The 115,343-nt window shown below is 60.1% G+C and carries 85 protein-coding genes and 1 pseudogene (2 of these 86 cut by a window edge); 57 read left to right on the top strand and 29 right to left on the bottom strand.

Going from position 1 to position 115,343, the window contains the following annotated elements:
- The 5 genes from aqpZ to CD58_RS07515 form a co-directional block, all read right to left on the bottom strand.
- Nucleotides 1-580, bottom strand: the 5' portion of a protein-coding gene (aqpZ, locus tag CD58_RS07495) for an aquaporin Z (protein WP_025212418.1). 110 nt of this gene lie to the left of the window's left edge; the window shows 580 of its 690 coding nt (coding positions 1-580); it begins with the start codon at nucleotides 578-580; the stop codon falls past the left edge of the window.
- A gap of 421 nt (nucleotides 581-1,001) precedes the next feature.
- Nucleotides 1,002-2,834 (bottom strand): ABC transporter ATP-binding protein, encoded by a 1,833-nt coding sequence (locus tag CD58_RS07500; RefSeq protein WP_025212419.1) that lies wholly within the window; start codon nucleotides 2,832-2,834, stop codon nucleotides 1,002-1,004.
- Between the two features lie 84 nt (nucleotides 2,835-2,918).
- The gene (locus CD58_RS07505; protein ID WP_025212420.1) at nucleotides 2,919-3,482 is read right to left on the bottom strand and encodes a peptidylprolyl isomerase; all 564 of its coding nucleotides are present in this window, start codon (nucleotides 3,480-3,482) and stop codon (nucleotides 2,919-2,921) included.
- 4 nt (nucleotides 3,483-3,486) lie between these two features.
- The gene (locus tag CD58_RS07510; protein WP_025212421.1) at nucleotides 3,487-4,290 is read right to left on the bottom strand and encodes an alpha/beta fold hydrolase; all 804 of its coding nucleotides are present in this window, start codon (nucleotides 4,288-4,290) and stop codon (nucleotides 3,487-3,489) included.
- 14 nt (nucleotides 4,291-4,304) lie between these two features.
- The gene (locus tag CD58_RS07515) at nucleotides 4,305-5,228 is read right to left on the bottom strand and encodes a LysR family transcriptional regulator (protein ID WP_025212422.1); all 924 of its coding nucleotides are present in this window, start codon (nucleotides 5,226-5,228) and stop codon (nucleotides 4,305-4,307) included.
- 50 nt (nucleotides 5,229-5,278) lie between these two features.
- Here CD58_RS07515 and CD58_RS07520 point away from each other — a divergent pair, with 50 nt between their 5' ends.
- From CD58_RS07520 to CD58_RS07535, 4 genes are all read left to right on the top strand, one after another.
- Complete coding sequence (locus CD58_RS07520) at nucleotides 5,279-5,593, top strand: hypothetical protein (RefSeq protein WP_025212423.1); 315 nt, start codon at nucleotides 5,279-5,281, stop codon at nucleotides 5,591-5,593.
- 151 nt (nucleotides 5,594-5,744) lie between these two features.
- The gene (locus CD58_RS07525; RefSeq protein ID WP_025212424.1) at nucleotides 5,745-6,344 is read left to right on the top strand and encodes an FMN-dependent NADH-azoreductase; all 600 of its coding nucleotides are present in this window, start codon (nucleotides 5,745-5,747) and stop codon (nucleotides 6,342-6,344) included.
- Nucleotides 6,345-6,739: 395 nt separating this feature from the next.
- Entirely contained in the window at nucleotides 6,740-8,602 is a 1,863-nt protein-coding gene (locus CD58_RS07530; protein WP_025212425.1) for an ATP-binding protein, read from the top strand.
- Nucleotides 8,603-8,685: 83 nt separating this feature from the next.
- Complete coding sequence (locus tag CD58_RS07535; protein WP_025212426.1) at nucleotides 8,686-9,549, top strand: carboxylate/amino acid/amine transporter; 864 nt, start codon at nucleotides 8,686-8,688, stop codon at nucleotides 9,547-9,549.
- A 110-nt stretch (nucleotides 9,550-9,659) separates the two neighbouring features.
- Here CD58_RS07535 and CD58_RS07540 read toward each other — a convergent pair whose 3' ends face one another.
- Nucleotides 9,660-10,958 carry a mechanosensitive ion channel family protein gene (locus CD58_RS07540; protein ID WP_025212427.1) on the bottom strand — a complete coding sequence of 433 codons (1,299 nt, stop codon included), beginning with the start codon at nucleotides 10,956-10,958 and terminating at the stop codon, nucleotides 9,660-9,662.
- 195 nt (nucleotides 10,959-11,153) lie between these two features.
- On the opposite strand from CD58_RS07540, the gene CD58_RS07545 reads away from it, so the two are divergent.
- A complete protein-coding gene (locus tag CD58_RS07545; RefSeq protein ID WP_025212428.1) occupies nucleotides 11,154-12,500 on the top strand; it encodes a DEAD/DEAH box helicase in 1,347 nt (448 codons plus the stop codon).
- A 238-nt stretch (nucleotides 12,501-12,738) separates the two neighbouring features.
- Here the strand turns inward: CD58_RS07545 and CD58_RS07550 are convergent, their stop codons facing one another.
- Nucleotides 12,739-13,011, bottom strand: a complete 273-nt coding sequence (locus CD58_RS07550) for a hypothetical protein (protein ID WP_025212429.1) — start codon at nucleotides 13,009-13,011, stop codon at nucleotides 12,739-12,741.
- 414 nt (nucleotides 13,012-13,425) lie between these two features.
- Here CD58_RS07550 and CD58_RS07555 point away from each other — a divergent pair, with 414 nt between their 5' ends.
- The 5 genes from CD58_RS07555 to CD58_RS07570 all read left to right on the top strand — a co-directional run bounded on the left by CD58_RS07555 (nucleotide 13,426) and on the right by CD58_RS07570 (nucleotide 29,600).
- Nucleotides 13,426-15,933, top strand: coding sequence for a sialidase family protein (locus CD58_RS07555; protein WP_025212430.1), 2,508 nt, complete (start codon nucleotides 13,426-13,428; stop codon nucleotides 15,931-15,933).
- A 270-nt stretch (nucleotides 15,934-16,203) separates the two neighbouring features.
- Nucleotides 16,204-17,910: a ShlB/FhaC/HecB family hemolysin secretion/activation protein gene (locus tag CD58_RS07560; protein WP_025212431.1), complete on the top strand. Its 1,707-nt coding sequence runs from the start codon at nucleotides 16,204-16,206 to the stop codon at nucleotides 17,908-17,910.
- Nucleotides 17,911-17,933: 23 nt separating this feature from the next.
- Nucleotides 17,934-23,309 (top strand): filamentous hemagglutinin N-terminal domain-containing protein, encoded by a 5,376-nt coding sequence (locus CD58_RS31795; RefSeq protein ID WP_049866945.1) that lies wholly within the window; start codon nucleotides 17,934-17,936, stop codon nucleotides 23,307-23,309.
- Nucleotides 23,288-29,392: a DUF637 domain-containing protein gene (locus CD58_RS31800; RefSeq protein WP_049866946.1), complete on the top strand. Its 6,105-nt coding sequence runs from the start codon at nucleotides 23,288-23,290 to the stop codon at nucleotides 29,390-29,392. Before CD58_RS31795 ends, CD58_RS31800 begins: the two co-directional genes overlap by 22 nt.
- Before the next feature lie 10 nt (nucleotides 29,393-29,402).
- Nucleotides 29,403-29,600 (top strand): DUF4926 domain-containing protein, encoded by a 198-nt coding sequence (locus CD58_RS07570; protein WP_025212432.1) that lies wholly within the window; start codon nucleotides 29,403-29,405, stop codon nucleotides 29,598-29,600.
- 526 nt (nucleotides 29,601-30,126) lie between these two features.
- Here CD58_RS07570 and CD58_RS07575 read toward each other — a convergent pair.
- Nucleotides 30,127-30,858, bottom strand: coding sequence for a DUF899 domain-containing protein (locus CD58_RS07575; protein WP_025212433.1), 732 nt, complete (start codon nucleotides 30,856-30,858; stop codon nucleotides 30,127-30,129).
- A gap of 187 nt (nucleotides 30,859-31,045) precedes the next feature.
- Here CD58_RS07575 and CD58_RS07580 point away from each other — a divergent pair, with 187 nt between their 5' ends.
- Complete coding sequence (locus CD58_RS07580; protein WP_025212434.1) at nucleotides 31,046-31,438, top strand: hypothetical protein; 393 nt, start codon at nucleotides 31,046-31,048, stop codon at nucleotides 31,436-31,438.
- A gap of 140 nt (nucleotides 31,439-31,578) precedes the next feature.
- Here the strand turns inward: CD58_RS07580 and CD58_RS07585 are convergent, their stop codons facing one another.
- The 3 genes from CD58_RS07585 to CD58_RS07595 all read right to left on the bottom strand — a co-directional run bounded on the left by CD58_RS07585 (nucleotide 31,579) and on the right by CD58_RS07595 (nucleotide 33,667).
- On the bottom strand, nucleotides 31,579-32,445 hold the full coding sequence (locus CD58_RS07585; RefSeq protein ID WP_025212435.1) for a DUF6279 family lipoprotein: 867 nt from the start codon (nucleotides 32,443-32,445) through the stop codon (nucleotides 31,579-31,581).
- Between the two features lie 121 nt (nucleotides 32,446-32,566).
- The gene (locus CD58_RS07590) at nucleotides 32,567-33,283 is read right to left on the bottom strand and encodes a TorF family putative porin (protein ID WP_025212436.1); all 717 of its coding nucleotides are present in this window, start codon (nucleotides 33,281-33,283) and stop codon (nucleotides 32,567-32,569) included.
- Nucleotides 33,284-33,478: 195 nt separating this feature from the next.
- Nucleotides 33,479-33,667: a hypothetical protein gene (locus CD58_RS07595; protein WP_025212437.1), complete on the bottom strand. Its 189-nt coding sequence runs from the start codon at nucleotides 33,665-33,667 to the stop codon at nucleotides 33,479-33,481.
- A 339-nt stretch (nucleotides 33,668-34,006) separates the two neighbouring features.
- Between CD58_RS07595 and CD58_RS07600 the strand changes: the two genes are divergently transcribed.
- Together CD58_RS07600 and CD58_RS07605 are read left to right on the top strand one after the other, a co-directional pair.
- On the top strand, nucleotides 34,007-34,843 hold the full coding sequence (locus tag CD58_RS07600) for a S1 RNA-binding domain-containing protein (protein ID WP_025212438.1): 837 nt from the start codon (nucleotides 34,007-34,009) through the stop codon (nucleotides 34,841-34,843).
- Between the two features lie 390 nt (nucleotides 34,844-35,233).
- Nucleotides 35,234-36,673 carry an NCS1 family nucleobase:cation symporter-1 gene (locus tag CD58_RS07605; protein ID WP_025212439.1) on the top strand — a complete coding sequence of 480 codons (1,440 nt, stop codon included), beginning with the start codon at nucleotides 35,234-35,236 and terminating at the stop codon, nucleotides 36,671-36,673.
- Here the strand turns inward: CD58_RS07605 and CD58_RS07610 are convergent, their stop codons facing one another.
- Nucleotides 36,674-37,846: an MFS transporter gene (locus CD58_RS07610; RefSeq protein ID WP_025212440.1), complete on the bottom strand. Its 1,173-nt coding sequence runs from the start codon at nucleotides 37,844-37,846 to the stop codon at nucleotides 36,674-36,676.
- A gap of 103 nt (nucleotides 37,847-37,949) precedes the next feature.
- Between CD58_RS07610 and ptrR the strand changes: the two genes are divergently transcribed.
- Nucleotides 37,950-38,843: a putrescine utilization regulator PtrR gene (ptrR, locus tag CD58_RS07615; RefSeq protein WP_025212441.1), complete on the top strand. Its 894-nt coding sequence runs from the start codon at nucleotides 37,950-37,952 to the stop codon at nucleotides 38,841-38,843.
- Nucleotides 38,844-38,982: 139 nt separating this feature from the next.
- Nucleotides 38,983-39,111 carry a PA1414 family protein gene (locus CD58_RS31595; protein ID WP_256222727.1) on the top strand — a complete coding sequence of 43 codons (129 nt, stop codon included), beginning with the start codon at nucleotides 38,983-38,985 and terminating at the stop codon, nucleotides 39,109-39,111.
- A 134-nt stretch (nucleotides 39,112-39,245) separates the two neighbouring features.
- Here the strand turns inward: CD58_RS31595 and CD58_RS07620 are convergent, their stop codons facing one another.
- From CD58_RS07620 to speB, 3 genes are read right to left on the bottom strand one after another with little or no spacing between them, the layout of a single operon-like run.
- The gene (locus CD58_RS07620; protein WP_025212442.1) at nucleotides 39,246-40,757 is read right to left on the bottom strand and encodes a purine-cytosine permease family protein; all 1,512 of its coding nucleotides are present in this window, start codon (nucleotides 40,755-40,757) and stop codon (nucleotides 39,246-39,248) included.
- A gap of 54 nt (nucleotides 40,758-40,811) precedes the next feature.
- Entirely contained in the window at nucleotides 40,812-41,237 is a 426-nt protein-coding gene (locus tag CD58_RS07625; protein WP_025212443.1) for a YybH family protein, read from the bottom strand.
- 9 nt (nucleotides 41,238-41,246) lie between these two features.
- Complete coding sequence (speB, locus tag CD58_RS07630) at nucleotides 41,247-42,197, bottom strand: agmatinase (RefSeq protein WP_025212444.1); 951 nt, start codon at nucleotides 42,195-42,197, stop codon at nucleotides 41,247-41,249.
- A gap of 348 nt (nucleotides 42,198-42,545) precedes the next feature.
- On the opposite strand from speB, the gene CD58_RS07635 reads away from it, so the two are divergent.
- Together CD58_RS07635 and CD58_RS07640 are read left to right on the top strand one after the other, a co-directional pair.
- Nucleotides 42,546-43,439, top strand: coding sequence for a LysR family transcriptional regulator (locus CD58_RS07635; RefSeq protein WP_025212445.1), 894 nt, complete (start codon nucleotides 42,546-42,548; stop codon nucleotides 43,437-43,439).
- A 9-nt stretch (nucleotides 43,440-43,448) separates the two neighbouring features.
- The gene (locus tag CD58_RS07640; RefSeq protein WP_025212446.1) at nucleotides 43,449-44,045 is read left to right on the top strand and encodes a tRNA-uridine aminocarboxypropyltransferase; all 597 of its coding nucleotides are present in this window, start codon (nucleotides 43,449-43,451) and stop codon (nucleotides 44,043-44,045) included.
- A gap of 158 nt (nucleotides 44,046-44,203) precedes the next feature.
- Here the strand turns inward: CD58_RS07640 and CD58_RS07645 are convergent, their stop codons facing one another.
- From CD58_RS07645 to CD58_RS07655, 3 genes are all read right to left on the bottom strand, one after another.
- A complete protein-coding gene (locus CD58_RS07645) occupies nucleotides 44,204-45,568 on the bottom strand; it encodes an HlyD family type I secretion periplasmic adaptor subunit (RefSeq protein WP_025212447.1) in 1,365 nt (454 codons plus the stop codon).
- A 222-nt stretch (nucleotides 45,569-45,790) separates the two neighbouring features.
- Nucleotides 45,791-47,950 (bottom strand): type I secretion system permease/ATPase, encoded by a 2,160-nt coding sequence (locus CD58_RS07650; RefSeq protein ID WP_025212448.1) that lies wholly within the window; start codon nucleotides 47,948-47,950, stop codon nucleotides 45,791-45,793.
- A gap of 30 nt (nucleotides 47,951-47,980) precedes the next feature.
- Nucleotides 47,981-49,339, bottom strand: coding sequence for a TolC family outer membrane protein (locus CD58_RS07655; protein ID WP_025212449.1), 1,359 nt, complete (start codon nucleotides 49,337-49,339; stop codon nucleotides 47,981-47,983).
- Nucleotides 49,340-49,793: 454 nt separating this feature from the next.
- On the opposite strand from CD58_RS07655, the gene CD58_RS07660 reads away from it, so the two are divergent.
- Complete coding sequence (locus CD58_RS07660; RefSeq protein WP_025212450.1) at nucleotides 49,794-57,620, top strand: retention module-containing protein; 7,827 nt, start codon at nucleotides 49,794-49,796, stop codon at nucleotides 57,618-57,620.
- A gap of 264 nt (nucleotides 57,621-57,884) precedes the next feature.
- On the opposite strand, the gene CD58_RS07665 is transcribed toward CD58_RS07660, so the two are convergent.
- Complete coding sequence (locus tag CD58_RS07665) at nucleotides 57,885-58,280, bottom strand: YbaN family protein (RefSeq protein WP_025212451.1); 396 nt, start codon at nucleotides 58,278-58,280, stop codon at nucleotides 57,885-57,887.
- 8 nt (nucleotides 58,281-58,288) lie between these two features.
- Nucleotides 58,289-58,876, bottom strand: coding sequence for a YecA family protein (locus tag CD58_RS07670; RefSeq protein WP_025212452.1), 588 nt, complete (start codon nucleotides 58,874-58,876; stop codon nucleotides 58,289-58,291).
- A gap of 433 nt (nucleotides 58,877-59,309) precedes the next feature.
- On the opposite strand from CD58_RS07670, the gene recQ reads away from it, so the two are divergent.
- From recQ to CD58_RS07685, 3 genes are all read left to right on the top strand, one after another.
- Complete coding sequence (recQ, locus tag CD58_RS07675) at nucleotides 59,310-61,436, top strand: DNA helicase RecQ (protein WP_025212453.1); 2,127 nt, start codon at nucleotides 59,310-59,312, stop codon at nucleotides 61,434-61,436.
- A 118-nt stretch (nucleotides 61,437-61,554) separates the two neighbouring features.
- On the top strand, nucleotides 61,555-61,989 hold the full coding sequence (locus tag CD58_RS07680) for a MarR family transcriptional regulator (RefSeq protein WP_003184113.1): 435 nt from the start codon (nucleotides 61,555-61,557) through the stop codon (nucleotides 61,987-61,989).
- A gap of 112 nt (nucleotides 61,990-62,101) precedes the next feature.
- Nucleotides 62,102-64,105 (top strand): FimV/HubP family polar landmark protein, encoded by a 2,004-nt coding sequence (locus CD58_RS07685; RefSeq protein ID WP_025212454.1) that lies wholly within the window; start codon nucleotides 62,102-62,104, stop codon nucleotides 64,103-64,105.
- A gap of 154 nt (nucleotides 64,106-64,259) precedes the next feature.
- Here the strand turns inward: CD58_RS07685 and CD58_RS07690 are convergent, their stop codons facing one another.
- Nucleotides 64,260-66,449, bottom strand: a complete 2,190-nt coding sequence (locus CD58_RS07690) for a patatin-like phospholipase family protein (protein ID WP_025212455.1) — start codon at nucleotides 66,447-66,449, stop codon at nucleotides 64,260-64,262.
- Nucleotides 66,450-66,519: 70 nt separating this feature from the next.
- On the opposite strand from CD58_RS07690, the gene CD58_RS07695 reads away from it, so the two are divergent.
- The gene (locus tag CD58_RS07695; RefSeq protein ID WP_025212456.1) at nucleotides 66,520-66,807 is read left to right on the top strand and encodes a SelT/SelW/SelH family protein; all 288 of its coding nucleotides are present in this window, start codon (nucleotides 66,520-66,522) and stop codon (nucleotides 66,805-66,807) included.
- Here CD58_RS07695 and CD58_RS07700 read toward each other — a convergent pair.
- The gene (locus CD58_RS07700) at nucleotides 66,801-67,694 is read right to left on the bottom strand and encodes a DMT family transporter (RefSeq protein WP_025212457.1); all 894 of its coding nucleotides are present in this window, start codon (nucleotides 67,692-67,694) and stop codon (nucleotides 66,801-66,803) included. The two genes, CD58_RS07695 and CD58_RS07700, sit on opposite strands and share 7 nt — an antisense overlap.
- A 93-nt stretch (nucleotides 67,695-67,787) precedes the next feature.
- A complete protein-coding gene (locus CD58_RS07705) occupies nucleotides 67,788-68,537 on the bottom strand; it encodes a helix-turn-helix transcriptional regulator (RefSeq protein ID WP_025212458.1) in 750 nt (249 codons plus the stop codon).
- Nucleotides 68,538-68,671: 134 nt separating this feature from the next.
- Here CD58_RS07705 and CD58_RS07710 point away from each other — a divergent pair, with 134 nt between their 5' ends.
- Nucleotides 68,672-69,487: a UDP-2,3-diacylglucosamine diphosphatase gene (locus CD58_RS07710; RefSeq protein ID WP_025212459.1), complete on the top strand. Its 816-nt coding sequence runs from the start codon at nucleotides 68,672-68,674 to the stop codon at nucleotides 69,485-69,487.
- 154 nt (nucleotides 69,488-69,641) lie between these two features.
- On the opposite strand, the gene CD58_RS07715 is transcribed toward CD58_RS07710, so the two are convergent.
- Together CD58_RS07715 and CD58_RS07720 are read right to left on the bottom strand one after the other, a co-directional pair.
- Nucleotides 69,642-70,229, bottom strand: coding sequence for an HD domain-containing protein (locus CD58_RS07715; protein ID WP_025212460.1), 588 nt, complete (start codon nucleotides 70,227-70,229; stop codon nucleotides 69,642-69,644).
- A gap of 25 nt (nucleotides 70,230-70,254) precedes the next feature.
- Nucleotides 70,255-70,566 (bottom strand): DUF962 domain-containing protein, encoded by a 312-nt coding sequence (locus CD58_RS07720; protein ID WP_025212461.1) that lies wholly within the window; start codon nucleotides 70,564-70,566, stop codon nucleotides 70,255-70,257.
- A 321-nt stretch (nucleotides 70,567-70,887) separates the two neighbouring features.
- Between CD58_RS07720 and CD58_RS07725 the strand changes: the two are divergent.
- Nucleotides 70,888-71,947 (top strand): annotated as a pseudogene (locus tag CD58_RS07725) (AraC family transcriptional regulator).
- Here CD58_RS07725 and CD58_RS07730 read toward each other — a convergent pair.
- Nucleotides 71,904-73,358, bottom strand: a complete 1,455-nt coding sequence (locus CD58_RS07730) for a TrkH family potassium uptake protein (RefSeq protein ID WP_025212462.1) — start codon at nucleotides 73,356-73,358, stop codon at nucleotides 71,904-71,906. The pseudogene CD58_RS07725 and the gene CD58_RS07730 overlap by 44 nt on opposite strands.
- Before the next feature lie 170 nt (nucleotides 73,359-73,528).
- On the opposite strand from CD58_RS07730, the gene CD58_RS07735 reads away from it, so the two are divergent.
- Nucleotides 73,529-74,092, top strand: a complete 564-nt coding sequence (locus CD58_RS07735; protein WP_025212463.1) for an NAD(P)H nitroreductase — start codon at nucleotides 73,529-73,531, stop codon at nucleotides 74,090-74,092.
- 92 nt (nucleotides 74,093-74,184) lie between these two features.
- On the opposite strand, the gene CD58_RS07740 is transcribed toward CD58_RS07735, so the two are convergent.
- The 3 genes from CD58_RS07740 to phhA all read right to left on the bottom strand — a co-directional run bounded on the left by CD58_RS07740 (nucleotide 74,185) and on the right by phhA (nucleotide 76,620).
- On the bottom strand, nucleotides 74,185-75,378 hold the full coding sequence (locus CD58_RS07740; protein ID WP_025212464.1) for an amino acid aminotransferase: 1,194 nt from the start codon (nucleotides 75,376-75,378) through the stop codon (nucleotides 74,185-74,187).
- Nucleotides 75,378-75,734: a 4a-hydroxytetrahydrobiopterin dehydratase gene (locus tag CD58_RS07745; RefSeq protein WP_025212465.1), complete on the bottom strand. Its 357-nt coding sequence runs from the start codon at nucleotides 75,732-75,734 to the stop codon at nucleotides 75,378-75,380. Before CD58_RS07745 ends, CD58_RS07740 begins: the two co-directional genes overlap by 1 nt.
- Before the next feature lie 100 nt (nucleotides 75,735-75,834).
- Complete coding sequence (phhA, locus tag CD58_RS07750) at nucleotides 75,835-76,620, bottom strand: phenylalanine 4-monooxygenase (protein ID WP_025212466.1); 786 nt, start codon at nucleotides 76,618-76,620, stop codon at nucleotides 75,835-75,837.
- Between the two features lie 414 nt (nucleotides 76,621-77,034).
- On the opposite strand from phhA, the gene CD58_RS07755 reads away from it, so the two are divergent.
- The 32 genes from CD58_RS07755 to fleR all read left to right on the top strand — a co-directional run.
- Nucleotides 77,035-78,594 carry a sigma-54-dependent phenylalanine hydroxylase transcriptional regulator PhhR gene (locus CD58_RS07755; RefSeq protein WP_025212467.1) on the top strand — a complete coding sequence of 520 codons (1,560 nt, stop codon included), beginning with the start codon at nucleotides 77,035-77,037 and terminating at the stop codon, nucleotides 78,592-78,594.
- 333 nt (nucleotides 78,595-78,927) lie between these two features.
- Nucleotides 78,928-79,665, top strand: a complete 738-nt coding sequence (locus CD58_RS07760) for a flagellar basal body rod protein FlgF (RefSeq protein WP_025212468.1) — start codon at nucleotides 78,928-78,930, stop codon at nucleotides 79,663-79,665.
- 49 nt (nucleotides 79,666-79,714) lie between these two features.
- Entirely contained in the window at nucleotides 79,715-80,500 is a 786-nt protein-coding gene (gene flgG / locus CD58_RS07765) for a flagellar basal-body rod protein FlgG (RefSeq protein ID WP_003199045.1), read from the top strand.
- Between the two features lie 52 nt (nucleotides 80,501-80,552).
- On the top strand, nucleotides 80,553-81,248 hold the full coding sequence (gene flgH, locus CD58_RS07770; RefSeq protein WP_025212469.1) for a flagellar basal body L-ring protein FlgH: 696 nt from the start codon (nucleotides 80,553-80,555) through the stop codon (nucleotides 81,246-81,248).
- A 30-nt stretch (nucleotides 81,249-81,278) separates the two neighbouring features.
- Nucleotides 81,279-82,364 carry a flagellar basal body P-ring protein FlgI gene (locus CD58_RS07775; protein ID WP_162178161.1) on the top strand — a complete coding sequence of 362 codons (1,086 nt, stop codon included), beginning with the start codon at nucleotides 81,279-81,281 and terminating at the stop codon, nucleotides 82,362-82,364.
- 10 nt (nucleotides 82,365-82,374) lie between these two features.
- The gene (gene flgJ, locus CD58_RS07780; protein ID WP_025212471.1) at nucleotides 82,375-83,679 is read left to right on the top strand and encodes a flagellar assembly peptidoglycan hydrolase FlgJ; all 1,305 of its coding nucleotides are present in this window, start codon (nucleotides 82,375-82,377) and stop codon (nucleotides 83,677-83,679) included.
- A 10-nt stretch (nucleotides 83,680-83,689) separates the two neighbouring features.
- On the top strand, nucleotides 83,690-85,756 hold the full coding sequence (gene flgK / locus CD58_RS07785) for a flagellar hook-associated protein FlgK (protein ID WP_025212472.1): 2,067 nt from the start codon (nucleotides 83,690-83,692) through the stop codon (nucleotides 85,754-85,756).
- Between the two features lie 13 nt (nucleotides 85,757-85,769).
- Nucleotides 85,770-87,335, top strand: a complete 1,566-nt coding sequence (locus tag CD58_RS07790; RefSeq protein ID WP_025212473.1) for a flagellar hook-associated protein 3 — start codon at nucleotides 85,770-85,772, stop codon at nucleotides 87,333-87,335.
- 93 nt (nucleotides 87,336-87,428) lie between these two features.
- Nucleotides 87,429-91,001 (top strand): glycosyltransferase, encoded by a 3,573-nt coding sequence (locus CD58_RS07795; RefSeq protein ID WP_025212474.1) that lies wholly within the window; start codon nucleotides 87,429-87,431, stop codon nucleotides 90,999-91,001.
- A gap of 242 nt (nucleotides 91,002-91,243) precedes the next feature.
- Nucleotides 91,244-92,017, top strand: coding sequence for a glucose-1-phosphate cytidylyltransferase (gene rfbF, locus CD58_RS07800; RefSeq protein WP_025212475.1), 774 nt, complete (start codon nucleotides 91,244-91,246; stop codon nucleotides 92,015-92,017).
- A complete protein-coding gene (gene rfbG, locus CD58_RS07805) occupies nucleotides 91,999-93,081 on the top strand; it encodes a CDP-glucose 4,6-dehydratase (RefSeq protein ID WP_025212476.1) in 1,083 nt (360 codons plus the stop codon). Before rfbF ends, rfbG begins: the two co-directional genes overlap by 19 nt.
- Nucleotides 93,078-93,638 (top strand): dTDP-4-dehydrorhamnose 3,5-epimerase, encoded by a 561-nt coding sequence (gene rfbC / locus CD58_RS07810; RefSeq protein WP_025212477.1) that lies wholly within the window; start codon nucleotides 93,078-93,080, stop codon nucleotides 93,636-93,638. Before rfbG ends, rfbC begins: the two co-directional genes overlap by 4 nt.
- The gene (locus tag CD58_RS07815; protein WP_025212478.1) at nucleotides 93,635-94,861 is read left to right on the top strand and encodes a class I SAM-dependent methyltransferase; all 1,227 of its coding nucleotides are present in this window, start codon (nucleotides 93,635-93,637) and stop codon (nucleotides 94,859-94,861) included. Before rfbC ends, CD58_RS07815 begins: the two co-directional genes overlap by 4 nt.
- Complete coding sequence (locus CD58_RS07820; RefSeq protein ID WP_025212479.1) at nucleotides 94,858-95,715, top strand: NAD-dependent epimerase/dehydratase family protein; 858 nt, start codon at nucleotides 94,858-94,860, stop codon at nucleotides 95,713-95,715. Before CD58_RS07815 ends, CD58_RS07820 begins: the two co-directional genes overlap by 4 nt.
- Nucleotides 95,705-96,775 (top strand): class I SAM-dependent methyltransferase, encoded by a 1,071-nt coding sequence (locus CD58_RS07825; protein ID WP_025212480.1) that lies wholly within the window; start codon nucleotides 95,705-95,707, stop codon nucleotides 96,773-96,775. The genes CD58_RS07820 and CD58_RS07825 overlap by 11 nt, the downstream gene beginning before the upstream one ends.
- A 15-nt stretch (nucleotides 96,776-96,790) precedes the next feature.
- Nucleotides 96,791-97,528, top strand: a complete 738-nt coding sequence (locus tag CD58_RS07830; RefSeq protein ID WP_025212481.1) for a cephalosporin hydroxylase family protein — start codon at nucleotides 96,791-96,793, stop codon at nucleotides 97,526-97,528.
- Between the two features lie 51 nt (nucleotides 97,529-97,579).
- Nucleotides 97,580-100,513, top strand: coding sequence for a TIGR00180 family glycosyltransferase (locus CD58_RS07835; protein WP_025212482.1), 2,934 nt, complete (start codon nucleotides 97,580-97,582; stop codon nucleotides 100,511-100,513).
- A gap of 102 nt (nucleotides 100,514-100,615) precedes the next feature.
- Nucleotides 100,616-101,785, top strand: coding sequence for a UDP-4-amino-4,6-dideoxy-N-acetyl-beta-L-altrosamine transaminase (gene pseC / locus CD58_RS07840; protein ID WP_038436520.1), 1,170 nt, complete (start codon nucleotides 100,616-100,618; stop codon nucleotides 101,783-101,785).
- Between the two features lie 88 nt (nucleotides 101,786-101,873).
- Nucleotides 101,874-102,575: a pseudaminic acid cytidylyltransferase gene (pseF, locus tag CD58_RS07845; RefSeq protein ID WP_025212484.1), complete on the top strand. Its 702-nt coding sequence runs from the start codon at nucleotides 101,874-101,876 to the stop codon at nucleotides 102,573-102,575.
- Complete coding sequence (gene pseG, locus CD58_RS07850) at nucleotides 102,572-104,077, top strand: UDP-2,4-diacetamido-2,4,6-trideoxy-beta-L-altropyranose hydrolase (RefSeq protein ID WP_025212485.1); 1,506 nt, start codon at nucleotides 102,572-102,574, stop codon at nucleotides 104,075-104,077. Before pseF ends, pseG begins: the two co-directional genes overlap by 4 nt.
- Nucleotides 104,070-105,122, top strand: coding sequence for a pseudaminic acid synthase (pseI, locus tag CD58_RS07855; RefSeq protein WP_025212486.1), 1,053 nt, complete (start codon nucleotides 104,070-104,072; stop codon nucleotides 105,120-105,122). Before pseG ends, pseI begins: the two co-directional genes overlap by 8 nt.
- A 199-nt stretch (nucleotides 105,123-105,321) precedes the next feature.
- A complete protein-coding gene (locus CD58_RS07860; protein ID WP_025212487.1) occupies nucleotides 105,322-106,248 on the top strand; it encodes a ketoacyl-ACP synthase III in 927 nt (308 codons plus the stop codon).
- An 84-nt stretch (nucleotides 106,249-106,332) separates the two neighbouring features.
- A complete protein-coding gene (locus tag CD58_RS07865; protein ID WP_025212488.1) occupies nucleotides 106,333-107,625 on the top strand; it encodes a motility associated factor glycosyltransferase family protein in 1,293 nt (430 codons plus the stop codon).
- The gene (locus tag CD58_RS07870; protein ID WP_025212489.1) at nucleotides 107,622-107,891 is read left to right on the top strand and encodes a hypothetical protein; all 270 of its coding nucleotides are present in this window, start codon (nucleotides 107,622-107,624) and stop codon (nucleotides 107,889-107,891) included. Before CD58_RS07865 ends, CD58_RS07870 begins: the two co-directional genes overlap by 4 nt.
- A 252-nt stretch (nucleotides 107,892-108,143) precedes the next feature.
- A complete protein-coding gene (locus tag CD58_RS07875; protein ID WP_025212490.1) occupies nucleotides 108,144-108,995 on the top strand; it encodes a flagellin domain-containing protein in 852 nt (283 codons plus the stop codon).
- A 72-nt stretch (nucleotides 108,996-109,067) separates the two neighbouring features.
- Entirely contained in the window at nucleotides 109,068-109,433 is a 366-nt protein-coding gene (locus CD58_RS07880; RefSeq protein ID WP_025212491.1) for a flagellar protein FlaG, read from the top strand.
- 82 nt (nucleotides 109,434-109,515) lie between these two features.
- Nucleotides 109,516-110,952 (top strand): flagellar filament capping protein FliD, encoded by a 1,437-nt coding sequence (fliD, locus tag CD58_RS07885; RefSeq protein WP_025212492.1) that lies wholly within the window; start codon nucleotides 109,516-109,518, stop codon nucleotides 110,950-110,952.
- A gap of 133 nt (nucleotides 110,953-111,085) precedes the next feature.
- Nucleotides 111,086-111,481 carry a flagellar export chaperone FliS gene (fliS, locus tag CD58_RS07890; RefSeq protein ID WP_025212493.1) on the top strand — a complete coding sequence of 132 codons (396 nt, stop codon included), beginning with the start codon at nucleotides 111,086-111,088 and terminating at the stop codon, nucleotides 111,479-111,481.
- A 10-nt stretch (nucleotides 111,482-111,491) separates the two neighbouring features.
- A complete protein-coding gene (locus CD58_RS07895) occupies nucleotides 111,492-111,788 on the top strand; it encodes a hypothetical protein (RefSeq protein ID WP_025212494.1) in 297 nt (98 codons plus the stop codon).
- A 169-nt stretch (nucleotides 111,789-111,957) separates the two neighbouring features.
- Entirely contained in the window at nucleotides 111,958-113,433 is a 1,476-nt protein-coding gene (locus CD58_RS07900) for a sigma-54 dependent transcriptional regulator (protein ID WP_025212495.1), read from the top strand.
- A gap of 110 nt (nucleotides 113,434-113,543) precedes the next feature.
- Nucleotides 113,544-114,752, top strand: coding sequence for a sensor histidine kinase (locus CD58_RS07905; RefSeq protein WP_025212496.1), 1,209 nt, complete (start codon nucleotides 113,544-113,546; stop codon nucleotides 114,750-114,752).
- A gap of 5 nt (nucleotides 114,753-114,757) precedes the next feature.
- On the top strand, nucleotides 114,758-115,343 hold the beginning of the coding sequence (fleR, locus tag CD58_RS07910; RefSeq protein WP_025212497.1) for a sigma-54-dependent response regulator transcription factor FleR. The gene runs 809 nt beyond the window's last position; only the first 586 of its 1,395 coding nucleotides appear in the window; it begins with the start codon at nucleotides 114,758-114,760; its stop codon lies beyond the right edge, outside the window.

Below are 115,343 nucleotides of genomic sequence, written 5' to 3' on the forward strand. Positions count from 1 at the left end.
TCAACGCCGGACCGGTACTGCGGGCCGGGTTGACGGACGTGTTGGTGACTGGAATCGAGATCAGGTGAATGAGCGTCAGGGCCAGGCCGATGGCAATCGGTGCCAGCCCGACCGGGGCACGTTTATCGGTGGCGCCGAGGATGATCAGGATGAACATCGCCGTCATGACCAGCTCGGTCACAAAACCTGCCGCCAACGAATACCCGCCGGGTGAATGTTCGCCGTAACCGTTCGATGCCAGGCCGGACGCGGCCAGGTCAAACCCTTCCTTGCCGCTGGCGATGAAGTAGATCAGCGCGGCGGCCAGCAAGCCACCGATGACCTGGGCGATGATGTAGGCAGGCAATTCCCTGGCCGGAAACCGCCCGCCCACGTACAAGCCCACCGACACCGCCGGATTCAGGTGGCAACCGGAGACATGACCGATGGCGAATGCCATGGTCAACACCGTCAAGCCAAACGCCAGGGCAACCCCCAGCACGCCAATCCCGGAGGCCGCCAATACCGCGCTGCCGCAGCCGCCCAACACCAGCCAGAACGTACCCAACAACTCAGTCGTTGAACGTTTGAGTAAAGACATAAGCATCCTTGATAAAACAGTCGTGATAATCGGTTATGCATCCAGCAGAATTACGACAGGTTCATCTCCAGAACCTGGGCTGAGTACAGCAGAGTGCGGTGACAAATCCAGCGGCATAAAAAAACCGCCAGCGTCATGGACGGTGGCGGTTTTGGCCGTGGTCGGCGGGGAGTATGTCGCGGCTGTTCGGGCTGGATGGATCCTGGACAGAATTTTTCAGAAAGGCCGTGGTGCTACTGACCCTACTGTTTAAGCACAGATCCCTGTGGCGAGGGAGCTTGCTCCCGCTGGGCTGCGTAGCAGCCCCAACAAGGCTGAGTTCCACCCGGCTCTATGGGGTGAAGCTCAGATTTTCAGGGGCGCTTCGCACCCCAGCGGGAGCAAGCTCCCTCGCCACGGGGTCAGCTGTGTCAGGTAGGAATCAGTCGATTCCCACAAACCCACCCGTCTGATGCTGCCACAACCGCGCATACAACCCACCGTGGGCCAGCAACTCGGCATGGCTGCCGGTTTCGGCGATGCGGCCATTTTCCAGCACCACCAGCCGGTCCATCCGGGCGATGGTGGAGAGGCGGTGGGCGATGGCGATCACGGTCTTGCCTTGCATCAGCGTCTCCAGGCTTTCCTGGATCGCCGCCTCGACTTCCGAGTCCAGCGCGGAGGTCGCTTCGTCCATGATCAGGATCGGCGCGTCCTTGAGCAGTACCCGGGCAATGGCGATGCGCTGGCGCTGGCCGCCGGACAGTTTCACGCCACGTTCACCCACATGGGCATCGAAGCCGGTGCGGCCTTCGGCGTCCGACAGTAACGGGATGAATTCATCGGCGCGGGCCTTGTGCACGGCTTCCCAGAGTTGTGCGTCGGTGGCGTCGGGCTTGCCGTAAAGCAGGTTGTCGCGAATCGAGCGATGCAGCAGCGAGGTGTCCTGGGTAATCATGCCGATGCGCTCGCGCAGGCTTTCCTGGCCGACTTCGGCGATGTCCTGGCCGTCGATGAGGATGCGCCCGCCCTGCACGTCATAGAGGCGCAGCAGCAGGTTGACCAGCGTGGACTTGCCCGCGCCGGACGGGCCGATCAAGCCGATTTTTTCGCCGGGCTTGATGGTCAGGTTGAGGTCGCCGATCACCCCGCTTTTCTTGCCATAGTGGAAGTCCACGTGCTCGAAACGCACCTCGCCGCGAGCCACCGCCAAGGGCTTGGCCTGGTCGCGGTCGGTGACGCTGACCGGTTGGGCGATGGTCTGCAGACCGTCCTGGACCATGCCGATGTTTTCGAAGATGCCGTTGACCACCCACATGATCCAGCCGGACATGTTGACGATGCGGATCACCAGCCCAGTGGCCAGGGCAATGGCGCCCACGCTGATCAGCGACTGGGTCCACAGCCACAACGCCAGCGCGGTGGTGCCGACGATCAGCAACCCGTTCATGCTGGTGATGACCACGTCCATGCTGGTCACCACGCGGCCGGCCAGTTGGGCTTTCTCGGTCTGTTCCTGGATGGCTTCGCGGGCGTATTGCTGTTCGAAGTTGGTGTGGGCAAACAGCTTCAGGGTGGTGATGTTGGTGTAGCCGTCGACGATCCGGCCCATGAGCTTGGAGCGGGCATCGGACGACACCACCGAGCGCTCCTTGACCCTTGGCACGAAGTAACAGAGGGCGCCGATGTAGGCGGCGATCCACATCAGCAGCGGAATCATCAGGCGCCAGTCGGCTTCGGCGAACAGCACCAGGGAACTGACGGCGTAGATCAGCACGTGCCACAAGGCATCAACGGCCTGTACTGCCGAGTCGCGCAGGGAGTTGCCGGTCTGCATGATGCGCTGGGCGATGCGCCCGGCGAAGTCGTTCTGGAAGAAATTCAGGCTCTGCTTGAGCACGTAGCTGTGGTTCTGCCAGCGGATCAGGCTGGTCATGCCGGGGCTCAGGGTCTGGTGCACCAGCAGGTCATGCAGGGCCACGAAGATCGGCCGAAAGACCAGCGCCACCACTGCCATCCAGGCGAGTTCCAGTCCGTGGATCTTGAAGAAGTCCACATTCGGCGTGCCCTGGGTCAGGTCGATGATGCGACTCAGGTAACTGAACAGCGCCACTTCGATCAGCGCGCCGATCAGGCCCACCACCAGCAGCACGGCGAAGCTGGGCCAGACTTGTTTCAGATAATAGGTGTAGAAGGGCAGGACCCGGTTCGGCGGGGCCGAAGTCGGGGCGTCACGGAAGATATCAATCAGTTTTTCGAAGCGGCGATAAACCATCGGTAAATGCCCTGGCAGGGGCTCTCCTTTTTGCTATGAGCGGCGCGGGATTGCCGCCGCCGCTCAGGCTTGCCATGTGCCTCTTCAGTCGATGCGCTTGGCCGACTTGATGAGCACAGGGTCGATCGGCACGTTTTGCATGCCTTGCTTGGTGGTGGTCTGGGAGTTGACGATGATGTCCACCACGTCCATGCCCTTGACCACCTTGGCGAACACCGCGTAACCGGCGTCACGGCCCGGGTCGAGGAACGCGTTGTCGGCCACGTTGATGAAGAACTGGCTGGTGGCCGAGTCCGGGTTGGACGTGCGGGCCATCGACAAGGTGCCGCGAACGTTGTGCAGGCCATTGCTGGCTTCGTTCTTGATCGGTGCCTTGGTGTCTTTCTGCTGCATCTGTGTGGTAAAGCCGCCGCCCTGGGCCATGAAGCCCGGGATCACGCGGTGAAAAATCGTGTTGTTGTAGAAACCACTGTCCACGTACTCAAGGAAGTTCTCGGTACTGATGGGGGCCTTGACCGGGTCCAGTTCGATTTCGATCTGGCCGTTGGTGGTTTCCAGCAATACGTGGGGCGCCTTGGTCGGCTGCGCGGCCATCAGGTTGGCGGCAAACAGTACGGTGCCAGCGGCGAGGGCGATTTTTTTCAGCATGGGGTCAATGATCCTGAGTGGTGGAATCGGTTGCGGTCAAAAAGTCGAGCAGGGTTTGGTTGAAGCGTTCGGGTTGATCCAGCGGGGTAGCGTGCCGTGAATCGGTGATGACCACCAGTCGTGCGTCGGGCAGCCGCTTTACGTAGGCCTCTTTCAGCGCCACCGGCGTGTAGTCGTGGTCGGCGCAAATGACCAGGGTTGGACAGGCGATTTGCGACAGTCGTTCCTGCACGCCCCAGCCCACGATGGCATCGAAGCTGGCGAGATAAGCACGTTTGTCGTTTTTTGCCCAGCGCCGAGCCATTTCCAGGCGTAATTCGGTTTGCTCGGGCTTGGGAAACAGCTTGGCGCCCAGGGCCTTGCCGATGGTTTCCAGACTGAGGATACGCATCAGGCTCCAGCGCTTGAACCATTGCCAGCAATCGTCGGGCGTGCGCACTTTGACTTCCGGCGCGCTGTTGACGATGCACAGGCTCTTGACGAGACCGGGTTGGTCCACCGCCAGTTGAAAGCAGATCATGCCACCCATGGACCAGCCCACCAGATGCACCGGACCCAGGCCCAGGTGTTCGATCAGGGCGATCAGGTCGGCGCTGAAACCTTCGATGCTGTAGCGCTCGCGCGGCTTGTCGGAGCGCCCGTGGCCGCGCACGTCCACCACGATCAGGTGGTAGCGGGCGGACAGCACCGGGATCTGCTTTTCCCAGTCGCGGGTGCTCGAGCCCAAGCCGTGGACCAGCAGCAAGGGCGCACCGTGGCCGTATTCCTCGTAGTGCAGGTTGCAACCTTCGTGTTCGAAATAGGCCATTGGCGAAGTCCTTGTCAGGCTTGTTCAGGGGCGGCGAAAGGCGCATCCAGCGGCGCGGTGTCGAAGGTGCGCAACAGTTCAATGAGGATCTGCGTGGCCGGGCCCAAGGGTTTTTCCTTGTTTGAATACAGGTAGAAGCTCGGGTTGCGGCTGCCGCCCTGATCCAAGGGTAGACGTTTAAGCGTGCCGTCCCTCAGTTCCCGTTCGATCATGTGCCGGGGCAGCCAGGCGAAACCCAGGCCGCTGCCGACGAAGGTCGCGGCGGTGGCCAGGCTGCCGACGGTCCAGCGCTGCTCGGCACCGAGCCAGCCGACGTCCTTGGGTTGGTGGCGGCCGGAGTCGCGGATGACCACTTGCAGCTGGCTTTCCAGGTCCTGGAAGGTCAGTTCGCGATTGAGCCGATGCAAGGCATGTTCGGGGTGGGCCACTGCGACGAACTCTACGTCGCTCAATTCCGCGCCCAGGTAACCGGGAATACTGAAGCTGCTGATGGCCAGGTCGGCCACGCCTTCGAGCAACACTTCTTCCACCCCCGACAACACTTCTTCACGTAGCCGTACACGGCAGCCGCGGCTTTGCGGCATAAACGCAGTCAAGGCGCGCACGAGACGGGCGGTGGGGTAGGCCGCATCGACCACCAGGCGCACTTCCGCTTCCCAGCCCTGTTCCATGTGATGGGCCAGGTCTTCCAGTTGGCTGGCTTGTTTGACCAATTGACGGGAACGACGCAGCAATACGCCGCCGGCTTCGGTCAGTACGGCCTTGCGCCCATCAATGCGCAGCAACGGTACGCCGAGCTGGTCCTGCATGCGGGCCACGGTGTAACTCACCGACGACTGGGAGCGATGCAGCACTTCGGCGGCCTGGGCGAAGCCACCGTGGTCCACCACGGCCTGCAATGTTCGCCATTGATCAAGGGTCACGCGGGGCGCTTTCATATTGAGCTCCTCTTGTCCTAAGCTGGCGGTCCCTTGGTGGAGACTGCCGAATGAAGAAAATCTGTTGTGCGGTGCTGGCCCTGTTGCCGCTGACTGCGTTTGCGTACCCGATCGATGTGGAAAAACACCTCAACGGCCTGAGCATCGACTACACCGCCTATGACACCGACGCCGACATCGGTTCCATCCAGGTCAACAACTACGGCAGCACGGACGCGGCCTGCACCGTGGTCTTTCGCAACGGCCCGGAAGCACCTCGCACCCGCAAGATCGAAGTCGCCGCCGGAAAATTCAAGAACACCACCGCCAAGTTCAACCGCAACATCATCAAGCTGCGCATTGAGTTGACCTGTAAGCCGAAATAGCCTGACGGCGGAGCAGCGATGTAACGCATGCTCCGCTTATAAACGAAATTATCGATGCTTTACAGCAATTATTTGCGCTTTTTCATCGATTCAGCCACGTTTAACCTTCACTCCATCGACTGACAACATTCTCAGATGGAGCCTACATCCCATGTCCCGCGTTCTGATCATCGAAAGCAGTGCCCGCCAGCAAGACTCGGTTTCCCGTCAACTGACCCAGACCTTCATCAGCCAGTGGAAAGCCGCGCACCCGGCCGACGAAATCAGCGTTCGCGACTTGGCCATCAGCCCGGTGCCGCACCTGGATGCCAATCTGCTGGGCGGCTGGATGAAGCCTGCCGAGCAGCGCAACGACATCGAAAACGCCTCGCTGGAGCGTTCCAACCAATTGACCGATGAGTTGCTGGCCGCCGACGTGCTGGTGATGGCCGCGCCGATGTACAACTTCGCCATCCCTAGCACCTTGAAAGCCTGGCTCGACCACGTGCTGCGTGCTGGCGTGACCTTCAAATACACCCCAACTGGTCCCCAGGGCCTGCTGACCGGCAAGCGCGCTTTCGTGCTGACCGCTCGCGGTGGCATTCACGCCGGTGGCAGCACTGACCATCAGGAACCCTATCTGCGTCAGGTCATGGGCTTCATCGGCATCCACGACGTGACCTTCATCCATGCCGAAGGCATGAACCTGGGCGGCGACTTCCAGGAGAAGGGTTTGAATCAGGCCAACGCCAAATTGTCCCAGGTCGCCTGATCCGTTAATCCTCGGGTAATCGCCAGGTGGTCTAGTGGCCTGGCGCTTCCCTTCAAACCGTTTTGCGCATCGAACCTCCCTTTGCACTTGTTGCTCCTGAGTGCAGTAGCCCGATTGAACGCTTTAGCGAAATCGGGCTTTTTTTTGGGGTTGGAAAAACCGCCCGCATAAATGGACCTGAGCCTCAATCTTCGGGTCGGGAAAATGTGTTGATCGGACACTCAGTCATATTTGGCCCCGTCTCCCGAGTCCCGCTGTGGTAGGCTGTTTCCCAAATTGCAACCACCCTGGTAAACACGAAAAAACTGGCGCTTCGGTCAAGTAAGTCTTTGCCGTCAATACTTGCAGGAAGTGAAAATGAGCTCTGCTTGAAATTACAGTATGGAGGCTGTGATATGTTCAAAGTCAGACGGAAAGCATGGGCTTTATTCTTGGCTTATTTCATTGGGGCCAGCGGCTATATCTATTACTTGTATGTCGAGACTCAGGGCGTTCTCACTGACAACATTAATAGCAAGTTGCTGCATGCCGCGTTGGGCGCTTCGGCCATTCTCGGTGACCGTTACCATGACCATCTGATCGACAAGCAATCCAAATCGCCAGCGCAAGACTGGGATGCCATTCAGCGGCTCTCCAACTTTAATGAGTCAATGGGCACGGCTTTTGTCTACAGCGTGGTCAAACGCGATGGAAAGGCTTATCTGATCAGTTCCAGCGCCTCAAAAGAAGAAATTGAAGCGAAGAATTACGTGCGTTTTTTTGATCCTTATCCAGATGCCAGTCAGGCTTTACTTGATAGTTTTGAACGCACCGAGCCAACCTGGATAGACTACTCGGATCATTGGGGCGACTTTCGCGCCGTCTTCGTTCCGTTAAAATCCCAAGACGGTACGGTATATGTCGTCGGCGCGGAAATTACGTTGGCGGACTACTACCACCAACTTAATCAGGATTCCCTGTATCACATTATTCTGGCCATCCTGGTGTTTCTCGCCTTCATTGTTTTTCGTATGCGCGCTCATCTTCAGCAATTGCAAGTAAACGAAAAAATATTGAATCAGGCAAAAAATGCCGCCGAGGATGCGGATCGCTCGAAAACCCGATTCCTGGCGACCATGAGTCATGAAATCCGCACGCCCATGTACGGTGTCATTGGTGCCACCGAGTTGCTGGCCCGGTCTGCCTTGGACCCCGAGCAACGCGGTCTTCTAAATACAATTCATAGCAGCGGTCGGACGCTGCTCTCACTGATTGATAACATTCTTGATCTTGCCAAAATCGAAGCAGGCAAACTTGAATTGAAACCGTGTGTTTTCGAAGTGAGGGCACTGGTTTCATCCTGTATTGAAGTGATCCGGCAAAGTATTCAGGACAAACCCATCGTACTTGAGGCCCAGTTCTCCCCGGACGTACCGCCCTTGATCAAAAGCGATATCGATTGCCTTCGCCAGATATTGATCAACTTGTTGGGTAATGCCGTCAAATTTACCGAAGCCGGGAAAGTATCACTCATGGTCACCACCAGCGGTTACGGCCCTCAAGCCCGGCTCGACTTCTCCATACGCGATACCGGCATAGGCATCCCGGTAGAACGGCAAGACAGCCTGTTCAAGCCCTTTGCTCAGTTTAAAGAGCCGGCCAGCCAGCGCTTTACCGGAAGTGGGCTGGGTCTTTCAATCTGTAAGACGCTGGTCGAGGCGCAACACGGGACTTTAACCTTCACCAGCCAGCCTGGTGTCGGATCGACGTTTTCTTTCTCACTTCCCATGGCGCTTTTTTCAACCAAGGAAATACCCACAGGAGACGATCCAGCAGCGGTGGGTTTCGACTCGTCTTTTGCTGCGGATTACCCGCTCGATATCCTGCTGGTGGAGAACCATTCCCTGAGCCAGAAAGTGGCCATGGCGATGCTGCAAGAGTTGGGTTATGAACCCTACCTTGCGTCAGATGGACTGGAGGCGGTCAACCGGTGCATGACTGCGACTCCGGAGGTCATTTTCATGGACATCAACATGCCTGTCATGGATGGGCTGGTGGCCGTGGGTAAAATCCGCGAACTCCCACGGGGCGATACGTGCTACATCGTCGCTTTCACCGCGAGTGCTTTCTCGAGCGAGCTGGAGCGTTTCAGGGCTGCTGGGGCCGATGACATTTTAACCAAGCCGGCGAACCTCCAGGCGTTGACCCGAGTGCTTCAGCGTGCCGCCAGCTACCGGCAGCAGCGCCAGGCCAGCACTTCGGTCGTGGATGCCATTTGAAGACTGACGCAGCACCGTCGCGAGCACGCTCGCTCCCATCGTTCAAAACGGCTATCTTCGCCGCCACTTGAAACGAGGGGCGTATGGGCTATCTACTTTTTGTGACGCTGATCCAGGCGTTTTCCTTCAGCCTGATCGGCGAGTACCTGGCCGGGCATGTGGACAGTTACTTCGCGGTGCTGGTGCGGGTCTTGCTGGCGGGGCTGGTGTTCATTCCCCTGACGCGCTGGCGCCAGGTGGAGCCGTCGTTCATGCGCGGCATGCTGTTGATCGGCGCGTTGCAGTTCGGCGTGACCTACGTGTGCCTGTACCTGAGCTTTCGAGTACTGACGGTGCCCGAGGTGTTGCTCTTCACCATCCTGACGCCACTGCACGTGACCTTGATCGAGGATGCGTTGAACCGTCGCTTCAATCCCTGGGCCCTGATCGCGGCGCTGGTGGCCGTGGCGGGCGCGGCGGTGATTCGCTACGACCGGATCAATCCGGATTTCTTCATGGGTTTCTTGCTGCTGCAACTGGCCAACTTCACCTATGCGGCCGGGCAGGTGCTGTACAAGCATTTGGTCGCCCGCCATCCGAGCGATCTGCCGCACTACCGGCGTTTCGGTTATTTCTATCTCGGTGCGCTGATGGTGGCGCTGCCGGCCTTCCTGCTGTTCGGCAAGACAAACTTCTGGCCCGAAGCGCCACTGCAATGGGGCGTGTTGGTGTTCCTTGGCCTGGTTTCCACGGCGTTGGGATTGTATTGGTGGAACAAAGGCGCATGCCTGGTCAATGGCGGGACGCTGGCGGTGATGAACAACCTGCACGTGCCGGTGGGGCTGCTGGTGAACCTGCTGATCTGGAACCAGCATGAGGCGCTGGGGCGGCTGCTGCTGGGCGGGTCAGTGATACTGGCGGCGGTGTGGATCAGTCGGTTGGGGATACGCCAGCTTCCTTCACACTAAACCCTTGTGGGAGCGAGCTTGCTCGCGATGACGGAGTGTCAGTCAGCATCTATGTTTCTGATGCGCCGTCATCGCGAGCAAGCTCGCTCCCACAGGGATCTGTGCTGGGTTCAGATCACCTGCTTCTGCGGCTCTGAAATGGAACCCGCCCCCAGCACCGCCGGCAGCAACCCTGAACGCAAGTCCGTGCCGCTGGGCTGCTGATACAGGTTCAATCCGAACTCCGGCATCACCGCCAGCAGGTAATCGAAAATATCCCCCTGGATGCGCTCGTAGTCGGTCCACGCGGTGGTGCGGGTGAAGCAGTAGATTTCCAGCGGGATGCCCTGGGCCGTGGTCTGCAACTGGCGGACCATGCAGGTCATGTTCGGCTGGATCTCCGGGTGACTTTTCAGATACGCCAGGGCATAAGCGCGGAAGGTCCCCAGGTTGGTCATGCGTCGACGGTTGGCCGACATCGCCGCGACGTTGCCCTGGGCTTCGTTCCAGGCCTTGAGTTCGGTCTGCTTGCGACCGATGTAGTCGGTCAGCAGATGCACCTGGGTCATGCGCTGTTCTTCCTCGTCATGCAGAAAACGCACGCCGCTGGCGTCGATGAACAGGCTGCGCTTGATCCGCCGCCCGCCAGACTGCTGCATGCCGCGCCAGTTCTTGAACGATTCGGACATCAGGCGCCAGGTCGGGATCGAGACGATGGTCTTGTCGAAATTCTGCACCTTGACCGTGTGCAGCGTGATGTCCACCACATCACCGTCAGCGCCGACCTGGGGCATCTCGATCCAGTCGCCGACCCGCAACATGTCGTTGCTGGTCAGTTGCACGCTGGCGACGAACGACAGCAGGGTGTCCTTGTAGACCAACAGGATCACCGCCGACATCGCCCCCAGGCCCGACAGCAGTAACAGCGGCGACCGGTCGATCAGGGTGGCGACGATGATGATCGCGCCGAATACATACAACACCATCTTCGTCAGCTGCACGTAGCCTTTGATCGAGCGGGTTCGCGCATGCTCGGTGCGCGCGTAGACATCCAACAGGGCGCTGAGCAGGGCACTGAGGCTCAGCACCATGAACAGGATGGTGAAGGCCAGGGCGACATTGCCGAGGAAAATCAGGCTGGTCTTGCTCAATTCCGGCACCAGGTGCAGGCCGAACTGGATGATCAGCGACGGCGTCATCTGGGCCAGGCGATGGAAGACCTTGTTCTGGCGCAGGTCGTTGATCCAATGCAGGGACGGTTGGCGGCCCAGCAATTTGGCTGCATGCAGAATCAGGTAGCGCGCCACGCGCCCGAGCACCAGGGCAATGACCAGCAGCAACATCAGGGCCAGGCTGGAATGCAGGAGCGGGTGCTGGTCAAGGGCACCCCAGAGGTCTTGGAGGTTGACCCAGAGTTGTTTGATGTCCATGGACGAAACGGTTCTTCTATTTAAAGACGCGAGGGTGCGATTAGAGCATTTAAGCCCGGTCGAGTGACCGTTGATGACAAATCGGCTTATAAAAATCCACTGATTTACTGCCGTTTGTATAAAGAAACTCGGCCTTCGCGCTCGAAACCGTTACCCTATGCAGCTGTTTTTTTGCATTTCTTCGAGGTAGCACCCGTGTTTTCCCAATTCGCCCTGCACGAACGCCTGCTCAAAGCCGTGGCCGAGCTTAAATTTGTCGAGCCAACGCCGGTGCAGGCAGCGGCTATTCCGCTCGCGCTCCAGGGGCGTGACCTGCGGGTGACGGCACAGACCGGCAGCGGCAAGACCGCCGCGTTCGTGCTGCCGATCCTCAACCGCCTGATCGGCCCGGCCAAGGTTCGCGTCAGCATCAAGACCCTGATCCTGCTGCCGACCCGTGAACTGGCCCAGCAGACCTTGAAGGAAGTGGAGCGCTTCTCGCAGTTCACCTTCATCAAGTCCGGCCTGATCACCGGCGGCGAAGACTTCAAGGTCCAGGCCGCCATGCTGCGCAAGGTGCCGGACATCCTGATCGGCACGCCGGGGCGGATGATCGAGCAACTGAACGCCGGCAACCTTGACCTGAAAGAAGTTGAAGTACTGGTGCTGGACGAAGCCGACCGCATGCTGGACATGGGCTTTGCCGAAGACGTGCAGCGCCTGGTGGACGAATGCGTCAACCGCCAGCAGACCATGCTGTTCTCCGCCACCACTGGCGGTTCAGGCCTGCGGGAGATGATCGCCAAGGTGCTGAACAACCCTGAGCACTTGCAGCTCAACGCGGTCAGCCAGCTGAACTCCACCACCCGTCAGCAGATCATCACCGCCGACCACAACCAGCACAAAGAACAGATCGTGAACTGGCTGCTGGCCAACGAGACCTACCAGAAAGCCATCGTCTTCACCAACACCCGGGCCATGGCCGACCGCATCTACGGCCGCCTCGTCGCCCAGGAATACAAGGCGTTCGTGCTGCACGGCGATAAAGACCAGAAAGACCGCAAACTGGCCATCGACCGCCTCAAGCAAGGTGGTGTGAAAATCCTCGTCGCCACCGACGTCGCTGCCCGTGGCCTGGATGTGGACGGCCTGGACATGGTCATCAACTTCGACATGCCCCGCAGCGGCGACGAATACGTGCACCGCATCGGTCGTACCGGTCGTGCCGGCAATGACGGCCTGGCGATCTCGCTGATCTGCCACGGTGACTGGAACCTGATGTCGAGCATCGAGCGCTACCTCAAGCAAAGCTTCGAGCGTCGTACCATCAAGGAAGTCAAAGGCACCTACGGCGGACCGAAAAAGGTCAAGGCTTCGGGCAAGGCCGTTGGCGTGAAGAAGAAAAAAGTCGACGCCAAGGGCGATAAAAAGAAAACCGGTGCCAAGGCACCCACCAAGCGCAAAATCGCCAACCGCCCGAAGACCGACGCCCTGTCGCTGGTCAGCAAGGATGGCATGGCCCCGCTCAAGCGCCGCAAGCCAGAAGCGCCAGCGGCTGAGTGAAGCGGCGGTAAGGCTTAATGAAAAAACCGGACCTTGGGTCCGGTTTTTTTATGGGCAGTCACTTTCGCCACCAACCCCTGTGGCGAGGGAGCTTGCTCCCGCTGGGCTGCGCAGCAGCCCCAATGGTGTGTGTTCAGCATTGTTCCGCGGTGAGACTTGGTTTTTTGGGGGCGCTTCGCACCCCAGCGGGAGCAAGCTCCCTCGCCACGGAAGCGGAGCGGTGCTCAGCCTAGGGTAATCACCCAGCCTTCTTCCCCGCGTCCTTCAACTCTTCCAGACGCTTATCGATCAACTGGCACTTATCCGGCATGTCCTTGCTGGCAGTCTCCAGGTCCATGGCTTGCAACTCATCGTTAATTTCCTTGGCCTTCTTCGGATTCTGCTCGGTGAGCTTGGTCACTTCCTGCGCCAGTTGCTCTCGCTTGGCGGTGGCTTCCTCGGGGGTGCAGGCCCAGGCGGGCAGGGCGCAGGTGAGGGCAGCGGCGAGGGTGAGCTTGAGGAGGTTTTTCATGGCAGGGCCTCGTATTCCTTGTTGGGCAGGTAATGGGTTGAGGCGAGTGCTGGGTGGAAAGTTCATTGTCCTCCGTCTTGGTGGCATCTTTTTCAACGTTTCCCTAGCTGATATTAAACAGTCGTCTACCATGGAGAATGCGACGGGTGCTTCTGTGCCTGCAAAGGCTGAGTCGCTCCCCAATATGGGACGTAAATGCTTCATTAGCTAGGAGGCTAACAATATGCCAGTCGCAATGCCGTTAATGACGTCCACTCACGCGCTATCCCCTGAGTGACGGCGGAAAACACACACAAAACCTGTTGAGCCTTGACTCCTCGGCTGCCAGTGCGGATCGCACTTGAGCAATGGAACAGCTATGCCTGTCAGGCGCCCCTAGCGTGCAGCAGCAAGTAATTCAAAGGAATGAAATATATGAACCTTAAAGCGATACTCAGTCGACTGATGTTGTGTTCGTGTAGTTTGTTTGCGATCTCATCGGCTTATGCGGAGAGTCTGATCATCGCCACACCGCAACAAGGCGTGGGGATCCAAGTTGATGTCTTTGACAGTCCAGGTGCCTCAAGCGGCAAGCCCTCTTCGACGAGCGTGGTGCGGTCCGGTCCATCATACTTTGTACCCGTGATTCAGTCCTTCAAGGGCCAGCTCTACATGTTTTGGGCCGGGCGCGATGATCAAAAGAAAATCTACTACACCTCTTCTACGGATGGGAAAGATTGGGTCTCGCCAAAATATATCCCGGTGGGCAGTATTGCGGGTGATGTCTCAGTAAGCGTATTCAAGCAACAACTGGTGTTGACCTTCGCTGATGATCAAGGTCGTCTAAACACCACCAGTTCCGTAGATGGAAAAAGCTGGCCTCCTAATGTTCGCGTTATCTCGACCGCCCATAAGGCTCTTAGTTACAAACCTGTCGTGTACAACGGTAAATTGTTTGTCTTGTATAACGAAAACAGCGGCAAGGCGGTTTACTATGTTACTTCCGATGGGGCCAGCTGGCTTCCGGAAAAAACAGCGTTTCAAGAGACCGCCGACACGATCCTGAATCTGGTACCCGTCGTCTTTAACGGTGATTTAAGGGTCAATTATTCTTTGTATCATGGCGGCCTGTTCGAACGCACTTACGGCCGATCCGGCAGCTGGGACAACGAGAGGCAAACGTTGGAGGGTATAACCGGCAAGACGTTCTTGAACAGTGCAACGATGATCGGTCAGCGCTTGTTTATCAGCAGTGGCGCCAATACTTTTTATTCCAGCGATGGGCTCAACTGGACCCCTTACTACCCGTTCCCTGGGCGTTCTGCCTACCCGTCAGGATTGGGTGTTTCCTATGCCATTACCACAAGCGATTTAACCGCGGACAATCCGCAACTGCCTGCGGATCTGGCGACGGGGCTCAGCCATACCGATTATGCGACGTTCGCCTGGCGGAGCTTTTTCGCATTGAACAATACGGCCAAGACGCCGTTACCAGCTAACCGAGGCATTGGTAATCCCGGGGGCAGCTTTGCCGACTCGGGCAAGACCTCACAATCTTCCAGCCCGTTGTTGTGGCAAACATTCGCTCACCGCACCGAGTTGTTTCCGGCAGTGGGGAAAAACGCGGTTGGTGGCCCTACGCGGCCTTTTGCTTCAGATCCGCAATACAGCTATATCGAATTCCCCAACGGCGCGCCTTTAGCGCCAGGGGCCAGTTATGCCCATTACAACAATCTGGACGAGGCGACCCAAATAGGACAAAACGCGATATTTTTTCCAGTTACCCCTCCGCAAGCGGCAAAAACAAAAGAAGGCGACTATGCGCCGTCTAGCGACAGCCAGATCCTGTTCGAAGCCAAGGCGAATCCTGTCGTTTACGACTACGCCAAAAGCCTGAGCACCTACCCCGATCATATCGTTCTGCCTGACGGTGCGGTGGAGGTCAAGGCGGCGTGGCGCAAGCTGGCGGACATTCCGGTAATGGAGCAAGGGCGCTACCATACGGCGACTGTGGTGACCTATCATGGCAGCGATAGTATCCCGCAGGCGCAAAATGAAAAATACGCTTTGGTAGCCTTGCACATCATACATAAGACGCCCAATTACCCGACCTTCATATTCGCCACGTTCGAGCACGAAGATGCCCTGACCTTGTCAGACGGCAAGTCGCCGAGTGGGCTCTACTACATTGCCAACTACAACAGGATCAACTATCCCAACGCCAGCAACCCTTTAGAACCGTCCGCCAGCTTTTCTGATGGTAATACAATCCATAAAGTGACTCTGCCCAGGAGCGATTTCGTACAATCGAGCGTTAACCCGCAGGTCTTCTCCGGCACTCGTGGGATCCCTGAAGGGCAGGCTGGTCCGATCAAAGTCGTACAGCCGAAAACTGTCTATTCCGAGGTCACTGCAGTTAACAACCAAGTCAAGGCATTGATGGACGCCAGCAGTGAGTTCAAAGATTCGGTCTGGAGTCATTACCGGCTAAAAGGGGTGCAGGCCATCCCTTCGAGCGAACAAACAGACCCGGATTACTACCTGGCCAATATCATGGTTGAAAGCAGCCAACCGGGGATCCAATTGTTTCGCGGAAGCAACTCATTCCCCATTCCAGAGGACAGCGTCCTGACCAATACTCGCGACTTCCTGAACATCAGGGTGCCTGATTATGACCACAGCACGAAAAGCAGCCTGACCATGGGTGGTTGCATGGGGTGTCACGGCATCGCCCAGAGCCAATTGAAACAAGGCTTCAGTTTCCTGTTTGATGCGATCAAACCACCCAAGGTCAAACCTCATACGCCCAACTTCGTTGAGCCTACCGGCTTCAGGAACCCCGAGACCATAGGTTTACCCGACGCTCGCACCATGAATGCACGAGCCCTGAAATACTCCTTCGACCCTCAGGATGTGGGCGCAGCTGGAAAAGCAGGTCAGTAGCAGCCAAAGCTACGGATCATAAGTTCAAAAAGGGGAGTGGCCCTGCTTTCTGAAGCAGAAGCAATGCTCTTTCGATAAAAAAACCGGACCTTGGGTCCGGTTTTTTTATGGGCGAGTACCCAGTTGCAGTTGGAGCGGGACGACGTCTGATTTTCAGACGAACGGATCCAGCAAGAGCCCCAAAGCTCAGGCGATTAAGTTGACGTCAAAATGATGGCTCATTAATATCGCGCCACTATTTTGATGTCACTTTAGATCGAGGGATCGAACATGACCGCACCCGCCTTTTGGGCGAGGTTGTGCCTGGCTTTGCTGTGCCTTTCTCCGTTGACCCTGGCTCACGCCGCCCCCACGCCGGGTGACACCGACCTGATCCGCGAGCGCCAGAACCGTTTGCTCGAAGAGCAGCGCCGTCGCCTCGAAGAACTCAAGGACCTGCCGGGCCAGGAGGCGAAGCCGACCCAGCCGACGGCGCCTGTCGATACCCGTTGCTTCCCCATCAAGACCATCGAACTCAAGGGCGCCGACAGTCTCTCCGCCAGTGAGCGCGAACGGCTGCTCAAACCCTACATCGGCCAGTGCCTCGGCGTACCGCAGCTCAACGAACTGCTCAAGGTCGTCACCGATCACTACATCGAAAAAGGCCTGGTCACCAGTCGCGCCTATCTGCCGCAACAGGATTTGTCCGGCGGGCATTTGAGTGTGCTGGTGGTGGAAGGGCGGCTCGAAGGCTTGAAGGGCGCCGAGAACAGCAAGCTGTCGGATCGCGAATTGGCGATGGCGTTTCCCGGCAAGACTGGCGAGTTGATCAACCTGCGGGAGATTGAGCAGATGGTGGACCAGCTCAATCGCCTGCCATCGAATCAGGCGAAGATGGAGCTGACCCCCGGCCAGAACGTCGGTGGCAGTGAAGTGCGCGTCACCAACGAACCGCAAAAACCCTGGCGCGCCGGACTGTCGCGCAGCAACGACGGCCAGCGCAGCACGGGCGAGCAGCAGTGGGGCACCCGTTTCGAGTGGGACAGCCCGCTGGGCTTGGCCGACCAGTTGATGTTGCGCGGCGGTCATGACGCGATGACCGACCACCAGCACACCTCCCGCAACGCCATGCTCTATTACAATCTGCCGTTTGGCTGGTGGAACCTCAGCTACACCTACAGCCAGAGCGAGTACCGCTCGCAAATCCCGGCCAACGGTTTCAACTTCAAGCAGACCGGCGACAGCCAGAACCATCAGTTGCGAGTCGAGCGAGTGATCCACCGTGACGCTCTGAGCAAGACCTCCCTCAACACCGGCCTGGCCTACCTGCGCACCAACAACTTCATCGAAGACAGCAAACTTGCCGTCAGCAGCAATCGTCTGAGCGAAGCCCAGTTCGGCATCAACCATGGTCGCCGGGTCGGCAGTGCTTTCGTCAACCTGGACCTGGGCATGCAGCAAGGGATCGGCGCCTTCGATGCCCAGGGCGACAACGATCCTGGCCCCGGCCAGGCCGATGCCCGCTATCGCAAATACACCGCCACCGCCAGCTACCTGCAACCCTTCAAGCTGTGGGACGAATCGTTCAGCTTCAGCAGCCTGATGACCGGCCAGCGCAGCGAAGACGTGCTGTTCAGCCCGCAGCGCATGAGCCTGGGCGGACAATCTTCCATCCGTGGCTACAAGGACCAATCCCTGTCCGGCGACAGCGGCGGTTACTGGCGTAACGACCTGCGCTGGAGCCGCCCGGTGACCCTGGAATGGCTGCGCCCGGTGTTCGCCGAATACGGCACCAGCCTCGGTTATGACCAGGGCGTGATTCGTGGCGACCGCTACAACGGCGACCAGCACGGGCGCATGTCGAGCAACTCAGTGGAGCTGTTCGCCCGCGGTGAGCACCTGAGCGCCAGCGTCACCTTTGCCCATTCCCTGGAACGCCCGGATGCCCTGACCGAGCGCGAAGCGCCGATCTACTTCCGCGTGGATGTACTTCTTTAATTCTGCTGCAGCGAGACTTGATCATGGACGACCGCCAACACGCCTTCCTGGCCCGCCAGCCTTCAGCCGTACTGAAAAACCGCGATCAGTTCTGGGGCATGCCCAAGCGCGGCCTGGCGTTCCTGTTGGCCAACGTCATGTTCTGGCAACCGATGTGGGCCCAGGCCGAAGGTATTGTGGTCAGCGCACCGGGTACCGGCCTGGACCGGGCAGGCAACGGCGTGCCCATCGTCAACATCGCCCGGCCCAACGGCAGCGGTCTGTCCCACAACCAGTTCACGGACTACAACGTCGGCAGCAACGGCGTCATCCTCAACAACGCCACGTCCCGCACCCAGGCCACGCAACTGGGCGGGATCATATTGGGTAACCCGAACCTCAACGGCACAGCCGCCACGACCATCCTCAACGAAGTCAATGGCGGCAACCCCAGCCAGTTGCGTGGCTATACCGAAGTGGCCGGGCAATCGGCCCACGTCATCGTCGCCAACCCATATGGCATTACCTGCAACGGTTGCGGTTTTATCAACAGCCCGAAGGTCACGTTGAGTACCGGTAAAGCGGTTATCGAGAACGGACAGTTGAACCGCTACCAAGTGGATCAGGGCAGTGTCGCGATTGAAGGCGCGGGCCTCAACGCCAACAACGTCGACCACTTCGAAATCATCACCCGCAGCGCCAAGATCAACGCCGAGATTCAGGCCAAGAACCTGACGATTGTCGCCGGGCGCAATGACGTCAACGCCGACACTTTGAGCACCACCTCCCGCGGCGATGACGGCAGCGCCAAACCCGAGCTGGCTATCGACTCTTCGGCGCTGGGTGGGATGTATGCAGGCGCCATCAAGTTGGTGGGCACCGAGGCCGGTGTTGGAGTGAAGCTGGATGGGAAGTTGATTGCCAGTGGCGGTGATATTCAGCTCGATGCCAATGGGCATTTGAGCATGGTCGATACCTCGGCCAGTGGCGCTGTGAACGTCAAGGCGGCCAGCCTCGACGCCCGTGGGCCGGTCTACGCCGGCACGACGTTGAACGCCCGAACCCAGGGCAATCTGACTAACCAACAAACCCTCGCGGCGCGGGACGGCATCGTCCTGAACGCGGGTGGGCAGTTGAGTAACAACGGGATTATCGAGGCTGGGATTAATGCTGATAACACCCGTAATGCCACGGGGGATGTAAGTGTCACGGCGCAGAGCCTGAACAACAACGGCAAGAGTGTCATTGCCAGTCGTAACCTGACGGCGAATGTGGCGCAGACGTTGAGCAACCAGGGCGGGACCTTGAGTGCCGGGCAGGCCGGTACGGTCAATGCCGGGATCCTGGATAACCAGAACAAAGGCCGTGTGTTGAGCAACGACGCGCTGAACGTCACCGCCGACAAACTCCTCAACGCCCAGGGCATCGTCAACAGCAACGGCAACCTGACGGCCAAGGTTGGGCAGTTGAATAACCACGACGGCGAAGTCTCCAGCGCCGCCATCACGACAGTTATCGGCACCACGCTGGATAACAGCGATGGCCTGCTCGCTGGTGACGTGGCCCTGAACATCGGCTTGATCGGGGCCCTGAACAACCAGAACGGTGTGTTGGGTTCCGGCAAGAGCCTGACGGTCACCGCCGCCAGCCTGGATAACACCTTTGAAGGCAGCCTGGTCAGCGATGGCAGCCTGACCGCGCGCATCAGCGGCCTGTTCGACAACCGGCAAGGCAGCCTCGGCGCCAAGGGCATAACCGATGTTCAGGCAGGCAGCCTGGACAACCGCGCCGGCAAGGTTCAGTCGGTGAAGGATCTGCAACTGACCGTCGCCCAGCTCGACAATCGTCAACAAGGTTTGCTCAGCAGCCAGGCAGCGTTGCGTGTCGATGGCTCGCAATTGGATAACCGCGGTGGCCTGCTCAGTGCCGTTGGCCCGGTTCATCTGCAAACCAATGGCGTTGATAACAGCGGTGGGCGCATCTCCAGCAAGACCGACCTCACCGCCAACGTCGCACAGTTGAACAATCAGGGCGGCGAGCTGGTTGCTCAAGGCCTGCTGACTGTCAGCGGCCAGAGCCTGGATAACCGCAACGGCGGCCTGGTAGGTGCGACAAAAGCGCTGAAACTCAACGTAGATGCCCTGGACAACCGTGGCGGTGAAATCTCCAGTACGGTCGACATCGCCATCGACGGCCAGCGCCTGAACAACAGCGACAACGGCAAGATTCTGGCCGGCACCGACCTGGGCCTGAAAGTCGCGGCCATCATCAACCAGAACAAAGGCCTGCTGTTCAGCACGGGCGCCACCGCGGTCAAGGGACAGAGCCTGGACAACAGCGGCGGCAGCCTGGTCGCTCGCCAGGGCTTGGATATTCGACTGGACAACGCTCTGACCAACGTCGCGGGCCTGATCAGCAGCGACGGCACGCTAAGCGCCACCGTCGGCACGCTCGACAACACCGACGGCAGCCTCACCAGCGTCGGCGCGCTGGCACTCACGGCCTCGGGCGCGCTGGTTAACCGTGGTGGCGCCATCACCACCGACGCCGGCCTGACCGTCACCAGCCAAAGCCTGGACAACCAGCAGAACGGCTTGCTCAGCGCCAAGGGCGCGACCCGCGTCACCACCGGCATCTTCGACAATACCCAGGGCGGGTATCTGGTCAGTGGCGATACCCTGGACCTGACCGCCACCCAGGTCAGCAACGGCGCCGCCAGCCGCATCGCCAGCGACAAGGCGCTGACGGCCAGCGTCAGCGGTTTCGATCAGCGAGGGGGCGAGCTGTTCAGTAAAACCGCCTTGAGCCTGGACCTGAATCATGGCCAGTTGAACAACCTCAAGGGCGTGATCAACGCGCCGCTCCTGGTGCTGAAAAACCTTAAGGACGTTGACAACAGGGGCGGCGAAATCTCCAGTGCCCAGGCGTTCACGCTCGCGGCGCAAAACCTGGATAACGGCAACGGCAAGTTGATCAGCAACCAGGCGCTGACCCTGCGCATCGATCAGGTACTCAACAGCGTCAAGGGGCTGGTCTCCGCTCAATCCCTCGACAGTCACAGCGCACGTCTGGACAACACCGACGGCCTGATCAGCAGCCGTGGCGCGCTGACCCTGACCGTGGACGATCAACTGCTCAACCGGAACGCTGCGGTGATCGCCGACGGCGACCTGCGCATCGACGCGGCGAGCCTGGACAACACCGCCGGCCAGTTCGCCGGCAAAACCAAGGTCACGGCCGATGTCGCGACCGTGAACAACCAGGGCGGCCAGATGATTGCCCTCGGCGGGCTGACGCTTACCGGCACTTCGCTGGACAACCGCAATGCCGGCCTGGTCGGTGCGACCGACGCGCTGACGCTCAATGTCACTGCGGTGGATAACCGTGGCGGTGAACTTTCGAGCCAGGCCGACATTTCCGTCACGGGTGATGCCCTGGACAACAGCGACGGCGGGCAAGTGCTCGCCAACGGCGCACTGGCCTTGAGGGTGAAGGACGTACTCAACCGTACCAAGGGCCTGTTGTCAGGCAAGAGCGACCTGACCTTGATCGGCAAGACCCTCGATAACACGGGCGGCTCGCTGCTGAGCCAGAAGAACCTCACTGCCGTCCTCTCCGGTGCGTTGAATAACAGCCAGGGTGTCGTGAGCGCCGAAGGCGCACTGACGATGACAGCGGCGAGCCTGACCAACACCCTGGGCAGCGTTTCCGGCGCCGAGGCGCTGGGCCTCACCCTCGACGTCGCCTTGCTCAACCAGGGCGGCGAAATCGTGACCGACGCCGGCCTCACCGTCAAAAGTGCCAGCCTGGACAATCGCAACAAAGGCAGTATCAGTGGCAAGGGTGCAGTGGTCGTCGAAACCGGTGCGTTCGACAACAGCCAGTCCGGACGCCTGAGCAGCGCTGCCAGCCTCGACCTGACCACGAAGAAACTGACCAACCAGGACGGCGGCCGTATCGCCAGCAATGGCGCGTTGACCGCCAGCGTCACCGACCTCGACCAGCAGGGCGGCCAGCTCTTCAGCAACACGGCGCTGACGCTGGATCTGAACCAGGGCCAACTGAACAACCAGGGCGGCTTGATCAACGCACCGCTGCTGATGCTCAAGAACCTCAAGGGCGTCAACAACGACGGCGGTGAAATCTCCAGCGCCCAGGCATTCACCCTGGCCGCGCAAAGCCTGGACAACGACAACGGCAAACTGCTCAGCAACCAGGCCCTGACCCTGCGGGTCGACCAGGCCCTGAGCAACCTCAAGGGCCTGATCGCTGCTGCTGCGCTGGACGTCGAAGCCGCAAGTTTCAACAACAACGGCGGCACGCTGACCAGCCGCGCTAACCTGGACCTGAAGCTCAGCGGTGCACTGGAAAACCAGAACCAAGGGCTGATCAACGCCACCAACGGCCTGACCATCAGCACCAGCGGCCTGAATAACCAGCAAGGTTCGCTATTGGGCAGTGCCATCGCCATCGATTTTGGCGCCGCCACCGGTGACCTGAACAACAGCGCCGGCCTGATCACCACCGCCGGCCTGCTCAGCCTCAAGCATCTGCGGGACCTGAACAACCAGAATGGCGAAATCTCCAGCAGCCAGAGCCTGGTCCTGAGCGCTCGCGACCTCGACAACAGCGCCGGCAAACTCATCAGCAACGGCCGGCTGACCGTAGGCGCCCGTGATGTCCTCAACCAAGGTGGTTTGATCTCCGGCTTCAAGGGCCTGGACCTGACCGCCACGAGCCTGGACAACCGCAACAGCGGCACCCTGTCGAGCCGCGACGAAGACGTCGGCGTCACCCTCAGCGGAGCGCTGCTCAACAGCAATGCCGGCGCGCTGGTCGGTAAAAAACAACTGACCGTCAGCGCCACCAGCCTGGACAACCGAGGCGGGATTCTTTCCAGCGGCGGCGACCAGACTCTGACCGTTACCGGCGGTTTGCTGAACAACGCCCAGAACGGCTTGATCGACAGCGGCGCTGTCCTGGTCATGAACGCCATGACCCTGGGCAATGCCGGCGGTACCGTCAACGCACAAAAAGCCCTCAGCTTCACCGGCTCTACGCTGGATAACAGCAGCGGCAACGTGATCGGCAATGCCGCCGTGACCCTGGACCTGCTCGGCGCCCTGACCAACACCAACGGCAAGATCGCCAGCGTCGGCCCAATGCGGGTCGAGCGCGCTACGCAAATCAACAACCAGGGCGGCCAGATCGCCAGCCAAGGCCTGCTGACCCTGCTCACCGGCGGCCTGGACAACCGCAATCGCGGCACCGTTGCGGCCAATGATGAGCTGGTCCTGAATACTGCCGGAACCGTGCAGAACGACGCCGATGGCTTGATCTACAGCCAGAACGGCGGCGTGCGAATCGATGCAGCCAGCGTTACCAACGGCAAGGGGTGGTGCAAAGCCAGGGTGATCTGAAGCTCACCGTGGCTGGCGATGTCGACAACCAGAGCGGTCGCCTCCAAGCCAAGGCCGGCGACGTGACTGTAACGGGCCGCCATTTCGATAACCGTGGCGGCGTACTTGCCAGCCTGCAAGGCTTGCTCACCACGCAACTGACCGGCGTGCTGAAAAACGGCTACGACCTGAACAACAACCGCCAGGGCGGCATCACCCAGGCCCAGCGCCTGAGCCTGACCGCCCTGGGCGGGATCGACAACTATGGCGGACGCATTTCGGCGCAGACCGGTGATGCCACCGTCATCACCGGCAACTTCGACAACCGCAACGGCGGCCTGTACGCCAAGGGCAAGGTCAGCGTCACCGGTAGTAATTTCGATAACAGCGGCGACAACGATGGTCAGATCGCAGGCAACCAGATTGATCTGAACCTGACCGGCGCGTTGAACAATCGCCAGGGCATCATCGAAAGTGACAGCACCCTGGCGATCAAAGCGGCGAGCCTGGATAACCAGACCGGGCAGATGCGGGCTCTGGGTACCAGCGGCAAGACCCAATTCCAGATCGGCGGCCTGTTCGATAACCGCAATGGCACGCTGGAAACCGCCAACAACGGTCTGGTCCTCAACGCCGCCAACTTCCAGAATCTGGGCGGCAGCCTGTTGCACCTGGGCAGCGGCGACTTTGACATTTCCACTGCCAATCTCATCAACGCCGGTGGCAGCCTCGTCACCCGCGGTGGCTTGACGCTGACCGCCGACAACTGGACCAACAGCAGCGTGATCCAGGCCGGGCGCCTGACCGTCAACGTGACCAACCTGACTCAGACCGGGACTGGGCAGTTGCTGGCTTCTACCAGCCTGGTGGGGAACGGGGGTAATTGGAGTAACGATGGACTGATTGCCAGTGATGGTTCGATCAGTCTTGCGTTGGGGGGAAGTTATGGAGGTAGCGGGCGGATATCGAGCCTCGGTGGTATCGACCTGACCGCCGCGCAACTGAATTTGGGCGCGGCTTCCAGCGTCGCTGGCGGTGGCGACACCACGGTAAACATCGGTGGACAACTGACCAATGCCGGGCGTCTGACCTCCAGTGCCAATCTGACCGTCCAGGCCGGGAACCTCATCAATTCCGGAACCCTGGGTTCGGCCCGGGACCTCGTGTTGAAAACCCCTTCGCTGCTCAATGACCGCGGGTTGGTATTCAGCGGTGCGGACATGACGCTGGGCGTGAGCAACTTCACCAACCAGAGTGGTGATCTTTACGGATTGGGTAATGTTTTGATTGGTGGTTATGGCGCCGCCGCACGAGCCACCGGCGTTAACAACGTCTCCGGTTCGATGGAGAGCGGCGGCACATTCACGATCAACGCCGATGGGTTCCAGAACCGTACCGAGGGCGCGGTGGCGTCTGGTGGGCGCAAGCTGATTTCGGGGTTTATCGCCAACATATGTAATGACTGCAAAGGGGACTATTACACCTTCACGCTGGCGGCCCGTGAGGTCTTTGAAAGTGTTGACAATGACACCAGTGCCTCGTCGCTATTGACGGCCGGCAAGGATTTCGTATTCCAAGGCAGCAGCTTTCTCAACAGTAAAAGTACGGTGAGCGCTGGCGGCAATATCAACATCGTGGCCGACAACGTACAGAACATCGGGGCGCAGAACGGAACCATCGAGCGCACGCGCATGTATCAAGTTGCAGGTATGAGCGACGGCGGTACCGGGCGGTTTTTCGCCAATGTCCTGACACCCTACAACCAGCGCAATAACCCTGACTTCCCGTACGTCTATTACCTTGATCTGGATGGGAATATTCACAAGGCCATCCCCAAATCGACTCGCTACAGGGAAGGGGGGCGAGACGGTGAAACGTTCTCCGTGGTTTCTCTTACAGATGCCGATACCGGGGCAGTTGTCGTTACTCGTGGCGTTTACAACATCGTCTTGCCCGGCTTGAGCTACGGCTTCGAAAACACCACGCAATCCCAGTACGACCCGAACAACCTGCTTCAGTTGCCGAACCTCGACCAGTACAAGCTACTCAGTGACATCGAAATCGCCAAAGACAGTTCCGGCGCCGCAAGTACAGTCGGCAGCCGTAACGCCGTCATCCAGGCCGGCGGTAACGTCTCGATTACCGCAACCAAAGACCTGCAGAACAGTGTCATCCATGAGGACTACACCGCCAGTGGTGGTACCAACAAAGTGGCGGACACCAAGGCCAGCGGAACCGGCACCACGGTCGTAAGGCTTAACAGTCAGCTGTCACCGGATCTCGCTCAGCAGCAGGTGAACCCGCTGAGTCTTCCTGGCTTCACCTTGCCAACCGGGCAAAACGGTCTGTTCCGCTTGAGCGGGCAGGGTGGCAGCACGCCAACCGCCAGTGGGCCGCAGAACTGGACCCTTGGCAACGCAAGTCTCACCCCTGCCCAGCGTCAGCAGGTGCTGCCCACCGGCCAGGTTCGGGATCTGGCGCTGGGTAATATCAGCCAACCTACCGCCAGCAGCATTAACCTGAGCATTGCTGGCAGCCAACCCACCAGCATCGACAACCAGGCGAGCACGCTGGATACCAGTACTTCGGGCTCCGGCGTGGCCGGAACCTTGCCTGGCCGCACCACCGAGTTCACGCTCAACCGCGTTCAGGGCCTGCCCAGCAGCACCGTGGCCGCCAACCCCCATAAGTACCTGATCGAAACCAACCCGGTGCTCACCGAACTCAAGTCGTTCATGAGCTCGGATTACCTGTTGGACAAACTCGGCTACGACCCCGATCAAAGTGCCAAACGTCTTGGCGATGGTCTCTACGAACAGCGTTTGATCCAGCAAGCCGTCACCGCTCGCACCGGCCAGGCCTTCCTCGACGGCCAGACCTCCAACGAGGCCATGTTCAAGTACCTGATGAACAACGCCGTCGCCAGCAAGGACGCCCTCAACCTATCGGTGGGAGTAAGCCTTACTTCACAGCAAGTCGCGGCGCTGACCCACGACATTGTCTGGCTCGAAGAGCACGAAGTGAACGGCGAAAAAGTCCTGGTGCCAGTGGTTTATCTGGCCCAAGCCGAAGGTCGCCTGGGGCCTACCGGTGCGTTGATCGCCGGTAATGACGTGACGCTGATCGCTGGTCAAAACCTCGATAACGTCGGCACCCTGCGTGCCTCCAACAACCTGTCGGCGACCGCAGGCAACGACCTGGTCAACAGTGGCTTGATCCAGGCCGGTAATCGTCTGGACGTGTTGGCGGTCAACAACATCGTCAACCAGTCCGGTGGGATCCTCGCCGGGCGTGACGTCAGCATCAAGGCCGTGATGGGAGACGTCGTCAACGAGCGTACCGTTACCACCGCAAACTACAGCCGGCGACAGGACTTCATGGACAACGCCGCCCGTATCGAGGCTGCCAATGATCTGAGCATGGGCGCCGGACGCGATCTCAAGAGCATCGGCAGCGTCATGGTCAGTGGTCGTGACACCACGATCGATGCCGGCCGGGACGCGATCATCGTCTCAGCCCAACAGGAAAGTGCCAGCAACAATGGTGTCCGCAAAAGCGCGGTGACGCAGTTCGGTTCCAGCGCCCAAGCAGGTCGTGACCTGGTCGTGAACGCTGGCCGGGATCTCAACGCCATTGCCAGCCAACTCGGGGCCGAGCGCAACGTCGCATTGACCGCCCGGGAGAATATGACCATCTCCTCCGCGGCCGATGAAACCCACTCTTATTCCAAAACGAAAAAAGTCACCACTCAGCAAGACCACGTCAAACAGATCGGCAGTGCCATCACCGCCGGCGGTGACGTGACGATGGGGGCCGGAAAAGACATGGCCATCATCTCCAGCCGCATCAGCGCCGGGGACGAGGCGTACCTGGTGGCGGGCGAAAACCTCGACGTGTTGGCGGCGCAGGACAGTGACTATTCGCTGTACGACAAGAAGAAAAAAGGCAGTTGGGGGAAAAAGCAGACCAAGCATGACGAGGTGACCAAGGTCACGAACGTGGGAAGCGAAATCACCACAGGGGGCGATTTGACGTTGGTCAGTGGGGATGATCAGCGGTATCAGGCTGCAAAGTTGAACAGTGGGAATGACCTGACAGTACAAAGTGGTGGTTCGATTACTTTCGAAGGTGTGAAGGACCTGAGCCAGGAAAGTCATACGAAGAGCAGTTCCAGCATGGCCTGGAACTCCATGAAGGGCAAAGGCCACACGGACGAAACCTTGCGCCAGAGTCAGTTGGTGGCTAAGGGCGAATTAGTCATCAAAGCGGTCGATGGCTTGAATATTGATATCAAGCGCATTGATCAGAAAACCGTCAGCCAGACCATTGATGCAATGGTAAAGGCCGACCCTGAACTGGCCTGGTTGAAGGAGGCTGAAAAGCGGGGCGATGTTGATTGGCGTCGTGTGGAAGAAATTCACCAAAGCTTCAAGTATTCAAACTCGGGGCTTGGCGTCGCTGCTCAAATGGTCCTGGCCATCGCATTGGCAGTGGTTACTGGCGGAGCAGGTGCAGGATTGGTGGGCGCTACGGCCGGTACCTTCTCGGCAGGCTTCGCGAACGCCGTTTTGATTGCGGTGGAAACCCAGGCCGCCACCAGTGCCATCAATAACAAGGGAGATTTGGGCGCAGTTCTGAAAGACACCACCAGTAGCGAAAGCCTCAAGGGCTATGTGGTGTCTGGATTGCTTGGGGGGATCGGCAACAGTCTTGGTTATGACCCGACCAAGTTAGGATTCAACTGGGATAGCGCAGGACAAGTTGTCCTGAAGACAGGGGCAGACACCTTGGTCCAAACCGCCATCCAAGGTGGCAGTCTGGGCGATAACTTCGTTAACAACCTGTTGGGTGCCGTTATTGATATTGGCGGGGCGGTTGCCGCCAATAAAATTGGCAATCTGAATTTGGCTGAAGGCAGCCCGACCAAAGTCGCCGCCCACGCCTTGGTCGGTGGTTTGAAGTCGATGGCCATGGGCGGCGACTTTAAAACGGGAGCTCTGGCCGGGGGCGCGAACGAAGCGCTTGTAAGCTATCTGGCAGAACTGGTAATGCCCGAAGGGTATGACCCGAACCGACCGGGGGCCGATCAGGCTAAAACCAACTTGTTGGCAATGTCACAGCTGCTGGGTGTACTCACCGCAGTGGTCTCGGGCAGTGACCCTAGCATTGCTGCGAACATCGCTGCCAATGCCACCCAGTACAACTACCTGACTCATTCTGATCTTGAGCGGGCGGCTAACAAGCTGCAGGGTTGTGGGAAGGAGACCTCATGTATAGACGAGGCTTACACCACATATCATGAGTTGAGCGAACGGCAGACGCTGGAGGCGTTAGTCAGCTGCGGTCAGAACGTAGATAACTGCGCAACCATCTCGTCGCTTGATGCCGAGGTGCAAGCCAGGAAGGAGCAGCTCCGTGATTTGATGGACTCTGCGTCACCTGAAGCCCGTGCAACCTATGAGCTTTTGATCGCGGAAAACAACGAGTTTCAGAACCTGTTGGCAGGGGTGACCACGGAGCATTCGGCTAAGGCGGTGACGGATGTCCTGATTTCGAAGTGGGGTATAAGCCCGGAATATGCTGCGGCTATTATTGCTGGCACCGTGACGCTGGCGGTTGGGTTGGCTGCTGGTCGAGCTGCAGGTGGGGGTAAAAAAGACGTAGCAGGAGATGCAGAGACTACCACTCCGCGTACTCCATTATCTGGTCCAACGGATAACTGGAAAAAATACACTCACGCGGAGGCTGTAATTCAGACCCAGGCATCGGGTCGGTTAGCTAATGCAGAAAAGGCAGTTATTGACCCGACTAAAGTAACATCTTATGCGTTAAATTCGGAGCATCCAGTTGGAGGCAACAAAGCAAAAGTCTTTGAGTCAGCTTTGGGCTACAATCAAACGAATGCTGGAGAATTGATAGCAAAAGTGCAGGAAGGTGCGCGGTTATATCCTGCGAAGTTAGGTGCTGCTGATAAATTTGGTCAGAGAATAACAATTGATATGCCTATAACTGGGCCAAATGGTAATACGGCAACTGTTCGTACTGGTTGGATATATGATCCAAGTTCGTCCACGCCTAGAATGACGACTCTATATGTCAAGTAAGGAATGCTATATGATTTACTCGCTTTTTGATGTTGTTGTATTGACTGAGGATATCCCAGGCGAAGGGCTGCGAGCTGGTATGCAGGGAGCGATAGTTGAGGTTTATACTCTGCCAATTGAAGGCTATGAGGTGGAGTTTTGTGATGCTGAAGGGCATACTGTTGCGCAACTAGCGCTATCCCCTGATCAATTTCAGATCAAGAGATAATAAAGGGAAATAGGATGGGTAAATCCTGTTGTGGGATAAGCGGGAAAGGAGGCCCCCATTAGCCGGTCTCAAGTCAAGGCTAAAAGCCAACCTGCCCTACAGCTTTTAACTGCTGGGTTTCCCCTTATCTCAACCTGCCTGGTTGAACCCGTCGTGGGAAAAGGGGACTTATGGAAAAGTGGAAAAAGGGACAGATTTATTTTTCAAGGCGTGCGTCGAAAATAAATCTGTCCCCTTTTTTGTCCAACGCTATCGTCATCATTTTGCAAAAGACGGAAAGCATCACTGTATCGAAGCTGATATCCGAACGGAATGCGATGTTTCCAGCAGTTGGGTCACGGTGCTAATGCGATAGTCAGCAGTTTCGAGCCACAAGACGCCGCTTTCCGAGCTTTGTGTAGGACCTTTGGCCCAGCATCAGTAGGCTTTGGGGTTGCCGCGAGTCAGGCAAGGTAGGCGCCTGCTGCGCAGTCGAGCGGGAGCAAGCTCCCTCGCCACGGGGGCTGTGCTCGACTTGTGGATGGGGTCAGCCATGGCAGCAACTGTGGGGCTTGGCCTCCTCGTATTTATCGTGATGCCGCACCCAGTCCATTATTTCGTCTTCGTTGCGGCCCTTGGGCGTCAGGTCGAGGTAGTTGTAGGTGCCGACCAGGATGTCCAGGCCGCGGGCGTAGGTGGAGTAGGTGTGGAAGATGTCGCCGGCTTCGTTGCGATAGAAGACGCTCAGTCCTGGGAGTTCGCCTTCGGTGCTGTCGGTTTTTTCGTAGTTGTAGGTGGCTTTTCCGGCGGCGACGTCTTCGGCATTGAGGGTGACGCCGAAGTCAGGGTTGAAGTCGCAGCCGTTGGATGAGACCCAGTCGAAGGTCCAGCCCATGCGCCGTTTGAATGGCTGGAACTCGGCGAACGGGGCGCGGGAGACGGCGACGACGGCCACGTCGTGGTGGGCCAGGTGTTGGTTGGCGCCGTCGATGTGGTCGGAGAGGAATGAGCAGCCCTGGCAGCCTTGTGTCCAGCCGGGGCCGAACATGAAGTGGTAGATGATCAGTTGGCTGCGGCCACCGAACAGGTCGGCCAGGCTCAGTTCGCCGTGGGGGCCTTGGAAGCGGTAGGGTTTGTCGATTTTTACCCAGGGCAGGGCGCGGCGCTCGGCGCTGAGTTGGTCTCGTTCGCGGGTGAAGGCTTTTTCGTGGGCCAGATGCTGGCGACGGGCTGCGAGCCATTCTTCCCGCGAGACGACCGGATGATTCTCTACGTTCATGGTGATTTCTCCTGCATGGCAGAGCTGCTGAGTGGGCGCTTCAGCAACTGGTCGTTTGGCCTTCGATGAATTCGACAGGCCGTTGGTCGGTTCAAGGCATAGACCACCCGGAAACCCGGCTGAACGGCGGCGTGGCGCCTCGGTCACAACTTAGGTAGGCATCTCACTCTTTAGAGGATGGACCAGGATGACGACTTATAACTGGGACTTGATCGAACGGTTGCTGCACGAAGTGCAGAACGGCGCCGGCCACAGCTTTACTCCTCGGCCTTATGCGGAGGAGTACGCGGCGGCGAAGGCGGCTGCAGGCGAAGAGATCGAGAACCTCGATCATCTGAAAGCGGTCGCCGGGGAGTACGAAAAATTACTGCTGGAGCGCGGCTATATCGAGCCTCGGCCGGAGGAAGAGGGTGGTAACGGTGAAAACTTTGTGCTGACGCCGCGTGGCTCGCGGTTGTTGAGCCTGATCGACAGCAGCATCCCGGGCAATGATCATCCGCGCCAAGTGCTGGATGAGCAGGACGATGCGCTGGATGAGTTTACCTTTGATGATCTGGCGTCCAAGGCGCAGATTGCCTGACAGGCCTGCACTGAGCCCTGTGGGAGCGAGCTTGCTCGCGATAGCGATTGAACAGGCAGCACATCTGTTGAATGTCAGACCGCTATCGCGAGCAAGCTCGCTCCCACATTGGATCTCCCACATTTGGATCTTCAGTGGTTTTAAGATCGTGCCGCTTTCAGGCACTTCAAATCACTGAAATCCTTCTTCACCCCATCGATTTTCTTCAGCAGCTGTTCACGCTGTGCCGGGGTGCTTTCGGCCATCAGGTCCACCAGCAGGCTGCGGGCCTGGGCTTCGGTTTTGCTGAAGGCTTCGCGGTAGGCCGGGGTCCAGAGGCTTTCGCGGTTGACTAGCAGTTGCTCGATGCGTTTCGGGAAATCCGGACTGTGGCGCTGGGCCACGGCTTCGCTGAACTGGTTCTGCCAGTGGGCGCGGTTGGCGATCCATTGCTGGTTCTGGTCGCCCAGGGCGGTGGACCAGGCCACCACGCGTTGGCGTTGGGCGATGTTGAGCGGGCCGAGCCAGTCGTTCAGGCGTTTTTCCATGCGTGCGCTGCGTTCCTGGATCTGCTCCTGCAACGTCGGCTTGAGGTATTGCTGCTGGCGTTTGCGCTGGTCTTTGACGAAAGAGGCGTCCATGTCGTCGACTTGTTCGTCACTCAGGCCTTGCAGCAATTCGATGGCCGAGGGGGTGATGGCCCGGGCGGTTTCGGCGATGGCGGCCTTGGCTTCCTGGGTGCGTTGTTGCAGGGCTTCGTCGGTCACTTGATTGGTTTGCACCATGGTTTTCAAGCGATCCAGCCAGTCGAGGTAGCCGGGCAGTTGCGTCGTGCAGTGCCAGGTCAGGTGTTCCTTGAGGCGTTCGTTGAACCAGTCTTTTTGCTCGCCTTTGATCTCCAGGTAGTCGTTGAGGGTCCAGGGGATGATCAGGTCGAGGTTGCGGTAGGCCAGGCCTACACGGCTGCAGGCGGTCAGCGTCAGCAGCAGGGCGATGAACATGGCGGTGCGTGTTAACCAGCGCGACATGAGCGAGTCCTTGCGAGGGCATGGTTGTGAAGGTGTAGCTGCTTTGTTTGAGCATCGCAGGCGCGCGGCAGTTCAGCCGATTGAATACGTAACACTTAGTAAAAAGGATTAGTAAAAAGGATTAGTAAAAAGGGTGCGCCATCTTGAGGGTCAACAGGCCGTCACATTCGCTGTTGTGGCCCGAGTACGCCGAACAGCGGCTACCGCTGAGGCTTGAGTCGCTGTAGATCAAGTCCAGGTCGATGCCCTTCCAGGGACGGGAAATTTTCAACGACCAGTCGCTGAAACTGCCCACATAGCCGTTTTCTACCGAGACCGGCGAGTTGAGCTGGTGGGTGGTGTATTTGGCGCTGATACCGATGCCGAACGGCACGTTGCCGCCCAGGTCGGCAAACAGCGTGCTGTTCTGTTTGTCTGGATCGTTGCTCAGGGCTGCGCCGAAGCGGCTGCCGAGGACGGTCAGGCCGCCGAAGAACTCCTGGCTGTCGAGGGTATCGACGGTGGGGTAGCTGTAGTGGATCAGGCCGACTTCGTAGCCCAGGGTCTGGTCGAAGGGTTGTTTAAAGCCCATGTAGGAATCGATTTCAAGGTTGGCGGACGAGGTCAGGCCGGCGCTGGGTGACCACTGGCCGACGTACCAGCCGCTGTCGTGGCTCAGGTCCAGGCCGCCATGAAACGAGCCGCTGCTGGACGGGGTGACCAAACCCTGGGCCATGCTGCGGCTGGGGGTGGTGCCCAGTTTGAGGTCGAAGTCGCCGAGTTCGCGCTGGAACACTTGCCCCTGGGCGAAGGAGCATGTCAGCAGGCTGATCGCCAGCGGAACAACAGGAATGCGCATGCTTCACTCCATGAAATAGCGAGGAGCAGGAACGGTAACTAAGCTGAAACGCTTGAGCTAGAGAGGTGCAAGGATACCGGCGAATGCTCGGCAGCGAAGGCCGTTCGTCGATTTATAGGAAATGGGTAGGGCGGGGAGGGTTCCAGTCCAAGCGCTTCGAAGCTCAAAGCGCTTTGGGACCAGGTGACGCGCAGGTTACTTCTTGCCCAGGCTGATCTGCTTGGATGGGCCGAATGTCTGGCCGCTGACGCCTTTGGCAATTTGCTGGATCTCACCGCCGGACTTGAGGAACGCAGCGATTTGGTCGTTGATCGACTCGCTGGTTTCAACGGCTGGAGCTGGCTTTGATTTGCTGTTGGATGCTTTTACGCGCATGACGGCCATTAACCTAAAGATAATTAATTGGGCCAGGTATCGTACAGGAAATACTTGACAATAGCTTGGCAAATATCCTTCGGAATGACGCTCGTGGGGGCGAGAATAATGGCCGTTTTATCCTGCAATTAGCGCCCTAAGCCACTGTTTTAAATAACAACCATGGCGCGAATATAACGCCGAGTCCGCGGGGTACGCGCCGTTCATCGCCTGACGAATGGCCAGACCTTGAGCGAAAACCCAGGAAAATCAAGGGCTGCGCCGGGCTTCTTGGCAAACCTCGCCTGTGCTCACGAATCGCGCCGCAAAACCGGGTAGAATGCCGCCCACGCAATGAGGGTACAGGAAATGGCTTTAGTCGGGCGCTACAACAGTTTGCAAGTGGTTAAACACACTAACTTCGGTTTATATCTGGACGGTGGGGCGGACGGCGAAATTTTGCTGCCCAACCGTTATATCCCCAAGGATATCCCCAGCGAAGATGAAGACTGGCTCAATGTTTTTATTTATCTGGACAGCGACGACAAACTGATCGCTACCACGGAAAAACCAAAAGTACAGGTGGGTGAGTTCGCCAGCCTGAAAGTGGTTGAGGTCAACAGCATTGGCGTGTTCCTGGACTGGGGCCTGCCCAAGGATCTGCTGCTGCCCTATTCCGAAGAAAAGCGCCAGATGACCGCTGGCGAGTACTGCGTGGTGCACGTCTACCTCGACAAGCACACCCGCCGCATCACCGCCACGGCGCGCCTGGATCGTTATCTGGACAAGACGCCGGCCAACTACACGCCGGGGCAGGAAGTTGATTTGCTGGTCGCCGAAGCCACCGACATGGGGTTCAAGGCAATCATCAATAACAAGCACTGGGGCCTGATTCACAAGAACGAAATCTTCAAGTTCATGCGTGCCGGCAAAGAGGAAAAAGGTTTCATCAAGGAAATCCGCCCGGACGGCAAGATCAGCCTGAGCTTGCAGCCAGTGGGCCAGGAAGCCGCCACCAGTCTGAACGCGAAGATCCTCGCCAAGTTGCGTGAGAACAATGGCACGCTCCCGGTCAGCGACAAGAGCGACCCGGTGTTGATCAGCAGCCTGTTTGGCGTGAGCAAGGGCAACTTCAAGAAAGCCATTGGCGCGCTCTACAAGAATGGGCAGATTGTGATTCATGCTGATCGCATTGAATTGAGCTGACTGCACACAACCCCTGTGGCGAGGGAGCTTGCTCCCGCTGGGCTGCGAAGCAGCCCCAAACCAAGTGCACTCAATCAAAGCTGACACACCGAGGTGGCATTTTCGAAGGGGCCGCTTCGCGACCCAGCGGGAGCAGGCTCCCTCGCCACGGGTTGATCTTCGCTGTATACAAAACCCTGCACCTTTAGCATGCACCCGCGCCCTGTTCGTGGGCGTATGCCTGTTCCTGCGCGGCGTTCCTCTGCGCCACACACCACGGTTTGTCTCACATTCCTCGCCTATGGCACGCATTCTGCGTAGCAACGCGTATACAAACCATGCCGGCTCCCGTGCGCAGTATGGTGAGCAGGTCGACCCGGGGGCACGGCGGTACTCAAAAGGAGCCCCGCAATGTCCGAGCAAATGCCCAACGGCTACAGCCCCCGCCTCTATAACGAAGACCTGGGCCCGCTGCCGCAGAAATGGAATTGGTACAACATCTTCGCGTTCTGGATGAGTGATGTGCACAGTGTCGGCGGCTACGTATTTGCCGCCAGTCTGTTCGCATTGGGACTGGCGAGTTGGCAGGTGTTGATTGCCTTGCTCGGTGGGATTTGCATTGTGCAGTTGATCGCCAACCTGGTCGCCAGGCCGAGCCAGCAAGCGGCGGTGCCGTATCCGGTGATCTGTCGGCTGGCGTTTGGGGTGTTTGGGGCGAATATTCCTGCGGTCATCCGCGGTTTGATTGCCGTGGCCTGGTACGGCATTCAGACATACCTGGCGTCCAGTGCGCTGATCATTGTGGTTTTGCGGTTTTTTCCTGCAATGGAAGTCTACGCCACGCCGCAATTTGCCGGTTTGTCCTACCTGGGTTGGTTCGGTTTCCTCAGCCTGTGGTTCGTCCAGGCGTTGGTGTTCTGGACGGGAATGGAGTCGATCCGCCGTTTCATCGACTGGGCCGGGCCGGTGGTCTACGCGGTGATGTTTCTGTTGGCCGGCTGGATCGTGTGGAAGGCCGGTTGGAGCAACATCAGTTTCACCCTGGCGGAAAAGTCCTTGTCCGGCTGGCAAGCCTTCGGCCAGGTGATCGTGGCGACGGCACTGGTGGTGTCGTACTTTTCCGGCCCGACCCTGAATTTCGGCGATTTCAGTCGTTATTGCCGGAGCATGTCTGACGTTCGCCGTGGCAATTTCTGGGGGCTGCCGGTGAATTTCCTGGCGTTCTCCCTGGTTACGGTAGTGATTGTTTCCGGGACCTTGCCGGTGTTCGGCGAGATGCTCCACGACCCGATCGCCACCGTGGCGCGCATCGACAACGACGTGGCCGTACTGTTGGGGGCCTTTGCTTTCGTGACCGCCACCGTCGGCATCAACATTGTCGCCAACTTTGTCTCTCCAGCCTTCGACTTCGCCAACGTCGCACCCAGCAAAATCAGCTGGCGTGCCGGGGGCATGATCGCGGCGCTGGCGTCGATTTTCATCACGCCGTGGAACCTGTTCAACAACCCCGAAGTGATCCACTACACCCTGGACGTGCTGGCGGCGTTCATTGGCCCGCTGTTCGGGATCCTGTTGGTGGATTACTACCTGATCAAAAAGCAGCAGATCGACGTCGATGCGCTGTTCAATGACGGGCCGAGCGGGCGTTATTACTACAGCGGCGGCATCAACTGGACGGCGGTCAAGGCGTTGATTCCGGCGACGCTGATGGGGGTGGCGATCACCTTCACGCCGATGCTGCAATCGATGGCCAACTTTGCCTGGTTCACCGGTTGTTTCCTCGGCGGGGTGTTGTATTTCGCCTTGGCGCGGCGTGAGCTGGCGCCGCACCCGTCGTTCAGCCCGGCCTGATCAGCGCAGGGCGGTCTCGATGCAAGGGCTCACGGCGTTTCGGCTGACGGGCCGCAGCAACAGCCCGCCGGCCAGCACCAGGCCGCTGCCGGCAATGATCAGCGCCGGTTGCAACCCGCCGCTGAAATGGCTGCTCAAGGCCGCCAGCAGCGGGCCGCTGAGTTGGCCGACGGCAAAGCAGGCGGTCAGCAGCCCGGCGTTGCGCTGGGTGGCCTGTGGCGCCAGTTCCCGAGAGCGCAGCATCACCAATTGCATGCAGGCCAGAAATGGCGCGCCACATAGGATGACGCCCAATGCCAACCCCGGCCCGCTGCCCAGCAGGCAGGCGAAGACCCCGGCCGCTTGCAGCCATAACGTACCGATCAACCAGCGACTGGTGGTGTTCGGGTCTGGTCGGCGCAGGCTCACCAGCAGCACGCCGATCGCGGCGGCCAGGCCGAAGCAGGGCCAGAACAGGTCCGCCTGCCATTGTCCGTGGAACTGCGCCGAGGCCATCTGCGAGAGGAAAGTGGCCGGAATGATGTAGCCCAGGCCGTATAAGACGTACACCGCGCCGAGCCGAGCGATGCCACGGCTCGACGTAGTGCCGGCCGACAGGGCAACGTTCGCGTTTGCGGCGGGTTGCGGCAGCATCGGCAGAATCACCAGCAACATCGCCAACGCCACGCCGGCATACACCAGCCACAGGGTCGCGGAGGTCTGACCCAGCAGGTTCGAGCCCAGGGCCAGCATGCCTGTCAGAAAAATCCCCAGCCCCGGTCCGGCAAACACCAGTGCGCCGAGCCGCGGCCGTCCTGCCGTTGCGGCCAAGGGTTGGCTCAACGCGGTGATCATCACCATCACCCAGGCACTTGCCACGCCAGTGCCGAAGCGCAGCGCCAGGTGCGGCCAGAAACCCCAGGCCCAAAACGATGCCAGGGTCAGCAACACGCACAACCACAGGCCGCCGAGCAAACGCCGCTGCACCTGTTCCGGGCGGCGGGCGAACATGGCGTCGAGCGCGCCGAGGAAGTAACCCAGGTAGTTGGCGGCGGCAATCAGACCGGCGGCGGTCAAGTCGAGCTGGCCTTCGCCGATCAAGTGAGGTAACTGAGGCGTAAGAGCAAAGCGGCCGATGCCCATGGCCATCATCAAGGCGATGAAGCTGCCGAGCAGACGAATAAGAGGTGACATGGTCGTTCTCCAGGGTTGAGGCGAATGACCGTCAGGCTAGGACTGATTGACTTTCATTAAAAATGAATAATAGTGAGTAACTTGTTCTTTTTTGGAGAAGGTCGTGGAGTTCAGCCAATTACGGATTTTCCAGGCCGTGGCCGAGGAAGGTTCCATCACCCGGGCCGCCGAGCGCCTGCACCGGGTGCCGTCGAACCTCTCGACCCGGCTCAAACAGCTTGAAGAGCAACTGGGCGTGGATCTTTTCCTGCGGGAACGTCAGCGCTTGCAGTTGTCACCGGCGGGAAAAGTCCTGCTGGACTATGCGGCCAAGCTCTTTGCCTTGCACGATGAAGCCCATGCGGCCGTGCAGGGCGGGCAGCCGGCCGGGGATTTTGTACTGGGCACGATGTACAGCACGGCGGCGATTCACTTGCCGGACCTGCTGGCCGGTTATCACCGCACCTATCCGGCGGTAAACCTGCAAGTGCAATCCGGGCCCAGCGGTGAATTGTTCGAAGGCTTGCTCACCGGGCGTCTCGACGCGGCGCTGGTGGACGGTCCGCTGGAACTGGCGGGACTGGATGGCGTGCCGTTGTGCGACGAACGGCTGGTGCTGATTACCGAGGCCGACCATCCTCCGGTACGCAGTGCGCTGGATGTCCAAGGGCGTTCAGTGTTCACCTTTCGCCAAGGCTGTTCGTATCGCATGCGGTTGGAGGCCTGGTTCGCCCATGATCACGCGACCATGGGCCGGGCGATGGAAATTGAGTCTTACCAAGGGATGCTGGCGTGTGTGATCGCTGGGTCTGGGGTGGCGCTGATGTCCGAGTCGATGCTCGCCAGCCTGCCGGGCCGCGAACGTGTGACGGTGCATCCGCTGGCCGAGCCGTTTGCCAGTGCCACAACTTGGCTGATGTGGCGCAAAGGGATGGTAGGGGCGAACCTCAACGCCTGGATCGAGCTACAGCAACAGGCGTGGCCACGAACACCCATGATGACGGCGCAATCGGCTTGAACTCCGGGAGGTGGATTTGGATCAATTCAGTAACAGATCATTGCAATCTGTAACGAGCATTGCGTAGGACTTCGGACTATTATCAGTGCGAAGGGGCCACAGAATTCTGCCGCTCGCACCACCCTGAGGGGGCACCACGATGAAAGAGAAAATCCAGAACTGGCTTCACGACCTGGGTGTCGCGCTGGGGCTGATCGAGCCGCCAATGCAACCGATACCGATCCGCACCGATGACGAGCAACGTCGCCGCCAACCGCGCCGCCGGTAAATACACCGCCGAATATTGGAGAGATCGCAGTCTTCGACCGTTTCAAACGAAACGGCCGAAGACTGCGATCTTTTATTTTGTAAACATGACGGTGACGAGGGGGTCCCTCGCCACCGGTATTGCGTTGACTCAGATCAGACGGTCTGTCTGATCGAGAGGGTATCGATTGGCACCGAAGCCCCCTTGCTACGCGGATCATCCGGCCCATACACCGCCGCCGGCTCTGGAAACACCCCAAGCAACACCAGGTACACCACCGAGGCCAGGCCCAGGGTCACCGGCAGGCTGATATCGATCCCGCCGGCCAGCTCGCCCAGCGGCCCGACGAACTGCCCCGGCAGGTTGACGAAACACAACCCCACCAATGCGCTTGGAATCCACGCTCCCAGGCCGCGCCAGTTCCATCCATGGGTGAACCAGTAGCGTCCGCCGGTTTCGCCCCGGGTGAATACTTGCAGGTCATCTGGGCAGTAGAAACCGCGCCGCACCAGCAGGCCGATGATCATGATCACCATCCACGGGGTGGTGCAGGTGATGATCAGCACGGCGAAGGTGGACACGCTCTGCACCAGGTTCGCGGCGAAGCGCCCGATGAAGATGAAGGCAATCGACAGCACACCGATCAACAGTGTCGCCTTGACCCGTGACAGCACCCGTGGGAACACGCTGGACATGTCCAGCCCGGTGCCATACAGCGACGTGGTGCCGGTGGACATGCCGCCGATCACCGCAATCAGGCACACCGGCAGGAAGAACCAGCTCGGCGAAACCGCCAGCAGCCCGCCCACGTAGTTGTTGGCGGCGATGTAGTCCGGCGCCTTGATCGCGACGATGGTGGCGGTGGCGAGGCCGAACAGGAACGGGATCAGCGTCGCCAATTGCGCGGCGATCACCGCCAGCATGATGCGGCGCTTCGGCGTGTGGCGTGGGATGTAGCGCGACCAGTCACCCAGGAACGCACCGAAGGAAATCGGGTTGCTCATGGCCACCAGCGCTGCGCCGATGAACGCCGCCCAGAAGCCCGGCTGACCGAGGGCGACGGTGCCGGCGAACTGGCTGTCGAAGGTCGGCGCGAAAGCCAGGATGCCCAGCAGGAACAACAGGCTGGCGGCCCATACGGCGATGCGGTTGACCCACAGCATGAAACGAAAGCCGTAGATGCACACCGTCAATACCAGCAGGGCGAACAGGCCATAGGCCAGGCCCAGGCTCAGGTCGGTTTCCGGCAAGCCGATCAGCCGCTTGGCCCCGCCGATCAAAGCATCCCCCGAGCTCCACACCGACAATGAGAAGAACGCAATGGCGGTCAGCAATGACAGGAACGAGCCGACGATCCGCCCGTGCACGCCGAAGTGCGCACCGGAAGACACGGCGTTGTTGGTGCCGTTGAGCGGGCCGAACAGGCCCATGGGGGCGAGGATGATCGAGCCCACCAATACCCCCAATACAATCGCCCAGACACCGGCCTGGAACGACAGGCCGAACAGCACTGGGAAACTGCCGAGCACGGCGGTGGCGAAGGTATTGGCGCCGCCGAAGATCAGGCGAAACAGATCGCCCGGGCCGGCGGTTCGTTCGTGGTCCGGGATCTGTTCGACCCCGAAGGTTTCGATTTGCGTAAGGCTGTTGTCGTTATTGTTATTCATGACCTGCTCCAATCATAAAGGCGCGCTCATCGTGTGTAAGCGTCGCCTGTTTGGCTAAGGGGGTGGCAGCCCTTCCGGCATGGCGGACAAATGTTCATGGCAGGCCAGCCATAGGCCTTGTTGTTCTTGTGCGCGGCCTTCCTGTTTGCGGAACAGGATGGTTTCGCGCTCCTGGCTAAAGTGTTGCTCCCCTTGCATGCGCAGCTCGGTGGCCACGTCATGGATGAACACCGCCACGTCCCCTTGCAGGCTGACGAAGGCGTTGCTCGAGGTGCATGACAGCACCTCGAAGCCATCCTCGGACCGCCAGCGGTCCCACAACGCCTGGTAAGCATCGCGTGACAGCAGGGGCTGTTCGAGGGTGTAGAACACGAAACTCGCGTCGGTCGTGAATGCGCCAAAGTAGGCGTCGCGGTCATTGCGGGCGAAGGCCGACACCAGTTCTGCGGCGGCCTTGAGAACCTGCTGCTGTTCGTTCATGGGCGCACCTCAGCGATGAACCACGCCGGGCAGTACGCAAAGCATCTCGTACAGCAGGTTGGCGCCCAGCAGCGAAGTATTGCCGCTGGTGTCGTAGGGCGGCGAAACTTCTACCAGATCGCAACCAACCAGGTCGAGACCCTGGCAGCCGCGCACGATTTCAATCGCCTGGATGGTGGTCAGCCCACCGATTTCCGGGGTGCCGGTGCCAGGCGCCCAGGCCGGGTCGATGCCGTCGATGTCGAAGCTCAGGTAGACCGGGCCGCCACCGACTTTCTCACGGACTTCAGCCATCAACGGTGCCAGGGATTTATGCCAGCACTCTTCGGCCTGGACCACGCGGAATCCCTGGTTGCGGCTCCAGTTGAAATCATCGGCCGTGTAGCCCTGGGCCCGCAGGCCGATTTGCACCACGCGGTCGCAATCGAGCAGGCCTTCTTCCACGGCGCGTCGGAAGGTGGTGCCGTGGGCGATTTTCTCGCCGAACATGTGGTCGTTTACATCGGCGTGGGCGTCGATGTGCACCAGGCCGACCTTGCCGTGTTTCTTGTGGATGGCCCGCAGGATTGGCAGGGTGATGGTGTGATCGCCGCCCAGGGTCAGGGGGATGACGTTGTGTTCGAGGATCTTGTGATACGACGCTTCGATGATCCGCACCGCGTCCAGCAGATTGAAGGTGTTGATCGGCACATCACCGATGTCGGCCACCGCCAGCGAGTCGAACGGCGCCGCACCAGTGGCCATGTTGTAGGGGCGGATCATCACCGATTCGGCGCGGATCTCGCGGGGCCCGAAACGGGTGCCGGCGCGCAGGGAGGTGCCGATGTCCAGCGGCACGCCGACGAAGGCCGCGTCCAGGCCGGCAGCGGTTTGCAAATGGGGGAGTCGCATCATGGTGGCGATGCCGCCGAAGCGCGGCATTTCGTTGCCGCCCAGTGGTTGGTGAAGAATCTTGTCCACGGGTAGGGCCTCATCGTTGTTTTATTTATCAGGGGCCGATTCTGCGAAAAGCGTGGAACGGGAAGAATCGCTGGGGGCAAATACTTAGTTCAGATTTTTCTAAACTAATGGAGGGCGGGGCGATAGACTTCGCGGCAGTCCCCCTGTTTGGATGAGGGGACATAGTGCCCCCTGTGGCGAGGGAGCTTGCTCCCGCTGGGCGGCGAAGCCACCCCAAAACCATTCACCTCGGTGCATCAGGCAGATTGCAGCGACAGGTTCTGCGACGGCTGCGCCGCCGAGCGGGAGCAAGCTCCCTCGCCACATAGATATCTGCAATTCCATACATCCAGCGTTCAGGAGCATCTGATGGCCAACGCTCTACCCGACCTGAAACTGCTGCGTATTTTCGTCAGCGTGGTCCGGCACCAGGGGTTCGCCAACGCCCAGCACGAACTCAACCTGTCCACCTCGGCCATCAGCACCTACATGAGCCAGCTTGAATCGGCCCTGGGCCTGGTGTTGTGTCATCGCGGCCGAGGCGGTTTCAGCCTGACCAGCAAGGGTGAGTTGTTCCATCAGGAAACCCTGCGCCTGCTGGGCGAGCTTGAAGGGTTCGAACAATACGCGGCGGCGCTCAAGGGCGAATTGCGTGGCACGTTGAACCTGGGGGTGATCGATTCCACCGTCAGCGACAAGGCCCTGCCGTTCGCCGAAGCCATCGGCGCCTACAGCCAGGAGCATCCGGCGGTGCACTTGCACCTGTCGGTCATGAGCCCTTATGAATTGCAGCTGGGCGTGCAGGACAATCGCCTGGACCTGGCCATCGGTGCGTTTTCCTCGCGCATGAGCGGGCTGGTCTACATGCCGCTGTACCGTGAGCAGCACTGGTTGTATTGCAGCAACCGACACCCGCTGTTCAACGAGCGGCGCATCCCCGAGCAAGTCATCACCCAGCAGCGCATGGTCGGGCGCGGTTATTGGAGCCAGGCCGAACTGGCCCGCCACGGCTTCAAGCACAGCGCAGCGACGGTGGAGAGCATGGAGGCTCAGTTGATCCTGGTGTTATCCGGTGCCTACATCGGTTACCTGCCCGAGCACTACGCCCAGGCTTGGGTCGACAAGGGCGACTTGCGCGTACTGTTGCCGGCGACCTTTGGCTACCAGGCGCCGTTTTCGATGATCGTGCGCCGTGGCCGCAGTCGCGAGCCGCTGATCCAGACGTTCCGCGACCTGCTCAAGGCGCAGCTCAACCAGGCCTGAGGTGCCGCCATGTCCCGAATCCATTGCCCGCGTTGCCACAGGCCGCAAAGCCATTGTCTGTGCCCATTGATCCCCAGCCTCGACAGCCGCACCCGGGTGTTGTTGTTGCAGCATCCCAGCGAAGTGAATCACGCCTTGAACACCGCCCGGCTGGCGGCGCTGGGGCTGAACAATGCCGAGTTGATCGTGGGCGAGGTGTTCGAGGATTTGCCCAGGTTGCTCAACCCACCGGGTTATCAGGCGCGCTTGCTGTTTCCCGGCGACGAGGCGCAGCCGTTGCAAGCCTATGCCCCGTCCGAGGATCCGATCCTGCTGGTCGTCCCCGATGGCACTTGGCGCAAGGCGCGCAAGTTGCTGCACCTCAATCCCTTGTTGGCGGCGCTGCCGAGGGTAGCGCTGGCCGAAGGTGGGGTGTCTCGCTACCGGTTGCGCAAGGCGCCGGGGCCCGAGGCGCTGTCGACGGTGGAGGCGATTGTCCAGGCATTGCAGACGCTGGAGGCGCCGGCGAGTTTCGAGCCGTTGTTGAGGCCGTTTGAGGCGTTGATCGAGGGGCAGATTGCGGCGATGGGGGAGGAGACCTACCAGAAGAACCATGGAGGGGTTTAGAGGCCCTTGTGGCGAGGGAGCTTGCTCCCGCTCGGCGGCGCAGCCGTCGTAAAACCTACTGGCGCGGTCTGTCTGATACAGCGAGGTGAATGGTCTTGGGGCTGCTTCGCAGCCCAGCGGGAGCAAGCTCCCTCGCCACAGGGCGAGTCAAATCCAGATCAGCGCTCGCGCATCGCCTCGGTCCGCGCCTTCAACACCGGCTTGAGCAAGTAATCCAGCACACTTTTCTCCCCGGTAATGATATCCACTGTCGCCACCATCCCTGGAATGATCAGCAACGGTTTCACATCCCCGCCCAGATGGTTTTTGTCGGTGCGCACCTGGATCAGGTAGAAGCTGTTGCCCTTGTCATCGGTGATGGTGTCGGCGCCGATCAGTTCGAGCTTGGCGCTGAGCCCGCCGTAGATGGTGTAGTCGTAGGCGCTGAACTTGACCATGGCTTTCTGGCCCGGATGCAGGAACGCCACGTCCTGGGGGCGGACCTTGGCTTCGATCAGCAGGTTGTCTTCCAACGGGACGATTTCCACCATGTCGCTGCCCGGCTGGACCACGCCGCCGATGGTGTTGACCTTCAGTTGCTTGATCACCCCGTGTACTGGCGAAACTACAGTGGTGCGGGTCACGCGGTCGTCGATGGCGATGCTCGACGCGGCGATTTTCGACAGTTCCGTGCGTTTCTCGTTGAGGTCCTTGGCCGCGTCCGAGCGGAAGGACTGTTCGGACTCATCGATCTTGCTTTTGATCTCATTGATCGCCGATTCGGCCCGAGGGATCGCCAAGGTGGTGGCGTTGAGCGAGCCGCGGATTTCCACCGCGCTGCGTTTGAGACGCAGGATCTCCACCGGCGACACGGCCCCGGTGCGCACCAGGGGCGCGGACATGTTCATTTCTTCTTGCAGCAAGCCCAGGGCGGAGCTGAATTGGCCTTGCTTGGAGCGAAACTCCGCCAGCTCCTGGGTCTTCTGTCGCAGTTGTTCGGTCAGGGTCCGTTGTTCGCTGGCCAGGCGCCGCTGCCGTTGTTCGTACAGCGAGCGCTCGTCCTCGGCCACTTGCGGGGCCTTGGCGATTACCTCTGCGGAAAGTTTAAAGGGACGGCCCTCAGCCTCGGCCGACAGGCGCTCGACCTGGGCGGTCAAGGCATAGCGGTCGGCTTCGCTCTCGCCCTTGTTCGACAGAAACCGCGTATCGTCCAGGCGCAACAGGGTGTCGCCCTTGTTCACCATCTGGCCTTCACGGACGAAAATCTCGGTGACGATACCGCCCTCCAGGTTCTGGATCACCTGGATCTTGCTCGACGGAATCGCCTTGCCTTCGCCAGTGGTGACTTCCTGCAAGACCGCCAGTTTCGCCCAGACCAGCCCGGTGATGATCAGCCCGGCGGCCAGCCACACGGTGACACGGGAGCGCCGGGGCGAATCCTGCAACGTGGCGCCGGCAGTTTCCGGCATGAATTCGCTTTCGGCGCTTTTGCTGAAACTGCCGAAGTAGCTTCGAGCGGCGGAATCCGGTGTTTGAGCAGACATGGGGCGATACCCGTCGGTTAAGTGAAATAGAGCTAGGTGCGGCTTTTTAGAAAAAAGCGGGGTGCTGCTTTTTGTGGCGAGGGAGCTTGCTCCCGCTCGGCGGCGAAGCCGTCGTAAAACCTGTCGACGCGGTCTGTCTGATGCCGCGAGGTGAATGGCCTTGGGGGGTGCTTCGCCGCCCAGCGGGAGCAAGCTCCCTCGCCACAGGTGTTGTGTGGGCTGTTAAACCGCCGCAGAGCCTACCCGTCCCTTGCGCAACGCATCGATGACCGCGTCCTTCGGCCCATCGGCCACAATCCGTCCGTTGTCCAGCACCACCAACCGGTCCACCAGGCTGAGCATCGAGGTTCGGTGGGTCACCAGCAGCACCGTCTTGCCCTGGACATGGGTGTGGAGTTTTTGTCTGAGGACGTCTTCACTGCTGTTGTCCATGGCGCTGGTGGGCTCGTCCAGCAGCAGGATCGGTGGGTCGAGCAGCAAGGCCCTGGCCAGCAGCACAGCCTGGCGCTGACCACCGGAAAGCAACTGCCCGCGCTCGCCCACCGGGCGGTCGAAACCTTGGGGATGCTGGCGCGCCAGTTCGGTGACCCCGGTCAACTCGGCGACTTCCAGCATGCGCGCGTCACTGATATAGCGGGCGCCGAGGGTGAGGTTGTCCCGCAGGCTACCGGCCAGCAACGGCAGGTCATGGGCGACGTAGCCGATCTGTTGGCGCAGGTCGGCTACGTCCAGCTGCCGCAGGTCCAGGCCATCGAGCAGCAACTGGCCTTCCTCCGGGGCATAGAAACCCATCACCAACCGTGCCAGGGTGCTCTTGCCCGAACCACTGCGACCGATGATGCCCACCCGCTCGCCGGGCTTGAGGCTGAAGCTGATATTGGCCAGCGCCGGAGCGTTCTGGCCGTTGTAGTGGAACGTCACGCCGTTGACCTCCAGCCCGCCCTGCAGTTGGGTACGGTCCAGCGGCCGCTGCTTGGCATCGCGCTCCTGGGGCAACGCCATCAAGGCATCGGTGCTGCGCATGGTGAGCTGGGCTTGCTGGTAGCGGGTGATCAGTCCGGCGATCTGCCCCAGCGGAGCGAGTACCCGGCTGCCGAGCATGTAGGTCGCCACCAGCGCGCCGACGCTGAGGTTGCCGGCGATGATGCTGTAGACCCCGGCGACGATGGTCGCCATGCCGGCCAGTTGTTGCAGGAACAACGTGCCGTTGGTCGCCAGTGCCGAGAGGTTGCGTGCGTGGCTGTCCAGGCGGGTGAGGGCGCCGTGGGTGCTTTCCCATTGATGCTGGCGTTCGCTTTCGGCGCTGCAAGCCTTGAGGGTTTCCAGGCCGCCGAGGGTTTCAATCAATAAGGCCTGGCGCTGGGCGCCGAGGGCCAGGCTTTTTTGCACGGTGTCGCGAAGGCGCACCTGGATGATCATCGCGAAGACAATGGTGAGCGGAAACGCCACCACTGGAATCACCACCAGCCAGCCACCCAGCAAGCCGATCACCAGCAGCATCAGCACGGCGAAGGGCAGGTCGATCAGGCTCGTGAGGGTCACGGCGGTGAGAAATTCCCGCAGGCCCTGGAAGTCGTGGATGCTTTGGGCAAACCCGCCGATGGTCACCGGTTTGGCCTTCATGGCCATGCCCGTGATGCGCTCGAACAGCGTGGCGGAAAGAATCACATCGGTTTTCTTGCCAGCGGTGTCCAGCAGATGGGCCCGTACCACCCGCAGGACCAGTTCGAAGCCGGTGCCGATCAACAGCCCCACGGCCAACACCCACAACGTAGAGGTGGCTTGGTTCGGCACCACGCGGTCGTAGGTCTGCATGACGAACAGCGGCACCATCAGCCCCAGCAGGTTGATCAGGAAACTTGCCAGGATCGCGTCGCTGTACAGCCAGCGCGACAGTTTCAAGGTGTCGCGAAACCACGCCTCGACCCGCGGCACCAGGGGCGAGCGCAGGTCTTCGAGTTCATGTCGCGGCCGGGCGAACAACGCCTGGCCGCTGTAGTTGGCGATCAGTTCCTCGCGGCTGACCCATTGCTCGCCACCATCGGCTTCGCTGGGCAGGATCAGTGCCTTGCCGTCCTCGCCCCAGCGCCGCAACACCGCGCAGCGGCCACCGGCCAGAATCAGCATCACCGGCAGGTTGAGCGGCGAGATGTCGCCCAGGTCCCGGCGCAGCAATCGCGCCTGCAAGCTGGCCCGGGCCGCTGCACGAGGCAGCAGGTCCAGGCTCAGGCGTTGGTGCGCCATAGGAAGCCCGGCGCTGAGGCTGGCGCGGCTGACTGTCGCGCCATGGAGTTTGCAGAGGATCAATAGACCGTCCAGCAAAGGATCGTCGAAATTCAGGCGCGGATCGGCGCCAAGGGTTGCGGGTTCCATGCTGGTCACATTGATCGTTCCCATTCTTTTTTTGGAGGGCTACTTCAGTTCGGGCAGCCGTGCTTCGTTTTTGACCTCGGTCTGGGCGACCGCATCGGCCGGCAGCACCACCCGTTGTTTGCTCAAGAGCTGGCCCATGTTCGCCAGCACCCGGTACATCGAGTATTCCTCGGTGTAACGCACCTCGGTGTAGCGACGGTTGGCGTTGTACAGCTCGTTTTCGCTGTCGAGCACATCGAGCAAGGTCCGCTGGCCGAGCCCGAATTGATCCTGATACGCGGCGCGCACGCGGGAAGTGGTTTCGGCGTATTCGCGGGCGGTGGGGGTCTGTTTGCGGGCGTTGTTCATCGCGTTCCAGGCCAGGCGTGTGTCTTCGTTGAGCTGGCGTAGAGCGTTGTTGCGAATGTCCATGGCCTGGTTGATCTGGTGGGCATTGGACGCCAGTCGCGCCTTGTCACTGCCGCCGCGGAACAGGTTGTAGTTCATCACCACACCGACCCGCCAGTTGTTGTCGTGACCTTCTTCGCCACCGATGTTGTTATTGGCGCCCACTGCCGCCTCAGCGTCGAAGCGCGGGTAAAACGGCGACTTGGCCACTTCGTACTGGCTTTCGGCGGACTGTATGTCGGCTTGTGCCGATTTCAGGTACGGGTTGTTATCCATCATGCTTTGCTGGGCTTGGCGCAGGTCGCCGGGCATTTCGCCTTTGGTCGAGGGCGGTGCTTCCAGCTCGTCGGGCATACGCCCGACCACGCTGTAGAAATTCGCCTCGGCATCGGCCAGGTCGACCTGGGCGGTATCGTAGTTGTTTTCCGCCAGGGCCCGACGGGCATTGGACTGGTCGGAGTCGGCCGTGCTACCCACCCCACGCTCGGTGCGCAGGCCGATCTGGTCGTTGACCCGCAGGTGCGCTTGCAGGTTGTTCTTGGCCAGGGTCACCAGCTCGCGCCGCTTGAGCACTTCCAGGTAGACCTCGATGGTGCGCAGGGCCAGGTCCTGGGCGGTGCCCTGGGCGTAATAGGCCCGGGAGTTGACCACGCCTTTGGTGCGTTCCACTTCGTTGGCGGTGTTGAACCCGTCGAAGATCATCTGCCGCAGGCGCAGCTCCGATTGGGTGTAGGTCAGGATATTGGTGTGGTGATTGCCCAAGGCCCGGGTGTTGGTGTTGTCGCTGTAGCCACGACCGTACCCGGCATTCAAATCCACTGACGGAAAAAAGCCCCCTCTGGCAACTTTGACGTCTTCATTGGCCGACAGACGGCTGTCTACCCGTTGGGCCAGCTCCGGGTGAGTCGCAATGGTGCTCTGGATCGCTTCGGTCAAAGACATGGCCTGCGCCTGAGAAGAACAGGCCATGGCCAGCAAGACCGCGCTGCAGAGGGGGGTTAGAACGCGCATGGGGTGCATCTCCTGAGGTCTGTAGTATTTCGGTGTCGCCATAATATTGACGTATTTAAGATCAAAACCGTTTCAAGCTTGTAACAACACAGCTAAGAACATTCTGCGGAAAACCTAAGAAGGATTTTTCATAAGGGTTATTCCGAAAAAAACTTATGTGCTTGGAAAAAACCGGCACATTGTTCAAAGGGAAAGCCTTTGAATATGCGGTTCCTGACGGCTTTTAGGCGTCAATAAAAGTTCCATCAAAATTTTGAAACGAATGTGAAGAAGTGCCGAAAAGGCGAAATGAGTGGTGATTTGGTGTGACGGTTTTTTGTCATCGCGGCGAATGGCTAGCACCTCTCACTGACTCGAAAGCTGGCAGATTTTCCAGATTTTTCGGGTTGCCGACCTGACACGAATTCTTCACCCAGACAGGTGCCGACTGCGGTTGGCAACGGAGGAAATGCACATGGCAGCGCTCATCGGTACCGTCAGCAAGGTGGTGGGGCAGGTTTTCGCAGAAGTGGCCGGTGGCCTGCGGCGGCCTCTGGTTGAAGGCGATCGGCTCTATGCCGGCGAGCACTTGATCACCGGGGGCGAAGGGGCGGTGGCAGTGCATTTGCAGAACGGTCAGGAGTTGACCCTGGGCCGCGGAAGTAACCTGACCCTGACTCCCCAGCTGCTCGCCAACCATGCGCCTCATGTCGACACACCTGAAGCAGTGACACCGAGTGACGCGCAGTTGACCGATGTGCAAAAACTGCAACAAGCCATCGCCGCCGGTGCCGACCCGACCCAGACCGGCGAAGCCACGGCCGCGGGCCCTGAGGGTGGCAACCCCGGTGGGGTGGGTGGCGGACACAACTTCGTGTTGCTGGAAGAAGTCGGCGGGGAAGTCGATCCGCAGATTGGTTTCCCCACGGCTGGGTTCAACGGGATTCCCGAGTTTCCGCTTCTGGAGCTGGCGGGTGATCCGGATAACAACGGTGACGATGGCGCGGTGCCGCCCGAAACACCGGATAACCCCGTGACGCTGGATGGGGTCAATGTGGAGGGGGGCGAACTGACCACCCACGAGGCCAACCTGGCCGACGGCACGACCAGCAATCCGGCGGCGCTGGTGCAAAGTGGCACCTTCACGGTTTCTGCCCCCGATGGGCTGAGCAGCCTGAGCATCGGCGGCATCAGCGTGATCGCTGGCGGCGTGCCCGCAGGCTTTCCCCAAACCATCACCTCGGCGCTGGGTAACACGTTGACCATCACCGGCTACAACCCGGCCACCGGTGTGGTCAGCTACAGCTACACCCTGACGGACAATGAAACGCATCCTGCCGGCGATGGGGCCAACAACATCACCGAACAGTTCCCGGTCGTGGCCGTTGACACTGATGGCGATACCGCCACCGGCACCCTGGACGTCAACATCACCGACGACGTGCCCCAGGCGATCGACGACAGTCACGCCAACTCGGCATCGGAAACCCTCGTCACGCTCACCGGCAACGTATTGCCCAACGATCATCAAGGCGCCGACCGTATCCCTACCGGACCCGACAGCGGGCCGATCATTGGCGGGACGTTTACCGGCACCTATGGCACCCTGGTGCTCAACCCCAACGGCACGTATACCTACACCCTGAACACCAGCGACCCGCAGTTCGTCGCGCTGCACGGCGGAGGAAGCGGCACCGAAACCTTCACCTACACCCTGACCGATGCCGACGGCGACACCAGCACCGCAAACCTGGTGCTGCAAGTGCACAACAATGACGATCCGGTGATCATCAGCGGCCTCGACACCGAGGGCGGTGAGCTGTCATTGCAGGAGAAAAACCTCAGCGACGGCAGCAGCCCGGATGCATCGGCCCTGACTCAAAGCGGCACCTTTACCGTCACTGCGCTGGACGGAGTGCAGACCCTGAGTGTTGGCGGCATCAACGTCGTCACCGGTGGCGTGGCGGCCGGTTTCCCTCAGTCCATCACGACTGCACTGGGCAACACCCTGACCATCACCGGCTTCAACGCCGCGACCGGCGTGGTGACCTACAGCTACACCTTGCTGGACAACGAAGCCCATCCAAACGCCAACGGCGCCAACAGCCTCGGCGAGCAATTTGCTGTAGTCGTGACCGACGACAACGGCACCACGGCCAATGGCAACTTGGACGTAAATATCGTCGACGACTTGCCAAAGGCCGTGGACGACAGCAACGCCAACACGGCGTCGGAAACCAACCTGACCCTGACCGGCAGCGTGCTGATCAACGACACCCAAGGTGCGGACCAAGTCGCTTCCGGCCCCATCACTCCCGGCACGTTCACCGGCACCTACGGCACCCTGGTCCTCAACGCCGACGGCTCCTACACCTACACCCTCAACGCAGCCGATGCCGACTTCAAAGGCCTGCACGGCGGTGGCAACGGCAGCGAGACGTTCACCTACACCCTGACCGATGCCGACGGCGACACCAGCACCGCGAACCTGGTGCTGCAAGTGCACAACAACGACGACCCCGTGATCATCAGCGGCCTCGACACCGAGGGCGGTGAGCTGACGGTCCAGGAGAAAAACCTCAGCGACGGCAGCAGCCCGGATGCTCCGGCCCTGACTCAAAACGGCACCTTTACCGTCACCGCGCTGGACGGTGTGCAGACCCTGAGTGTTGGCGGCATCAACGTCGTCACCGGTGGCGTGGCGGCCGGCTTTCCTCAGTCGATCACCACTGCACTGGGCAACACCCTGACCATCACCGGCTTCAACGCCGCGACCGGCGTGGTGACCTACAGCTACACCTTGCTGGACAACGAAGCCCATCCAAACGCCAACGGCGCCAACAGCCTCGGCGAGCAATTTGCTGTAGTCGTGACCGATGACAACGGCACCACGGCCAATGGCAACCTGGACGTAAATATCGTCGACGACTTGCCAAAGGCCGTGGACGACAGCAACGCCAACACGGCGTCGGAAACCAACCTGACCCTGACCGGCAGCGTGCTGACCAACGACACCCAAGGTGCGGACCAAGTCGCTTCCGGCCCCATCACTCCCGGCACGTTCACCGGCACCTACGGCACCCTTGTCCTCAACGCCGACGGCTCCTACACCTACACCCTCAACGCAGCCGATGCCGACTTCAAAGGCCTGCACGGCGGTGGCAACGGCAGCGAGACGTTCACCTACACCCTGACCGATGCCGACGGCGACACCAGCACCGCGGACCTGGTGCTGCAAGTGCACAACAACGACGACCCCGTGATCATCAGCGGCCTCGACACCGAGGGCGGTGAGCTGACGGTCCAGGAGAAAAACCTCAGCGACGGCAGCAGCCCGGATGCTCCGGCCCTGACTCAAAACGGCACCTTTACCGTTACCGCGCTGGACGGAGTGCAGACCCTGAGTGTTGGCGGCATCAACGTCGTCACCGGTGGCGTGGCGGCCGGCTTTCCTCAGTCGATCACCACTGCACTGGGCAACACCCTGACCATCACCGGCTTCAACGCCGCGACCGGCGTGGTGACCTACAGCTACACCTTGCTGGACAACGAAGCCCATCCAAACGCCAACGGTGCGAACAGCCTCAGCGAGCAATTTGCTGTAGTCGTGACCGACGACAACGGCACCACGGCCAATGGCAACCTGGACGTAAATATCGTCGACGACTTGCCAACCGCTCACGCTGATTCTGCCTCGGTGGATGAGGGCGGGACGGTCAGTGGCAACGTCCTGAACAACGACGAAGGCGGTGCCGACGGGCCGGCCGCGAGTGGTGCCGTGATCGGCGTGCGCGCGGGTGACGACACCTCGACTCCGGCGATTGGCGGCCTGAATACCCAGATCAATGGCACCTACGGCTACCTGACCCTGGACGCCAACGGCAATGCCGTCTATCACAGCAATCCGAACACCGTCAGTGCCCCAGGCGCGACCGATGTATTCACCTACACCGTGCGCGATGCCGATGGTGATGAAAGCACCACCACCATCACCATCGATGTCCACGATATCTGCCTCGTCGCCACACCCGACCACGAAATCAGCGTCTATGAAAAATCCCTCGACCTGAACCAGGATGGCCAGGACCTGGCACCCGGGACCGTCACCGGTAGTGCCCCGAATGCCACCAGCGAAACCGCCAGCGGCAGCCTTGTCGGCTCGATCAGTGGAGCCGTTGGCGCAGTCACGTTCGCGCTGGTGGGCAACGCCACCGGTGCCTACGGTCAACTGTCGCTTCAGCCCGACGGTTCGTATACCTACACCCTGACGGCGCCAGCCACGACCACGCCCCACGCCAACGACGGCCCGAACGTGCTGAGCGAAAGCTTCACCTACCAAGCCACGGACTCGTTGGGCAACACGGTCACCAGCACTATCGTCATCGACATCGTCGACGACGTGCCCAACGCCCATGCCGATTTCGCTTCGGTGATGGAGGGCGGGACGGTCGACGGCAATGTGCTGGACAACGACGTGCTCGGCGCGGACGGTGGCATGGTGATCGGCGTACGCGCCGGTAACGACACCTCGAACCCCGCCATCGGCGGCCTCAACAGCCAGATCAATGGCAGCTACGGCTACCTGACCCTGGACGCCAACGGCAATGCGGTTTACCACAGCAATCCGAACACCGTCAGCGCCCCCGGCGCTACCGACGTGTTCACCTACACCGTGCGCGATGCCGATGGCGATGAAAGCACCACGACCATTACGATCGACGTGCACAACAGCTGCCTGGTCGCCGAAACCGACCATGACATTACCGTTTATGAGAAAGCCCTGGACCTGAACCAGGACGGCCAGGACTTGGCCCCCGGCACAGTCACCGGCAGCACGCCAGGTTCCACCAGCGAAACCGCCACCGGTAGTCTCGTGGGGTCGGTCAGCGGTGCTGTCGGTGCCGTGACCTTCGCCCTGGTGGGCAACGCCACGGGGGCCTATGGTCAGCTAATGCTCCACCCCGATGGCTCGTACACCTACACCCTGACTTCGCCCGCCACGACAGCGCCCCATGCCAACGACGGCCCGAACGTGTTGAACGAAAGCTTCACTTACCAAGCGACGGATTCCCTGGGCAACAGCGTCACCAATACCATCGTCATCAATATCGTCGACGACGTGCCCAAGGCGCACTGTGATACCGCGTCGGTGGTGGAGGGCGGGACGGTCAACGGCAACGTGCTGGATAACGACGTGCTCGGCGCCGACGGCGGTGCAGTCATCGGTGTGCGCGCCGGCAGTGACACCTCGAACCCTGCTACTGGCGGCCTCAACACCCAGATCAACGGCACCTACGGCTACCTGACCCTGGACGCCAACGGCAATGCCGTTTACCACAGCAACCCGGACGCTGTCGGCGCGCCGGGCGCCACGGATGTGTTCACCTACACAGTGCGCGATGCCGATGGTGATGAGAGCACCACGACCATCACCATCGACGTGCACAACAGCTGCCTGGTCGCCAATCCCGACCAGGACATTGCCGTCTACGAAAAAGCCCTGGACCTGAACCAGGACGGCCAGGACCTGGCGCCTGGCACCGTCACCGGCAGCGATCCGAGCGCCACCAGCGAAACCGCCACCGGCAGTCTTGTCGGTTCGGTGACCGGTGCTACCGGCGCAGTGACCTTCACCCTGGTGGGCAACGCCACGGGCGCTTACGGCCAGCTATCGCTGCACCCCGATGGCTCGTACACCTACACCCTGACTTCGCCTGCCACGACAACGCCCCATGCCAACGACGGCCCGAACGTCCTGGGCGAAAGCTTCACCTATCAAGCGACGGATGCCCTGGGCAACAGCGTCACCGGCAACCTGGTGGTGAGCATCGTCGACGATGTGCCCAAGGCCATCGCCTCCGAACGTTCCGTGACGGCGGTGGAGATCGATTCGAACCTGCTGATCGTACTCGACGTGTCCGGCAGCATGGCCGATGCTTCCGGTGTGCCGGGGCTGTCGCGGCTGGACCTGGCGAAGCAGGCCATCAGTGCCTTGCTGGATAAATACGACGACCTGGGGGACGTGAAAGTCCAGCTCGTGACGTTCAGCAGCAGCGCCACTGACCAAACGTCGGTGTGGGTGGATGTGGCAACCGCCAAGTCGCTTCTCACCAGCCTGACGGCCGATGGCGGGACCAACTACGATGCGGCGGTGGCGGCCGCCAAGACCGCGTTCGTCACGTCCGGGCAACTGACCGGGGCGCAGAACATCGGCTACTTCTTCTCCGACGGCAAACCCACCTCGGGCCAGGAAACCGGCACGGCCGATGAAACCGCGTGGAAAGCCTTCCTCGACGCCAACGGCATCAAGAACTACGCCATTGGCCTGGGCAGCGGCGTCAGCAACGCCAACCTCGATCCGCTGGCCTACGACGGCAGCACCCACACCAACACCAACGCGGTGGTGGTCACCGATTTGAATCAGCTCAACTCGGTGCTCTCCGGCACCGTGCAAGGCGTACCGGTCACCGGCAATCTGTTGGGCGAAGGCGGCTCGTTCGGTGCCGACGGTGGGTTTGTCAAAAGCCTGGTGGTCGACGGCACGACGTACAGCTACAGTCCGACCGCCAACGATGGCCATGGCGCGCTGACTGCCAGTGGCGGGATCAACCACGGCAGCTTCAATACCGCGACCAACACCCTGAGCATCGCCACCAGCCACGACGGTACCCTGGTGGTCAACCTCGACACTGGTGCGTTCAGCTATACCTCCCAGACCGCCACCAGCACGTTGATCACCGAGAACATCGGCTACACCGTCAGTGACAACGATGGCGACCTGGCCAGTTCCAGCCTGGTGATCAAAGTCGTGCCTAACAGCCCGCCCGTGGCGGTCGACGACAACGTCATCACCAACGTGCTGTCGGGCAACATCGTGGTGCCGGGAGAGTTGCTGCTAGGTAACGACAGCGACGCCAACGGCGATCCGCTTACCGCTTCACCCACCAGTTTCAATACCGGCTGGGTCGCCAAGGGCGCGGACTTCACCGGCAGCACCGGCACCGTCAGTTTCACCGGTAACAACGTGCAGTCGATCAACCTCAATCGCAGCGCCTTCGTCGCCAACACCGCGACCATGACCGCCGTGTTGGTCGTCAGCGGCGCGTTGGGGGCGGTTTCCAACAACAACGCCAATGATGAAGACCGGCTCAACATCACCCTCAAGCAGGGCGAAACCCTCACCCTGGACCACAATTTGGCGGGCGGTCATATCACCTTGGAATACGCCCTCAATGGCGGGCCGTTCATTGCGATCACCGACGGCGCCTCGTTCACGGCGGCGGCGGATGGCAACTACCAGATCCACGTCACCAACATTGCCAACGGCAGCGGCGGCAACCCCAACGGTGCGGAGAACTATCAACTGACCATGACCGTCAACTACGCCGGCGCCCAGGACAGCACACCGGATTATCACGGCAGCTATACCGCCAGCGACAACCACGGCGGTAGCGACAGCGCGGCGGTGGGCATCAGCTACCAGGCGGGCCATACCCTGACGGGCACCACGGGGGACGATGTGCTGGTGGCCGGCAACGGTGACAACACCCTCAATGCGGGCGACGGCAACGACATACTCAGCGCTGGCTCGGGCAACAACACCCTGCATGGCGGGGCAGGCAATGACTTGCTTTACAGCGGTACGGGCAACGACCTGCTCGACGGCGGTACGGGCAACGACACCGCGAGCTATGCCCATGCGACTGCCGGGGTCTCCGTGAACCTGGGGCTGTTGGCGGCGCAAAACACCTTGGGCGCCGGCACCGACACACTGGCGGGCATCGAAAACCTGATCGGCTCGAATTTCAACGACACCCTCACCGGTGACGGCGCGAGCAACCGCATCAACGGCGGACTGGGCCATGACGTGCTTAATGGCGGTGGCGGAGACGACTTGCTCATCGGCGGCCTGGGCAACAACACCCTCACCGGTGGCAGCGGCGCCGATACCTTCCAATGGCAGGCGGGCAACAGCGGCCATGACGTGATCACGGATTTCACGCCCGGCCTCGATAAACTCGACCTGTCCCAGCTGTTGCAAGGAGAGAATGGCAGCGCGGCGTCACTGGATGATTACCTGCATTTCAGCGTGAGCGGCAGCGGGGCGTCGGTCATCACCAGCATCGACGTCAGCAGCATCGCCGGCGCCACGCCGAACCAGACCATCGACCTGGCCGGCGTCAACCTCGCCAGCCATTACGGCGTCACGCCGGGCGTGGATGGGATGATCGCAGGTGCAGATACGGCGACCATCATCAACGGAATGCTCAACGATCATTCATTGAAGGTGGACACGGTGTGAGGTGAACTGAAATAACAGAACCCGCGATTTCCGGTCTGGAAATGGCGGGTTTTGTTTTTCTGAAACTTGTGGGTGGATCCACAGATTTGCTGGACGCATGCATGCCTTTGTGGCGAGGGAGCTTGCTCCCGCTCGGCTGCGCAGCAGTCGCAAAAAAGGCTTGGTGCGATGTGTCAGGAAAATTGAGTTACTTCATTTGGGGCGGCTTCGCCACCCAGCGGGAGCAAGCTCCCTCGCCACAGGAGATCCAGGCTCGTGCCACATTCAAGGCTTGCGCAGCGTCTTCTGCCTGAGGATATAAACCGTCACCAGCACCGCACTGGTCAGCATGAACCCCCGAGCCCACGGCAGGGGCACCAGGTAGCAGGAAAAGAGGATGCTCGCCCACATCAGGCCGATGGCGTAGACCTTGCCTTTGAGCGGGATGCCGTTGCCGCTGAGATAGTCGCTGATCCACGGGCCGAGGCGGGGATGTTCCACCAGCCAGCGATAGAAACGCGGTGAGCTGCGGGCGAAGCAGGCGGCGGCCAACAGCAGGAAAGGGGTGGTGGGCAGTACGGGAACGAAGATGCCGATGACCCCCAGCACCACGCTCAGCCAGCCAATGGCCAGCAGAGCGTAACGCAGGATCAACGGGCGGTTGCCGATGGGCGCGGGCACCCGGTCGCTCAGTGGTGACGCGGCTTGAGGATCGCCGGTTTCTCGTCCGGTGCGTTGCACAGCAGGTACAGGGCGGTAAGGGCTTCCGGGATCTGCACGATCATGTCGTCCATCAGGTTCGCGTCGGCGGCGATGTCGGAAAACTCCGGTTGTTCGTCGAACAGGCCGGAACCCACCATGATCGGCAGGAGCATTTCGCTGACTTCTTCTTCGGCGGTTTCGAACCAGGCGGCTTCGCGCAGGAACACGCCTTCCATGAAGCCGATGCACCAGCCACGCAGTTCCGAATCGTCCGGGTCATCGCCCAGGTCCAGTTCGCACGGCAGTTCGAATTCTTCGTCGGAAGCCAATTGGCGGGCGATGTGGGCCTTGAGGCCGACCAGCGTGGCTTCGATTTCGGCGCGCTGGGCTTCGTCGCTGTAATGCGGCTCTTCGGCGAACAAGGCGTCGATCCACTCACGATCCGGCACCGTTTCGGAGCAGATCGACAGGGCGGTCAGATAGCCGTGAGCGGCCACGTAATCCAGCGCCTCTTCGTGCAGCTCATCGGCGTCGAGGAAGACTTGCAGGCGGGTCAGTTGCTCAGCGAAGGACATTACGGGCTACCTTGGGGAATAAACAATGCGGGAATTCTAGGCCTTCTTGAGCGCACAGGCCAGCCGCGTGGCGCATTTGCCTTGTCGGTAAGGGCTGGGTTGCCCGCATGCCCTGGCACATATCCCCCGTGGCGAGGGAGCTTGCTCCCGCTGGGGCGCGCAGCGGCCCTGTTTTTTGGGGCGGCTGCGCCACCCAGCGGGAGCAAGCTCCCTCGCCACAGGTTCGGTGCATGACTGGCAACAGTGCAAGGGCTTCATCGAACACCTCTTGTCAGCGACGCCCTTCGCGACGAAGGCCTCGGGTATACTGCCGCGTTTTGTGATGCCCTGCGGCGTCCCGCCGGTTCGAAACGCGCACTTACGATTTGCCGGTGCAGCTTTTTTGATTCTGAACCAGCCTTGCAGGGATGTTTCGGTGATTTTTGGAGTTTCTATGCTCGAACAGGCTCAACGCGTCCTCAAGGACATCTTCGGCTACGACAGTTTCCGTGGCCGCCAGGGTGCCATTATTGAGCGCGTGGCCAGTGGCGGCGATGCCCTGGTGCTGATGCCCACCGGCGGCGGCAAGTCCTTGTGCTTCCAGGTGCCGGCGCTGCTGCGCGACGGCCTGGCGGTGGTGGTATCGCCGTTGATCGCCTTGATGGACGACCAGGTCGCGACCCTTGAAGAGCTGGGTGTGGCGGCCGCCGCGCTGAACTCCACCCTGAGCGCCGAGCAGCAGCGAGACCTGGCGACGCGTATCAAGCGCGGCGAAGTGAAAATGCTCTACCTGGCTCCCGAACGCCTGGTGCAGCCGCGCATGCTGGCGTTCTTGCAGAGCCTGGAAATCGCCCTGTTCGCCATCGACGAAGCCCACTGCGTGTCCCAATGGGGTCATGATTTCCGCCGCGAATACCTGCAATTGGGGCAACTGGCGGAGCTGTTCCCCGACGTACCGCGCATCGCCCTGACCGCCACCGCCGACAAACGCACCCGTGAAGAAATCGTCGAGCGCCTGCACTTGCAGGACGCCGAGCGGTTTCTTTCCAGCTTCGACCGACCCAACATTTTCTATCGCATCGTGCCCAAGGAGCAGCCGCGCAAGCAGTTGCTGGCGTTCATCGCCGAGCGGCGCAGCGATGCCGGCATTGTCTATTGCCTGTCGCGCAAGAAGGTTGATGAAGTGGCGGCGTTCCTGTGCGAGCAGGGCTTTCCGGCGTTGCCGTATCACGCCGGGCTGCCCAACGACCTGCGGGCTTACCATCAGAAACGTTTCCTCAACGAGGAAGGCCTGATCATGGTGGCCACCGTGGCGTTCGGCATGGGGATCGACAAGCCCAACGTCCGTTTCGTCGCTCACCTGGACTTGCCCAAGTCCCTCGAGGCCTACTACCAGGAAACCGGGCGGGCCGGCCGTGATGGCTTGCCGGCCGATGCCTGGATGGCCTACGGCCTGCAAGACGTGGTGATGCTCAAGCAGATGCTGCAGAACTCCGAAGGCGACGAACGCCACAAGCGCCTGGAGCAGCACAAGCTCGACGCCATGCTCTCGCTCTGCGAAGAAACCCGCTGCCGTCGCCAGACCCTGCTGGCCTATTTCGATGAAGACATGCCCCAGCCTTGTGGGCATTGCGACAATTGCGTCGACGGCGTGGAAACCTGGGACGCCACCGAACCGGCCCGCCAGGCGCTGTCGGCCATCTATCGCACCGGCCAGCGCTACGGCGTGGGGCATCTGGTGGACGTGTTGCTGGGCAAGGACAACGAGAAAGTCCGTAACTTCGGCCACCAACACCTCTCGGTCTTCGGGGTGGGCAAGGCCCGCACCGAGAGCGAATGGCGGTCACTGTTCCGACAGCTGGTGGCCCGCGGCCTGGCCGACATTGACCTGGAAGGCTACGGCGGCCTGCGCCTGAGCGCGAGCTGCCGGCCCTTGCTCAAGGGCGAGGTCACCCTTGAACTGCGCCGTGACCTCAAGCCGGCGACGGCGGTCAAGAGCAGCAAGAGCCAGGCCAGCCAACTGGTGCGCGGTGAAGAGCGCGATCAATGGGAAGCCTTGCGCGCCTTGCGCCGCAAGCTGGCCGAAGAACACGGTGTGCCGCCGTACGTCATTTTCCCCGACTCGACGCTGCTGGAAATGCTCCGCAGCCAGCCTACGTCCCTGGCCGAAATGGCCCGCGTCAGCGGCGTGGGCGCGCGCAAGCTGGAGCGTTATGGCGAGGCCTTCCTCCAGGTGCTCGGTGGCGAGGTCGAGGCGCCGAAAGTGGTGGCCGATGTACGCCACGAACTGATCACCCTGGCCCGCGCCGGCATGACGCCGCTGCAGATCGCCGGGCAACTGCAATGCTCTGAGAAAAACGTCTACACAATGTTGGCCGAGGCCATCGGTAAACAACAATTGTCCCTGGAGCAGGCACTGGACTTACCCGAGGAACTGCTGGGCGAGGTGCAGGATGCGTTTCTGGATGGCGAAGGCGAGTTACCGCCGGTGTCGGAAATCGCCGCGCTGTTTGTCGGCCGGGTGCCTGAAGGTGTCCTTTATTGCGTCAGGGCTGCGTTGCAGTCGGAATTCGAAGTTTGATCAATGAGTTACGCACCTTTAACGATTCAGTACAGGGCAAACCTTGCTTGAATCCGAAGCTCATGCTTAGCTGACTAATAATTAGTTTTTCTCTATTTCAGATCTGATGAGTTTTTATATGCCTTTAACCGATCAACACCGTTTTGGCATGCAGCTGGCGCAAATGTCCCGAGGCTGGCGCGCCGAGCTGGATCGTCGCCTGGCCGGGCTGGGCCTGTCCCAGGCGCGCTGGCTGGTGCTGTTGCACCTGGCCCGTTTCGAACAGGCGCCGACCCAGCGCGAGCTGGCCCAGAGCGTCGCCGTCGAAGGCCCGACCCTGGCCCGGTTGCTCGACAGCCTGGAAACCCAGGGGCTGGTGCAGCGCCAGGCAGTGGCGGAGGATCGTCGGGCCAAAAAAATCGTGCTCTGCGCACCGGCCCGACCTTTGATCGAACAAATCGAAACCATCGCCACTCAGTTGCGCCGGGAGTTGTTCGAGGGCGTCGACGAGGCGGACATGCGGGTGTGCATGCGGGTCCACGGCACGATCCTGGCCAACCTGGAAAAATCCTGAGGCACTTCCCCGGCGCCAGACTTTTGAGATTCGGCGATTAGCGAACTATAACCAGTACTAAGCGTTCGTATTGGATGCGTTTCGCTCAGTCCGGTAATCGAAAGGGATGCCCATGCTTGGAAGTTTGCAGTCCACGTTGCGCAGTTGGGTCAACGTGTCGGTCGTCGTGGGTGCCCTTGGGTATTCGGCTTTGGCTTCCGCGCTGGGGCTGGGGGAGATCACGCTTCATTCCGCCTTGAACCAGCCGTTGCGCGCCGATATCGCCCTGGTCGATGTGGCAGGGGTGAGTGAGGGCGATTTGTCGGCCAGCCTGGCCAACCCTGACGATTTCAGCCGTGCGGGTGTGGAGCGGGTGTTCTTTCTCAACAGCCTGCGCTTCACGCCCGTGCTGCGCGGTGAGCGCAGTTTCATTCGGGTGACCTCCAGTAAACCCGTCGAGGAACCGTTCCTCAATTTCCTGGTGCAACTCAATCAACCCAACGGACGTCTGCTGCGCGAATACACCGTGCTGCTCGACCCGCCAGGTACACCGGGTATCGTGCCGGCCCGCGATGACCCTTCTGGTGCCCCCGAGTCTTCGCTCGCGACCCGGGCAACGCCTGCCATCAAGCCGCCCCCGGCGGTACAGGGCAAGCGCTACACGGTTGTGCAGGGGGACAACCCCTGGGTCATCGCCAAACGCTTGCATGACGCCGGCAGCAACGCGTCGGTCAATGAGCTGATGCAGGGGATCCAGGCCCTGAACCTTGGCAGTGACCGGCTCTCCATCGGGCAGCGCTTGTTATTGCCCGACTCGGCGGTACTGCCAACGCCTGCTCAAACGGCTGCCCCGGCCTCCGTTGCGTCCGATGAGCAATTGGCTGGCAGCGTGCTGCAAAACCAACAGCAACAGCAAACCATCGACGAACTGCAGGCCCGACTTCAGGCCCAGGATCAGGAAATTGCCGGTCAGCGCAAGCAGATCAGCGAGTTGCAGACGCGACTGGCCGAGGTGGCGCCCGCTGCGGTTGCGCCGACGCCGCCACAGTCGGAGCCACCTGCACCTGTTGCTGCGCCGGAGACGGACGCAGCGCCAGTGACAGAGCCAACCCCGGAACCTGAGGGCATCAATTGGCTGTGGATAGCGGGACTGGTGGGCCTGCTGGGTTTGCTGGCGTTGTTGCTGTTGCTCCGTCGTCGGCAGCAGCAGGAGCAGGTCGACGCGCAGCCAATGCCTGGACGTCCCGAACCGATGCTGGAGGACGACGACACCGACACTTATGCCTCGACAACCCACACGGAGCAGCCCGAGGCCGCCGCGTCGTTCAATAACGGTGACGCGCCCTTGGGGGATGTGCTGGATGGCGTCGGGATTTACCTGACCTATGGTCGTTTCACCGAAGCTGCAGGATTGCTGCGTGCCGCGTTACTGGCGGAGCCGGAGCGCACCGATCTCGGGCTCAAGTTGCTGGAGGTGCTGGGCAAGCAGGGCGATGTCATTGGTTTCCAGGCCCAGGAGCATCATCTATTGGCCCAGGGTGTCGATGCCAGAACGCTGGAGGAGATTCGCGGGCGCTACCCCAAGGTCGCGGCGATCACCGCCCCTGTGGTGGCGCCGATAGAACCGCTGGCACCGGCCTCTGCACCTGAACCTGAACCTGCAGGCGTGCCCGGCGACGAATTCGAGCTGGATCTGGAGGCGCTGTCCATGGAGACCAGCTGGGACCTGACCGAAGCCTCGGACAACGCCCCTGGAAAAACTGCTGCGCCATCGCCTGCTGTCGATGCGCCCGAGGGGTTATCGCTCTCGGGTTTCGACGAGTCGGACCTGCAATGGGGCGCCCCACTGGAAACCGAGTCGCTGGACGACGCCTTTCTCGACGGGTTTGCCGATGAAGAGCAGTCCCTGGAGCTGGAGCCGCTGCCGCTCGAATCCATGACCCTCGAAACCATGCCCTTCGAAACCATGCCCTTCGAACCTCAGGCACCGGAACATTCAATCAAACTGGAGCAGGCGCAAAACTGCATCGACGACGGTGATGTGGAGACCGCCATCACCCTGCTTGAAGAATTGCTCGAAGAGGGTGACGAACCCCTCAAGCAGACTGCCCGGGTGTTGCTGGCTGGGATTCGCTGAAGCTCTATCGATCGGTGTTGCATGTGCCGCCGCTATCGCGAGCAAGCTCGCTCCCACAGTTGGAGGGTGTACACCGCAAATCCCTGTGGGAGCGAGCTTGCTCGCGATAGCGGCCTGCCAGGTGGTCATCTTTCCCAGGCAAACCCCCAGCCCTTCAAAACGTCTGCCCCAGGTTCAGGTACACCGCCTGTTCATCATCATCGTTAAAGCCATAACTGAAATTCAATGGCCCCAGCGGTGTGTCAAAGCCTAGGAAAATGCTGGCGGCATTGATGTAGCCGCTGTCGAATTCATTGTCGTTGTTCCACGCCCGGCCGCGTTCCAGAGAGCCGCCGATGTACAGTGGAAAGTCCAGCGGCAGGTAGGCCCGTGGCGTGAGCCGGCGGTAGTACACGGCGCGCATCAGGCTGATGTTCTGCCCGGATATGCCGTCTTCACGAAAGCCTGACAGCTGCCGAGCACCACCGAGTACAAAGCTTGAAGTCACCACTTCGGCCGTGTCGAGGGTTCGGCCGTAGCGCCCGCCGAGGATGAAGGTGTCCGGGCCGCTGCTCAGGGCCTTGTCCAGTTTGAATTCCCACTGGCGATAACGCTCATCGGATCCCAACCCCGGTTCGTACTGGCGCCAGGTCAGGCCGATGTCTTCGCCTTCATGGGGGAAGTACACATTGTCGAAGGAATCGAATGAGTATTTCAGTTCGTAGAAGCCTTCGTTGAAGTTCTCGCTGGGCTGGTCGTGGTCGCCGATGCGCACGTCCGCCTTGCCCCAGGCTTGGCCGACACCGAAACGAATCTCGCCACTGTTGCCGATCTGGCGGCCTACGTTCAGGCCGAAGCCATAGCGCTCGACGCGATATTGGGCCACTGGATCGTTGTCCAGGATGGACTCCACGTTGCGCGATTCGAATTGCCCATAAGGGGCGATGAAGTAGCGCGAGCCAACATCCAGCGGTTGGTAAAACTCGCTGTACAACTCTTGCTTGCCGCCGATTTGCGCCCGGGTCAGCCATTCGGCGCCCAGGCGATTGATGCCGTTGACCCGATAACTGGCACCGAGGTTGAAGGCGCTGTCGCCGCGCATGTCGTCCGACAGGCTCAGCCCCAGTCGCAGGTAGTCGGTGCCGGTGCGTTTGCCCCGGGCGCTGATCACCAGCGTATGGTCGGGCCCCTTGCGCACCACGCGATACTGCACTTGTTCGAAATAATCCAGGCCGTACAGCGTCCCCATGTCGCTCTGCAAGCGACCCAGGTCCAGTGGTTCGCCGATTTGCTGGCGCACGTAATAGCGAATCACGTCGTCGCCGACTTTCGAATCGTTCTCTACCCGAATCGCGGTGATGACCGGCGTGCGTTCGCTCGGGGTGCGCGCCGCCGTGAGAGCAGGATCGACCGGCTCGGCGGGACGCAGACGGGCCAGGCGAACCTCGAGTATCCGGGTGGCGCGGTAGCCGGCGTCGATCATTTCCTGGGCGCGACCGAAGTCAGTCGAGCCAAAGCTCGCCAGGGCCGGCTGGATCAGCACGTCGTCTTTTTTCAGCGTTGCCAACTGCTCTTCAGAGTTGCGCCGGGTCATCAGGGTCGTCGACTGGTTCAGCACGTCGACCACCGTGACCAATTGCTTGCGGTTGCGCAGTGGTGTGCCGATGTCGACCACGATGGCCACGTCCACGCCCATTTGCCGGGCCACGTCCAGCGGGATGTTGTCGCTCATGCCGCCGTCCACCAACAGCCGGCCGTCCAGTTCCACCGGGGCGAACACCGCCGGGATCGACATGCTGGCGCGAATCACTTTGGGCAGGTGGCCTTTGCTGAACACCACTTTTTCGCCGCTGGCGATGTCGGTCGCGACCGCGCGGAAAGGGATCGGCAGTTTGTCGAAGTTCCGGGTGTCGCTGGCGTGGGCCAACAGGCTTTCGAGCAGCAAGGCCAGGTTTTGGCCCTGAATGACCCCCAGTGGCAAACCGAGGCTGCCGTCATCGCGAAAGCTCAGTTTCTGTTTCACCAGGAAGTCCCGGTCATCCTGCTTGCGCCGGAACGGCACGTCCTTGCGTGGCGGAGCGTCGGAGAGTGCCTGTTGCCAGTCGATGCCCAGGGCGAGTTTCTCCAGTTCGTCGATCTTGTAGCCTGAGGCGTACAACCCGCCGATGACTGCGCCCATGCTGGTGCCGGCAATCGCGTCAATCTTGATGCCTTGCTCTTCCAGGGCCTTGAGCACGCCGATGTGGGCCAGGCCGCGCGCCGCGCCGCCGGACAACACCAGGCCGATTTTCGGGCGCGGTGCTTCGACGGCATGAGTGAACAAGGGCATTAGCAACAGAAGCAGGCAGGGCAGCAGGCGGCGCATCGTCAATCTCGGGCGGGCGATCAAAGGCGAGTATTATAGCGACGCCTTCGAACCCAGGAGTCCACCCGCAATGACCGAACACAAACCGGAAGTCGTCATCACCTATTGCACCCAGTGCCAATGGCTGTTGCGCGCCGCCTGGCTGGCGCAGGAACTGCTCAGCACTTTCAGCGATGACTTGGGCAAAGTGTCTTTGGTGCCGGGCACCGGCGGGATATTCCACATCAGTTGCGACGGCACGCAGCTCTGGGAACGCAAGGCCGATGGTGGTTTCCCCGAAGCCAAGGTCCTCAAACAACGGGTTCGCGACCAGATCGATCCGGCCCGGGACCTGGGCCACAACGACCGGGTTCAGTGAGACGCCGCTTCGGTGCCAACCCCCGGTTTCCTTGAGCTGCCGCCCAGTTGGCTCGACACCACGATGGCGGCGATGATCACCACGCCCCCCAGCAGCATGCGCAGTGTCGGATTTTCATCGAACAGCAGCCAGGCCATGGTGATGCCGTAGACCGGCTCCATGGCGAACACCACCGCTGCGGTGCGAGCCTTGATCACCGCCAGGCTGGCGACGAACAGGCTGTGGGCCAGGCCAGTGCAGAACACACCGAGCAACGCGATCCACAGCCAGTCGAGCGGGCGCACGTCGCTCAGTTGTGGCGCGGCCATCGGCAACAGACACAACCCGACCACCAGGTTCTGGCACAACGCGGCCTGGACCGGTGGTACCCGGGCGGAACCGGCGCGGTTGGTCAGTGACAGCAGGGAAAACAGCAATCCAGAGGCCACGGCCCACAGCAGTCCGGTGGTGGCGCCACTGGCCAGGTCGAAGTTCGGCGTGACCAGCACCAGGCCGACGCTCACCAATACCACCAGCAGGATTTCATTGAGGCGAATCCGCTCGCGGAAAATCAGCCCCTCGAGCAGCACCGTAAAAGCTGGGAAACTGGCGAATCCCAACGTGGCGATGGCCACGCCGGCGATTTTCACCGAGATGAAAAAGCTCACCCAGTGCCCGGTCAACAACAGCCCACCGAGCAGCAAGCGGCGGCCGTCCTGGGCCCGGAGTTTCTGCCAGCGGGTGCTGCTGGCGAAGCGGGCAAAAACCGCCAGGGCCAACACCGCGAATACGGCGCGACCGAAGACGATGACCGTCGGCGAGGCGGCGGCGAGTTTGCCGAATACACCGGTCAGGCCAAACATGAGTGCGCCGATGTGCAGGGCGCCGAGGGCGGTACGGGGTGTCATTGCGGTCCTTGTTCAAACGGTTGCGGATCAGGGTATTGAACCCTTGGCTGGCCGTTTTTGTCTGTCGCGATCCTAGCGATTTTTAGCGCGAAGCTAGCGTCGGCGTCGCAGCTTGCCCGGCGAGGCGCCGAATTCGCGCAGCACTGCCGCGGCGAAGGCGCTTTGGGAGCTGTAGCCGACCCGATGGGCGATTTCACCGATAGGCAGGTCCGAACCGCGCAGTAATTCGACGGCCTTGTGCAAGCGGCGGCTGCGGATGTAATCCATCGGGGTTTGCCCACATTCGGCGACGAATCGCGCATGCAGGCGGGCACTGGAGAGCCCTGCGACCTGCGCCAGGTCCGCCACTTGCAGCGGATAGGCGGCGTATTGGTCGATATGGGCATTGAGTGCGGCGTAGGGCAGGCGCCGACCGCCGACCGTTTCGGGGCGAGCGCCATTGAGGCTGGCCAGGAGCAGCACTGCGCCTTGCTGGGCGATCACCGGGTCCTGCACCGGACTCCCGGCAAGCCAACTGACCAATTGGCTTTGCCCCGCATCCAGGGGCAGGCGAGCGCTGTCGTCGAGCAAACGGCGGCTGGCGTCGGCATGATCCCCCAGGGATTGCCCGAGCCATTCATCGCTCGGCACATCCAGCACCAGGCAACGACTGCCATGGGGGCTGCCGCACGCGTGATGGGCGCCGGCCGGTACCACCACGAAACTCTGTTGCACCACTTGGCTGCCGCACCCTTCGACCTCGAAATCCAGCGCGCCGGACAGCCCGAACACCAGTTGGGCATGGTCGTGGCTGTGGACAATCAAGTCGTGGCTGTATTGGCGTAGCGTGAGGATCGGTCTCATCGCGGTCTCCCGTGGCAGGCGGTCAGTCTACACCGAGGGCGCGGCGCCTCGCGCTGTCATGTAATCGACTTGTGTTTGTCATGGGCCATTAACCGCTGGCGTGCACAGTGGCACAAACGATCAGAGGGTTGCCCATGACCAGCGCCGAGCTCGCCAGACCCAGCCGCAAACAGCGTGTTCGCACCCTATGGATTTCCGATGTGCACCTGGGCACTCGGGATTGCCAGGCCGAGCACTTGTCGCAGTTCCTCAAGGGCTATCACGCCGACAAGATCTACCTGGTCGGAGACATCATCGACGGCTGGAAGCTGCGCGGTGGCATGTACTGGCCCCAGGCTCATACCAACGTCATTCGCCGCTTGCTGACCATGAGCAAGCGCGGCACCGAGGTCATTTACGTCACCGGTAACCATGATGAATTCCTGCGGCGTTATTCGAAGTTGATCCTGGGCAATATCCAGTTGGTGGACGAAGCCGTGCACGTCACCGCCGACGGTCGGCACCTGCTGGTGATCCATGGCGATCAATTCGACGTCATCACCCGTTACCACCGTTGGCTGGCGTTCCTTGGCGATTCGGCCTACGAGTTCACCCTCACGCTGAACCGTTGGCTCAACCATTGGCGAGCCCGTTATGGCTACGGTTACTGGTCGTTATCGGCGTACCTCAAGCACAAGGTCAAGACGGCCGTCAGCTTCATCAGCGATTTCGAAGAAGCCATCGCCCATGAGTGTGTGAAGCGCGAACTGCATGGCGTGGTGTGTGGGCATATTCACCATGCCGAGATTCGGATGGTGGGCGAGGTGGAGTACCTCAATTGTGGCGATTGGGTCGAGTCGTGCACGGCGCTGATCGAACATTGGGATGGGTCGATCGAGCTGTATCGGCTGGCGGAGGCTCAGGCGCGGGAGGCGCTGCTCAAGGCCGAAAAGGTCGCCGAACCTGCGTGAGTCTTACACCCTTGTGGCGAGGGGATTTATCCCCGTTGGGCTGCGTAGCAGCCCCCTCGGTTTATCAGGTAGATCGCAAACTCAGGTAGTCATTTTGGGGCTGCTGCGCAGCCCAGCGGGGATAAATCCCCTCGCCACAGGGGCGCTGTGTCTGTCAGGCCGGTATGTCAGCCATCGCCGCCTTGTAGATCGACTGCTTTGGCGCGGCGAATAGCCTTTCCAGCATCGGCTCGAAGAAACTCAACGGCAGGGTGTCGTACTCGGCATCGAACGCGGCCGCGTCGTACTTCGCACAAAAATCAATGGTCGCCTGGTACTGCGGATGCCCGCTGAATTGCTCCCGCAGGTGCCGATCCATGCCCAGGTGATGAAAGAAGTAATACCCCTGGAAGATCCCGTGTTTCTCCACCATCCACAGGTTTTCGGCGCTGACGAAGGGCTTGAGGATGGCTGCGGCGATGTCCGGGTGGTTGTAAGAGCCCAGCGTGTCGCCGATGTCGTGGAGCAGGGCGCAGATCACGTATTCCTCATCCCGCCCGTCCCGGTAGGCCCGGGTGGCGGTTTGCAGGGAGTGGGTCAGGCGATCCACCGGGAACCCGCCGAAGTCTCCGTCCAGCAATTTCAGGTGGGTCAGGATCCGGCCCGGCAATTGCCGTGCGTAGGCGCTGAAGTCGGCTGCGATGATCGCCCAGTCTTGATGGGTGCCGTCCTGCATGTGGGTAAAGCCTGCGCGTGAGCTCATCGATCATCCTTTGATTGCATGGCTGCTAGAACGCGACCTTGCCCAGCAGCATGTCGCGGTACATGGCGAAGTCGCCGAGCAAACTGTAGAACGGATACTGGAAAGTGGCGGGGCGGTTCTTTTCGAAGAAAAAGTGCCCGACCCAGGCGAAGCCGTAGCCCGCGACAGGCAGGGCGAGCAACCACCACCAAGTACCCGCGACGAACGCCAGGAGGAAAATCAGCATCAGCAGGGAAGTGCCGACAAAGTGCAGTCGTCGGCAGGTGCTGTTGCTGTGCTCGCTGAGGTAATACGGGTAGAACTCAGCGAAGCTGTTGAATCGTCGGGTGTTTTCCAAGACTGGGGGCTCTTTGGTTATTTTTCTGGTGAGTTTTGCATCCAACAACCTGATTGAAGTCTAGAGCTACCATTTGCTACAGCCAGTGACAATAAGCGCCACTCTAGTGTCCTGTCTTACAAATACTGCTCTTTTTGGACGGCGTCTGTTGCCGTCATGCTGCGTTGCCGCTCCTCGCCATAGCGGGCTATGACTCGTCGCGGCGCCTTGCCTGACGACAACAGCCGCTCGCCCAAAAGGAGCATTATTTGTAAGACAGGACACTGGTATCCTTCGCAAATCCAGCCGTACCCCGCGGCTCGTCATGCAAGTAAAAACGTCATGAACGAACGAACGACTTCTTCAAGCTGGGCGATGGGGATTGTCAAGGCGCTGGAAATGGACGGTCTGGATTGTCGGGCGCTGTTCAAGCAACTGGGGCTGGACTTTGACGCGCTGGACGATCCGGATGCGCGCTTTCCCCAGGACTCGATGACGCGACTCTGGCAGCGGGCGGTGGAGTTGTCGGGCAACCCGGCCATCGCCCTGAACATGGGCAAAGTGGTGCGCCCGGCATCCTTTCATGTGGTCGGTTACGCCTTGATGTCGAGTCGCACCTTGGTGGAGGGTTTCCAGCGGCTGGTGCGTTATCAGCGGATCATCGCCGAAAGTGCCGACTTGAGTTTTCGCCGACTGGAGGAGGGCTACGGGCTGATTCTGACGGTGCATGGCGACCATCTCCCACCCACCCGCCAAAGTGCCGAAGCCTCCCTGGCTTGTGCATTGGCCATGTGTAACTGGCTGACCGGGCGCACCCTGCATCCGGTGAAAGTGTTGTTTCAGGGCACTGAACCCGTTGACCTGATCCCTTATCAACAAGCGTTTCACGCGCCGCTGGTGTTCGGCGCAGCCTATGACGCGTTGATCTTCGAACGGGCCGACATGGAAGCGCCGCTGCCCACGGCCAACGACGCCATGGCGCAGCTCCATGATCGGTTTGCCGGTGAGTATCTGGCGCGGTTTTCGGGAAGCCGCGTGACCCACAAGGCGCGGCAAGTGCTGTGTCGGCTACTGCCCCAGGGCGAGCCCAAGCGTGATGTGGTGGCGCAGGCGCTGCACTTGTCCCAACGCACCTTGCAGCGGCGCTTGCAGGAGGAAGGCACCAGTTTCCAGAGCCTGCTCGACGACACTCGCCGCGAACTGGCCGAGCAATACCTGGCACAACCGGCCATGACCCTGCTGGAAATCGCCTATCTGTTGGGGTTTGCCGACCCGAGTAATTTCTTTCGCGCCTTTCGCCGCTGGTTCAACACCACGCCCGGTGAATACCGGGCGCGGGCCGAGCGCGGCCAAGCCGGTCAGTGACGCCAGAACGCCGGGATACACAACACGAACACCGTGATGATCTCCAACCGGCCCAGCAACATGCCCCCCGACAGAATCCACTTGGCCGCATCCGGCAGCGGTGCGAAGTTGCCGGCCGGGCCAATGGTCTCCCCCAACCCCGGGCCGACACCGGAGACGGTACTGGCCGCGCCGGTCAGTGCCGTCATCCATTCCACGCCTAGCAGCGACAGCAGCAGCGCGATCACGCAGATGGTGATGGCGAAGAAGAACGAGAAGGTGAGAATCGAGCGGACGATTTCTTCGTCGAGGCGATGGCCGTTGTATTTCTGCTTGATCACCGCACGCGGGTGGATCAGTTGATTAAGGTTGGCCCGGAGCAGGATGTAGGCGACCTGGAAGCGGAAGATCTTGATCCCGCCGGCTGTCGAGCCCGAGCAGCCACCGACGAACCCCAGGTAAAAGAACAGCATCAGTGAGAAATTACCCCACAGGCTGTAGTCCCCCAGAGCGAAGCCGGTGGTGGTGACGATCGACGTCACGTTCAACGCCACGTGCCGCAGCGCGTCCAGCCAATGCAGGTCGGTGGTCAACCAATACCAGGTGCCGAGCACCAGCCAGGTCACCAGCAGCACGCCGATCAGCCCTTGGACCTGCTGATCCTTGATCAGCGCCCGACGATTGCCTCGCAGCGTCGAGACATACAGGGCAAACGGCAGGCTGCCGAGGATCATGATGACGATGGCGACCCAGTGCACGGCCGGTTCGGTCCATTTGGCCAGGGACAGGTCGGAGGTGGAAAAACCGCCGGTGGAGATCGCCGACATCGAATGGTTGATGGCATCGAACAGGCCCATCCCGGCCCACCAGAGCGCCAGGGTGCCGAGGATGGTGATGCCCACGTAGGACGCCACGATCAGCCGCGCCACCATGTGCGAGCGGGGCATGACTTTTTCCGAGCGGTCCGACGATTCGGTCTGGAACAGCCGCATGCCACCGATGCGCAACAGCGGCAGGATCGCCACGGCCATGCCGATGAAGCCGATCCCGCCGAGCCAGTGCAGCAACGAGCGCCACATCAGGATGCCGGGGGACATGGTGTCCAGGCCGCTCAGGACGGTGGCGCCGGTGGCGGTGATCCCCGACATGCTTTCGAAGAACGAATCCGTGTAGCTGATGTGCTGGGTCAGCAGGAACGGCAGCGCGGCAAAGATACACACCACCAGCCAACTGCTGACAGTCAGCAGGTACATGTCGCGCGGGCGCAGGTGTATATGTTCCGGGCGTCCGGGAAGCACCAGGGCCAGGCCGGCGACGAAGGTGATCATGCTCGACCAGAGGAACGACGGCAGATCGCCGGTACGCTCGAAGATCAGCAAGGTGGCCATGGGCACGACCATGAAGATCGCCAGGGTGATCAGGAAGATGCCGATAATGAAACCAATGATCCGCAGGGTCGGCAACGCCATGAAGTCCGCTCGGGCTGAAAGGGGAGGGCGCCATTCTACCTGCGACCAGCGGCATGTAAACCGGCACCCGGCGACGCTTGGGGCGAGCGCACCTCGGGTGGCGGAATTTGAACTAACGAACTCGCGTACATGCCACTAGAATAGCCAGACATTTTTTCAGGAGGTGGCCGATGCAGGCTCTCGACGCTTTGCTCAACCGTGTTTCCGTTCCGCGCCTGATCGAACCGGCACCCACGCCCGAACAGCGTGAGGTCATGTTCGCCGCTGCGATGCGGGCCCCGGACCACGGCCAGTTGCGGCCATGGCGCTTTTTGACGGTGGAGGGACCGGCGCGTCATCGCATGGGTGAACTCCTGGCCGAAGCGGCGCGGCTCAATGATCCGCAGGCACCCGAAGCGGTGGTGGAAAAGGCCCTGAACGGCCCATTGCGCGCGCCGCTGGTCGTGGTGGTCATTGCTCGTTTGCAGGACCATTTCAAAATCCCGAAATCCGAACAGCGGCTGGCGGCCGCCTGCGCGGCCCACGGGATTCTGCTGGCGGCTTACGCCCAAGGCGTTGGCGGGGTCTGGCGCACGGGCGAGTTGTCGTACTCACCTCATGTCGCCGAGGGCCTCGGCCTTGAAGAGGGGGAGGAGGTGATCGGTTTCCTTTACCTGGGCACGCCGCAGAAAGAAGCGCGTACGGCACCGCAGGAAGATGTCGGGCAGTTTGTCCGGGAGTGGACGGGCCAGTAACGTCTCAAGGGCGGCGAATGACTTGGGGGGTGTTGATCCACTGTGGCGAGGGAGCAAGCTCCCTCGCCACAGGGAAAGTGCCCGGCCTTGGGTTACTTGCAAACGTCAGCAATAGCCTCGGCCAGCAGGTCCAGGCGCGTGGCGTCGATGCCCGCCACGTTGGCCCGCCCCGTGCCCACCATGTAGACGCTGTGCCGCTCCCTCAGGCTCTTGACCTGTTTCGGCGTCAGGCCGGTGTAGGAAAACATCCCGCGTTGTACACCAATGTGGGCGAATCGTTCGCGCAAACCGTGGGGTTCGAGGGCTTCCAGCAGACCGCTGCGTAATTGCGCGATGCGCAAGCGCATGGCCTGCACTTCGTCGGCCCACAGGCTTTTGAGTTCCGGGTTGCCGAGGATCGTCGCCACCACTGCAGCGCCGTGATCGGGCGGTGTCGACCATAGGTTACGGGCGATGTTTGCCAGTTGGCTGCGGATGTCCACCAGCTTCTCGGCATCCCGGGCGCAGACGATCAGCGCGCCGGTGCGGTCGCGGTACAGGCCAAAGTTCTTCGAGCAGGAACTGGTGATCAGGACTTCCGGCAGCGCATCAGCAAACAACCGAACCGCCCAGGCGTCTTGCTCCAGTCCGTCGCCAAAGCCCTGGTAGGCAAAGTCGATCAGCGGCAGCAAACCACGGCTGCGCACCACCTCCAGCACCTGGCGCCATTGATCATGGGACAGGTCGAAGCCGGTGGGGTTGTGGCAGCAAGCGTGCAGTAGCACCACATCGCCTTTCGGCGCCTGGTCCAGGGTCGCCAGCATCGCCTCGAAATCGAGGCGATTGTCGGCACCCACGTAGGGGTAGTGACTGGCCTTGACGCCGGCAGCGGCAAAGATGGTTTCGTGGATCGGCCAGGTCGGGTTGCTTAGCCAGACGCCCCGGCCCGGCAGGCACTGGGCGATGAAGTCGGCACTCAGGCGCAGGGCACCGGTGCCCCCCGCCGTCTGGGTCGCACCGACGCGCTTTTCGCTGATCAGCGTTGAATCGGCACCCAGCACCAGTTCATTGAGCAACTGGCCGAACGCCGCATCGCCGTGCCCGCCGATGTAGGTCTTGGTGGTCTGGCGATCCACCAACCGCTGCTCGGCCTGCTTCACTGACTGAAGAATCGGTGTCAGGCCCTGGGCGTCTTTATAGACGCCCACGCCCAGGTCGAACTTGCTCGGATTGGTGTCCGCCCCGTAGGCCTCCATCAGGCCGAGGATCGGGTCGCCGGGCACCCGGCCGATGGCATCGAAATGCATTACTTGCGGCCCTCGGCGGTCTTGGCCACGTCATCGGTGCGGGCGGCCATGATGAAATCGTTGCGATGCAGGCCCTTGATGGAGTGGCTCCACCAGGTCACGGTGACTTTGCCCCACTCGGTGAGCAGGCCAGGGTGATGACCTTCGGCCTCGGAGATTTCACCGACGGCGTTGGTGAATGCCAGGGCGTGCTTGAAATTCTTGAACAGGAATACTTTTTCCAGCTGCATCACGCCGTCACGCACTTCGATGTTCCAGTCCGGGATCTGCTTGATCAGTAGCGGCAGTTCTTCGTCGCTGACTTGCGGGGCGTCGGCGCGGCAGGCTTCGCAATGGGCTTGGTTCAGAGTGTTCATCAATGTGTTCCTGGATCGAATATTGGAAAAACGTCGATGCACCCACGCTAAAGCAAAGCTGCGCTGTGCAACAGACTCAATTGAGATCAAAAGCTGCGGTTCACGCGGCTTTTGGTGGAAATTTCGGTGTATGCAAGCCCAATTCCCGACCGCGCTTGACCATGCCCATGATGTCTTCATGAGCCAGGTCGAACAGGCGCTTGAGTTCAGGCAGCACGAAGTACACGGGCTGCAGGATGTCGATGCGGTAAGGCGTGCGCATGGCTTCCAGGGGATCGAAGGCTTGGTGTTCCGGCTCGTCCGAGAGGCAGTAAACGGTTTCCTTCGGCGAAGACAGAATGCCACCGCCGTAGATGCGTCGGCCTTGCGGGGTTTGCACCAGGCCGAACTCGATGGTCATCCAGTACAGGCGTGCCAGGTAGACGCGTTCTTCCTTGGAGGCCTGTAGGCCAAGTTTGCCGTAGGTGTGGGTGAATTCGGCAAACCAGGGGTTGGTCAGCAGCGGACAGTGGCCGAAGATCTCGTGGAATATGTCCGGCTCTTGCAGGTAATCCAGTTCTTCACGGGTACGAATAAAGGTCGCGACCGGAAACTGCTTGCTGGCGAGTAATTCAAAGAACGTCTGGAAAGGGATCAGCGCCGGCACCCGGGCGACTTGCCAGCCCGTGGTCGCGCCCAGCACCTGGTTGATTTCGCCCAGTTGCGGAATGCGATCGTGGGGCAGGCCAAGCTTGTCGATGCCGTCCAGGTATTCCTGGCACGCACGACCTTCGATGACTTTCAGCTGGCGGGTGATCAGCGTATTCCACACCGCGTGTTCTTCGGCGGGGTAGTGGATAAAACCTTGCGCATCGGGCTCGCGGGCCACGTACTGCGTCTGCTTCATGCTGCTCTCCTGCTGATTTTCCCTCGGAGGGAAAGGCTGTTTGTTTTTATGTCCAGCGATGCATTAGAGATAACTCGAAGCAGGGGCGCGTGCAGCAGGAGAGCGCAGGTGGATAGGGACGAGTACGTGTCATTTTGTAAAGTTTTCGTTACGTATAGGGTCCGGCTGCGGCCATGCCGAGAATTTTGGCTGGGAAATGGCCTACAGCTGTCACATAATCTTGACAACTATTTGTGTGCCTAGACAAAAAAACCAACACAAAACCCGTGGCGAGGGAGCTTGCTCCCGCTGGACTGCGCAGCAGTCCCAAAAACAGGGACGCTTCGCAACCCAGCGGGAGCAAGCTCCCTCGCCACAGGACGTGTGTTGGACTTGAATGGGGCACCACTCTCTCATCCACATCCGGGCCTTTTTATGCGGATCAAAGTCCATTGCCAGAATCGCATCGGCATCCTGCGGGACATTCTCAATCTGTTGGTGGAGTACGGGATCAACGTCGCCCGAGGGGAGGTGGGTGGCGAGCATGGCAATGCGATTTATCTGCACTGTCCGAACCTGATCAACATCCAGTTCCAGGCGCTACGGCCGAAATTCGAGGGCATCGCCGGTGTATTCGGCGTCAAGCGCGTGGGGCTGATGCCCAGCGAGCGGCGGCACATGGAGCTCAACGCGTTGCTCGGTGCCTTGGAGTTTCCGGTGCTGTCCATCGACATGGGCGGCTCCATCGTCGCCGCCAACCGGGCAGCGGCGCAGTTACTCGGGGTGCGGGTGGACGAAGTGCCGGGGATTCCGCTGTCCCGGTATGCCGAGGATTTCGATTTGCCGGAGTTGGTGCGCGCCAACCAGTCGCGGATCAACGGGCTGCGGGTCAAGGTCAAGGGCGATGTGTTCCTGGCCGACATCGCGCCGCTGCAATCGGAGCACGACGACAGCGAGGCCATGGCCGGTGCAGTGTTGACGTTGCACCGGGCCGACCGGGTGGGCGAGCGCATCTACAACGTGCGCAAGCAGGAGCTGCGCGGCTTCGACAGTATTTTCCAGAGTTCGAAAGTGATGGCGGCGGTGGTCCGTGAGGCCCGGCGCATGGCGCCGTTGGACGCGCCGCTCCTGATAGAGGGCGAGACCGGCACCGGCAAGGAATTGCTGGCCCGGGCCTGTCACCTGGCAAGCCCGCGCGGGCAATCGCCCTTGATGGCGCTCAATTGTGCCGGGCTGCCGGAGTCCATGGCCGAGACCGAGCTGTTCGGCTACGGTCCTGGCGCCTTCGAGGGTGCCCGGGCGGAAGGCAAGCTCGGCCTGTTGGAACTGACCGCCGGCGGTACGCTGTTTCTCGACGGCGTCGGGGAAATGAGCCCGCGCCTGCAAGTGAAACTGCTGCGCTTTCTGCAGGATGGGTGCTTCCGGCGTGTCGGCAGCGATGAAGAGGTGTACCTGGACGTCAGGGTGATCTGCGCCACCCAGGTGGATTTGTCCGAACTCTGCGCCCGGGGAGAATTCCGTCAAGATTTGTACCACCGCTTGAACGTCCTTTCGCTACACATCCCGCCACTGCGCGAATGCCTCGATGGCCTGGCACCGCTGGTGGAGCATTTTCTCGACCAGGCCAGTCGCCAGATCGGTTGTCCGCTGCCCAAGCTGGCCCCGGCGGCGATGGACCGTCTCAGTCACTACCACTGGCCGGGCAACGTCCGGCAGCTGGAAAACGTGCTGTTCCAGGCTGTTTCCCTGTGTGATGGCGGCACGGTGAAGGCCGAGCATATCCGCCTGCCGGACTATGGCGTGCGTCAGCCCCTTGGCGATTTCTCCCTCGAAGGCGGGTTGGACGACATTGTCGGGCGTTTCGAGAAAGCCGTGCTGGAGCGGCTGTACTCCGAACACCCTAGCAGCCGGCAATTGGGCAAGCGGTTGGGGGTTTCCCATACCACCATTGCCAATAAGTTGCGGGAGTATGAGGTGGGTAAAACCGAGTCATAGCTATTTATCTGTTGCGTTTTTACGGGCCTCATCGCGAGCAAGCTCGCTCCCACATGAATCTTCAGTGTTCACTGGACTTGTCGGCATCCAGATAACCCTGTGGGAGCTTGCTCGCGATGGCGGCAGTGGCCGTTACTCAAGGACAAGCATTGCCACCCACCGGCACGATACCGCCGGTTTTTCGTCTTCGATAGATTTCCCTGATCTCTTCCAGTCCCCCCAACCCTTTGTTTACCGGGCCCATCAGCGCCAGAAAAAAGTTGGTCTGCAAATTGCTTAAGGCTGTGCAACACAGCAGTGGACGGCAAACGTCCGGCATGCAGAGGAACGACAGTGGACAAGTACCTTTATGTGGCAATGACCGGCGCCAGCCAGAACGCGCTGGCGCAACGAGCCCATGCCAACAACCTGGCGAACATCTCCACCAACGGTTTTCAGAAAGACCTGGAGCAGGCCCGCTCGATGCCGGTATTCGGCGACAGCTTTCCGGCGCGGGCATTTGCCATGTCCGAGCGGCCTGCCACTGACTTCACGCCGGGTGCGCTGGTGGAAACCGGTCGTGACCTCGATGTCGCGGTCAGCGGGCCGGGCTGGATGGCCGTGCAGAATCCCGATGGCGGTGAAAGCTACGTGCGCACCGGCAGCCTCAATGTCGATGCCCTGGGCGTGCTGCGGGCCGGCAACGGCATGCCGGTGATGGGCAATGGTGGGCCGATCGCCGTGCCGCCGGAGCAGAAAATCGAAATCGGCCAGGACGGCACCATCAGCATCCGCGCCATGGGCGAAGGTCCGCGTGTGATGGCTGAAGTCGACCGCATCAAGCTGGTCAACCCGGACCTCAAGACTATGACCAAGGGCCTGGACGGTTCGATCCGGACCAAGGACGGCCAGCCGGCGCCCATCGATGGCAACGTGCAGCTGGTGTCCGGGTTCCAGGAAGCGAGCAACGTCAATGCCGTGGATGAGATGACTTCGGTGCTGGCCCTGGCCAAGCAATTCGAGCTTCACGTCAAGATGATGAACACCGCCAAAGAAGGCGACGAGGCCATGGCCCGGGTCTTGCAGATCTAATCATTAATTACAGCGCTGCGCCGAAAAACAGGCGTACGAGGAGAATCGAATGCTTCCGGCTCTATGGGTTGCCAAAACAGGTCTGTCCGCCCAGGACACTAACCTGACGACCATTTCCAACAACCTGGCGAACGTCTCGACCACGGGTTTCAAACGTGATCGCGCTGAGTTCCAAGACCTGCTGTACCAGGTCAAACGCCAGCCAGGCGCCCAGTCGACCCAGGACAGCGAACTGCCGTCGGGCCTGCAAGTGGGTACCGGTGTGCGCATTGTCGGCACCCAGAAAAACTTCACGGCCGGCAGCCTGCAAACCACCGAGCAACCGCTGGACATGGCCATCGATGGTCGCGGTTTCTTCCAGATCCTGCAGCCGGACGGCACCACGTCCTACACCCGTGACGGTACATTCCACCTCGATTCCAACGGCCAGATCGTCAACGCCAGCGGTTTCGCCCTGGAACCGGCCATCATCATCCCGAACGACGCCCAAACCTTCACCGTTGGCCGTGATGGCACCGTGTCCATCACGGTGGCGGGCAACCCGGCCTCCCAAGTGATCGGCAACCTGCAGACCGCCGACTTCATCAACCCGGCTGGCCTGCAAGCGGTGGGCAACAACCTGTTCCTGGAAACCGCCGCCAGTGGTGCGCCGCAAGTCGGCACACCGGGCCTCAACGGTTTTGGCACCACGCTGCAGAACACCCTGGAAACGTCCAACGTGAGCACCGTGGAGGAGATGGTCAACATGATCACCACCCAGCGCGCCTACGAGATGAACTCCAAGGTGATCTCCACCGCCGACCAGATGCTTTCGTTCGTTACGCAGAATCTGTAATCACGTCTATAGAGGCGGCCTGAGGTCGCCTGCAACACCGAGAGGTAGGGTCATGAATCGCTTCGTATCTGTTCTGGCACTGAGTGGCATCACCGCACTCGCGGGCTGTGTCGGGCCAACGCCCAAGCCCAATGACCCGTACTACGCCCCGGTGTTGCCGCGCACACCGTTGCCGGCCGCCGCCAACAATGGCTCGATCTACCAGGCCGGTTTTGAGCAGAATCTATACAGCGATCGCAAGGCCTTCCGGGTCGGTGACATCATCACCATCACCCTGAACGAGCGGACCCAGGCCAGCAAGAACGCCAACTCGCAAATGGACAAGACCAGTAATACCAGCGTCGGCCTGACGTCGTTGTTCGGCTCCAGCCTCACCACCAACAACCCGATCGGCAGCGGTGACCTGAGCCTCAACGCCGGTTACGGTTCTGACCGGGCCACCAAGGGCGACAGCAAATCTGGCCAGAGCAACAGCCTGACCGGTTCCATCACCGTGACCGTTGCCGACGTGTTGCCCAACGGCATCATCGTTGTGCGGGGCGAGAAGTGGCTGACCCTCAACACCGGTGACGAACTGGTGCGCATCGCTGGCATGGTTCGCGCCGATGACATCGCCACCGATAACACTGTTTCGTCGACCCGGGTGGCCGATGCTCGTATCACCTACTCGGGTACCGGTGCCTTTGCCGATGCGAGTCAGCCGGGTTGGTTCGACCGTTTCTTCCTCAGCCCGAAATTCCCTTTCTAGGTGGCCCAGTTGAATCTTAAGCAGCTGTTGATGGGTGCGTTGGTGATGTCGGCAGCCTTTACCGCTCAAGCCGAGCGTCTGAAGGACATTGCCAGCATTTCCGGCGTGCGTTCCAACCAGTTGATCGGCTACGGCCTGGTCGTGGGCCTGAACGGCACCGGTGACCAGACCACCCAGACCCCGTTCACCCTGCAGACCTTCAACAACATGCTGTCGCAGTTCGGCATCAAGGTGCCGGCAGGTTCCGGCAACGTGCAGTTGAAAAACGTCGCGGCGGTGTCGATCAGTGCCGATCTGCCGGCGTTCGCCAAGCCCGGCCAGCAGGTGGATATCACCGTTTCTTCCATCGGTAACTCCAAGAGCCTGCGCGGCGGCACCTTGCTGCTGACGCCGCTCAAGGGTATCGATGGCAACGTCTACGCCATTGCCCAGGGCAACCTGGTGGTGGGCGGTTTCGATGCCGAAGGGCGCGATGGTTCCAAGATCACCGTCAACGTTCCGTCGGCCGGTCGCATCCCTGGCGGTGCGTCGGTGGAGCGTGCTGTGCCGAGTGGTTTCAACCAGGGCAACAGCCTGACCCTGAACCTTAACCGTTCCGACTTCACCACCGCCAAGCGCATCGTCGACAAGATCAACGACCTGCTTGGCCCAGGCGTGGCCCAAGCGCTCGATGGTGGCTCGATTCGCGTCACCGCGCCCCTTGATCCAAGCCAGCGGGTCGACTATCTGTCGATCCTGGAAAACCTAGAAGTCGATCCGGGCCAGGCGGTGGCGAAAGTCATCATCAACTCGCGTACCGGCACCATCGTGATCGGCCAGAACGTCAAGGTTTCTCCAGCCGCCGTGACCCACGGCAGCCTGACCGTGACCATCACCGAAGACCCGATCGTCAGCCAGCCAGGACCGTTGTCCAACGGCCAGACCGCCGTGGTACCCCGTTCGCGGGTCAATGCCGAGCAAGAAGCCAAGCCGATGTTCAAGTTCGGCCCGGGCACTACCCTGGATGAAATCGTCCGGGCAGTGAACCAGGTCGGCGCGGCGCCGGGCGACTTGATGGCGATTCTCGAAGCCTTGAAGCAGGCCGGCGCGTTGCAAGCCGACCTGATCGTGATTTGAGGACCGATCCATGGACATGCGCAAAGGCACTTTGATCAGCGGGGATTCGGGGTCCTACTCGGACTTGAACCGCCTGAACCAGCTCAAGGTTGGCGACAAGAACAGCGACGGCAACCTGCGCAAAGTGGCGCAGGAATTCGAGTCGCTGTTCCTCGGCGAAATGCTCAAGTCCATGCGTTCGGCCACCGATGCGCTGGGCAAGGACAATCCGCTCAATACGCCTGAAGCCAAGCAGTACCAGGAAATGTACGACCAGCAGTTGGCCGTTTCGATGTCTCGCGAAGGCGGCGGTATCGGCCTGGCCGATGTGCTGCTGCGCCAGATGTCCAAGAACAAACCGCTCGCGCCAGGCGAGGCCGCAAGCCTGTCGGCTGCCAAGCAGCAAGAGGCGCTGGATAAGGTCGCCAAGGTTGCGGTGCCCACGCCAGTGGCTGCCGGAACGCTGCCCGACGGGCCTCTTTCGCGCTCCAACGGCCAGCGCCCATTGTGGGCGTCCCGGGCCGTGAATGCTCCGCAAGGGGCGGGCGAGGGCACTCACCGCAACGACATGGAACTGATCAACCAACGCCGCTTGGCCTTGCCGCCGAAACTGGCGGACCGTCTGCTCGCCGGGCTGGTGCCTTCGGCGTCGGTCAATGCCGAGGCGCCCGCGCAGAACGTCTTGACGGATCGCGCCATCGCCGCTGCCAAACCGGCCACTGGCGAACTGGCCAACGGCGACTGGCTGGCGGCGCTCAAGGCTTCCGAGCCGAGCGGGGGGATGCAGGTTTACGGTCGCTCGGTGGCACAGCCACCACTGGCACCGGCCCGCAAGGCCTTCCGCGATGCCGACGAATTCGTCAACGCCATGTTGCCGATGGCCAAGGAAGCTGCGGACCGCATCGGTGTCGACCCACGTTACCTGGTGGCCCAGGCCGCCCTGGAAACCGGTTGGGGCAAATCGGTCATGCGCCAGCCCGATGGCACCAGCAGTCACAACCTGTTTGGTATCAAGGCCAGCCAGAGCTGGAAAGGCGATTCGGCGCGGGCCATCACCAGCGAGTTCCGCAACGGCGAGATGGTCAAGGAGACGGCCGAGTTCCGCTCCTACGCCTCGTATCGCGACAGTTTCCATGACTTGGTCAATCTGTTGCAAAGCAACAGCCGCTATCAAGATGTGCTGAAGTCGGCCGATAACCCCGAACAGTTTGTACGCGAGTTGCAAAAGGCCGGTTACGCCACCGACCCGCACTACGCCAGCAAGATTTCGAACATAGCCCGGCAGATGACGAGTTACCAAAACTACGCTTCGGCAGGCGCCACCACGACTTTATAAGGTCTGAACCATGAGTTTGCTCAATATAGGGATGTCGGGTCTGTCAGCAAGCCAGACCGCGTTGGTGACCACGGGTAACAACATTTCCAACGTTGATACCGCCGGGTATTCGCGTCAGCAGACCGTGCAGACTACCAAGGCCTCCAATCAATACGGCAACGTGTTCATCGGCTCCGGCACAACCCTGGCTGACGTGCGCCGGGTGTACAACTCCTACCTTGAAGCTCAACTGAAAACCACCACCTCGCTCAACAGTGACGCGGCGGCCTATCAGGGACAAATCACGCCGCTCGATTCCCTGCTGTCGGACAGCGGCACCGGCATGAACGGCGCGCTGACCAAGTTTTTTGCTTCGGTGCAAAACGTCAATGCCAAGCCAGGTGACGATGCTTCCCGTCAGTTGCTGCTCAGCGATGCTCAGGCCCTGAGCAACCGTTTCAACTCGATCTCCAGTCAGTTGACGGAGCAGAGCGCCAACATCAATGGCAACTTGTCGAACATGGTCGAGCAGGTCAACAACCTGGCTGCCACCGTTGCGCAGTTGAACAAGAAAATCGCCGAGGTCTCCAACTCTGGTGGTGCTCCTAACGACCTGCTCGATGCCCGCAACGAGACCATTCTCCAACTGTCGACCTTCACGGGTACTCAGGTTGTGGAAAACGGCAGCAGCCTGGATATCTACCTGGGTTCCGGCCAGCCGCTGGTGATGGGCAACACCGTCAATACCCTGCAAGCCGTGCCGGACAAGAACGATCCGGGGCGCGTGGGCATCCAGCTCAACAGCGGCTCCAGTTCGATGGACCTGACCTCGGTGCTCACCGGTGGCGAGATCGGCGGCCTGATGCGCTACCGCAGCACCGTGCTTGACCCGGCCATGAACGAGCTAGGTCGCGTGGCCCTGGTGGTCGCCGACCAGATGAACAGCATCCAGGCCTCGGGTATCGACAAGAACGGCGCCTTCGGTTCCAACCTGTTCAGCAGCATCAACAGCGCCGCTCAGATGAGCCAGCGCAGCGTCGCCGCGCTGACCAACAGCGCCGGTTCCGGCAACTTCAATGTGGCCATCGAAGATACTGGCAAGCTGACCATCAACGACTACAAAATTACCTTCACCACGGGCACCGACTATACTGTCCAGCGCCTGCCTGATGGCACGTCGATGGGCGCGTTTAACACCGCGACCACGCCGCCTCCGGTGGTCGATGGCTTCTCGCTGACCTTCGGCAGCGGCACGGCGGTGGCCGGTGATTCGTTCAAGATCACCCCGACCCGTAACGCGGCGACCAGCATCAAGACTGAGATGACCGATTCCAAGCGGCTGGCGATCGCCGCGCCATTGGGCGCAGCCATCACGCCGGGCGGCAGTGGCACGCTGACCATTCCGGCCAGCGGCCAGCCGACGATGACCACCAAGCTGGACATCTACGACGAAGCCACCACCACCATCATCCAGAACGGCATCAAGAGCTCCATGCCGGTCAAAGTGGTATTTGGCGCAACGTCCACCGACGGCACCAGCCAGGCTTACCGATTGCTGGATGCCAAAGGCGGCCTGATCAGCAGCGGCACGATCAAGCCAGGCCAGAGCAACACCCTGAGCCTGAGCGTTCCGCTCAAGGACGCCAGCGGCGCCCCGATCATGGATTCATCCATACCGCCGGTGCAGCGTACCGTCACCTTCGACATGTCGATCGCCGGTTCGCCATCCGACGGTGCCGGCATTGATGTCAGCCTCAGTCAGCCCGGCAGCCTGGACAACCGTAACGGTACGGTTCTGGCCGGCTTGCAGACTGCCAAGACCGTGGACACCGGTTCCGCCAGCAAAGGGATTTCCCTGAACGACGCCTACGGTAAGCTGGTGGAAGGTGTCGGCTCCAAGGCCGCCCAGGGCAAGCTTGACAGTGCCGCCACCGGTGCAATCCTGGACAACGCCAAGACCGCCCGCGACTCGTTGTCGGGCGTGGACCTGGATGAAGAAACCGGCAACCTGGTCAAGTATCAGCAGTACTACACCGCGTCTTCGCAGATCATCAAGGCTGCGCAGGAAATCTTCAGCACATTGATCAACAGTCTTTAAGGAGCCGTAGCCCATGCGCATTTCCACCTCCCAGTTCTACGAGAGCACGGCTGCGAACTACCAGAAAAACTTCGCCAAGGTGGTCAAGACCAGCGAAGAAGCCAGCAGCCTGGTGCGTGTGAACACTGCCGCCGATGATCCGGTGGGGGCTTCACGTCTGCTGCAGTTGGGCACCCAGGCGTCGATGCTCGCCCAGTACGAAACCAACGCCAGCACCATCAAGGCGACCCTGGGCACGACCGAAGCGGTGATGAACAGCATCGGCAACGTGCTGCAGCGCGCCCAGGAACTGGCCGTCGGTGCCGGCAACGCCGGCTACACCGACGCCGACCGCCAGGCCAACGCCTCGGAGCTGGCACAGATCGAAGAGCAATTGCTGAGCCTGATGAACAGCAAGGACGAAAACGGCAAGTACATTTTCGCAGGCTCCAAGGGCGATACCATGCCGTTCACCCGCAACAATGATGGCAGCTACAGCTACAACGGTGATCAGGTGACCCTCGACCTGCCGGTTGGCGACACCATGTCGATGGCCACCAACAGCACGGGATGGGAAGTCTTCCAGCAGGCCGTCAATACCAGCCGCAGCCAGGTCACCATGACCGCCCCGGCAGTGAATGACGGCCGGGTGGTCTTGTCCAATGGTCAGGTATCGTCCAGCGTCAGCTATAACAGCAAGTTCCGCAGTGGGGAGCCGTACACTGTCGAGTTCACCAGCGGCACGCAACTGAAAATCACCGATTCCGGCGGCAATGATGTCACCGCAGAAGCCAGCCAGGGGGGGGCTTTCGACCCCAACAGCAAAAGCGGCCAGGCGGTGCAGTTCCGGGGACTGGAATTGACCCTGAACATCAATCTGCAGACCGGTGATAACGCCGGCACCGTATTGCCCGGCCATACTTTCACCCTGGCCGCCAAGCCGGACACTTTTGTCCCGACTCGCAGCCCGGGCAACCCGACCACGGTCCAGATTACCGACAGCACGATCACTGACCCGGTGGCGTATCACGCCAGCTTCCCTACCGGTTCGGCTGTGTTGAAGTTCACCAGCGCCACTGATTTCGACCTGTACGCTGCGCCGTTGACCGCTGACAGCCAGCCGGTGTCCAGCGGCACCCTGGCCGGCAACGTGGCCACCGCTTCGGGGGTGAGCTTCACCCTGGACGGTACGCCGGCTGCCGACGATCAGTTCAGTATCGCGGTCAACACCCATGAGACCCAGAACATCCTGGATACCGTGAACCAGCTGAAAACCGCGCTGAGCACGCCGACCAACAATGATCCGATTGCTGTGCAGAAGTTGCAGGCGTCGCTGGCCTCCGGTATCGCTAACCTGGCGAGCGGCACCGATCAATTGTCCAGCGCCTTGAGTTCGGTGGGTGGGCGCGGACAGGCCTTGGAAAATCAGAGCGACACCAACCAGAGCCTGATCCAGGCCAACACCCAGACTCAATCGTCGATCCGTGATTCCGACGCGGCCGAAGTGATGACCCGACTGACCTTGCAGCAGACCATGTTGCAGGCCTCACAACTGGCCTTCAGCAAAATTGCCCAATTGGGCCTGTTCAACAAGATCTGAGCCGGTATTCACCGAGCCGCCAACCGTCTTTTTTAAGCGGTTCCGGGGCGCCGATCCGAAAGGAACGGTGCCCGCCGCTCGAGAGTTTTTGCCGTGAAGCCACTTCCCCTCGTCAGTATTGTTATCCCCGCCTACAACCCTCGGTTCTTCGACCAGGCATTGCTCAGTGCCTTGGCCCAGACTTACGAGCACATCGAAATCATTGTCTGCGACGATTCGCCTGGCGATGAAATTCGCCATATCGTCGAGTCCTTTGCAGAACCGTCTCATCCGATCCGCTATCTGCGAAATCCACAGCGACTGGGGCTTCAGGGCAATCTGTTGCGGTGTGTCGAAGAGGCGCAGGGCGAGTTCATCAAGGTGTTGTGCGATGACGACCGTCTATTCGCACCGAGCATTGCGATGCAGGCCCAGGCGTTGATGGATCATGCAGACGTGAGCGTGGTGTTCGCGCTTCGGCTGTTGTGCGACGCAGGCAACTTCATCTTGCCACCCCGCGTGGACAACTGCCGCTTTTCGCCAAATGACGCTTTGCTCAAAGGCGATGACATGCTGGCGATTTTCGAGAGCACACTGACCAACTTTGTTGGCAATTTCAGTTCAACGCTGATGCGCCGCGCCGATGTGCTGGAGTTGCTGCCTGCCTTGATACAGGACGGTGCCGGTTTTGTGGCCGTGCTCGATTTTGCTTTGTTTGTCTGCTTGATGCGACGCGGTAATCTGATTGCCTTGAATACCGTGTTAAGTATCGAGCGCCTCTACCCGGAGCGTTTGAGCAAGACCCCGGAAATACTCAAGGCTGCCAAGATAGAGTGGGAGTGGCTGGCACAGATGCTTGTTGCGCGCAGCGGTGAAGCGGCTCCGGCCTCGGGCTGGGTGCGCTGCATTGATCTGGACAAAATCACCGATGAGTCTCATGCCTGGCAGGAGCTCTGTGTAACCCGCGTATTGGGCAACCGCAATACCGTCGTGAATGGTCGAGTGGGGGCGCAAAGTGAGAGCTATGCGGACTTCTATCGCGAATGGCTGGCGGTCCGCCGGTTCAGTGAGGTGGAGCGACGCGTCATGCCCGCGCGCGTGGATAGTTGGCCGTTTCGGCCGAACATCGTGCCTTTGATCATCGACGCTCTCGGCGATGCGACGTCGCTTGCTGCGACGTTACGTAGCATCAAGGACCAGTTGTATCCAGCCCAGGCCGTGGTGGTGCTTTCCGATGCTCATTGCGAAGTGGACGAGCGAGTGCTGCAACTGCCTTATCAGGCCGATTGGCCGAGTCAGTTCAATGCCATCGTTCCCCAGCTGGAAGGCGCGCACTGGTTCTACCTGCTGCGAGCGGGCGACGTCTTGCGCGATTCGGCATTGCTGATCCTGGCCGAGCGCGTTGCCGGGAGGCAGGGCATCCTTTGTGTCTACAGTGATGAAGGGGCGTTTGTGGACGGCCAGTCCTTCGAACCGGTGTTCAAGCCGGATTTCAACCTGGACCTGATGCGCACCTACCCTTATGTCGGCCGGACCCTGGCTTTCGAGCGTGAACGATTCATGGCTCTCGGCGGCTTCGAGTCGGATCACGGTGAACTGGCGCCCCACGATCTGCTCTGGCGGCTGGTGGAAGAGGCCGGCCCTCAGACCGTCGAGCATATCGCAGAGATCCAGGTCGAGTCGGTCCTGAGCTTCGCCCAATGGTTGTCGCTGCCCGAGGTCATCGATGGCAATGCCCGCTTGGTTGGCGCGCACCTGGACCGTATCGGCATCAATCATGAGGTTTCCCCGGACACCTTGCCGTTGATCAACCGCATCAACTACCGACACGGCGACCGCCCACTGGTATCGATTATCATGCGGACCGGTGATTCGCTTGCAGCCTTGCAGCGTTGCGCCGAGAGCCTGATCGAGCGCACGGCCTACGCTCACTATGAAATCCTTATCGTGGACAGCGGCGTCCGGGATCCGGCCATGCTCGACTGGCTGGAGAACATGTCGCAGTTGGGCGCGAGCATGTTGCGGGTGCTGCGTCATGTCGGCCAGGACAATGATGCAGCGGTGCGTAATTTCGCCGCTGCTCAGGCCCGGGGCGAGTACCTGCTATTGCTTAGTCCGCACCTGATTGCTTGCGAAAATGACTGGCTGGACGAGATGATCAATCATGCTCTGCGTCCTGAGGTTGCGGTGGTCGGCGCGAGAATACTCAGTCCTCAAGGCACGATTCTTGGCGGCGGGCAGATTCTCGGGTTGGCTGGGCCGGTGGGCACGCCGTTCTACGGTGAGTCCGCGGCTTCGCGTGGCTATATGCAACGTTTGCATACGGTCCAGAACTGGAGTTCGGTCAGCAGCGACTGCCTGATGGTGCGCAAGCAGGTTTTCGATGAGCTCGGCTGCCTGGACGATACGTCCTTTACCTTTGGTCTCAGCGATGTCGATCTGTGCCTGCGCGCAGGCAAAAGCGGCTATCTGGTAGTCTGGACGCCTTACGCCACGGTCATGAAAGTCGACCCCCATTCGACCGCTACCCAGTCTGAAGAAGCCACGTCGGTGGAGCGCGAGCACGAGGTCTTTTATCGCAAATGGCTGCCGCAGATCGCCCGGGATCCGGCCTACAATCCTGCGCTGAGCCTGGGGGCGTCCAGCTTCAGCCTGGAACCGTCGCTGCGTAACAACTGGAACCCGTTCTGCACCCGCGCCCTGCCATTGATACTTGGCTTGCCGGTCAATGCCACCGCGGTCGGTCATTATCGTGTCACGGCCCCGTTGGCCGAATTGGAGGCCGCCGGACGGGTAATCGCCCGGGTCGCCTACGAATCGCCTCCTACCGTTGAGATCGAGCGTCTGTCGCCGGATACGATCGTATTGCAGGGGCGCTACAGCGAAGGGGCCGCCGGCGATATTCTCAGAATGAAGAAATACTCTGGTGCCCTGCGGATCTTCGAGCTCGACGATTATGTCGTTAAGGCACCCAAGAAAAACACTCATGCACGCAACAAGCCGGCCAATATCGAGCAGATGCTGCGCGAAGGAATCGGGTTGTGTGATCGCGTGGTGGTGACGACACCTTCGCTCGCTGATGCCTTGTCCAGTATGCACAAGGAAATCCGTATCGTGCCCAACATGTTGCCGCCCGAGCCGTGGGCGAAGCTGACCAGCCGGCGCAGTACGTCCTCCAAGCCTCGGGTGGGTTGGGGGGGAGGGACCAGTCACAGTGGTGATCTGGAGATCATTGCGGATGTGGTTCGGGAGCTGGCAAACGAGGTGGAGTGGGTGTTCTTCGGCATGTGCCCGGAAGTATTGCGGCCCTATATCCATGAGTTCCATGGCTCAGTCGCTTTGACCCATTATCCGTTCAAACTGGCCAGCCTGAACCTCGACCTGGCGCTGGCGCCCCTGGAGTTCCACATCTTCAACGACTGCAAGAGCAACCTGCGCCTGCTGGAATACGGTGCCTGCGGCTACCCGGTGATCTGCACCGACACCAAGGCCTACGACGGTTTCCTGCCGTGTACCAAAGTACGCAGCAACAGCACCGAGGAATGGATCGCGGCGATCCGCATGCACCTGGCCGATCCTGACGCCAGTTATCGGATGGGCGATGAGCTGCGCGAAGCAGTGCTTCGTGACTTCATGCTCAGTGGCGATAACCTGCAACATTGGCTGTGGGGATGGTTGCCGGATTGATGTGAGAGAGGGGGGCGGTGCCCTCCCGCACAAACAGCGCTCAGTTCCCTTTCTAACCCTTACTCCCCCCGAAAAACCCGCCTTCCGAGCTGGCGCGTTTCCTGCAAGACCCCCTCATATCGCCATAAAACGAGCGCTTCCGGCGAATCGGAGCGCCCGGGTCGGCATTGAAGATGTAATTCCCGTGCCCGCAAAGCGAAACAACGCTTGGCCGAGCTCGGTGATGAACAAGAGGGGAGACGATGAAGGCAGTTATCTTGGCGGGTGGTCTCGGTACGCGGATCAGCGAGGAGTCGCACCTCAAGCCCAAGCCGATGATCGAAATCGGTGGTAAGCCAATTCTTTGGCACATCATGAAGCAGTATTCCGCTCATGGAATTCATGACTTCGTTATTTGCCTGGGCTACAAGGGCTATGCCATCAAGGATTTCTTCGCCAACTACTTCCTGCACACCTCCGATGTCACCTTCGACATGTGCAACAACCGCATGGACGTTCACCAGAACTACAGCGAACCGTGGCGCGTGACGCTCATCGACACCGGTGAAGACACCATGACCGGCGGACGGCTGCGTCGTGCGGCCCGTTACCTGGAAAATGAAGAAGCGTTCTGCTTCACCTATGGTGACGGTGTTTCGGACCTCAATATCGGCGCGCTGGTGGATTTTCATCTGTCACACGGCAAGCTGGCCACGGTCACTGCAGTCCAGCCTCCCGGACGCTACGGCGCGCTTGAACGCGATGGCGATAGCGTCCTGGGTTTCACCGAGAAACCACGGGGAGATGGTGGCTGGATTAACGGCGGTTTCTTCGTGCTCTCGCCCAAGGTCCTGCCTTATATCAACGACGATCAGACTTCCTGGGAAGCCGAGCCGCTGGCGGCACTGGCGACCGAGCAGCAGCTCCAGGCGTTTCAGCACGACGGTTTCTGGCATCCAATGGACACCCTGCGGGATAAAAACCACCTCGAAGCCCTGTGGCAAAGCGGGGAGGCCCCATGGAAGCAATGGGACTGAACCCAGAGTTCTGGCGCGGTAAGCGGGTGCTGGTCACCGGCCATACCGGCTTCAAGGGCAGTTGGCTGACGTTGTGGCTGCAAAGCCTGGGTGCCCAGGTCAGCGGCTTTTCCCTGGACCCGGCCACCAAACCGAGCCTGTTCGAGTTGGCCCAGGTGAGCGAGGGCATCGATGATAGGCGCGCTGACTTGCGCGACCTAGGCGCCTTGCTCGAAGTGCTCGCAGACGTGCAACCGCAGATTGTCCTGCACCTGGCGGCCCAACCGCTGGTGCGTGAGGGGTATCGCGATCCGTTGGGTACCTATTCCAGCAATGTCATGGGCACCCTTAACCTGCTCGAAGCGATCCGTCAGATCGGTGGCGTGCGCGCCTGTGTATTGGTGACCACCGACAAGGTCTACGCCAACCAGGAATGGTTGTGGCCCTATCGCGAAAATGAGCCCTTGGGCGGTCACGATCCCTACAGCAGCAGCAAGGCCTGCTGCGAATTGCTGGCGCAGTCTTATGCCGCTTCGTTTTTCTCCGCCGATCGTTACGCCGAACACGGCCTGGCCCTGGCCACGGCCCGAGCCGGAAACGTGCTGGGCGGCGGTGATTTCGCCCCTGAGCGCCTGATTCCGGACGTGCTCAAGGCCTGGTCGGCGGACGAGCCGGTGACGCTGCGTTATCCACAAGCCGTGCGCCCGTGGCAACACGCCTTGGAGCCGTTGGCCGGTTATCTACAGTTGGCCGCTGGCCTCTATGAGCAGGGGCCGGAATTTGCCGGTGCCTGGAACTTCGGCCCTGGCGAAGCCGACATGTGCAGCGTTGGCGAAGTCGTCCAGCTATTGGCCGAGCGCTGGCCGCAAGCGCCCGGCCTGCGCATCGAACCGAGCGACTTACATGAGGCCGGCTTGCTGCGCCTGGACAGCAGCCGCGCCCGGCAATTGCTGGGTTGGCAGCCGCGCTGGTCGTTGCAGCAGTGTCTTGCCCAAACCCTTGATTGGCATTTGGCGTGGCAGAACGGCGACGACATGCGCCAGGTCACGCTGGGTCAATTGAATCTGTACCGAGGCACGTTGTGAGCGAGTTCGCATTGAAGGCATTGCCGCTGGCCGGCTTGTTCAGCGTCCAGCACAAGCGCTTCGAAGACCAGCGCGGACATTTCGCCCGGTTGTTCTGCGAAGGCAGCCTGAGCGCGTTCGGCCAGCCGTTTCATATCCGCCAGATCAACCATTCCTGCACCCGTGAGCGGGGCAGCGTGCGTGGCCTCCATTATCAGAACGCAGCACAACCGGAAGCCAAGCTGATCACCTGCCTGCGCGGTGAAGTCTGGGACGTGGCCGTGGATCTACGACCCGATTCCGAAACATTCCTGCATTGGCATGCCGAGCAGTTGAAGGCGGGTGATGGCCGCAGCCTGTTGATCCCGGCCGGGTTTGCCCATGGGTTTCAGACCCTGACCGACGATGCCGAGCTGCTTTACTTGCATAGCGCCGACTACGCCCCGGAGCATGAGGGCGGCCTGTCGGTGAATGATCCGCGGCTGGCGATTGCCTGGCCGCTGCCTGTCAATAATCTGTCGGCCCGGGACAGCAGCCATCCCCTGCTCGACGAGCGTTTCGTTGGAGTGTCTTTATGAATTGCCGAGGTTGCGGGACTGCCCTGGCGTTGCCACTGATTGACCTTGGTACATCGCCACCTTCCAACGCCTATGTGAAGGCCGATCAGTTGGAGCAGGCTGAGCAATGGGTACCGCTCAAGGTCGCCGTGTGCCAGGAATGCTGGTTGGTGCAGACCGAAGACTACACTCGCGCCGACAGCCTGTTCGACGCCGAATATGCCTATTTCAGTTCGTTCTCCAGCACCTGGTTGACCCATGCCGAGCGCTACGTGGCCGAAATGGTCGAGCGCTTCGATCTGAACGCCGACAGCCGTGTGGTGGAAATCGCCGCCAACGACGGTTACCTGTTGCAGTTCGTAGCCAGGCGCGGCATCCCGTGCCTGGGGGTCGAGCCGACCAGTAGCACCGCCGAGGCGGCTCGCGCCAAAGGCCTGGAGATTCGCGAACTGTTCTTTGGCCGCGAAACGGCTTTGCAATTGAAGAGCGAAGGCTGGGCTGCCGATCTGATGGCGGCCAATAATGTGCTGGCCCATGTGCCGGACATCAATGATTTCCTCGCCGGTTTCGCCACGCTGCTGAAACCAACGGGGGTGGCCACGTTCGAGTTTCCACAGCTACTGACGCTGATGGCCGGGCAGCAGTTCGATACGCTCTATCATGAACACTTTTCCTACCTGTCGCTCACGGCGGTGCAGACCCTGTGTGAGCGCAATGGCCTGGAGGTGTTCGACGTCAGCCAACTGTCGACCCACGGCGGTTCGTTGCGGGTGTTTGTGCAGCGTGCCGATGGTATTCGTCGTCCGGTACAGGTCACGGTACAACGGCAATTGCAGGCTGAGCTGGATGCGGGCGTGAAAACCGCCGCGTACTACGCCACCCTGGCGCCGGCTGCCGAGGCCATCAAGCATGGCTTGCTGCGCTTTCTGTTGCAGGCCAAGGCCGATGGCAAGCGTGTGGTCGGTTATGGCGCGGCGGCCAAGGGCAACACGTTGCTCAACTACGCTGGGGTCAAGCCTGACCTGCTGGCCTGGGTGGCGGACGCCAACCCGCACAAACAGGGCAAGTATTTGCCGGGCAGCCGGATTCCCATCGTGTCGCCCGAGCGTATCGCGGCAGAGAAACCCGATTACGTTCTCGTCCTTCCCTGGAACTTGCTGAGCGAAGTCAGCCAACAGTTGGCTGAGGTTCGCCAATGGGGCGGGCAATTCGTCATCGCGGTGCCTGAGTTGACGGTGCTATGAAGGTTTTAGTGACCGGTGCCACCGGATTTGTCGGCCGTCATCTGGTTGCGGCCTTGCTCGCTCGCGGTTGCCAGGTTCGAGCCGTCGCGCGCCGGGTGGAGCCGGCCAGAGCATTGCCCTGGTTCGACCAAGTTGAATTCGTCGCGACCGATGTCCACGCGGAAGAACTGGACGTCGTTGCGTTGACCGAGGGGGTCGATGCCTTGGCGCATCTGGCGTGGCCGGGACTGCCAAATTACCAGGCACTGTTTCATTTCGAACACAACTTGATGGCCGACTATCAGTTCATCAAACAGGCCGTCCTGGCGGGGGTCGGGCAGGTGCTGGTGACTGGCACCTGTTTCGAATACGGCCTGCAAAGCGGGCCACTCGACGAACAGACTGCGCCGCAACCGGCCAACCCTTACGGGTTGGCAAAAAATACCTTGCGCCTGTTTCTTGAACACCTGCAACGCGAGCACCCGTTTACCCTGCAATGGGCACGTTTGTTCTACCTGCATGGTGCCGGCCAGAACCCCAGCAGCCTGCTCGCGGCGCTGGACCGGGCCATCGATGCCCAAGCCTCGGTATTCGATATGTCCGGGGGCGAGCAACTGCGCGATTATCTGGCAATCGAAACAGCCACTGCTTATCTGGCGAGTCTGCTGTCGCGGCGCGAATTCAATGGTGTCGTCAATTGCTCAAGTGGCGAACCGGTGTCGGTTCGCGCGCTTGTAGAAGCGCGGCTGCGTGAGCGTGGCGCGGCCATTCGCCTGAACCTGGGCCATTATCCCTATCCGACTCACGAACCCATGGCGTTCTGGGGCGTGGCCGAACGTTTGCACACCTTGTTGGGAGCCGAACATGATGCGTGAGCTGTACCGGGCCACCGGCCTTCCGGTTCTGCAGAACCGTACCTTCGCCGATGAGCAGTCGGCCAGAGCCTCGGCGAGTGCCGATATGGTCCTGGTCCAGGACGAAGTGAGTGGGTTGGTTTTCAATCGGGCATTCGATGCGGACAAACTCAGCTATGACAGCGATTACCAGAATGAACAGGCTCATTCCGGTCAGTTCCAGCAGCATCTCGCTGACGTGGAAGGCGTCATCGCCCGGCATTTCAGCGGCCAGGAACTGATCGAAGTCGGTTGTGGCAAAGGCTATTTCCTGGAGCTGCTCAAAGAGCGCGGCTATGCCATCACCGGCATCGACCCGGCTTATGAAGGCGACAATGCTGACGTGATCAAGGCTCCGTTCACCCGCGATCTAGGCCTGTCGGCTGACGCGGTGGTGCTGCGTCACGTGCTGGAGCATATCCAGGACCCGGTGGCGTTTCTTGCTGAAATTGCAGCGGCCAATCGAGGCGGCCAGATTTACATCGAAGTGCCGTGCCTGGACTGGATCCTGGAGCATCGTGCCTGGTTCGACCTGTTCTACGAGCACGTCAATTATTTCCGCCTCGATGACCTACGCCGGATGTTCGGTACGGTACATGAGGCCGGGCACCTGTTCGGCGGTCAGTACCTGTACATCGTCGCTGACCTGGCCACGTTGCGCCTGAAGCCGGAACAGCCCGTTCCAGCCTTGCAATTGCCCGACGAATTCACCGCCAGTCTCGGGCGGGCGGTGCAGATCATCCAAGCTTCGCCGCGGCAGGGTTCGGCGATCTGGGGGGCATCCTCCAAGGGTGTGATCTATTCGCTGTTCCTGCAACGAGCCGGTGTCGCAGTGGACTGCGTGGTGGATATCAATCCTGCCAAGCAGGGACGGTATCTGCCGTTGAGTGGTGTGCGGGTTTCCTCGCCCGAGGAGGCGATGGGTGCTCTGCCTGAAGGGGCGCATGTTTTTGTAATGAATTCCAATTACCTCGAAGAGATCAAGCGGATGACCGGTGGGCGCTACGTCTACCACGCCGTTGACAGCGCTTCGTTCCAATAACCGCGAGATTCGAAAATGACAGACAACACTATCCATAAAGCTTTCGAAGCCCAATGCCAGACCGAAATCGCCGGTCAAGGCCAAGACCAGAAACTCGTTGGCTTGGCCAAGGAGTTTTTCAACGAATCGGCGCGCCACAAGTACAGCTACCATTTTTCCTGGATGGGCCGGCCGATCATCCAGTTGCCCCAGGACATGATGGCGATGCAGGAATTGATCTGGCAGATCAAGCCTGACCTGATCATCGAATGCGGCATCGCCCACGGCGGTTCGATCATTTATTACGCCTCGTTGCTGGAGCTGCAGGGCCATGGCGAAGTGCTGGGCATTGACCTGGATATCCGTCCCCATAACCGTGAAGCCATCGAGAGCCACCCGATGAGCAAGCGCATCTCGATGATCGAAGGTTCGAGCATCGATCCGGCCATCGCCGAGCAGGTCCATGCAGCGGCCAAGGGCAAGAAAGTCATCCTGGTGCTCGATTCCAACCACACCCATGACCATGTGCTCGAAGAGCTGCGCCTATACGCGCCGCTGGTTTCGGTGGGCAGCTATTGCGTAGTGATGGACACGGTAGTGGAAGACATGCCGGCGGACTTTTTCCCGGACCGTCCATGGGGCCCGGGCGACAACCCGAAAACCGCAGTATGGAAATACCTTGAAGAAAATGGTGACTTCGAAATCGACCGGCAGTTGCAGAACAAGCTGCTGATCACCGTCGCACCGGATGGCTATCTGCGTCGGGTTCGTTAATCCATCCGTTTCAAGTCATTGGCGTCTGGCAGGTTGTGGGGACTAGGAAATATGCAGGTTCGAAATATGCTTCAAAGCAACGAGGCACCGCTGAGCGAGCGGTTCACCGTGGTGGTCATCTCCCACAACCGCAGCGCATTCCTGCGCCGTACATTGCATTACTACAGCAGCTATCCGTGCTCGGTGCTGGTGCTTGATTCGTCGGTTGAGCGCGATGAGCAAATCCCCCGGGATTTTCCGTCGGTCGATTATCGCCATCTGCCTCAGTTCACTTATAAAGGGCTTCAGGAAAAACTCACCTATGGTGTCAACGAGGTCAGGACGCCTTACATGGTGTTCGCCGCCGATGATGATTTTCTACTGCACGATGCACTGACCGAATCGGTAGAGTTTCTCGAGGCCAACCCCGACTACGGCCTGTGCCATGGCTACGGGATCATGTATCTGTCCTGCGCGACCGAGGTGAATTACTTCCGTCGCGATCGCAAGGTGCATGAGGATTACGACAGCGAACTGGCCGAGGACCGTGTGATCCGTTTCATGGATCAATTCCTGCCGCCGTTCTATGCCGTGACCCGCACTGACCTGCTGCAACAGTGGTACGGCATGCTGCCGCCAGGGACCAGTTTCGAGTGGCAGGAAATCGGCCATACTTTTTACCTGTTGGCCTGCGCCAAGGCGCGGATCCTGCCAATTCCGTTCGCCGTCCGCGAACTCAACTACGGCGGTTCAGAGCACAACACCAACGTGTTGACCGTGCTCAGCTACAAAGATGCAAAAAGTGTCGCCGAGCGAGAGCAATTCGCCGAGTTCCTGGCGTCCCTTCCGACACCGCTGCGCGAGCAGGCTCCGGGGCGGATCAAGCAGATTGCTCTGGACAGCTTCGCGGCCATGGCTGACTGCCTGCTGCAGGGACGCTCACTCAAAGGCACACAGATCATTCGTTCCGCATGGTTGGAGGCCGGTGGCGAGCCTGTCCGTTCGTTTGGCCCGCAGCAATTTGTCGAGATGCCTTTTTACAACAAGCGGGTATTCGATCTCTTGACCGAGTTTGAATTCCTGTTGCATGCCATGCCAGCCGGTCGTCTGCAGCTTCAGCAGTTGGAAGGCATTCTGCTGCGCCAACATGAACTGATGCGCGTGCAGCCCAACGATAACGAGCGCACCTTGCGCAGCCGTTTGTGGGAAGCCCAAGGTCTCTATGCGTTCAACCGTACCGTGGTCAAACGCTTGGCCGAATCGTTGAAAACCAGTGAAGAACCTGATGAGGCGATGAAGTTGCAGGCCTGGGCGGAGCGGCTGGACTCGGTGCCGGGGCAGCAGGATCGCCGGTTGCTGGAAAACATGCACTCTGGTCGTCTATTGAGCTGGCTTGAAGCGCGCAACCCGGACGCACAACAGCTCGCTTCCATCGCTGCTCATCTGTCCGAGCATCAGGGCGGACCGCGCTTTGGCATTCTGCTGTTGGACCTGGATGCTGACATGTTCAAGCTGCAGGCTACTTTCGACAGCTTGGTCAGCGGCCATGGCAAAGCTTTCAACGTAGTGGTGTTCACCACCGGCGACCTGCCGGCGACCACTACCGTGCGTGATACGGTGCACTTCGTCAAAGTCAGCACCACCAATTATGTCGAGCGCATCAATCAGATCATCGGGCAGTCGACTGCTGACTGGATGGTGCTGGCCGAGGCCGGTGACCAGTTCACCCCGAGCGGCCTGTTGCGCGCCAGCCTCGAGCTGATCGGTGCCGACGGCGTGCGCGCGGTGGCCATGGATGAAATCCAGCGCAAGGCTGACGGCAGCCTCACCGACGTGTTCCGCCCGGGCGTCAACCTCGATCTGCTGCAATCGGTGCCCTCGTTGATGGCTCGTCACTGGCTGATTCGTCGTGATGTGCTGGTCCAGGCTCGCGGCTTTACCGCTGAATACACCCAGGCCCTGGAACTGGATCTGCTGTTGCGCCTGATTGAAGACGCAGGATTGGCCGGCCTGGCACACCTGGCCGAGCCGTTGCTGATCTGCAATGCTCCGGCGGAAGAGGAAAAGCCCCAGGAGCGTCAGGTACTGACGCGCCACCTGGCCGCCCGCGGCTATCGCGCCCAGGTCACCTCGGCGCTACCGCTGACATACCAGATCGATTACCAGCATGCCGAGCGGCCACTGGCGTCGATCATTCTCGAGAGTCGAGACAATTTTGAGCAGGTGCAGCGTGCGCTGGTCAGCGTGCTGCAACGCACCCGCTACCATCGGCATGAAATATTGGTCGCCGATAACCACAGCCAATCCGAGGAACTGGCTCAGTGGCTCGATAGCCTGGAAGGCAAGGGCGAGCGGATCCGTATTCTGCGCAGCGACCGGCGCCTCAGTGCGTCGGCCCTGTACAACTGGGCGAGCGCGCAGGCCAAGGGCGAGTACCTGGTGCTATTGTCGGCCGAAGTGCAAGTGATCAATGCCAACTGGCTCGACAGCCTGCTCAATCAGGCCCAACGGCCCGAGGTGGGGATTGTCGGCAGTAAGCAAATGGATAACCGTGGTATCACCACGCAGGCTGGGCTGGTGCTGAAGCCCGATGGCAGGGTGGCCTCGGTGTTCGTTGGCGAACGCAAGGACGCCAAGGGCTATCTCAACGGCCATCAGGCGGAGCAGAACCACTCGGCGGTGTCTGGTGCTTGCCTGATGATTCGCAAGGACCTGTTCGAAGCCGTGGGCGGCCTGGACGAAGAACATTTCGCCGAAGCCCTAGCCGACATCGACCTGTGCCTGAAAGCGGCTGACGCGGGCTACCTCACCGTCTGGACGCCCCAGGCCCAGATGCTGCATCCAGGTTCATTTGCCGAGGCGCCTCAGGCGACCGGCGCCCTGCACGACAAGTGGCAAGCGCGCTTCGAGCACGACACCGTTCGCAATCCCAACCTGGCCCTGACCGACACTGGCTTCGCGCTGGGCACTGCCACTGCGGTGGATTGGTCGCGGTTGCTTGCATAGGTTTGGCTGTTCAAAAAGGATTCAATGTATGGTCAATGACAAACGGAATTTCAAAAAATCGTGCATGCACGGGTTGCCTACCTCATACGTTGAGTCTCAATTATGACGCCGTATCGAATTCCTTATGGCAGGCAAAGCATCAATCAGGCGGATATCGACGCTGTCATGGAGGTGCTTACGTCGCCCTGGCTGACCCAAGGCCCTACTATTGAACGTTTTGAGAAGGCTCTGGCTGAGCATTGTCAGGCGAACCATGCAATCGCCGTTTGCAACGCCACGGCAGCTTTACATATCGCCTGTCTCGCCGCAGGGCTGGGGCCGGGAGATCGCCTTTGGACGAGCCCGAACACTTTTGTAGCATCGGCAAACTGCGGGCGCTACTGCGGGGCTGAAGTCGATTTTGTTGATATTGATCCGGGCACGCTGAATCTTGATGCGAAGTTACTGGCGGACAAGCTTGCAACCGCCGAGCTAGCTGGAAAGCTGCCCAAGATTGTCGTGGCGGTCGCTTTTGCAGGGCAGAGTTGCGACATGCAGGCCATTTCGCAACTGTCCGCGCGTTATGGCTTTACATTGATAGAAGATGCTGCTCACGGAGTGGGTGCGTCCTATCTAGGGCGCCCGGTAGGCTGTGGGCAATACGCGGCAATGACTATTTTCAGTTTCCATCCTGTCAAAATTATCACCAGTGCCGAGGGCGGCATGGTGCTGACCAACCATGCGGAGTTTGCCGAGCGTCTTCGGCGATTGCGAAGCCACGGGATTACAGGTGATCCTCGGCAGATGAGCGTACCCGACACAGGTCTTTGGTATTACCAGCAGTTGGAGCTGGGCTTCAATTACCGCATGACTGACCTTCATGCCGCATTAGGTTTGTCTCAATTGGCGCGCCTGGATGCTTTCGTAGCCAGACGTCGTCAGTTGGCTGCACGTTATGATGCCTTGTTGGCGGATCTGGCAGTCACTTTGCCTGTCGCTCAGCCTGGGGCGGAATCTGCGTGGCACCTTTATGTTGTGCGATTGAAGCTGGCTCATATCAAATTGAGCCAAACACAAGTCTTTGAAGCCTTGAGAGCCGCGGGGTTGGGCGTGAACCTGCACTACATTCCTGTGCACCTGCAGCCTTACTACCAAGCCTTAGGCTTCAAGGGTGGCGATTTTCCTGAAGCCGAGCGTTATTTCGGTGAAGCGATCAGTCTGCCGCTTTATCCCGATCTGACGGATGAACAGCAGGTTGAAGTGGTAGAGATCTTGCGACAGACATTGAAATGAATATAGGACCTGAGCGATTTGAAGAGATGCAGTCTGGAGGCCGAGAGTTTAGCCTTCATGGCGAAAGAACGTCGTTGAGAAAATGCTCTTGAGCTTGATCGCCATCATTCCCGCCCGTGGCGGCAGCAAACGGATTCCGCGCAAGAACCTGAAGCTGTTCGATGGCGTGCCGATGATTGTCCGTTCGATTCAGGCCGCTTTGGCATCACAGCTCTTTGATGAAGTTGTAGTCAGCACCGACAACGAAGAAATCGCCGAGCTGGCGCGGATCCACGGAGCGCAGGTTCCGTTCATGCGGCCGATTGCGTTAGCCGATGATTTTACGGGAACGACAGCGGTGGTCGCTCATGCCTTGGGTGAGTTGCATGAGCGGTCGTTCGACTTTGCCTGTTGCATCTATGCCACCGCTCCGCTATTGCAGGCGCGGTTTCTGCGTCAGGGGCTGCAGTTGTTGCGTGATCATCCGGATAAGTCATTCGCGTTTTCGGTGACCAGTTTTGGCTTTCCCATTCAACGTGCCTTGACCCTGGATGAGCAGGGCGCGCTTACACCTCTCTATCCTCAGTTTCGCGAGACTCGTTCCCAGGACTTGCCCGAAGCGTTCCAGGACGCCGGTCAGTTCTACTGGGGGCGCCGGGAGGCTTGGTTGCGCGGTGACGTACTCTTTTCACCCAAGAGCTTGCCGGTGGTCCTGCCTCGTCATCTGGTACAGGACATCGACACACCAGAGGATTGGAAGCGAGCCGAATACCTCTACGCCGCGTTGAAGGCAGGTGGGGAGCTGAAATGAGGGTTTTGATCCGCGCTGACGCTTCGCCAGCCATTGGCAGCGGACACATCGCCCGCTGCCTGACCCTGGCTCGTGTGTTGCGTGGGCACGGCGCGCATGTTGCGTTTGCCTGTCGCCAGTTGCCAGGACATCGCTTACAGGCGTTGGCGGCGGAGGGCTTCGAGACGTTCGCCTTACCGGATTTCTATCCTGGGGAGGATCCGCAGCAGGCCATTGAATCCTTGCTGCCGTGGCAGGAGGATATCGCGGCGTTGCAACAGGTATCGAGCGACCAACCTGGTTTCGATTGGGTTATCGTCGATCATTATGGCCTGGACCATCATTGGCAGACGGCTGCTCGGCGTTTTGCCCCAAGAATCATGGCAATGGATGATCTGGCGACCCGTACCTACAGCGTCGATCTGCTGCTCAACCAGAACTTGTCTGGTACCCGGGCCGCCTACACGGGTTTGTTGCCCGAGTCTTGCCGGACGCTACTCGGACCGCGTTACGCCCTGTTGCGCGATGAGTTTCGCTGTGAGGCGATTGACATCAAGCCCAGGGCCAGGCGAGTGCTGGTTAACTTTGGCGGGTTTGATGCGGCGATGCAAACCCACCACGCCATGTTGGCGTTGGCGGATTTTCCGGAGCTTGAAGTCGATTTTGTTGCCGGTGCGGACAACCCGGCCTGGGCTCGGATGCAGATGATGGCAGCGAGTCGACCCAACTGGCGCTTGCACAGCTTTGTCAGGCATTTCCATCAGCTCATGATCGAAGCTGATTTGTTCATTGGTGCCGGTGGCGGTACCAGTTGGGAGCGCGCCGCCATGGGCCTGCCCACGATCTGCATCGCGGTGTCGAATAATCAGCATGCCAATAGCGAGGCGATGGCGACGTTTGGAGCCCACGTTTATCTCGGCCCTCGAGAGAACGTCACGGTCGGACAGTTGCGCCAGGCCATCGGTTTCGTGGCAGACAATCAAGGCTTGCGCAAAAGCTTGGCCGAGCATTCCCGGCGGTTGGTCGATGGTTTGGGTGCCCAACGGGTCGCCGTCACGCTGGCCGGTGCATTGTTGAGGGTTCGCCCAGCGACACAGGCCGATGCCCAATTGATTTTCGAAGGTCGTAACGCCGAGGCTGTACGCCGTGTATCGTTGGATGCATCAAGCATTGACTGGAGCAGTCACTGCCAATGGTTGCACGCAAGCCTGGTCAACGAGCAACGCCTGCTATTGGTCGGCGAAGCGGCGGACGGACCGATAGGGGTATTGCGCTATGACCTGCAAGGCAATGACGCGCTCGTGTCCATTTATCTGTTTGAAGACCGCATCGGGCTTGGCTGGGGAAGGGCGTTGCTGGCCCGCGGCGAAGCGTTTGCCGCTGCCCACTGGCCTCAGTTACGAAGCCTCAGTGCTCATATATTGCCCGCCAATTCAGCCTCCCTGAGTCTGTTTAGCCAGGGCGGTTTTACTCAGAATACTTGCGTGTTTACGCGCAAATTGAAGGATCACCTCCATGGCTAGTTTCAAGATCGGCCACTGTGTCATTGGGGCTGAGGCACCGCCTTTCATCATTGCCGAAATGAGTGGCAACCATAACCAGTCCCTGGAGGTGGCGCTGGAGATCGTCGAGGCCGCGGCCAGGGCCGGTGCGCACGCTTTGAAACTGCAGACCTACACCGCCGAGACCATGACGCTGGATCTGAATGAGGGTGAATTTTTCATCAAGGATCCCAACAGCCTGTGGGCTGGAACGTCGCTTTATGAGCTGTATGAAAAAGCCCACACACCGTGGGAATGGCACGCTCCGATTTTCGCCCGGGCCAAGGCGCTGGGCATGTTGGCGTTCTCGACGCCGTTTGACGAGACGGCCGTGGATTTTCTTGAAGCCCTCGATGTGCCGGCCTACAAGATCGCCAGCTTCGAAAACACCGATCTACCGCTGATCCGGCGAGTCGCCGCCACCGGCAAGCCGTTGATTATTTCCACCGGCATGGCGAGCGTTGCTGAACTCGACGAAACTGTACGGGCGGCCCGAGAGGCCGGTTGCAAGGATCTGGTATTGCTCAAGTGCACCAGCACCTATCCGGCCACCCCGGCCAACAGCAATGTGCGTACTATCCCTCATCTGCGGGAATTATTCGGCTGTGAGGTGGGGTTGTCGGACCACTCCATGGGGGTTGGCGTGTCTGTCGCCGCTGTGGCGTTAGGGGCAACCGTGGTCGAGAAACACTTCACTCTCGACCGCGCGGCGGGTGGGGTAGACGCCAGTTTCTCCCTTGAACCTGCGGAGCTGGCGGCGCTGGTGATTGAAACCGAGCGTGCCTGGCAAGCCATGGGGCAAGTGCACTATGGCGTGACCGAGGCTGAGCGCAAGTCGCTGATCTATCGGCGTTCTCTGTACGTGACGCAAGACATGAGCCCCGGCGACGCGTTTACAGCACAAAACGTCCGGGCTATTCGCCCAGGTCTCGGACTGCCTCCCAAGTACGCCGACTCTCTGATGGGCCGTTGTGCTCGTCAAGCCATCAAACGCGGCACTCCATTGGCTTGGTCGCTGGTTGAATAGCCCTTTCAAAAAGGGCTTATTCGGAAAATTGGCGTGACCTACGAGTCATAACGCGCATCTTCACTGTATTGTATTGACCGGGAAGATGGCGCCTGGCCCTTATCAGGCCCAGTGATAGCCCTTTACACTTCCCGCTTGTCGGCGCCCCTCGATTCCTTGCGAGCGGTGGTATTGGGCTGTTTTTGATTGGGAAGCCGTAATGATTGGCATAAAAAGCATTGCGAGCTACGTTCCTGTAGCCGGCGTGGACAATTACGCACAAGGTGCAAAATTTGAAAAGGATGAAGAATTCATCCTTGGCAAGATTGGTTCGGCCTTCTTGCCACGCAAGGATGACGGGCAGGAAACCTCGGACCTATGTGTTGAAGCGGTCAACGCGCTGTTTGCCAACAATCCCGGCCTGAAACGCGAATCTGTCGACGTGCTGATTGTCGTTACACAGAATGGCGATGAAGAAGGCTTGCCTCACACGGCAGCCATCGTCCAGGACAAGCTCGGCTTGCCTACCACGGTGGCGGCGTTTGATATCTCCCTGGGCTGCTCGGGTTATGTCTATGGCATCTACGCCATCAAGGGCTTCATGGAGGCCGCTGGCCTGAAGAATGGCTTGCTGGTGACCGCCGACCCGTACTCGAAAATCGTCGACCCGGAAGACCGCAACACCACGATGCTGTTTGGCGACGCCGCCACCGCCACCTGGATGGGTGAAGATGCGCCGTGGCAACTGGGCAAGGCCAAGTTCGGCACTGACGGCTCTGGTGCCCCGCACCTGAAGGTCAGCGATGGCGTATTCTTCATGAACGGCCGCCAGGTGTTCAACTTCGCCTTGCTCAAGGTGCCGGCCCACCTGCATGAGTTGCTCGCCGATTCCGATCTGCAAGCCAGCGACATTGATGCGTTTTGCATTCACCAGGGCAGCGCGGCAATTGTCGATGCGGTGGCACGGCGTTTCGAGGGCGAGCCGGAAAAGTTCATCAAGGACATGGTCGAGACTGGGAACACCGTGTCGTCGAGCATTCCGTTGCTGCTGGAAAAGCACGTGCTCGATTCCGATTGGAAGCGCGTGGCCTTGAGCGGTTTCGGCGTAGGTCTGTCATGGGGCTCGGCGATCATCTATCGCCCTTGAGCCACTAAACCCAGACACAAAAAATAGCGTCCAAGGTGTAACCTTGAACGCTATTTTTTTTGCCTCACGCGAAAGCGAGACACCATGAGCGAGTTCTTTGAGCGCAATCTCCAGATAATCCAGCAGCGTTGGCCTGCCTTGGCTGAGCGCTTGTCAGTGGAGAATGTCGGTGAATTGCAGGCCGATCTGGTAGAGGGGCTTGGCTCGACCTTGAGCGTCAACGGTATCCAACTGACCAGTCGACATGACCGTCTCGCCGAGGCAGACCTTCAAGCCGCCAGTCTGCCGCTGAGCGCCTCCATTGTGCATGTCTACGGCACCGGGCTGGGCGATCTGCAGAATCGCTTGCTGGAGCGGGACGGGCTTGAACGGTTATTTGTGCATATCCTCAACGGTGCGGTGTTCGCCCTGGTGCTGCAGGTGCTGGATCAATCTCCCTGGCTTGCCGATCCGAGAGTGGTGCTGCTCTATGCCGGTGATCTGGCGGAAATCCAACTGCCATTTTTCGCACTCCCCGCTGAGTTGGTGCTGGCCGATGATTACAGCGCCAAGATTCGTGATCGATTGATCAGTGAAATTCATCTGGACTTCACTAACCGAGCGTTCGACCCTCAGTCCGCTGAGATTGTCGAGCGTTTGCAATCGACTTTCAGTCTTGTGCGCAAAGATCGTGACGTTGCCGAGCTGTTCGGCACCTTAAACGGGCGTGAGGCGTTTGTCGTTGCCACCGGTCCCAGTCTTGAGCAGCACTTCGAGAAACTGCGTCATCTGAGCAAGCAAGCCGAGCGACCGTTGTTGATTTGTGTCGATACGGCTTACCGACCGTTGATCAATCATGGCATTGCCCCGGATATCGTGGTCAGCATCGACCAGCGTATCTCGGCGCGTCATCTTCCACCCGAAAGCACCGACGGCATTGCCCTGGTTTATCTGCCGATGGCCGACCCCGTGGTGATCGGAGCGTGGCGGGGACCGCGTTACGCCGGTTACTCCTCGAGTCCTGTCTACCGTCAGATGCGGGGACAGCTGCGCCGGGCCGAACTCCATGTAGGCGGCAGTGTGATTCATCCGGCTGTCGATCTGGCGGTGAAAATGGGCGCTGCGCAGGTCACGCTCTTCGGTGCCGATTTTGCTTTTCCCCATGACAGGACTCATGCAGGTTGGGGTGACGGTGACTTGGGGCCGCAACTGGGCGCGTCCAGGCATTGGGTGCTCGATGGGTATGGCCGGCGAGTCAAGACCCAGCTCAATTTCCGCAGTTACCTCTGCGAGCTGGAGCGTTTTATTGTCGGGCACCCCCAGGTGCGTTTCCATAACAGCAGTCGGGACGGGGCAATGATTGTCGGCACTGATTTCCACCCGGAGTATGTGCAATGAGCCAACTTCAAGGGCTGGTCGATGACGCCCGTGAATGCGCACGCCTGTTTCGTCTCGGAAGGGATGTTGAGGCGGGGTTGGCAATGGTCGCGCTGATTGAGTCGGCTCAACCTTTGGTTGAACGGATGCCAGGCGATGTCCCCTCGTCATGGAACACGCTACTTGCCTTGATGCTGAATGAGCAGCAGACGCAGAACTGGATCTCCTTAGCCGATTATCTTGAGTACGAGTGGGTCCAACTGCTGACCGCTGGTCAGTCGATCTGAGTTTTTTTGCCGCCGCACCACCGCCATTAGTCTCCAGTGACGCCAACGGCGTTTCCCTGACGCCATTTTTCTACCCTTCAATCGCCGCCAAGTCCTTGATTTACGAGGGGTGGCACCCTGATGGCAAAAATTTTGAAAAAACTGCTAAAGCAAGTTCCGATTACGACGATAACTATTACGAAGGTTCTCTAGGCCACACCCGGCGGTTGCCAGGGCCGGAAGCCGCAGTACCCAACCAACGAGGAATTCGTCATGGCTTTAACAGTAAACACCAACGTCACATCGTTGAACGTTCAGAAGAACCTGAACAAGGCTTCCGATGCTCTGTCCACTTCGATGACCCGTCTGTCGTCCGGCCTGAAAATTAACAGCGCCAAAGACGACGCCGCCGGCCTGCAGATCTCCACTCGTATGACCTCGCAAATTCGCGGTCAGACTGTTGCGATCAAGAACGCCAACGATGGTATCTCCATCGCTCAGACCGCTGAAGGCGCTCTGCAGGAATCCACCAACATTCTGCAGCGTATGCGTGAACTGGCCGTACAGGCACGAAACGACAACAACGGTACAGCTGACCGTGATGCTCTGAACAAAGAATTTGCTCAGATGTCGGACGAACTGACCCGTATCGCCGACTCCACCAACCTCAACGGCAAGAACCTGATCGACGGTTCCGCTGGTACCATGACCTTCCAGGTCGGCTCCAACACCGGTGCTACCAACCAGATCACTCTGACCCTGAGCGACAGCTTCGACGCTGCCACCCTGAGCGTTGACTCTGCTGCCATCGCGATCAGTGCTGCAGACAGTGCTGAAGCTGAAACCAACACCTCAGCTGCAATCGACGCGATCGACGCTGCTCTGGCGACCATCAACGCCAGCCGTGCGGACCTCGGTGCTGCTCAGAACCGTCTGACCAGCACGATCTCCAACCTGCAGAACATCAACGAAAACGCCGCTGCTGCACTGGGCCGTGTACAAGACACCGACTTCGCTGCTGAAACTGCCCAACTGACGAAGCAGCAGACTCTGCAGCAAGCGTCTACTTCGGTTCTGGCCCAGGCCAACCAACTGCCATCCGCTGTACTGAAGCTGCTTCAGTAATAGCTGGATGAGTTTTAGCGGGGGAGTGCGCTTGCGTACTCTCTCGCTTTTTCCGTTCAAGAGGTGATGGACATGGATATGAGCGTGAAGCTGAACTTGTCTTATCCAGCTGCGAAGCCGGCCCCGACAGTTGCCGACAAACCAGTGGAGAAGCCTCGAGCCGAGGCCGCCAGTTTGGCGTCGGTCAAAGATGAGTCCAAAGATCCAGCGGCCGAGAAAGACAAGCTCAAACAAGCGGTTCAGGAAATTGAAAAGTTTGTGCAGTCGGTCAAGCGTAACTTGGAGTTTTCTATTGATGAGCCTTCAGGCAAAGTAGTGGTCAAAGTAATTGCCAGTGGTTCCGGTGAAGTGATTCGCCAGATTCCCAATGAAGAAGTTCTGAAACTGGCCAATAGCTTGAATGATGCAAACAGCCTGTTGTTCAGCGCAGAAGCCTGACAGCTGGCACGAATTTTGTTGTTCGGTTCTTTGAGTGTTGTAATAGCGCCAAAGGTCGCCGACACACTGAAGGGAGTCCCACATGGCAAGTCCAATTCTACCTGGCTTGGGTTTAGGCTCTGGCCTTGACACTGGTGCTATCGTCAAGGCATTGGTGGATTCTGACAAAGCAGCCAAGCAAGGTCAGATAGACCGTGCCACCAAGACCAATACCTCCAATATTTCCGGGATTGGCACCCTGAAGTCTCTGTTGGCTACCTTCCAGTCTACGTTGAAGGCCTTGGGCAGCACGACCACCCCTCAATTTACTGGCGTTGTCGCCACTTCGGCCAACACCAGTGCGTTGACGGTGACGGCGGGCAACTCGGCGGTAAGCGGTACCTACACGGTAAACGTCACGCAACTGGCCACTTCTTCAAAGGTTGCGACGGCTGCTTTTGCCGGTGGGGCTAGCAGTGCGGTGGCGGCCGGTACGCTGACTATCAGCCAGGGGGGCACGGATTACGCCCTTGATATCCCGGCTGATTCGACGCTGCAGTCGGTTCGGGACGCCATTAACAGCAAGTACTCCTCCAGCGGTCTGACCGCCAACATCGTGACCGACAGCTTTGGTTCACGTTTGGTGGTCGGCTCGACTAAAACCGGTGCGGGTAACGATATCTCCCTCAGCGGTATTGCCAGCCTTGCGGCTGACGGCTCCGTTCCAATGGTCTCGCCACCTACCGCGAATTCTTCAGGGTCTCTGGGGCTTGCCCAGGACGCCAAGTTCACTGTTGACGGCCTGGAGATGACCAGCAAAACCAACAAGCTGGACAACGTGGTCTCGGGCCTGAGTATGACGTTGCTCGTCGAGGACACTGGCCCGACAACCGTTACCGTTGCCACCAACAGCGATGGTCTGAAGGCTTCGATCCAGAAGTTCGTCGATGCTTATAACGCTGTTGCGAAGGCCGTGACGTCCCTGACCAAGCCGACCACAGATGCTGAGGGTAACTCGGTTCCCGCGGCCTTGACCGGTGACTCGTTGCCTCGCTCACTGTTGGCGGCCATTCGCGCGCCTTTGTCTGAGGCCGGTGCAGGTGACAAGCTGACGGTTCTTTCTCAGTTGGGGATCACCACCAATCAGACGACCGGCGCTCTAGATTTCGACAGTGGGAAATTCACCACTGCGTTGAATGACAAGCAGTTGGGTGGGGAGGTCCAAACACTGTTCGCAGGTGAGAATGGCCTGCTTGAGCGCATGGATAACGCCATCAAGCCGTACACGGAAGGCAAAACGGGGGCGGGTGGTGTTGGGAGCTCAGAGGCCATCCTGACTACCCGCTCCAAGAACCTCGACGTTATCAAGAATAAGTTGTTCGAAGACCAGCAGGCTCTTGATCGCCGGATCGAGACGCTGACCGCCGTACTGACCAAGAAGTACAACGACATGGACACCCTGGTAGGCAGGCTGAAAGCCACCGCCAGCAACATCACTTCCATGTTCGAAGCGATGACGGCACAACAGAAGAACAGCTGATTCTTGATCGATACAAAAAGCCCGGCAGTGTTTTGACAACGCTCCGGGCTTTCGGCTTTTTCGGTCTAAAGTTTTTTGACGCAGCGTCGATACGCTGTTTATACGAACCGAAGTTTTTTTGATGAGGTAGAACATGAATCCGATGTTAGCCCTTCGCCAATACCAGAAGATTGGCGCCCAGGCGCAAACCTCCGAAGCAAGCCCCCATCGTCTGGTGCAGATGCTCATGGAAGGCGGTCTGGACCGTATCGCCCAGGCCAAGGGTGCGATGGAGCGTAAGGATATCCCGAACAAAGGCGTGTTGATCAGTAAGGCCATCGGTATCGTCGGTGGCCTGCGCGAAGGCCTGGACCTGGAAAATCAGGCCGAGTCGGTAACAGAGCTGGATAACCTTTATACCTACATGATGAAACGCCTGGCCGAAGCCAACGCCAAGACCGATCCGAAGATCCTCGACGAAGTGGCAGATCTGCTTCGCACGGTCAAGGAAGGCTGGGATGCCATCGCCACGCCTGGTCCGCAATTCTAGGAGTACTCTCATGAGTCTTGTCTTGCAGCGTATCGAACACACCCGTGATGCCTTGGTCGATGCCTTGGCCGAGCGCAATTGGGAGGCCATCGGTCAATTGGACCTGGCGTGCCGTTCCTGCATGGAAGACGTCCTGAGCGAGCCTGGGGTGGACGAAGCGGCGTTGCGTAATAATCTTGAGGAGTTGCTGGGTGTGTACCGGCAATTGCTGGAGGCGGCGACAGGGGAGCGTCAGGCGATCGTTGACGAGATGTCGCAGATCCATCAAGCACAGAGTGCGGCAAAGGTTTACCATCTGTTCGGTTAATACTCAGTTAATCCGAACCATGTGCGCCATAAATTTGACTGTGCGCGGTTTTTTGACTTAACTAGTGGCTGTAACCAGATTTCAGGCGTCTACAGGCATGACAAGTCTGCAAGCGTCTAGCTTGCCCCCAAATTCCGGGCATTGAGTTGACTAGGGAAGTTGCTATTGCATGTGGCGTGAAACCAAAATTCTCCTGATCGATGACGATAGCGTCCGCCGCCGCGACTTGGCGGTGATCTTAAATTTTCTTGGCGAAGAAAATTTACCCTGCGGAAGCCATGACTGGCAGCAGGCCGTCGGCTCTTTGTCGTCCAGTCGTGAAGTCATTTGTGTCCTGATTGGGACCGTCAATGCGCCCGCGACTCTTTTGGGCTTGTTAAAGACACTCTCGACCTGGGATGAGTTCCTTCCGGTTTTGTTAATGGGCGAAAATTCTTCCATTGACTTGCCTGAAGACCAGCGCCGGCGGGTACTTTCGACCCTCGAAATGCCGCCCAGCTACAGCAAATTGCTGGATTCGCTGCACCGCGCCCAGGTTTATCGCGAGATGTACGACCAGGCCCGCGAGCGCGGCAGGCATCGCGAACCCAATCTTTTCCGCAGCCTTGTCGGCACCAGCCGGGCGATCCAGCACGTGCGCCAGATGATGCAGCAGGTGGCCGATACCGACGCCAGCGTGTTGATCCTTGGCGAATCGGGCACCGGTAAGGAAGTGGTTGCGCGCAACCTGCATTACCACTCCAAGCGTCGCGAAGCGCCCTTCGTGCCGGTCAACTGCGGTGCGATTCCTGCCGAGTTGCTGGAGAGCGAGCTGTTTGGCCACGAGAAGGGCGCCTTCACCGGCGCAATCACTAGCCGGGCCGGGCGTTTCGAGCTGGCTAACGGCGGCACGCTGTTCCTCGATGAAATCGGCGACATGCCGTTGCCGATGCAGGTCAAGCTGCTGCGGGTCCTGCAAGAACGTACTTTTGAACGCGTGGGCAGTAACAAGACCCAGAGCGTCGACGTACGGATCATCGCCGCGACCCACAAGAATCTCGAAACCATGATCGAGATCGGCAGTTTCCGTGAAGACCTCTATTACCGCCTCAACGTATTCCCGATTGAAATGGCGCCGCTGCGTGAGCGGGTCGAAGACATTCCGCTGCTGATGAATGAGCTGATTTCGCGCATGGAGCACGAAAAGCGCGGTTCGATCCGCTTCAACTCGGCGGCGATCATGTCCCTCTGTCGTCATGGCTGGCCGGGCAACGTCCGTGAGCTGGCCAACTTGGTGGAGCGCATGGCGATCATGCATCCGTACGGGGTGATCGGCGTGACTGAATTGCCGAAAAAATTCCGCTACGTCGATGACGAAGACGAGCAAATGGTCGACAGCCTGCGCAGCGATCTGGAAGAGCGGGTGGCCATCAACGGCCATACGCCGGATTTCACCGCCAATGCCTTGCTGCCGCCGGAAGGCCTGGACCTCAAGGACTATCTGGGCGGCCTGGAGCAAGGGCTCATCCAGCAGGCCTTGGACGATGCCAACGGTATCGTGGCCCGTGCGGCGGAACGCCTGCGCATCCGTCGTACCACCCTGGTGGAGAAGATGCGCAAGTACGGCATGAGCCGTCGCGAAGGAGATGAACAGGCGGATGATTGACGCCTGTTTTCCAACCGCCTGATTTTCAGGCGGTTTTTTTTCGGCACGGGTATTGCTATAGCCCTCGCAACGTTCCGTTTAACTGACGGTCAGCCAAGCGAGAGAGCCCGATGACCCAAGCCGCCCAGATGTCTCCTGTCCCCGAGCCGGGGCTCATGCCGTCCGCTGAGCAGGCAAGCCGGCTTGGACTTGAGCAGGCGTTTTCGCTGTTTAATCAGATGTCCAGCCAGCTGACCGATTCCTACAGCCTGCTCGAAGCCCGGGTCACCGAGCTCAAGGGCGAGCTGGCGGTGGTCAGTGCCCAGCGCATGCAGGAATTGGCGGAAAAGGAACGCCTGGCTAATCGCCTGCAAAATCTGCTCGATCTGTTGCCTGGTGGCGTCATTGTCATCGATGCCCACGGCCGTGTACGCGAGGCCAACCCGGCCGCCTGCGAGTTGCTTGGCCTGCCGCTGGAAGGTGAGTTGTGGCGGCATGTCATCGCTCGTTGCTTCGCCCCTCGTGAAGACGACGGCCATGAGGTGTCGCTCAAGGATGGTCGTCGCCTGTCCATTTCGACGCGTTCGCTGGACGCCGAGCCTGGGCAGTTGGTGCTGCTCAACGATCTGACTGAAACCCGTCACCTGCAAGATCAACTGGCCCGTCATGAACGCCTGTCTTCCCTGGGGCGGATGGTGGCGTCGCTGGCTCATCAGATTCGCACACCGCTTTCTGCCGCCCTGTTGTACGCCAGTCATCTGACTGAACAGCAACTGCCAATGGAAACCCAGCAGCGGTTTGCCGGGCGCCTCAAAGAGCGCTTGCACGAGCTGGAGCATCAGGTGCGCGACATGCTGGTATTCGCCCGTGGCGAACTGCCGCTGACCGACCGTGTAACCCCCAAGGTCCTGCTGCAATCCTTGCAGGCCGCGGCGTTGACCCATGTGCAGGATTTGCCGATCCGCTGGCAGTGCGACAGCCATGCCGGTGAGGTGCTGTGTAACCGCGACACTCTGGTGGGCGCGGTATTGAACCTCATCGAAAATGCAATCCAGGCCAGCGACGGCAACGTCCGCCTGAAGGTGCACTTGTATACGCGCGACAACACCTTGCGCCTGTGCGTCAGTGACAGTGGCAGCGGTATCGAGCCGGCCGTGCTGGCGCGTCTGGGTGAGCCGTTTTTCACCACCAAAACCACCGGTACCGGCCTGGGCCTGACCGTCGTCAAGGCCGTGGCCCGTGCGCATCAGGGAGAGTTGCAATTGCGCTCGCGGCTGGGGCGCGGCACCTGTGCGCTGGTGCTCTTGCCGCTGTTTTCCAGCGCGCCGAGTGTGGAGTAAGGGTCATGGCGATCAAGGTGTTACTGGTTGAGGATGACCGGGCCCTGCGCGAAGCGCTGGCCGATACGCTGGTACTGGCCGGGCATGATTACGCCGCCGTCGGTTCGGCGGAAGAGGCGTTGCTGGCGGTGGGGCGGGAAGCGTTCAGCCTGGTGGTCAGTGACGTCAATATGCCCGGCATGGACGGTCACCAATTGCTCGGCCTGTTGCGCGCCCGCCAGCCGCAACTGCCGGTATTGCTGATGACCGCCCACGGTGCCGTCGAGCGCGCGGTGGATGCCATGCGTCAAGGCGCCGCGGATTATCTGGTCAAGCCGTTCGAGCCCAAGGCGCTGTTGGATCTGGTGGCTCGTCATGCCCTGGGCAGTCCCGTCATCGAAGGTGAGGGGCCGGTGGCACTCGAGCCGGCCAGCGCGCAGTTGCTGGAATTGGCCGCGCGGGTAGCGCGCAGCGATTCGACGGTGTTGATTTCCGGCGAGTCAGGTACCGGCAAGGAAGTGCTGGCACGCTATATCCACCAGCAATCCCGGCGCGCCAACGAACCGTTCATTGCTATCAACTGTGCGGCGATTCCCGACAACATGCTCGAGG

Source organism: Pseudomonas brassicacearum (assembly GCF_000585995.1).
Taxonomy (GTDB): domain Bacteria; phylum Pseudomonadota; class Gammaproteobacteria; order Pseudomonadales; family Pseudomonadaceae; genus Aquipseudomonas; species Aquipseudomonas brassicacearum_A.

Excerpts from the sequence above, each read along its gene's own strand:
- CD58_RS07500 (WP_025212419.1), bottom strand. The coding sequence starts at position 2,834 with ATGGTTTATCGCCGCTTCGAAAAACTGATTGATATCTTCCGTGACGCC.
- CD58_RS07505 (WP_025212420.1), bottom strand. The coding sequence starts at position 3,482 with ATGCTGAAAAAAATCGCCCTCGCCGCTGGCACCGTACTGTTTGCCGCC.
- CD58_RS07510 (WP_025212421.1), bottom strand. The coding sequence starts at position 4,290 with ATGGCCTATTTCGAACACGAAGGTTGCAACCTGCACTACGAGGAATAC.
- CD58_RS07515 (WP_025212422.1), bottom strand. The coding sequence starts at position 5,228 with ATGAAAGCGCCCCGCGTGACCCTTGATCAATGGCGAACATTGCAGGCC.
- CD58_RS07520 (WP_025212423.1), top strand. The coding sequence starts at position 5,279 with ATGAAGAAAATCTGTTGTGCGGTGCTGGCCCTGTTGCCGCTGACTGCG.
- CD58_RS07525 (WP_025212424.1), top strand. The coding sequence starts at position 5,745 with ATGTCCCGCGTTCTGATCATCGAAAGCAGTGCCCGCCAGCAAGACTCG.
- CD58_RS07530 (WP_025212425.1), top strand. The coding sequence starts at position 6,740 with ATGTTCAAAGTCAGACGGAAAGCATGGGCTTTATTCTTGGCTTATTTC.
- CD58_RS07535 (WP_025212426.1), top strand. The coding sequence starts at position 8,686 with ATGGGCTATCTACTTTTTGTGACGCTGATCCAGGCGTTTTCCTTCAGC.
- CD58_RS07540 (WP_025212427.1), bottom strand. The coding sequence starts at position 10,958 with ATGGACATCAAACAACTCTGGGTCAACCTCCAAGACCTCTGGGGTGCC.
- CD58_RS07550 (WP_025212429.1), bottom strand. The coding sequence starts at position 13,011 with ATGAAAAACCTCCTCAAGCTCACCCTCGCCGCTGCCCTCACCTGCGCC.
- CD58_RS07555 (WP_025212430.1), top strand. The coding sequence starts at position 13,426 with ATGAACCTTAAAGCGATACTCAGTCGACTGATGTTGTGTTCGTGTAGT.
- CD58_RS07560 (WP_025212431.1), top strand. The coding sequence starts at position 16,204 with ATGACCGCACCCGCCTTTTGGGCGAGGTTGTGCCTGGCTTTGCTGTGC.
- CD58_RS31795 (WP_049866945.1), top strand. The coding sequence starts at position 17,934 with ATGGACGACCGCCAACACGCCTTCCTGGCCCGCCAGCCTTCAGCCGTA.
- CD58_RS07570 (WP_025212432.1), top strand. The coding sequence starts at position 29,403 with ATGATTTACTCGCTTTTTGATGTTGTTGTATTGACTGAGGATATCCCA.
- CD58_RS07575 (WP_025212433.1), bottom strand. The coding sequence starts at position 30,858 with ATGAACGTAGAGAATCATCCGGTCGTCTCGCGGGAAGAATGGCTCGCA.
- CD58_RS07580 (WP_025212434.1), top strand. The coding sequence starts at position 31,046 with ATGACGACTTATAACTGGGACTTGATCGAACGGTTGCTGCACGAAGTG.
- CD58_RS07585 (WP_025212435.1), bottom strand. The coding sequence starts at position 32,445 with ATGTCGCGCTGGTTAACACGCACCGCCATGTTCATCGCCCTGCTGCTG.
- CD58_RS07590 (WP_025212436.1), bottom strand. The coding sequence starts at position 33,283 with ATGCGCATTCCTGTTGTTCCGCTGGCGATCAGCCTGCTGACATGCTCC.
- CD58_RS07595 (WP_025212437.1), bottom strand. The coding sequence starts at position 33,667 with ATGGCCGTCATGCGCGTAAAAGCATCCAACAGCAAATCAAAGCCAGCT.
- CD58_RS07600 (WP_025212438.1), top strand. The coding sequence starts at position 34,007 with ATGGCTTTAGTCGGGCGCTACAACAGTTTGCAAGTGGTTAAACACACT.
- CD58_RS07605 (WP_025212439.1), top strand. The coding sequence starts at position 35,234 with ATGTCCGAGCAAATGCCCAACGGCTACAGCCCCCGCCTCTATAACGAA.
- CD58_RS07610 (WP_025212440.1), bottom strand. The coding sequence starts at position 37,846 with ATGTCACCTCTTATTCGTCTGCTCGGCAGCTTCATCGCCTTGATGATG.
- CD58_RS31595 (WP_256222727.1), top strand. The coding sequence starts at position 38,983 with ATGAAAGAGAAAATCCAGAACTGGCTTCACGACCTGGGTGTCGCGCTG.
- CD58_RS07620 (WP_025212442.1), bottom strand. The coding sequence starts at position 40,757 with ATGAATAACAATAACGACAACAGCCTTACGCAAATCGAAACCTTCGGG.
- CD58_RS07625 (WP_025212443.1), bottom strand. The coding sequence starts at position 41,237 with ATGAACGAACAGCAGCAGGTTCTCAAGGCCGCCGCAGAACTGGTGTCG.
- CD58_RS07635 (WP_025212445.1), top strand. The coding sequence starts at position 42,546 with ATGGCCAACGCTCTACCCGACCTGAAACTGCTGCGTATTTTCGTCAGC.
- CD58_RS07640 (WP_025212446.1), top strand. The coding sequence starts at position 43,449 with ATGTCCCGAATCCATTGCCCGCGTTGCCACAGGCCGCAAAGCCATTGT.
- CD58_RS07645 (WP_025212447.1), bottom strand. The coding sequence starts at position 45,568 with ATGTCTGCTCAAACACCGGATTCCGCCGCTCGAAGCTACTTCGGCAGT.
- CD58_RS07655 (WP_025212449.1), bottom strand. The coding sequence starts at position 49,339 with ATGCGCGTTCTAACCCCCCTCTGCAGCGCGGTCTTGCTGGCCATGGCC.
- CD58_RS07660 (WP_025212450.1), top strand. The coding sequence starts at position 49,794 with ATGGCAGCGCTCATCGGTACCGTCAGCAAGGTGGTGGGGCAGGTTTTC.
- CD58_RS07670 (WP_025212452.1), bottom strand. The coding sequence starts at position 58,876 with ATGTCCTTCGCTGAGCAACTGACCCGCCTGCAAGTCTTCCTCGACGCC.
- recQ (WP_025212453.1), top strand. The coding sequence starts at position 59,310 with ATGCTCGAACAGGCTCAACGCGTCCTCAAGGACATCTTCGGCTACGAC.
- CD58_RS07680 (WP_003184113.1), top strand. The coding sequence starts at position 61,555 with ATGCCTTTAACCGATCAACACCGTTTTGGCATGCAGCTGGCGCAAATG.
- CD58_RS07685 (WP_025212454.1), top strand. The coding sequence starts at position 62,102 with ATGCTTGGAAGTTTGCAGTCCACGTTGCGCAGTTGGGTCAACGTGTCG.
- CD58_RS07690 (WP_025212455.1), bottom strand. The coding sequence starts at position 66,449 with ATGCGCCGCCTGCTGCCCTGCCTGCTTCTGTTGCTAATGCCCTTGTTC.
- CD58_RS07695 (WP_025212456.1), top strand. The coding sequence starts at position 66,520 with ATGACCGAACACAAACCGGAAGTCGTCATCACCTATTGCACCCAGTGC.
- CD58_RS07700 (WP_025212457.1), bottom strand. The coding sequence starts at position 67,694 with ATGACACCCCGTACCGCCCTCGGCGCCCTGCACATCGGCGCACTCATG.
- CD58_RS07705 (WP_025212458.1), bottom strand. The coding sequence starts at position 68,537 with ATGAGACCGATCCTCACGCTACGCCAATACAGCCACGACTTGATTGTC.
- CD58_RS07710 (WP_025212459.1), top strand. The coding sequence starts at position 68,672 with ATGACCAGCGCCGAGCTCGCCAGACCCAGCCGCAAACAGCGTGTTCGC.
- CD58_RS07715 (WP_025212460.1), bottom strand. The coding sequence starts at position 70,229 with ATGAGCTCACGCGCAGGCTTTACCCACATGCAGGACGGCACCCATCAA.
- CD58_RS07730 (WP_025212462.1), bottom strand. The coding sequence starts at position 73,358 with ATGGCGTTGCCGACCCTGCGGATCATTGGTTTCATTATCGGCATCTTC.
- CD58_RS07735 (WP_025212463.1), top strand. The coding sequence starts at position 73,529 with ATGCAGGCTCTCGACGCTTTGCTCAACCGTGTTTCCGTTCCGCGCCTG.
- CD58_RS07740 (WP_025212464.1), bottom strand. The coding sequence starts at position 75,378 with ATGCATTTCGATGCCATCGGCCGGGTGCCCGGCGACCCGATCCTCGGC.
- CD58_RS07745 (WP_025212465.1), bottom strand. The coding sequence starts at position 75,734 with ATGAACACTCTGAACCAAGCCCATTGCGAAGCCTGCCGCGCCGACGCC.
- phhA (WP_025212466.1), bottom strand. The coding sequence starts at position 76,620 with ATGAAGCAGACGCAGTACGTGGCCCGCGAGCCCGATGCGCAAGGTTTT.
- CD58_RS07755 (WP_025212467.1), top strand. The coding sequence starts at position 77,035 with ATGCGGATCAAAGTCCATTGCCAGAATCGCATCGGCATCCTGCGGGAC.
- flgG (WP_003199045.1), top strand. The coding sequence starts at position 79,715 with ATGCTTCCGGCTCTATGGGTTGCCAAAACAGGTCTGTCCGCCCAGGAC.
- flgH (WP_025212469.1), top strand. The coding sequence starts at position 80,553 with ATGAATCGCTTCGTATCTGTTCTGGCACTGAGTGGCATCACCGCACTC.
- CD58_RS07775 (WP_162178161.1), top strand. The coding sequence starts at position 81,279 with ATGGGTGCGTTGGTGATGTCGGCAGCCTTTACCGCTCAAGCCGAGCGT.
- flgJ (WP_025212471.1), top strand. The coding sequence starts at position 82,375 with ATGGACATGCGCAAAGGCACTTTGATCAGCGGGGATTCGGGGTCCTAC.
- flgK (WP_025212472.1), top strand. The coding sequence starts at position 83,690 with ATGAGTTTGCTCAATATAGGGATGTCGGGTCTGTCAGCAAGCCAGACC.
- CD58_RS07790 (WP_025212473.1), top strand. The coding sequence starts at position 85,770 with ATGCGCATTTCCACCTCCCAGTTCTACGAGAGCACGGCTGCGAACTAC.
- rfbF (WP_025212475.1), top strand. The coding sequence starts at position 91,244 with ATGAAGGCAGTTATCTTGGCGGGTGGTCTCGGTACGCGGATCAGCGAG.
- rfbG (WP_025212476.1), top strand. The coding sequence starts at position 91,999 with ATGGAAGCAATGGGACTGAACCCAGAGTTCTGGCGCGGTAAGCGGGTG.
- CD58_RS07815 (WP_025212478.1), top strand. The coding sequence starts at position 93,635 with ATGAATTGCCGAGGTTGCGGGACTGCCCTGGCGTTGCCACTGATTGAC.
- CD58_RS07820 (WP_025212479.1), top strand. The coding sequence starts at position 94,858 with ATGAAGGTTTTAGTGACCGGTGCCACCGGATTTGTCGGCCGTCATCTG.
- CD58_RS07825 (WP_025212480.1), top strand. The coding sequence starts at position 95,705 with ATGATGCGTGAGCTGTACCGGGCCACCGGCCTTCCGGTTCTGCAGAAC.
- CD58_RS07830 (WP_025212481.1), top strand. The coding sequence starts at position 96,791 with ATGACAGACAACACTATCCATAAAGCTTTCGAAGCCCAATGCCAGACC.
- CD58_RS07835 (WP_025212482.1), top strand. The coding sequence starts at position 97,580 with ATGCAGGTTCGAAATATGCTTCAAAGCAACGAGGCACCGCTGAGCGAG.
- pseC (WP_038436520.1), top strand. The coding sequence starts at position 100,616 with ATGACGCCGTATCGAATTCCTTATGGCAGGCAAAGCATCAATCAGGCG.
- pseG (WP_025212485.1), top strand. The coding sequence starts at position 102,572 with ATGAGGGTTTTGATCCGCGCTGACGCTTCGCCAGCCATTGGCAGCGGA.
- pseI (WP_025212486.1), top strand. The coding sequence starts at position 104,070 with ATGGCTAGTTTCAAGATCGGCCACTGTGTCATTGGGGCTGAGGCACCG.
- CD58_RS07860 (WP_025212487.1), top strand. The coding sequence starts at position 105,322 with ATGATTGGCATAAAAAGCATTGCGAGCTACGTTCCTGTAGCCGGCGTG.
- CD58_RS07865 (WP_025212488.1), top strand. The coding sequence starts at position 106,333 with ATGAGCGAGTTCTTTGAGCGCAATCTCCAGATAATCCAGCAGCGTTGG.
- CD58_RS07870 (WP_025212489.1), top strand. The coding sequence starts at position 107,622 with ATGAGCCAACTTCAAGGGCTGGTCGATGACGCCCGTGAATGCGCACGC.
- CD58_RS07875 (WP_025212490.1), top strand. The coding sequence starts at position 108,144 with ATGGCTTTAACAGTAAACACCAACGTCACATCGTTGAACGTTCAGAAG.
- CD58_RS07880 (WP_025212491.1), top strand. The coding sequence starts at position 109,068 with ATGGATATGAGCGTGAAGCTGAACTTGTCTTATCCAGCTGCGAAGCCG.
- fliD (WP_025212492.1), top strand. The coding sequence starts at position 109,516 with ATGGCAAGTCCAATTCTACCTGGCTTGGGTTTAGGCTCTGGCCTTGAC.
- fliS (WP_025212493.1), top strand. The coding sequence starts at position 111,086 with ATGAATCCGATGTTAGCCCTTCGCCAATACCAGAAGATTGGCGCCCAG.
- CD58_RS07895 (WP_025212494.1), top strand. The coding sequence starts at position 111,492 with ATGAGTCTTGTCTTGCAGCGTATCGAACACACCCGTGATGCCTTGGTC.
- CD58_RS07900 (WP_025212495.1), top strand. The coding sequence starts at position 111,958 with ATGTGGCGTGAAACCAAAATTCTCCTGATCGATGACGATAGCGTCCGC.
- CD58_RS07905 (WP_025212496.1), top strand. The coding sequence starts at position 113,544 with ATGACCCAAGCCGCCCAGATGTCTCCTGTCCCCGAGCCGGGGCTCATG.